Here is a 115,343-nt window from a genome sequence, read left to right on the forward strand (position 1 = left end):
CTTGACTGTTTTTTTAGCTTCTTCATAGGTGATGTCCATCTTGTACTCATCCACAAGTGGAGCGAATAGATCATACATATGCAGTTGATCCACGCCCAGCAGTTTTTTACGGAGATCCATATAACGGTGTAAGAGTGGAAGACTTTCATGAATCGTGTCTACCAGGTTGTTATACACCTCCGTTGGGATGTTGTCACCATACAGGTTCATTTCCATGACTGAAGGATACTTCCGCACGTTGGCATAAAACATATTTTTGGTTACGTTGGCATTCAGCGCTGCGGCAATCGTATTTTTCTGTTTGGCATAGGTTTCATATACTGCTTTGAAAGCACGTTCCCGAACTTCACGGTTAGGATTCTCCAGAAACTGAATGTAGCTACCATGTGTCAGTTCGACTTCTTTTCCGTTCTCATCTTGAATTCGTGGAAACTTAAGATCTGCATTGTTCAGCATGCTAAAGATGGTCTGCGGTGCTTGAGACAGATTGCCGACCTGTGCAAGTAGTGCTTCTTCCGCCTGGCTTAACACGTGGGCCTTTTCCCGTTTCATCTCTTCCAAGGTAAAGGTATATGCGGAGAGCTTCTCATTCTTAATAAGGGCGTCAAGCTCTGAATCCGGCAAAGAAAGAATCTCGGGTGTGAAAAAGGAAAGAGCTTCGCCTACCCGTACTCCGAGTTTCTGGGCTTTTTGGGACAGGCTTTGATATGTAGGATTAGCTGTGTCTTCATCTTGATGCATGCGAGCATATACGAAAAGCCGTTCAAGCTTGAGTCCGATTTCGTCTTCGAATTCGAAGCTGGCTTTAAGCACGTCAGGCTGATTCAATTTACCTTGAAATTCGGAGGCTTTTTTTATCATAGAAGATACTTCTTCATACTCCTGATCCCAAGCCTTCTGATCGGCAAATAAATCTTCCAGTTTCCATGTATGCTCGGCTGGCACCTCGGAACGTTTCAATAATTTACTCATGGGAATCCTCCTTTGATTATGTGCTGAAATTATGGGCATATCCGCCTTCGTCTCCTGTGCTTGTGCAGCAGGAGACGAAGGAATCAGACTAAGAGCCAGAAGAACAGATAACGACTTCTGATATTTCAACGGCTTTCCTCCTTACCATACGAATAACTCAGAAAAATGAATTCCCAATAACTTCGTATAGTATGACCTAGGCACAGCTGAAATATTTGAGCGCCTTAAACTGCGTGTAAACACATTTAGTATAGTGTATCAGGCTCCCATGTTAACGAGGTAATATACGATGAGGAAAAAGGCAAAACAAACGAGTAACGTAGCGATTAGTGCCATTCCTCTTCTTAGACGATCCGGGACGGAATTACGTCCTAGAATCAACGCAAACCCCAGTGCGAAGGCAAGGATAATGAAGATAACAACATTGCCTGAATCAAGCTGCATCGATTAAACTCCCTTGAAGGCAGCCATTAGCGCACGCCATTCCTCTTCGCGATTTTCAAAATCCTCTTTCGGAAAACGACGCTCTGCCCAATGCATTAATGCAGGACGGCTGAGGAACGTGTGGCATTCTTCGCCCCACTCTTCGGATATTTCCCGGAGAACGAGATACTTGCCTTGTACTTCCACAGTCATCATATTCCACTTGTCTGTTTTGTATATTTCGTGTTTTTTTATCATAGGTAGTCTCCAAACTAACGGTTTTGGTAAAATGATACCGTACCCTACGATGCAAAGCAAATTTTTTCATCAATTATGGAAAAGATAAATTGCAAAATGGAAGCCCATACAGTATAATAAGGATATTCGCCATAGATGGCGATATTTTTAGGAGGTTGTTCATTTGAAAGGTACAGTTAAATGGTTTAACGCAGAAAAAGGCTATGGCTTTATTTCAGTTGAAGGCGGCGAGGACGTATTCGTACATTTCTCCGCAATCCAAGGCGACGGCTTTAAAACATTGGAAGAAGGTCAAGCGGTAGAATTCGAAATCACTGATGGAAACCGTGGTCCTCAAGCAGCTAACGTTACTAAATTGTAAGATTTTTCCGTCATTCACGGACTTCTTATAAATGATCGATTATAGCTGAACATCACAAACACAAGCACAGTCCCCATTTGGAGACTGTGCTTTTTTTGGTTTTGCACCGCTCATGTGGAACGATGCGTTGTGGTGCGTAACAATTGAAATCCGAAACCAATCAATGCGGCCAAAGCAAAGCCCATCGCAGTAAGATAGAACGTCTGACGTCCTGTAAGCTCTAATAACAAGCCACCCAAGGTGCCGCTTAATAGTCCGGAAGCGCTAGACCACACAATCGTAAATAAAGCCATGCCCGTTGCTCGAAAATTATCGGGAACGAGTCGGGTGATATAACGAACCGCAGTGACATAAAAAATACCGAAAGTCACGCTGTGCATCGTTTGAATGAGAACAACGGCTGCCGGTGTATGCGAGACAGACATGAGTAGTAAACGAATGGTATACATCAAGGCCGCTAAGGTGAGGAGTGGAAGCTCCTTATATTTGTTTCCGTATTTGCTCAGCAACAAAAATATCGGGATCTCACTTACTGAAGAGATGAGCAAGGACCAGCCGATCAATCCTTCACTTGCACCCAAATCTTTGAGTGTGATCGTCAGAAAGGCTTCGTTCATCCGATGACCCATAGCCAGTAGAAACACACAGCCGAAAAATGCAAGAACATCCCGGCGTTTCAAGATAGCCCACAGCCCGGATAAATCCATTCGGCTACTGTTACCAGCAGGCTGGTCCCGTAATTGGAAGCTGATCAGTAAGGTCACAGCTGCAAGGCTAATGCAGATCCACATCGTCCATTCGGAGCCAAACGAGCCAAGGACATAACCGATGCTAAGGGCAAAAAAAGCATATCCGATGGAGCCGAACACTCGAATGGACGTGAAATTTCGACCATATTTATTCGCCGTTGTAATTGCCATCGTATCCGACAGTGGGTAGACCGGATAATAGAAAAAGTAAAATAGAGTTACAAGGACAAATACTTCGCCAAAGCTTGATGCGTTGGCAAGCAGGATTCCAGTGATCAGCTGGCCGCCGAGCAGTAGGATCATCACTTTCCGTACGGTCTTGTATTTATCACTCGCCATGCTCCAGAACATATTGGAGAATACAGAAATGAGCGGTCCGATGCCATACAGGTAACCAATCTCGGCGGGGCTGAAGCCAAGGTGGCTGAAGTAAAGCTGGAAGTACGATACAACGAGTGCGGTAGAACCAAAGATAGTGAACATCAGAGCCCGGAGCCAGTTCTGATCTGGCCGGGCCGTATGACTTAATTTCATGATGAGAGACTCCATTCTTAATTCTGATTCAGGTTATTCCTTAATTTCAATGCCTACAATAAACCCGATAATTTTGTTCATGGGTATAATAGGGTTTTCCAATGTGGGTTACCCTTTCAGGGATGAAGAGCCGCGAGATGGCGGTATAGACATCGTTGGTTCTTTTTGCGTGCGCCGGATGACCAGCCAGACAATAACAAGCTCTGCAAGCAAACCAAGGGATTGGGCGGCTGCCCCGATCATACCGTTCCAAGCGGGAAAAATGCTTACCAGCACGAGCAGAACAACAATCGTGCAAATCGCATTGGCGCTCTGCGAACGAAACATCGTTTTGGTCTGTCCGCGAAGCAGAATCAAACCATTGCTGAAATCCAAAAAAGGAGAGATCAGCGGAAAGAGCACAAAAGCGCGAAGTGTCCAGAGACTTTGCTCCAGTAGCTGGCCCTGAACGCTCATGATATTTTCGAATACCCATGGCCCCAGAGGGGTATACGCAATGGATACGGTCATCGCGAACGGAATGAAACCTGTAACAAGCGCGAATTTCTTAACGAGTTTGGCATCGATCAGATAGAAGTTGAGCACGATCTGATGAATATAGGTGAAAAAGCTTAACATGAGCTGCATCAGACTGCTCGCTACAGCAAAAGAAGAGATAGCCAGTGCGATTCCCGTTGTTTTACCGAGCACAATGTTAATGACAGGACCGATAAACAGGGCTACAAAACTGGATAATAACAGTGGTTTGTAAAAGCGATACACATCTCCCTTGCTCTCAACAGGATGATCCTCAAGCTTGGCAGGCATTTTTCTCATAATGTTTCTGCCTTCCAAGTAGCTGATCAGAGCTTCAATCATCATTCCCGCAGCAAAGATGATAGCGCCTACACGACCACTGTTAATGGAGTCTGTATAGATGAAGTAGAGGGATAAACCATACATACCTGATAACCTGAATACCATGCCGATCGTGAGCCATTTGGTTCGGTTGTTCGTGATGATAATGCCTTGATAAATATTCCGGATGACAGAAAAAATACTAACGTACATCAGGATCTCGTAAACGTCGATCACTTTGCTCAGCAGATCCGGGCTGACGCCAAATAAATATTTGAACACACCGGTACCAATGGGTGAATACACGATAAGAAATCCGATCAGCAATACGCATGCCAGAAATATTTTGGTCACGAATGTAAGAGCCTGAAAAGAGAGACGGTCACGAACCAGTGCGGAACAGGTTTGGCGCAGCAAAGTGGAGGGACGCTCCGTGAGGGTCAGCAAACTTCCTGCAATGGCATAACTTGCAATAACCGTCTCTGGATGAGCAGAGCGTGCAAGTGTGCTGTTGATGATTACATGAGATATGGTGACTAGAGAGGCGGATATGCCAAGTGGCACAAAAAAAGAAAATAACCGTCTCCACGAAAGTGGTTCATCTGACGACATGTCAACGACTCCTTTGATGGATAGAAATATGCATAGTATATCATAAAGCTTTGGACGGGGATGCGATTTTTTACGCGGTTTATGCGGCAGATCATTTGTACAATTAAGGGGATCATATTATAATAGGAATGGTTAAAATCGCTCTAATACGTATTCAACCAAAGTGGAGGCACATTTATTTTGAGCCAATCAAATCGAAAACGTCATCAGTACCCGCGAGGACCGCTGGCATTGATGAGAGGGGTGTACAAATACACCATTCCGGAAACGCGTAAGGCATTGAATGCATGGCGTGCTCAGGCAGAGATGATTCCCAATGAGGAATTACGTACACAAGCACTTGCCAGTCTAAGGGATAAGCAATTTCACTGTGAAGGTGGAACGGTTTATGCTTTAGCGGATATGTCCAATAGACATATTCTCATTCCGCTAATCGTTTCGTATCAAACCATAAGTGATTATTTGGACAATCTGTGTGACCGCAGCACCTCGATGGACCCCGCTGACTTTCGTTTGCTCCATCAATCTATGCTTGATGCGGTAGATCCCGAGGCAACACCTGTCAATTATTATGCACTCCGTGAGGATCAGGATGACGGTGGGTACCTTCGGAATCTGGTGACGACATGTCAGGAGCTAACTCGTCAGCTTCCGGGATATGCGTCAGCCAAGCCCCAAATACAGGATCTGGCAGGCCTATACACGGACCTGCAGGTATATAAGCACATCAAACCGGAACTGAGAGAAACGGCTTTGCTCGAATGGTGGTCGGAGCATCGCCACCGCACACCTCAGTTTCGCTGGAACGAATTCGCCGCTGCTACGGGCTCTACTCTGGGTGTATTTATGCTGTTTCTCGCTGCAAGTGACGATCAGCTGACCGAAGAGCAGGCGGTTGCGATCCACACGGCCTATTTCCCGCACGTATGTGCTTTACACATCATGCTCGATTATTTGATCGATCAGGATGAGGATCGTGTTGGTGGGGATCTCAACTTCTGCAATTATTATGAGAATGTAGAGATGATGCTGGATCGAATTGCTTTTATTGTGGAGATGGCTCGCAGTGATGTGCAGAAGATTCCGGGAAGTTCCTTTCACCGGATGATTATTGAAGGACTGATAGCCATTTACCTGTCTGATCCCAAAGTCAGCGAACAGCATGAAGTTCGCGTCGTGTCCAAACGCTTGATGAAGAACAGTCCAATTACACGTGTGTTTTTCTTCATTTTCAGTCGGTGGATACGGAAGCATATGTAAGTCAGGTGTATTGTTGCGGAGCCTGAAGTGAAACTAGAGGAGGAAGAAACATCATGACAGCAGTAAAGAAAATCGCAGTGCTAACGAGCGGTGGCGATTCACAGGGGATGAACGCGGCTGTTCGTGCGGTTGTTCGCAGCGGACTATTTCACGGATTGGAAGTGTTCGGTATTCAACGCGGATACCAAGGGCTTTTGAACAATGACATTTTCCCGATGGATCTGCGCAGTGTTGGGGATATTATCCAGCGCGGGGGGACTGTTCTGCAATCTGCACGTTGTAAAGAGTTTTATACCGCTGAAGGCCAGCAAAAAGGAGCAGATATTTTGCGCGCTCGCGGTATTGATGGTCTCATTGTTATTGGCGGAGACGGTTCATATAATGGCGCAAACAAACTGAGCAAGCTTGGCATTAACACGATGGGTTTGCCAGGTACGATTGACAATGATATCTCATTCACCGATTATACAATCGGATTTGATACATCCGTAAGCGTCGTGGTTGATGCGGTAAACAAATTGCGTGACACGATGTCTTCCCATGAACGTTCATCGATCGTTGAGGTTATGGGCCGTCACTGCGGTGATATCGCGCTTCATGCAGGACTTGCTTCAGGAGCGGAGACGATCCTGGTGCCGGAAGTACCTTTTGACATGGACGAAGTAGCGGAGCGTATGAAAGCTAACTTTGCACATGGCAAACGCCACAGTATCATTATCGTAGCTGAAGGCGTAGGTAAGGGAGAAGACGTTGCTAAAGAATTGATGGAACGTTGCCCAACGTATGAGCCGCGTGTTACCGTTCTCGGACACATTCAACGTGGTGGTACGCCAACACCGTTCGACCGTAACCTTGCAAGTCGTCTGGGCGATTTCGCAGTGCGTAGCTTGATTGCAGGCGAAACGGATAAAGGCTGTGGAATCATTAAAGGTGAGCTGGTTCTCACGGATATCGATAAAGTAGTTAATACGAAAAAAGCATTTGATATGGAAACGTATGAGCTTGCACAACGCTTGTCTCAATAAACCCTTTCAAATCCAAAAAAAGAGCACACTCCGTATGATTCGGAGCTGTGCTCTTTTTTGATTGGATTGCTCTCCTTCATCTACGCGGGGAAAACATGTTTGGATAACGCAGTTTGCTTATGCTTGAAGGGAAGCTTGCTTTTGCACCCGGAACAGTCTCCACAACAGCGCTGTGGCTCCCGCTGCGAGCCCGGCAATGAGACCAATCCAATAACCAAATGCGCCAAGTGAAGTATAAGTTGCTGTGAAATAACCAACGGGCAGACCGATAATCCAATAAGCGACAAAGGTAATGATTAATGCAGGATTGACATCTTTGTATCCTCGCAATGCCCCTTGCGTAGGCGTAGCAATGGCGTCGGAAATTTGGAAGAAAATCGCATAGATCAGAAAATGCTGCGTTAGTGTGATTACTTCCTGTTCATTGGAGTAAATTCTCGCAATCGACTCTCCGAACACCAGCAAAATGATCGCTGTAATCAGGGAAAGCCCAATAGCTCCCCCGATTCCGAGCAAACTATACTGTTTGGCGTCTTTAAGCCGGCCTGCACCATTTTCATAACCAACCAGAATGGTGAGTGCCATACAGATGCTCACAGGTAACATATACAGCGTGGAAGCAAAATTCAGTGCTGCCTGATGGGCCGCTATCGTGACCGTATCGAATCGGCTCATCAGCAAGGTGACCGCAGCGAAGATAGACGTTTCAAAAAAGGTTGCAAATCCGATCGGCACACCGATGGTCAGGAGTTCCTTCCATTTGCTGAGAGAGATCCGTGACCATTGACGGAAAATAGAATACTGGGCGAATGGCTCCATACGATGGGCGAAAAACAGGCTGATCAGAAAAATAAGCCAATATGTACATGCTGTGGCTACACCTGCGCCGACGCCACCTAATTGTGGGAAACCCCACCGCCCAAAAATGAGCAGATAGTTCAGTAAAATATTAACGGGTAGCGAGACAAGTGTGATGAGCATGGTAACACGTGTCTGCCCAAGTGCATCCATAAAACTGCGAAGAACCGTATATCCAAACAGAGGCATAATGCCAAAAGCAAGCGCACACAGAAAATAAAACGCTACATTTGCAACATGCGGCTCCAGAGGCATGGCGTTTAAAATGGGACTCAGCAATAAAGCGCCTGCTCCTAGCACAATAAGACCTACAGCAATGCCCAGGTAGAGCGCCTGAATGACGCTGCGTCCGATCTGATTGTGTTGCTTGGAGCCGAGCAGGTGAGAGACAACGGGGGTTATCCCCATTAAAATCCCGCTAAGTCCGGTCTGCACGGGCATCCACAGGCTTGTGCCTATAGCGACTCCTGCCAGATCAGCTGGTGAAAATTTGCCGGACATATTCGTATCGAAGAACGACATGGCCGAAAGCGCAATCTGAGTGGTGAAGATGGGCAAAAATATAATCAGGAACTGTTTGATTTTTTGCGGAAAGCTCGATGTGTTCATATTCACTTAAGGTGCCTCGCGATCTATATCGTTATCATGCTGATGTCATATCAGACAGCTATTAATTCTAGAGGATTTTTACGAATTTGAACAGTGCAACTGGAGAAGGGCATGAAGCAGGAGCATAGTACCTTAACAAATATCTAGGATATTAAAATAAAAAACCTCGCTCCCGCTTTAAACGGGACGAGGCTCGAGATTATGGAGTTCATGACCAAATCTGCGGTCAGATGAGTTCGAACGAATAAAATTCTATAAGTGCAAATAAAGTTATTTGTATTGCACGCCAGGAGTATAGCGATTGGATGCATTCCATAGCAAATATTCATCAACATTCATTTCTTTCATCGCCTTAATCTGATCTTCGACCTGTTTCTTGCCGTATTTGATATAATGTCCGCTACCCAGCCAGCTTGCGGTAAAATCCTGAATCCATGGCCGAATGATCGGTTTGAGTTCTTTAGTAGGTTCCAGCTTCTTATGTGTATCCTTCATAGAACCTTTAATTGTAGTGTAGGGGTCTTTGTCAGGGTCCTTCACACCATACCAGCCGGTAGAATAATGACTTGGATAGACCATAGGCGAGATGACATCCACGTTTTCCGATATTTTCACAAAATCCTGACCAATACCTTCGGCTGCCGGCACAGAGGCTGCATATCCAAAAATATCTACCGAAACTCGGACACCAAGAGGTGCGAGCTCTTTACGTGCGTATTGCACAAATTCGGCGACAACGTCAACGCGTGATTGATCGGTCTGTGTGTACTTCAATGTATCTGCACGTGTTTCAAATCCCTCGGGAAAGCGAACGTAGTCAAACTGAATTTCCTTGAAACCGAGCTTCGCCGCTTCTTTGGCAATTTCAATATTATAATCCCATACCTCTTTGCTGTAAGGATTCACGAAACTGTCCCCTTTACCGTTGGCCCATACTGAGCCGTCCTTATTACGAAAGGATAGTTCGGGGTTCTTTTTTGCTAGAATGGTGTCCTTAAATACTACGACCCGTGCGATAGGATACACCTTGTGTTTCTCTAATCGTTTCATCAAGGCATTGATATCCCGAATAAAAGGTTTTGCTTCGCCCATTTGTTTCACTGCTTTGTCTGTGGATGGATATGTGATATACCCGAGATCATCCTTGATATCAATAACCATAGCATTTAGTTCTGTCTGATCGGTCAGCTCGAGCAGTTGTGCCATTCTTGCGCCACCAGCACTGTACGCTGTGACGTATATGCCTTTAACAACAGGAGCATCGGGTTGCGGATCGACTTTGGCAGGGGGATTGTCAGCATCAACGGCGACTTGTTCTTTTTGTGATTGGATAACGGCCGTGTTAAAACTGTTGCTTAACGAGGCGAACTGACTATTATTGCTATGACTTAGATCCGAAGCTACCGACGTTCCTCCAAAACTCCCCAAGGCCATTGCGAACAAGGCCCATAGTATGTTCATACTTTTCCACTCCCTTTATGTACATTCCATACTTGAATTATACAGCAAAGCCTCCGTGCTTTTAACCATATTAATCCTTTTATGAAACATGTGGGAAAAATGAAAACCGCTCCCTGACTGAGGAATACCTCGTCAAGAAGCGGCGTAAACGATCTGAAAAAAATTATTGAATATACACATCATTCTGATGCTCACAAATACTGTACTGAATGATTTCCATTGCATCTCCCTGTTCCAGGATGCCCAGCCCATCCCGGAGAACAATCAGTGAGTCGAGTTCATTCGGTTTCAAGAAAGGGAGCATTTCAGGGCACCATTTGTTGACAATCTCAAACAGTTTTACCGTTTCCATATCCACAATAATCACCCTTTCCTACTCGAATTCCAAAATGGTAAGTCATTCGGCGCGAATCGGGAAAGCATATGGCTTTGTGAAAAGTAAAGGTCAGAACCTGCTTACAACATATTTAAGAGCGGTGCACCATTATTATACCACAAACTTGCGAATTGTTAACGGGCGGATGTCTAACTGCGGCGGAATGAGCCCATCACGCCTACGGTCTCCACGATGTTAACAAATGCTTTTGGATCGGTTTCTTTGATGATGCGTTTGATCTCAACCAGTTCGTAACGGGTAGTCACAGTCATTAACATATCCTTTTCAATGTCGGTATATGCCCCTTGCGTTTTAATTTTTGTGACGCCACGAGGACGGGTCAGCAGTTTTTTCAGCATCGCTTCGGTTTCATTGGTGATGATGTAAAGCGTAACCTTGACGTGACTGATATGGATGAGATCCAGCACTTTACCTGTAACATAGATCGAAACCATGGAGGCCAGAGCGATGTTCCAGTTATTATTCAGGTAACCCGCGAGCAAAATGATCGCTCCGTTCATACCCGCCATGACAGTGCCGATCGGGAAATCACGATTTCTAGTGAAAATGGAACCGACAATATCCAAGCCTCCAGTAGAGCCACCGACTCTAAAGGAGACACCTGTACCGATTCCAACCAGCACCCCGCCGAAGACACAGCTTAGAAGTGGATCGGTTGCTACAGCAGAAACAGGCAGCAGTCCAATAAACCAGGAAGTGGCTGCTACCGACACAATACTCAATATAATGAAACGTCGTCCAAGAATAAACCAACCTGCAATGAGCAGAGGGATGTTAAGAACAAAATACATTATACTAAGATTCAAATTGGTAAAATAACCTAAAAGCATGGAAATACCGGATACTCCACCGCTCAGAAGCTGATGGGGTACCAAAAACCAGTTAAAGCCGCAAGCAATTGCTGCAGCACCCAAAATGATCACCAAAGAGTGCCAAATTATTTTGGGCAATTTAATCACCTCATTTTTATTTAAAACCAGATTGCTGGTAATCTTGAATAGTTTTATGATATAATGATTTGTGGATATTCTTGAGTAGGAAACTTTTCCCAAATCGAAAGCTAAAATTTGAAATGTTTCAAACACGTGATTGTAGTTTTAGTCTTATGTTGGGGACCCATTCATGGAATTATGTTCGTTCGTGAAAATAATTCGTCCCGTTGGGATACCCTATAAATATTAACGCTACTTAAGAATACAGACAACAAAGTGGATTGTCCACCATGTCCACCATATAAAAGGAGTATGAATAATTTTGACAAATTTAAATTTCTCAGATTTCAATCTTGAACCACTGGTGTTGCAAGCCATCACTGAGCTCGGGTTTGAAGAAGCAACACCGATTCAATCCAAATCAATTCCAATTGCGCTTGAAGGTAGAGATTTGATCGGTCAAGCTCAAACAGGTACGGGTAAAACCGCAGCATTCGGTATCCCGTTGATCAGCAAAATCTCCAAAACGGATGATAAAATCCGCGCCCTCATTATGGCACCTACACGTGAACTTGCGATCCAAGTCGCTGAAGAGATCGAAAAACTTACTCGCTTCAAAGGTCTGCGCTCCCTGCCAATCTACGGCGGACAAGATATCGTACGCCAGATTCGTGCATTGAAAAGAAAACCACAGATTATCATCGGTACACCAGGACGTCTCCTTGACCACATCAACCGCAAAACAATCAAACTTGATGATGTACAAACTGTTGTATTGGACGAAGCAGATGAAATGCTCGACATGGGTTTCATGGAGGATATTCAATCGATCCTGAAACAAGTTCCAGACGACCGTCAAACGATGCTGTTCTCTGCAACAATGCCTCCTAACATTCAAAAATTGGCTCAACAATTCTTGACTAATCCAGAACACGTTTCTGTTATTCCTAAACAAGTCAGCGCTCCGTTGATTGATCAGGCTTATATTGAAGTACCTGAGCGTCAAAAATTCGAAGCTCTTAGCCGTTTGCTGGATATGGAATCCCCAGAATTGGCAATCGTGTTCGGACGTACAAAGCGTCGTGTTGACGAATTGGCTGAAGCTTTGCAAAAGCGTGGATATTCCGCTGATGGTTTGCATGGTGACTTGTCTCAGAACCAACGTGATACGGTAATGCGTAAGTTCCGTGATGGCAGCATCGATGTACTCGTTGCAACAGACGTGGCAGCGCGTGGTCTCGACGTATCTGGCGTAACACACGTTGTGAACTTTGACCTTCCGCAAGATCCGGAAAGTTATGTTCACCGTATTGGCCGTACAGGTCGTGCGGGTAAAGAGGGTGCGGCATGGTCTTTCGTAACTCCGCGTGAGATTGATCACTTGCACTTCATCGAGCGTGTAACACGTCACCGTATTCCGCGTAAACCGTTGCCTACAATGGCAGAAGCGGTTGAAGGAAAACAACGCGTAACGGCTGAACGTCTCCTGGAGATCGTACAATCCGGCGAGTTGAACGAATACAAAGGTATTGCCATTCAAATGCTGGAGCAATATGATTCCGTACAATTGTTGTCCGCAGCTTTGAAACTCCTGACAGGCGACAAAAAAGATGCTCAGGTTGATCTGACTCCTGAAGATCCAATCCGTGCTAAACGTCGTAGACCAGATGTTCGTTCTGGTGGACGCAAGCCATCAGGTTACAGCGGTAACCGTAGCGGTGGCGGTGGTGGTTATAACCGTGATCGCAACAGCAGTGGTGGTGGACGTGGCGGTTACAATCGTGACCGCAACAGCAGTGGTGGAAGCGGAAGCAGAGAAGGCGGCTACAACCGTGATCGCAAACCGCGTCCAAGCAATAATGAAGGACGTCGTCCGGCTAGAGACAACTCTTTCGAATAAGTGTAACATTTAATTAGGATGGGGCAGGAAGCTGCTCCATCCTTTTTACTTTGTAAAAATACATAAACTTTCCATTTATTAGAACGATCAGGCTTGCCTAAAGTGATCTACTTTCGGGAAGTGCTGGCTTTTCCTATATATAATAAGGTATATTAATATTAGAATTCAGGTTAGACGCAAGGTGCGGAGGAGGAGAAATGTTTGGAATTTAAAGGAGCTATGGGCGGGCTTTACCGGCTGACAGAATGGATTACAAGACTGGCCGCAAGCAATCTCTTGTGGGCGATCTGTTCTTCACCGTTCTTGTTTTTCATGATTATGAAGCTGCTCGTCATGCAACAGAATCTCGCGAACGAATCATTACAAATGAACTGGGCTATAGCCATTGTGGCACCGCTTACACTGTTTCCGGCGACCTCAGCTTTGTTCACGGTTGTTCGTAAATGGAATATGGGAGATACGGATGTGCCGATCTTCCGTACATTCTTTACAGGTTACAAGGAAAACTACAAACAAAGTTTAATCGGGGGTATTTTTTACACCCTGCTGTTCGCAATCATGTATCTGGACTATACGGTTTATATGACGCAGTTCCGTAACATGCAGCTGGTTGGCATTATTATGCTTGTGTTGTTGTTATTATTGTTTGTATCCTTGTTTAACTTTTTCTCTATGGTTGTACATTACCATATGTCGATCGGCCTTATTATCAAAAATGCAGTTCTGTTAACGTTGATTCGACCTTTCCGTGTGTTTTCCACATTACTTGGAAGCGGGTTGCTGTTCTATATCGGATTGCGTTATCCGGTGCTGTTTATCTTTTTCATTATGAGCATCGTGGCCTGGTTTGCGTTCTTTAACTTCTATGCAACCTACAACAAAATGCAGGAGCAGATGCAAAAGATCCAATTGCAGAAAGAGGAAGAAGAGGCAGCTGCTTTGGCTGAAAAATCAGGAGAACAGGACGAAGCACAGCGTTCTGAACCTACTGAAAATAAAGAGTTTACACAGCAAAAATAAAACATGTCTGTATGGCATTTACTTTTTACAAAGTTAGGGATATAATAAGTGTACATCCTGCGATGTACGTTTCGGTTATTCGTTGTTTTGAACCAATGATGATGTCTTCGGGAGATTAATACAAAGTGTTGCTGAAAAGCCCTGTCTATACGACATGGGGACTTCAAATGCATTTTTGCAGTCACCCACCTGCCAAGCAGGTTCATAAGACAATGTAGCCGGACGGCATAGGCGGGTTTCTCATCTTACAATGTACAGCACCCTGACTTTTCCTTTTTTATGAGGAAGCCAGGGTGTTTTTATGTTGATTTTTGGTTGGGTATAATGAATGATTTAATTCTGGTTATTGTTGATCCTAGTATTTTTGTTAAATATGATGCTTACCCTTTTGTTACTACTTGAACAATGTTACACTAGAATACATAATGGAACGGTTACACTCAAAGGAGGAAGGGTCTTGACCTTAAAGAGAACGCTCGTCGGTATCATCCGAAGTATGGAGGGGACCAGCGATCGAGCCAAGGATCCCAAATTAAAAACACGCTATTACAATTTATCCAAAGAAAAAGCCTGGGAAGAAGTATCTTCGACACTTAAAAAAATTCCGGGGTATAAAGTACTGCATGAAGTGCATTCTGTAGGCGAGATTATATTGGAAAAACGCACGACGTTTGGGCGTACAATGGATATTACGGTTTCCATTATTTCGGTGAGTCCTGTACGAAGTGCAGTAGATATGTACTCTGCTTCCCGCGGTTCATTGGGGGATCTCGGTTCCAACTATCGTACGATTATGCACTTGTTCTCCGTACTTGATAAAAAGCTCGGCAAGTATAAGGCGAATGAGTGAAATAAATGATGAAATAATAAAAAGCGAGAGAAGGATGACCTTCCTCGCTTTTATTCTGCAATGACGCAATTTGTTTTACAGCAAAGCTTTTACCGCAGCAATGGCTTGCTCGAAGTTAGGGGAGTCTGTCATTTCAGGCAGGTACTCCACATATGTAATTTTGTCTTCGGCATCCAGGACAAAAATGGAGCGCATGTCCAGTTGGAATTCTTTGATCAGAACGCCGTAGTTTTCGCCGAAAGAGCGTGTTTTGTAGTCGGAAAGGGTAACCACGCGGTCAACACCAGCCGCACCGCACCAACGTTCCTGTGCAAATGGAAGGTCTACGCTTACGGTCAGAACAACAACATTCTCACCGAGTTCAGCTGCCTCAACATTGAAGCGGCGAGTCTGAGCATCACATACGCCAGTGTCCAGGGAAGGAACAACGCTGATTAATTTAATCTTGCCTGCGAAGTCTTTCAGAGATGCATCTTCAATCAAGTTTTTGCTCACAGTGAAGTCAGGTGCTTGATCGCCCACTTTCAATTCAGGTCCGATCAATGTGATAGGGTTGCCTTTAAATGTGGCTGCGCCTTTACGTTCTTGTGTCATAAATAATGTTCCTCCTTATAAATTGGTGATCCGTGCCAAAATCCATTATAATCTTTTATGAAAGACGTTGTCCAATCCGGGCATGTATTATTGTGATGGATTCAAGAAATAGGTCTGATTTTAACAGGGTGGAGTGAAAGTGAAAATCTATGATATTTATCCGTTATGAAAATTGGAAAGATTATTTGAAGTTCTTCCCTTTGACGTCGATTCTTTTAATTGCGAATGTTGTTATGTTTATCGTAGTAACGCTTAATGGGGGGGCTAGAAGTGTTCCGACTTTGTTTCATTTTGGAGCATTAATTAATGACGGCGCGTACGTGAACGAGTGGTGGCGTTATGTAACAGCGATGTTCCTTCATGGGGGTTTTGACCATCTGTTGTTCAACAGTTTTGCGCTCATTGTATTTGCTCCTCCTTTAGAGCGATTGCTTGGGTCTGTGAGATATGGCGTATTGTATCTAGCGGGAGGTGTAGTAGGGAACATTCTGGCCATTGCATGGTACAAATCGATTGGTGAGCTTACCATTTTGTTAGGGGCGTCTGGCGCGATCTATGCCGTCTATGGTGCGTTTCTCTACATAGCGCTGTTCCAACGGAACATAATGGATGAGACTTCTCGCAAAACGTTGTATACGTTGTTGCTGTTCGGTATCATTTTTTCCGTTGCGGTTGCAAACGTCAGCTGGATGGCCCATTTAGGTGGTTTGCTCGGTGGATTCTTTATTTATGGTTTGATTATTCGTTTATGGAAACCTCGGATTTTTAGGCAATAGGTAGAATGTTCTCAAGATGTAATGTACGGTGAACGATATAGTAGGGTATAACAGATTGGAGCGATCAGGCAAGTGGAATTAAGACAGTTGCATTATTTTCTGAAAGTTGCTCAAAAGGAACATGTTACACAGGCGGCGGAAGAGTTGCACGTGGCACAGTCTGCGGTCAGCAGACAGATTCATCAGCTTGAAGAAGAGCTTGGTGTAGATCTTTTTATGCAAAAAGGGCGGAATTTGCAGTTGACTGCGGTAGGACAGCTTTTTTGCAAACGGGTTGAAGGTATTTTGAAGGATCTCGACAAAGCTGTAGGTGAAGTGCATGAGTTTCTTGACCCGGAGCACGGGGAGATTCGGATTGGCTTCCCACATAGTCTGGGGATTCATCTTATTCCTTCGGTAGTGGCGGCTTTTCGCCAGAAGTATCCGAATGTGAAATTCAGATTTAAGCAGGGGATGTACCCGACATTGATCCGGGATGTGTTGTCAGCTGAAGTGGACCTTGCTTTCATTTCGCCGTTTCCGGAAAAACATGATCAGGTTGCTGGTGATATTGTACTGACTGAGGAGTTACATGCCATCTTGCCGCCAAATCATCCGCTAGCGGGAGAAGAGACGATTGCGCTGGAGCAGTTGAAGGATGATAAGTTTGTCTTGTTTAGCAAAGGTTACTCCCTGCGGCCAATTGTGTGGCATGCCTGCCTGGAAGCCGGATTTACACCGAAAATTGCCTTTGAAGGCGAGGAGACCGATACGATTCGTGGTTTGGTAGCGGCAGGTATGGGTGTAAGTCTGTTGCCAGAAATGGCTTTATTCCAGACGAATCCCTTGCAGCCTGCGCATGTGGCGATCTCTCAGCCGAAAGTAACCCGAACGATTGGGTTGATTCACCGTGCAGATGATAAGTTGCCACTCGTTGCTCAGTCTTTCCGCTCATTTTTGCTTCATTATTTCGGTTTACAACAAAACAATACCCCATCCGAGTAACGGTGGGGTATTGTTTTTATTTATTTAACTTGTTCATTGGGTATCTGCAACATTTAGTCCCGGCTATTAAAGATTCCGATGTAACGAATCAATTCAAGTAAAGAGATCAATGCAGCGGCAACGTATGTCAAAGCTGCGGCATTCAAGACTTTGGCAACACCTTTTTCTTCTTCGTTACGGATATATCCTTCAGATACCATTATCTCACGTGCTCGATTGCTGGCATTGAATTCGACCGGTAATGTAATCAACTGAAATGCGACAGTAACAGAGAAGAAGATAATGCCGATTCCGACCAGGTTCATCGCGTTAAAGAGGAAGCCTGCAATTAACAGAAATGGTGCGAGCCCAGAGGCAAAGTTCACAATCGGAAAAATCCGGTGACGCAATGCGAGCATAGGATAACTTTCCTTGTGCTGAATGGCATGGCCGACTTCGTGACACGCGACGGATAATGCCGAGATGGACTTTTCGTAGTACACAGGTTCTGACAAACGTACAACCCGATTGATCGGATCGTAGTGGTCGGAGAGTGAGCCGCGAACCGGTTCAATCGGCACATCGTGCAGGCCGTTAGCATCGAGCATATGGCGGGCTGCATCGTAACCGGTCATTCCGTTCTGGTTTGGTACTTCGGACCAACGTCTAAAGGTGCCCTTAACGCGAAATTGCGCCCATAACGAGAGCAAAAAGGCGATGATAATCAATACGAACATACCGTTATTAAAACTCATATCCATTCCTCCGCTTTCATAATAAGCTACATCATGGTGTTTTCAAGCAAGATTTTTAATGCCTCCATTGTACCCGCGCTTTTGGTGAGGAGTCCTGCCATCATCTTGCGTGCTTGTACAGGTTTCATCTCTCCAAGCAATGGTTTGAGTTCATTGACCTCTCGCTCAAGTTGCTGCACATGAAGTTCAAGTGTTGTCAGTTTGCTGGCTACTTGTTCTTCTGTACTGACCAGACGCCACTTTTCAAGAGATTGTTTAATCTCTTCGAGACTATACTTCTCTTGTTTCATCTGTACAATACGTTCAAGTCTGGTTAAGGTTTCATGACTATAAAGACGATAATTTTTTTGGGTGCGTTCTTCGGGAGCGATTAACCCGAGCTTTGTGTAATAGTCAATTGTCCGTTCGCTTACACCAGCCGTTTTGGCGAGTTCGCCAATTCGAAAAAGTTTCATATCCCCAATGATATTCACCTCGCTTGCAAGTTCAAATGTAGGGAAATGTAGTTTCCACAAGCGCTTCAATGTACACGCTCAATTTTTCTTACTAATAAGTATGATACATGATCATGAACCGTACAGTCAAACGTTATGCTTTAGAAGATAGCTTGCTTTATTCCTATATCTATGTACTCAAAGTGTGTGAATATGTACTTAAGTGCAAGAAAAAGACGTAAGACTTTATTCCCATAAAATATTTTCGAAAATGATAAAAATACTCTTGTCAACTTTCCTTACTTCTGCTTATAATGACATTAAGAGTTTCATGATATGTAAAGAAACATAACACAAGAGGGAGTGGGGCAAATGAGAAAGAAATGGTTGGTTTCAATGTTAGCAATGCTTACTTTGCTGGCTTTTCCGGTGAGTGCATTCGCTGCTGCGGAGGGTCCAAGTACTATTGAGCTTCAAAGTGGTTTGAACTCGGCATTTACGTTTCTAGCTGTAGTGCTGGTGTTCTTTATGCAAGGGGGATTTGCACTTCTTGAAGCGGGTTCGACACGAATGAAAAATGCAGGACACATTGCGGGTAAGACGATCCTGACATTAGGGATTTCAGTTATTGCTTTCTGGGGCCTTGGTTTTGGCCTAGGTTTTGGTAACGGTAACGGCTTCTTTGGAACAACCGGTTTCTTCATGAGTGGAGACAACATGGCGGCTTCCTTTGAATCACTCGCTTTCTCCGATGTTCCATTAACAATTAAATTTGTTTTCCACCTTGCATTTGCGGCTGTCTCCCTGGCTATTGCCTGCGGTGGTATGGCAGAACGTGCAAAGATGAGCGTATATATCGTGTTTGGTACACTGTATACCATTATTATGTATCCGGTCGTTGCTCACTGGGTATGGGGCGGTGGCTGGCTCGCAGAGCTGGGTATGCAAGACTTCGCGGGTTCAACAGTAGTTCACTTGACGGGTGCAACAGCCGCGTTGGTAGCTACCATCTTGCTGAAACCTCGTATCGGTAAATATAACAAAGACGGCAAACCTAACATCATTCCTGGTCACAACCAAGTCTATTCCGTACTCGGGGTCATTATCCTCTGGATTGGTTGGTTCGGCTTCAACCCAGGTAGTACGTTGTCTGCAATGGGTGAAGGATTCTTCGGGTATGTGGCACTGACTACAAACGTGGCTGCTGCTGCTGGTGGTGTTGCCGCACTGTTGATCTCCTGGGCAGTTCTCGGAAAATCAGATATCCCTAGTATGTTGAACGGTGTGCTAGCTGCACTCGTAGCCATTACAGGTGCTTGTGCTTTCGTTGAACCTTGGGCGGCTCTGGTTATTGGTGCACTGGCAGGTATCATTACATTCTTCACAGCTCAATATTTCGATCGCAAAGGTATTGATGATCCGATCTACGCGTTCTCTGTACACGGTATCGCTGGTATGTGGGGGGCTATCTCCACAGGTTTGTTCGCAACACCTGAACTTGCTGAGAAAGTAGGCGTAGGTCAAGCGGGTCTGTTCTATGGCGGTGGATTCCACCAGCTGGGTGTTCAATTGTTAGGTCTTGTGGGAGCATTTGCCTTCGTACTTGTCATGTCCTTCATCATTCTTGGCGGTATGAAAGCTGTAATGGGCATCCGTGTTACGGAAGAAGAAGAGACAATGGGACTTGATCTTAGTGAACACGGGACGTATGGATATCCTGAGCAAATGAAACATGCAGAATCCAAATCAGGTGGTACATTCAGCTCCTGAGGTAAATCAAGATTGAAATTGCTTCAAGGAGGCTGGATATGATGGAACCTATCTCAATAACAAACCTTTCCTGGTCCTATAAAGGGATCGATGGTGCATCTTCTGCACATGAACTGCGCCAGGCACGTGTTATTTTGCAGAGAGAACTCCAGAAATCAATGTCCGCTTCCTTGTCGCTGGTCGAATGGTACGAGATGGTAAATGAACTGCATGACCGCATTGCACGGAAAGCAGTAGAGTTATGCATTCAGGGGATGGTAGAGGAGGGCTTCGGCCAGCCTCCCGTCCCCTATGCCTTTATCGTATTTGGAAGCTCCGGCAGGGAAGAAGCGACATTATGGAGTGATCAGGATAATGGCATGATTATCAGCGATGCTCCGCATGCAACAAAAGAAGAGTATTTCAACGAACTGGGAAACCGTATTGCGGATCTATTGGAAGAGCTGGGTTATGCCAAATGTGAGGGCAAGGTGATGTGCTCGGAATCGCTTTGGCGAAAAACACTGGCGGATTGGAAAAAGCAATTGCTCGAATGGAGTTCCGACTTAAATTGGGAGCCGGTGCGTAACCTGATCATCGCTTCCGATATGCGTTTTATTACAGGGGAGGAGAGTCTGGCAGAGGCTTGGCTTACGAGTTTTTATGAACAGTTTCGCCGGGTTCCTGAGCTCTCTGATGCAGTGCTACGTAATACGGTAAAACATAAGGCGACATTAAATATAATGGGGCGTGTTGTTACAGAGCGATTTGGTGAACATGCGGGCGGTTTTGATGTCAAATATGGCGTATATATTCCGCTCGTTAACAGCGCCAGATTTCTGGCTTTGCAGCACGGGATTCAGGAATCATCGACGTTAAAACGTATGGAGAGGCTGAGTTCGCTTGAGGCCATTCCTTTTCAGTTAACGGACACATGCCAGCGTGCATTTACGTCAGCTTTGAAGCTACGTCGAAACACACCGGTTGTTATACGTGAGGATTTGCAACAGAGCAGTGGCTTTTTGGATGAGAAACAGATGAAGCAGAAGCAAACTCATTATGAATTGAGAGAGACACTTGGATTGGTTAAGCGAGTGCATCGTGCATTGCAAAGACAGTTACGTTTTGCAGAAAGGAGACGTCCATGAGAGAGCCGGCAAGGGGCAGTTCGGGGTTTTGGAATTCGCTGCGTCAGGGAGGGGTTCCTTCCGCCATCGCTTCCATTATGGGAGCCCCTACGGCGCAACATATGGCGTTTATCCGTTCCATGATGAGGGAGCAACGTAGACCGGAAGTGTTGCATACCCCTCTGGGTGAACTGGATGCTGTTGTTTTTGATCTGGAAACAACAGGTTTTTCCCCCCAGCATGGAGACGAAATTTTGTCCTTTGGTGCAGTTCGTCTTCGAGGTGGCGTTGTACTAGAAGAGGAACAGTTCTATACGCTGGTTCAGTCGAAAACGGCGGTGCCGAAACATATTACCGAACTCACCGGGATTACGCAACAGATGACAGAGGAGGCGCCTACATTGCTTCAAGGATTGCATGATTTTATGTCCTTTGTGGGTGGGAACGTACTGGTAGCCCATGCGAGTGCGCATGACCGGGCATTCCTCAATGCAGCGTTGTGGCGAACCTCCAAAGTCAGGCTGACCCATCGTTTAATTGATACGATGATGCTTGCCCGCTGGCTTGAACCTTCGAGAACGGGATACGGGCTCGATGAATTGCTTGAATCCAGGGGTATTCCGATCTATGGGCGGCATCATGCGCTTGAGGATGCTAAAATGACGGCGCAGTTGTGGTCGTACTATCTTGAGGATATGCAACGCAAAAATATAGAGACCTTGGGTGATCTTTACACCCAATTAAGTCATGCTTAACGTTAATGGGATTAAGCTGTAAGGGGACAGCGGAAACGAAGCCTCGCTGCTTTGCTGCGCTTCAATCGATATAATCTGATAAGCGTTCAGAAGCATAGGCGATTCGGAGTCTTCTGAAGCTGAAACCGAAAGAACAGGTGAACCAATCAGATATGTGTGTAACATGCCCGCGAAGTTCGGGAGGGCTTGCAGGTCCTCTTGCGAAGGAATGGGCAGTGTACACGGATGGGTATGGAAAATGCCAACGATCGTAACGTCGGAGAAAAAACATTGAATCCATTCCGATTGATCCAGCGAGAAGTGATGCAGCGGGTCAGGCGCTACGTTACGAATGGGCTGAAACCGACTGATTCGTATGCCGCCCGCTGCGGATTCACCCAGCACAACCCCGCAGGCTTCTTGTGGCAGTGAAAGATGCATGTGCCTGGACATTTCTCGTTCCACCGAGCGAGGAAGGGTTAAGGTATTTTGTTGCCCGTGAAGTGCTGCCATTTGTATTCACCCCTCTCTCTTTTGGCTCCTGCTTGATGCAGGAGTCCTTTTTATTTTATTTTGTTCGGTGCGGATTGTAAAATTTTAAGGGAAAAGGGTACAATATGAGAAAGGATTGATGTAATCCCGTTGGATACACATTGAATGAACAAGAGGGTGGCGAGTGATGAAACGTAACCTATACATACTGCTCGGAGCTGTCCTGCTTGTTGGTATAGCTCTGGCTCAAAATACGGATAGTGGTATTGCCGCTGTTTTTAAACAGGAGCAACCCATGCCCACAGAGACGGGGCCGAAGGCGGGGTTACTGGCACCGCCGTTCTCGCTGACTGGACTTGACGGCAAGACGTATAGCGTAGGTGGGGCGAAAGAGAAAGCAACCTTTGTCAGTTTCTGGGCGTCATGGTGTGACCCTTGTAAACAAGAAGCACCTGAACTGAACCATTTGGCCGAAAAGTACCAAGATAAGCTGGATCTTTACGGTGTAAATGTTACTTCATACGATAAATTGAAGGATGCCAAAGCGTTTGTGGACGAGTACAAGTTGACATTCCCGATACCCTTGGACGAAAAAGGAACCGTCTATGCTCAGTATAACGGCGTTGCATTTCCAACGAACGTTCTTATTGACTCCAGAGGAGTAATCCAAGAGATTGTTCTTGGTATTTTGCCGGAAAAAGAATTGGAGAAAAAAATTAAAAAGCTGATTTCAAACTAAAAGAAAAGAATTTTTGCTTATCGTTTTGCATTGAAAAAGCTTCTGTTACCATCCTTAATGGCTGCAGAAGCTTTCTTTATTTTCCGGGAAATAAGAAGCACGATTGTATTTTGGCAGTTCATTGATTTTGACTTCTAGTGATTGATCAGACCTGGCGTTGGAATCGTAAGGGATTCCGGTTCATCCGAAATATTTTCCTGGAGTAGAGCATAACGGAAGCTGTGTACAAGCGCTTCCCAGCTGGCTTCGATGACGTTCTCGGATACACCGACCGTGTTCCATGTGTTCTCGGTATTTTTGGATTCGATCAATACACGAACCTTTGCGGCGGTCGCATCCTTTTCATCCAGTACACGAACTTTGTAGTCCGACAAGTGCATATGAGCAAGAGAAGGGAAGTACTGCACAAGTGCTTTCCGAAGTGCATTATCCAGTGCATTGACCGGGCCGTTTCCTTCTGCTGCGGTATACACGCTTGTTCCGGCAACATTCAGTTTGACAAAAGCTTCGGATACAACGGATTTACCTGCCGTTTTCTCCACAAGCATTTTGAATGATTCAAAGGTGAATAGTTCTTTCATATCTCCGTTCGCTTCACGAATCAACAATTCCAGTGATGCATCAGCGCCTTCGAATTGATAACCTTGATGCTCCAAGTCTTTGATTTTTTCGATGATTTGACGGGAGTTCGGGCTACTTGGATCAAATTCCAGTCCCATTTCCTGTGCTTTGGACACGATGTTGCTCTGTCCAGCCAGTTCGGAGACCAGCACACGTTGCTTGTTGCCGACCAGTTCAGGCACGATATGCTCATAGGTCCGGGAATCCCGCAAGATGGCAGATACATGGATCCCACCTTTATGAGCAAATGCGGCATTACCCACATAAGGTTGGTTGATTGGCATGTTTACATTCGCAATCTCGCTGATATAACGAGCAACATTCGTGAGTTGTTTCATGGAATCCTCAGAGACACATTCATAACCCAGTTTGAGCTGCAAGTTCGGGATAATGGAAGCGAGGTTAGCGTTACCGCAGCGCTCCCCATAACCATTCATCGTGCCTTGAACCTGACGAGCCCCAGCTTGTACAGCGCTGAGCGTGTTTGCAACCGCTAGCTCACAGTCATTATGGGTGTGGATACCAAGATGTGCTTGAGGCAACGTCCGGTGCAGTGTGGATACGATCTCGTGAACTTCGTGCGGCATCGTTCCTCCGTTGGTATCACACATGACGAGCCAGTCCGCCCCGGCTTCGTGGGCTTTGGTCATGACGGCTTGTGCATACTCTGGATTGTGTTTGAAGCCATCAAAGAAATGCTCGGCATCAAAGATCACTTCCATGCCATTTTGTTTCAAATACGCGATGGAATCATAGATCATGGACAGATTTTCTTCAAGCGTTGTCTGCAAGGCGGTATGCACATGGAAGTCCCATGATTTTCCGACCAGCGTTGCGGCCTGTGCCCCGGATTCAATCATACGTTTCAGATTGGCGTCTTCGCTTGCGAGGCTACCTTTGCGGCGAGTGCTTCCAAATGCAACAACTTTGGCGTTTAGCTTCAATTCCTTGACTCTTTTGAAAAACTCAATGTCCTTGGTATTGCTACCGGGAATTCCGCCTTCAATATAGTGAGCACCCAGGTCATCCAGCTTTTTGGCAATTTTAAGTTTGTCATCTGCCGATAAGCTGACACCCTCTCCTTGTGTGCCGTCGCGTAAAGTTGTATCGAAGATGGAAATGGCCTTTGACATGAAGATCCTCCTTTAAGGTAAAGCGCTTTTTTATAAGTTTTGATGGTAGGGTTGAAAGGCAGGTAAGAACGTTAATGGATAAACCCTTCGATGTAGCAACGCTACACTGTGTTAAACTGGTATGATGGATTTGTCCCAAACTCGTGAATTTGTATAATTAATTATTATAGCATCATTATAGCCAAATGCTACATAGAATTCGCAGGTTGACGTAAACAATTGCGATTTTGTTGTGAAAAAGGGTCCGGGATATCAAAAGGCGACCTATGTTATAATTTTAACAACGAAAGGTTGGGAGTGATCGTGACCATACTATGGGAGAATGTAGTTATTACAGTAATACTTCTGATTGTGATTGCTCTGGTTGTGAGAGCCATATTTAAGAACAAAAATAGACCTGGATGAAAATAAAGCGAACTCCCAGCCGGGAGGAGAGAAAGGGTGGGGGGCGTGAAGTCTTCAGACAACAATCCTCCAATGAATGTAAGCGAGTATTATCCAGCGGCTGGCAGAGTGATTCTGCATGTCGATATGAATGCCTTCTATTGCTCCGTACATGAAGCAGAAGAGCCGGAGTTATACAGAGGAAAAGCAACTGCTGTTGCGGGTAGCAGTGAGTTGCGTAAGGGTGTTATTGTCACTTGTTCTTATACAGCCCGAAGTAGAGGGATTTCAACCGGCATGGTTGTGCAACAGGCGATGAAAAAATGTCCTGATCTGATTGTCATTCGACCGGATTTCCACCTGTATCGTCAATACTCCAGGGCGTTTATGCAGATTGCGTATAGTTACACGCCTCTGCTGGAAGCGACCTCAATTGATGAGTGTTATCTGGATATAACGGGTTCCAAACAATTCGGTACACCTATTGAAATCGCTGAACAGATTCAACAGAGAATCAAGGAGGAGCTTGGCCTGCCTTGTTCCATTGGGATTGCGCCGAACAAGCTGCTTGCCAAAATGGCTTCGGATCTGAAAAAACCAAACGGCATATCGATTTTGCGGATGAGAGATGTGCCGCGCATTTTATGGCATAGACCGTGTAACGAGATGTTTGGCATCGGGAAAAAGACGGCCGAGAAACTGAAAAAGCTGGGCATTGATACGATCGGTCAATTGGCTAAATCGGACGAAAAAATGCTGACAGACCTGTTTGGTGTGAATGGTACATGGCTCAAAAATTCGGCTAATGGCATTCATCACTCGCCTGTTGTTGCAGAGCGTGAAGCAAATAAATCGATTGGGCATACAACAACACTGCCAGCCGATGTCTCTGAAATGGCGGATATCCACCGTGTGTTTCTCAACATCAGTGATCAGGTAGCCCGGAGATTACGCAAACACGAAATGCTCAGTCAAGGCATTCAGATTACGATTCGTACCCCTGACATGAAAACGATCACGAGGTCACGCATGATGGATATACCTACAGAGGACGCGGCGGTTATCTATCGTGAGGCCTGTAAGCTTTTTGCAAAACACTGGGGAAATGGAAAACCTGTACGAATGCTTGGCATCACGTTGCAGACCTTGATTCCCAGGGAAGAGTCGGCTGTGCAGATGGATTTGTTTGAATATGAACAAAAGCCGAAAAAGGAAAGTTTAATTCGAATTATGGATCAGCTTCGGGATAAATTCGGTGAAAATGCGGTGGTGACTGCAGGTATGCTCGGGGATGATCCTTCCGTATTGCTTCGTAACCACAAAGTAAGAGGAACGTCTCTGCAAAAAGATAACTTGCAAAGTTTCGACTAAACAGGGATAATATAAAGTTGTGGTTGTTGTAATTTGATTTGTAATTATTCAAACTTTGGTTTAATATGTTTTTAGATAAAAACACGGTTCGTGGTGAATCCTAGGAGGAGAGATTGTACAATGAGTAAATATACTTGGGTTGAAAAAGACACATGTATTGCATGTGGCGCTTGCGGAGCAACAGCTCCGGATATCTATGATTATGATGATGAAGGTTTGGCAGAAGTGATCTTTGATGGCGATGCTAACAAAGGAATCAAGGCCATCCCTGAAGATTTGTTCGATGATATGCAGGATGCATGCGATGGTTGCCCTACAGACTCCATTAAAGTAGCGGACGAGCCTTTTAATAAAGAAGGTTAAGTTTTTTATTTCATGTTCATCAAAGCACATTTTTTGTCGCAGAGACAGAAGGTGTGCTTTTTTTATATGTGCCAAATTCAATTGGTTAGTACCAAGTACTGAAGTCCTATGCATGTTTTGACGCTGGATGCCGATATATAACTCTATATGCTTACGGCGGAATAGTGGAGGATTAGATGCAAAATACGGATCTAAGGTCATATGTCAAGAAACATCCAGATAATAAAATGGCATGGTACTTGTTAGGCAAAGAGTACCTTGGCGAAGGACAGGAAGGAAAGGCCAATTATTGTTTCCAACAAGCTGGCGAAGTGTATGAAGCTTTCGAGCGGAGTAAAGCCCCTGCTGACATATGGATGGACTATCAGGATAAGTTAGTAGAGATGTCTGAGCTCAAGGAGAAAAAGAAACGCAGACGGAAAATGTGGCTGACTCTGTTAATGCTACTACTGTTAGCGGGTTTACCGCCTGCAGATGCCCCTGGTGCCCATAAAGGGGCGACGGATGCCCTGTCTGAAGCATTGGAGTCAGAGGACGATACACCACATGCACAGCCTGCCAAAGAGCAACAAGGAGAGAGTATGACGTCCATAGAGCAGAGCAATGTGTTCACAGCGGCCGGATTTGGCAATGGAAATGATGGAGGGGATACTCTTGCTGCTGCCTGGTCTGGATCAGGTGCCGGAATGAATACGACGGCTGTTCTCGGCATGCAGACATCGGAGAAATGGTCTGTCTGGAAGCGGGATATGCCAGTCAAATACATTATGCAGACCAATGAAAAAGGCAAGCTCACGGCCCAGAGTTATGATGCAGAACAATGTAACTGTGAACCGCCTAAAGTATCCTCTAAGATCAAACGTATGGCCTCCGCGTGGACAGCCAAACAGGAGACAGCCGCGGCGTTGTCAAGTGCAATCCTTTCATACCATAAACAACACAAAGCTTGGCCAAAGAGTGTCACAGCAATGGCCCAGCCGTTTCCTGACAATATTTTGGGAGAAACTTCAGCTGAAATGAGTGAGATGTTTCCGCAGCTGTTGGCCGCTCATCAAGCCAAGGCTCAAGAGGCAAGTTCTAACGGTAATGGGAAACAACAGGCTACCGGGTCATCCAAGAAGACAAAGGCACCGTTTGCTGATACGTTAGGGGGACAGCCTTTTTTTGAAGAGCCGCTTGAGATCGTGATCGACAAGAGTAACCACAGGCTGGCACTCATCAGCGGGGATACGATCATTCGGATGTATGAAGTGGGTCTGGGCGGAGATCGGACGCCTGAGGGCTCGTATGTCATTACGGATAAAGTGGTTAATCCGAATGGCCACTCTAATGGAGAGTTCGGAACTCGAGGCATGCAGCTCTCGAATACGAATTATGCCATCCACGGGACTAATGAGCCTGATAGCATTGGCCTTGATGAGTCCCTTGGATGTGTGAGGATGAGCAAAGCGGATGTGGAGGAGTTGTTCGCTCTTGCTCCGCAAGGAACTCCGGTGCGCATTGGTAAAGATCTGCTCCCAGAGCTAACATCTGTGCCAAAAACCGAACAGCGGTATAAGTACAAACTTGTTCCTCAGCAGAACAATCCAAACAAAACATATCACTGGCTAAATTGACTCTGCAGTTCTCTGATATAATCGTAAAGTTCCCATTGAGCTCAGAGATCACTATATGTAAGTTCGGTTAGTGCATGCTGATTCAACTACATGTTGGCAATAATAAGCAGAGCACCAATGATAACGATCAAACCGCCAACGCTGGCTGCTGTCCATATGATGGCTTTGCGATTGACCTCTTCCTTTTTTTGTTGCAATGCAGGTGGTTTACGTTTCTGAGCCATGGCTTTTTTCCTCCTTCATAGGTATCGAACTGGTCTAGAGTAACCATGCTTTCATTGTAAAGAATTCAGCCCGCTATTTCCAGTGGGTAGGTGGATTTCTTATGCATAGATCATCTGATTTGAAATTTGTTTGTCTATGCGTAAATGACTTTCTTTTTGAGGGAGAAACGGCTAGACTTGTGTGTAGAGTTTTTTTACATATAAGAGACGGGGAGCGGCCATATGGCGTACCGAACCAGAACGGAGTGAGTGATTTGTTGTACAAAAGTCTTGCTAAACCTTTATTATTCAAAATGGACCCTGAACAGGCCCATCATCTGATTATTGGTGGCCTAAGCGGTGTGGGCAGTGTCCGTCCAGTTCCGTCCGGACTACGTGTCATGTACGGTGTGCGTGAGACCCCGGATCTGGCGGTGGACATGTTCGGTTGTCATTTTCCTACACCGGTTGGTCTAGCCGCAGGTCTGGATAAAAACGGACAGGCTGTAACCGGCTTCTCTTCGATTGGGTTCGGATTTATGGAGGTTGGAACGGTGACACCGCTCGCACAGTCTGGCAATGATCAACCCCGTCTATTCCGTTTACCGCCAGATGAAGCGCTGGTGAACCGGATGGGCTTCAACAATCTGGGTGCAGAAGCGATGGCAGGCGAGCTGGCGCGTCTTCAAGAACGTCGTATCCCTGTAGCGGTCAATATTGGAAAAAATAAAGTCACTCCAAATGAGGAAGCTCATCTGGATTATGCGAAATGTATACAGGCGTTATATACTTATGCAGATTTGTTTGTGGTCAATATCAGTTCACCAAATACACCGGATTTGCGTAATCTGCAACATGGGAATGAATTGAAAGAACTGCTGGCTGCAGTAATGGAAGAGATGAACCGCCAACAGGCTAAGGTTGGTGGAGCAGCCAAATCCGTGCTTGTCAAAATAGCGCCCGACGTGAATGAGCAAGAACTCGAATATATGGTTGGTACGATTGCGGCGAGTGGGGTGTCGGGTATCATTGCGACGAATACAACGATTAGTCGTGAAGGTCTCTCGCATCAGCACGCGAAGGAAACGGGCGGGCTCAGTGGAAAGCCGCTACGTGAACGTTCAACAGAAATCATTCGTCAGGTATACAGACAGACTGAAGGCAAGCTTCCCATCATCGGCTCGGGTGGCATTTTCACTAGTGAGGATGCGTATGAGAAAATCAAAGCCGGGGCAAGCCTGGTAGAAATCTATACTGCGTTAATCTATGAAGGACCAGAAGTAAACCGCAGAATCCATGCTGGATTGCGCGAGTTACTGCGTAAGGACGGATATCACCATATTTCAGAGGCGGTTGGTGCAGACCACCGTTAAAGAGCGATATACCCCCAGAACACGAATATTAGAAGCGTGGGAGAGTGTATAATGGATCGGGACTCTTCCCCCCGGCAAACATCATGTATAATGGATAAGAACAGGGGATGCTATAGAGACAGGAGGCTTAACGATGGACGGTAGAGACTGGGGTACATTTTTACTTCCTTATGAACAAGCGGTAGAGGAATTGAAGGTCAAATTCAAAACGATGCGGGCCGAATTGAAGAAACGGGAAGAATATGCCCCGATAGAATTCGTTACGGGCCGTGTCAAAAAAATCTCCAGTATTCTGGAAAAGTCAAGACGTCTGAATGTTGCACTGGATGATGTGGAGACCGGGATAGAGGATATTGCGGGTATTCGGATTATGTGTCAGTTCGTGGATGATATTAGGCGTGTTGCCGAATACATCAGAGCACGGAAGGATTTAACCGTATTGATTGAAAAAGATTATATAACCAACTTCAAAGAAAGCGGTTATCGCAGTTTTCATATGATCATTGAGTATCCTGTACAGACGGCCTTGGGGCAGAAAAAAGTGCTTGCCGAAATTCAGATTCGGACACTTGCCATGAATTTCTGGGCAACGATTGAACATTCCTTGAGCTATAAATACCGGGAAAGCCTGCCGGAAGATATGCGAGCCAGACTTAAGAAAACAGCGGAGGCTGCTTTCGTCCTCGATAATGAGATGTCAGCGATCCGTCTACAGATTCTGGAAGCGCAGAAGGCATTCGAGGATGATTCCAATATTGTGTCAAGAACGCTCAGCATCATTCAACAGCTGTATTTCTATCATCTGGTTCATGAGGCAATTGAAGCACAGAGACGATTTAATGACTGCTGGGAACGGAATGATATGGAGGGGCTCAAAGCGCTGCTGGATGATGTGAAAGAACTTCTGAACAACGCCAGAAAGGGCGAAAATCCAGATGAGCAGTTATGAACCGCTCTACATTGATTATCTGATTTATTTTAATCGGGATCGGGACTATTTCGAGTGTCATGAGGTGCTTGAAGAATTGTGGTTGGAACGAGACCGAGATCCGCTATACAAAGGCCTGTTGCAAATCGCGGTGGGACTATATCATTACAGAAATCGTAATTTTCGCGGCGGACGAATGATGTTGCAAAGTTCTCTGGAACTACTGGAATCGTATCCTGACATTATTCTCGGTATCCGTCTGGGCGAGTTGAAAGCAGACGTTCACAGCATTGTAAACGAGTTACAGGATCATGATCCTGAAAAACTTGAGTATCGTGATCTGTCTATCCTTATTGAGGATAAGGCACTTGTTGAGCATATGCAGAAAAGGTCGCTGGAGCTGAAACCTAATGTTCCGCAGCGGCGAAGTCCAACCCGAGGACGAATTTACGAAGAGAAAATGAAGGCTCTACAGCAGACGGAGTTACAAGAGCACGACGAGAACGCTAATCATCAAGCAAATAATTAGGGTCCTACATCCTATGTTTGTATAACAAGACACCCCGACGATTCCTTTACAGGAATGATCGGGGTGTTTTTGGTTTATTGGATTTGATTTTTACCCAAAGTTCATCGAACTAGCTTTTACTTGGAGTTGCACTGCCTTTATACTTATCGAAAAATTGCTTGTAGTCGTCCAGGGTATAACCGTTGTCGCTTCCGTTCTCTTTCAAACCGCCAACCATACGGTCTTTCTCAACGCCATCTTGGTAATAGACAAGTGTAGGTGTAAATTCAATGTTGTAATCTGTCCAGCCGGATTCGAACTCGCGCAGGTTAAACTGTGGAAGCTTAATTCCTTCACTGTCTACCAGCGGCATTAATTGAGGTGTCGTTGCACGGCAGTGTGAGCAGTCGGAAGCGAAGAAATAAACAAAGAAGCTATCCTTGTTATCAATTCTGGCTTTCAGATCAGCCGGCAGGATGATTTGTTGATAGTTGGGATCAGTGAGCAATTCCCGTGTAGCCGGATTAAGCTTGGAAGCTGCAATGCCATAAGCGTTTTCTACAGTATCCATCTGTTTCTTGGATTGTTGGTTCACGAGAACCAGCGCAGCAATCATGACGACTAGTATGCCGAGGAAGATAAGGATTGTGGCGCTTTTCTTTTTCTTCTTGGAATTCATTGTTCATCCCCCATCATTCATATCGAGATAAAATTGCAACAAAAATATAGGCTGGGATAATATTCATAAACAACCGAATTTTTGCTGATCAAACAATCTATTAGCATTATACTACATTACACGCTGTAGTGGAATACACATGATAGGATAGGCAAGGAAAATCAGGATATGATAACATAGAGCAATATGTCATTTTAACAGGATAGGATGAGTGGAACTATGGCCGTACAGTTGCCCTTGGACTTCGCAGAGCGAATGAAACGTTTGCTTGGCGATGAATTTGAATCTTTTATGAAATCGTATGAACAATCCCCGCATGCCGGTCTCCGCGTAAACACGCTTAAAATATCAATGGAACAATTTAAAGAGATTGCCCCGTTTGACTTAAGACCTGTTCCATGGTGCGAAACGGGTTTTTACGTGCCTCATGGGGTGAAGCCTGGCCTGCATCCTTATTACCACGCGGGTCTCTATTATATTCAGGAACCGAGTGCAATGGCTCCCGTGGAACAATTGAACGTACAGCCTGGAGATCGCGTGCTCGACTTGTGTGCTGCTCCCGGGGGGAAGTCAACCCAGATTGCTGCCAAGTTGCAAGGTAAAGGGGTGCTTGTCACGAATGACATTCATGCAGAGCGAACCAAAGCACTTGCCAAAAACGTGGAGCTGTACGGTGTGAGAAATGCCGTTGTGCTGAATGAGTCACCTGAGCGCATTGCAGATGCATTTCCTCATTATTTTGATAAAGTGTTGATCGATGCACCGTGCTCAGGCGAAGGCATGTTCCGTAAGGATGAAGACATGGTGAAATCATGGGAACATCATTCTGTGGAGAAGTGTGTGTTGATGCAGCGAGATATTCTCGAAATCGCAGCGCGGTTATTGGCTCCAGGAGGCACGATTGTTTATTCCACCTGTACCTTTGCGCCGGAGGAAAACGAAGCGATGATCGCCGAGTTTTTGAACTTGAATCGTGATTTTTCAGTAGTTCATATTGCTGACACCGCGGGATTTGCCCCAGGGCGCCCGGATTGGGTGCGTGAGATGTTGCCGGAGCAGGCAGCGGAGACAGAAGAAGTGCTGGATCAGACGTGTGGCACAGCCCGATTATGGCCTCACTTGTTAGAAGGAGAGGGACATTATGTTGCTGTGATAAAACACTCTGATGAATCTAATCCAGAGTTAGACCAAGAGTTACATGAAAAACAACGTGGTGCTGAACAACGTGTGCCTGATTCCGGATTGTTGCATGAACCGAGTGAGGATCGTTCCTTTTTACGATCGGCTTCGCTTCCTATGACCAAAGCCGATCGTAAAAAGGAACGTTTGTTACGGGTTGAATCCAGAGAAAGCAACGACAAAAGTACACGAGGTGGTAAACACACCGTTAAACCAGGCAAGAAAGGGAAAGAGGCTGGTGGTCGCAAGTCTGAGCGAGGGCAAGGACGAGGTGCGGATTCCAGTTCCGTTGATCCATTAGCGGTCTACGCTCAGTTTGTAAATGAGAATCTGGTTATAACGCTCGAAGGCGAAACGGTATGTTACGGGGATCGTGTCTATCAGTCAGCGGTAGGTGCTGCCCGTCTGGAAGGGTTGAAAGTGATTCGCCCCGGATGGTTTATGGGCACGGTTAAAAACGGGAGATTCGTTCCTTCGCATCCGTTAGCGTGCGCGTTGCGTGCATCCGAGGCACATCGAAGTGTGCATCTGTCTTCTGAAGATGGAGAAGCAGTGAGGTACCTGAAAGGGGAAACGCTGAACGTAGAGCAAGGACGGCTTAACCTTCTGGAAGGAACAGCGCCTAAGGGTTATGTGCTCGTATGCGTGGATGGATATGCGGCCGGTTGGGGCAAATGGCTGGATGGTGTATTGAAAAATGAATATCCTGCAGGATGGAGGTGGACATCGGTATGAGTGGGAAAGGCAAACAAACGCAGCGATTGGATAAAATTTTAAGTCATATGGGTATAGGTACACGCAGTGAGCTTAAAAAAATGGTAAAGCAGGGACGTATTCATGTGGATGGCAAAGCGGTAAAGGACAGCGGCATGCAGGTTGATCCGGCAATAAACATCATTAAAGCGGATGGTGAGCGGATTGTCTACCGTGAAATGATCTATTTGATGCTTCATAAACCGCCGGGTGTCGTATCTGCGACGGAAGATGCTCGGGATAAGACGGTGCTGGATCTGCTACGCAAGGAAGATCGTGTTTTTCAACCATTCCCGGTAGGGAGGCTGGACAAAGATACGGAGGGACTTCTTATTTTAACAAACGATGGCCCTCTTGCCCATGATCTGTTATCCCCTCGAAAACATGTACCCAAAACATACGAAGCACGGGTGCTCGGGAAAGTGGAGGAAGAGGATGTGCAGCGTTTCGCAGCTGGCGTTCAACTCGATGACGGGTATGAGACCATGCCGGCTGAGCTGACTGTGCTCGGATATGAGGAAACAGATGAAGGCATCGTATCGCTTATTTCGCTAATTATCCATGAAGGGAAGTTTCATCAAGTCAAACGCATGTTCCAGGCAGTGGACAAACGTGTCATTTACCTGAAACGTGTAGCCATGGGAGAACTGAAGCTGGCTTCCGATTTGGCGATCGGGAGTTACCGCGAGTTAACCGCAGAAGAGCTGACTTGTTTACGAAACAATAATGCAGCCAACTAAACACAGATGGGATGAAGAGCATATGACTTACAAATTGATTGCACTGGATGTTGACGGAACTTTATTGAATGATGATCATGAATTGACTGAATGGACACAAGAAACGTTGATTCAGGCTTCGCGCCAAGGAGCAGAGATTGTGCTTTGTTCAGGCCGAGGCCCTGCCAACACGATTCCTTTTATGAAACAGATGGGGCTGGATGGTTATGTTATTACGCATAACGGTGCGGTTACTGCGCAAGTGGAGACACGTGAAGTCATTCATCAGTTTGCTTTGGATACCCAGGGGCTGGAGCCTATTATGACATACTGCCGTGAAAATGGTGTACATTTCGATATCAATACCGCCTTTGGGCTATATGTAGATCAACCCGAAGGTTTGGAATTGCAGGTAAGGCAGATGTATTATAATTTCCTGGCTGAGCCGCTTAAGCTTCCTCGGTGGGCGGATATGACTGAACCTCTGGCGAAGTTTACAGCTTTTGGCCCCATCGAGCAGATGGATGCGGTCCAGCGCGAGTGGACGTCTTGGAACTTGCCTTATTACATGACACGCAGCGGCGACTTTTTCATTGATCTGATGCATCCCGAGGCTTCCAAAGGAGCGGCGCTTAAAATGCTGGCTGATTCCAAAGGCATTGCGCCTTCTGAGATCATGGCGATCGGCAACTATTTTAATGATATTACAATGCTGACGTTTGCTGGTAAAGGGATTGCGATGGATAACTCTCCAGAAGAGGTGAAGGCCGCATCCGATGAAGTGACCCTGTCCAACAATGATGAAGGGGTTGCTCACGCGATCCACAAGTATATTTTGTCCGTATAAATCTTCTGTTGCTTGTTTACTTGACCTGCGAAAATGGCCCCAATCGTCGTTCGAAAATGTACAGTGCCTCATAAACTACTGTCTCCAAGGGCATCCTAAGAGAATACGTTAGGAATGAGGAGGACTGTCAATGGTACAGATTGATTTAACGGCGGATCTGCGTACAGCAAATGGTGAAGTGCAGGATATTATGGTAGATGGCAGATATACAGGGTCGCTTTTACTGATCTACAGAGAAGGGGAACGTCTGTCAGGCAGCCTTCAACTGGAACAGGAGTCTATAGAAGAGGCAGTAGAGCAGGTTATTATTGATAAGGTACATGCTTATGTTCGTGCACTTGCAGATGCAGTAGCGGCATCCTACTATGAAGTTTTGGTGAGCTGTGGCACGTTGCATTCCGTCCTGCAACCAGTGGAACGAAGTGAGGAGGCATTTTGGTATTCTCCGGGAACAGCGGTTATGGAAGGCGAACTGTATGATGAAGAGAGCCGTTATGGTGATGATTTGCCTGGCGAGGTGAATATCATTCCCGCATCTCGGGATGATTCGTTTACATATGAAGACGAGGAACACCTGCTGGAAATGGAGATGATCAGTGCCGGTCGTAACTTATCTAGCTATGTATTCAATGATGTTGCAGGAGAAGAGGTAGCCGAGGCTACGCTGAAACAGTATGGTGCCGATGCACAGGGGGAGATTCACTGGTACGAAGAACCTGATGAAACGGTACAGGAAGCTGCGGCAGAATTGCTTGTACGGGAACTGGATGAGGAGATCATTGATACGATTACCATTCGGATATGGCATCAGGGGAACGCGTTGCAGACGCTTGAATGGGTACATCGTGATTTTTCCGAAGAGCTGGAGGAAGATGAAGAGGAAGAGCAGTATAATGCTTTGGATTCAAACAGAGATATGATTGAGCCGGAAGAGGCGGAAGAAGCATGTTATGTGATGCCAAGGAACAGGGACCGGGAGTTCAGAATCTATGACCTTTTCGTCCAGGAACGCGGAGGTCTGCCCGTGGGTACAGCAACCATCGATACGTCGCATTCCGATCTGACAGGTTATATGGATTACGATGTACCAGGCACGAGTGAACAGCGTAAAACGCTGGTAGAAGTGCTAATGAGGGAGCTAAACAAAGAGATCGAATTCGACTCACTACATCTCACGATGCTCTACCGTAATCAGATTATTGATGAAGCCAGAATGGAAGGGTAGGAGGCGAAAGCCTTTTATCCTTTTTTTTTTGAGCATTTTTAATTGATTTTTTGACGAAAAAAAATTTTCTCGGTATATTACGACTAGTTCTTTTAATTAATGTAGTTGCGATAGTATCGAATGGGAGCGACTTTTGGATTTGGACGTAGTCCAAACCAAGGGAAGCGAGCAGTTAATACCGGAGTATATAGGAGGGGTATGATGACACACACATTCACCATTCACAGCCAGTACATTAATGATGGCTTTCAAGCTGTTCAAGCACAGCCGGAGGACACGGAAGAGGTGCTCTCATTGCTTGCAGAGACGGCATCCTGGTTGAAAAGTAAAGGCTCTTCCCAATGGAATGCATTGCTACAAGGGGAGGATTCTCATGATACACCTTCGGCCATTCGCCGAGGGGACGTCTTTGTTTTCAAAAAAGAAGCACAGATCGCTGGAATGGTCATTCTCATGCAGAAGCCAAGTCCATGGGATCTTAAGTTATGGGGAGATCAAGCCCACGTAGAAGATGGGGCAATCTATCTGCATCGGCTCGCCATACGAAGAAAATATGCTCGAACAGGTCTAGGGAAATCGATATTGGAATGGTCAAGTCGTGGCATACAGTTCGAAAACAAGTCTCTCGTACGATTGGATTGCGGGGCTGACAATGTCACGTTAAACACTTTTTATGCAGGAAATGGATTTCGTTATGCAGGTAAGCATGATGGGTTCAGCATTTACGAGAAACCGGTTGAATTTTAGAAGGAATTCGTCACGAATTGTTAAGAGTATCATGAGGAAGAATATGGAAGGCGCTAAGCTTGTTCGGCTAATTTTCTATACTCAGCTTCGTCCTTCGAGGAAGAGATAAATGGAAAACATAAGCTTCTGTATGTGGTGTTGACTGAATATGTTGTATATACGACTTAATAATTAAGTTGTCAAAGCGGTGGATGTTCTTGCTTTTCTATGTCATAATAAATATAAATGGTATGCAACAAAATGCATGAAAATACATTTTCGTGTAAAGAACGGAGTTGGAGGCTCAAGAGCCGCTTTACTGAACATATGTTCTAATATATCATAAATGAATGTGGAAAAAGAGAAATGAAGATGGAAAGGGGGATAATGACGTTGAAATTGCTACAGGCTCTATTCTTTCCTCCGGAGCAGCCCGGAGGTGTATCCTCTATGATTCCTTATTTGCAGGAGAGATTTGCAAGCCCAAGATGGGAGATGGACCTGTTTTCCTTGCCCAAACGTATTCGTAACAAAGGGAGAGAGGAAGTACAGTTTGATACGTTTGACTGGACGATCTATCAGGATAGTCTTGTGGTACAAAAGTATATTCAGACATATCGTGACTATCTATGGTGGACCAGGCTTCGCATCCAGAAGCCTTATGATCTGATTCATGCGCATCATCCTATTGCAGGGCTGGCCATGAAGTCGGTGTTTCCTGAGGTTCCCCTCATTCAAACCGTTCACTCCAGTTATGAGAGAGAGCTTATCCTGAATGGTCGTATAGAGCCTGATGGATTGGAACATCAATTCCTGCAGGCCATCTATGGAGAGCTTGAGTATCGTGCAGAGCGTCTGCTAACGGTATCTGATTCGTTCCGACGATATTTGAGCCCGTATGTAAAACATCCAGACCGCATCGGCATTATTCCGAATGGTTTTGATGAGAAGCGGTTCAAACCGATTCCCCATGATAATGCGGTCCCGCAACTGGTCACGGTCTGCCGGCTTGTTCCCGCCAAAGGGCTAGATATTTTGTTTAAAGCTTGTGCGGAGTTAAAGGACAGGGGACATGATTACGTACTTCATATTATTGGAGATGGACCGATTCGTCCCGATCTGGAAGAGCTCGCACAGCGTCTGGGAATTTATAATGAAACGATTTTTTATGGATATACGCTACACCCTGAAGAGTTTATGCCATTCTTTGATGTGTTTGTACTGCCATCGCGTGCAGAAGCCTTTGGTTCAGTGTTCGCCGAAGCGGCGCTTAGCTGTCTTGCGCTTGTAGGCACCGATGTGGGGGGGATTCCCGAACAGATTGAAGATGGAGTGAACGGACTGCTTGTGCCGCCTGAAGATCCATCTGCGCTGGCTGATGCCTTGGAAAAGGTCATGCTGGACCCGGCATATCGCTATGAACTGGCTCGTTCCGCTTGTGAAAAAGCCAAAACGTTTTACTCGCTGGGAAGATCGGTGAATGATTTGAAAAAAATGTACTTGCAATTTCAGGCGTAAAACTGGGAGAGCAAATATATGAAACAAGCCGCTGTAGTGTGATACAGCGGCTTTTGTGTTGTTAACGGATTTTACAACAGCCAATCCTCTGGATTGCCTGCTAAATCCTGAACAGCATTCATGAACAATCCGGCATGGTAACCATCACAAACCGAGTGATGAACCTGTAGTGATAGTGGCAAAAATATTGAATTTTTTTTATTGATGAATTGTCCTGCAGTAATAATGGGCAGAAGGTAACGACTGTTATTATTAATATTTAAGTTGAATCCAGTAAAAGATGTCCAAGGAATCATCGAAAGAGAAAAAATATTTTCAGGTACAGGTGTCTTGGGAAACAACTTGCCTGAACGTTTATATTTTTCTATATCGGAAATGCAGGCATTTTGGAACGAATTGAAGTCCTTTGTAACACGAGTCCAAATAGCAGAGAAAGATTCAGCTTCATGATCAAAGATGGTGTAAAGTGGCTCCAATGTATCCCAATAACCTAGTTCTCCATCATGATTGTAACCTGTTCTAAAAGCGGGATGTGAATTGATCACACTCGTGATCAAAAAAATAAACGCAGGATAGAATCGATATTCTTTATGTTTGATGAGTTGATACAGAGCAGTTATATCCATTTCTTTGGTCAAGCTGAATGAAGTATTTTGATTCATATAGTGATGAAATATGTCTGTTCTATTCCAAGTATTAAACTCAATTTTGTTAAAATTCATTATTTGAGCCTCCTAAATTATATCTAAAACGAATTTAGGAGGCCAAGTTGTCTGCTTTTTTCATCAGAACCCATCCTTTTTCTATGTTTGCTTTAAATTGTACCATAACTTTATGCATTTAAACGGCTTCAATCTCATATCTACGTCTTCAATTCATATTATTACGACCACGAAATGTACCCCAGCGATCCCTAATGAGCTTCCCCGCCCAAAAGAGTGCCATGCATCCGAAAATGGGATAAAGAACGGATAAAAGGGAGCTGAATCCGAATTGGCTAAACGAGTAACATAACATCATGATGACTAGTGTAATCAACCGGGGATGAACATCGATATGTTGTCTAAGTTGCAAAGTCATGCCGTAGATGTCGGCAACAAACGTTGTAAATATTTCCATGAAAATCAATGAGACATATACAGATTGCACTATCCATCCCAGTTGAAAAGCGATACTTCCCATAGGGATTTCAAACTGTATGATGCCTGGCATCTGGGCCGACATTGCAAAATGGGCTGCCATCAGCATAAAACCTACGCCAATCCCGCCTAGAATTCCGCCCCATTTTAATGTATTGCGATGACGAATCTGATTGCCTACAGGTACAAGTACCGCTTGAGCGAGCGCAAGGTTAAATGCAGTGTAAAGTAATGGGGAAATCCATACCTGAAACGGATTGCTATCTGTTGTCAGTGTGACAAAACGAAAGACACCCGGATGATGTAACGTACTGAAAATCATAAGCAGGGACAGCAGAAGCATCATGGGCACCACAATACTGTTCATTTGCAGAATGGCCTGCATTCCGCGTCCCAGAAGAAGATATGTACCGATCAAAGTGATGATCAAACCAGTTTGGTAGTGCAAACCCAGATGTTCCATAAAAACAGAACCTGCCCCGGCGAGCATGACGCTGTTTACACCGATCAGAACAATAAGAGTAATCCATGTGATCCATTTGCCAGCTTTGTGACCAAACAGATGTTTGTTAAGATCCTCATAGGAACGCGAACGGGTATCATGAGCAATAAGCATCATTTTGGTTCCGAGCCAGACAAAGAGCATGGTGGACAAAGCAATGGTGATTGTGGCCCACTTGCCATATTGGGTAAAAAACTGCAATATTTCCTGTCCTGTGGCAAAGCCGGCCCCGACAACAGTTCCGATGTATGTGAATGCAATCTGTAGCACCCGGAATACCTGTTTCATGTGTTTCCCCTTTCAGGTCCCGGGATTGTTGGACATGCGGGTACCATAGTACAAGTTATGCTTGACCAATGAAAGTCATGACTGCAGGATCGGATAACGGCTCTGAATGTTCAGGTTCTGTGGACTTAGGGTTGATTTCGCTTGAACTTGTAGCCGGATATATGATACTTTATACCTCATAGGATAGGCTTGGGAGGTCAAATCATGGACGTATTAAAACAACGAATTTTACAAGAAGGTGTCGTCATCTCGGATCAGGTATTGAAACTGGATGGTCTTTTGAACCATCAGATTGATCCTGCATTAACGATGGAGATGGGACGGGAGTTTGCTGCTCGTTTTCGCGAGAGTGGAGTTACTCGGGTGATTACGGTGGAATCATCAGGGATTCCGGTTGCTTTTGCCGCAGCACATGAACTGGGTGTACCTTTGGTATTTGCCCGGCGCAAAAAAACGCTTCTGGCCGATCCTGATGCCTACTGCGAACGTGTACCATCCTTTACGAAAGGAATCGTAACGGATATTATGGTATCTCGCGAATACATTCATGAAAATGACCGCATTTTGTTCATTGATGACATTATTGCAAACGGAGACGCAGCCCGCGGCGTAATTAAAATTATTGAGCGTTCCGGCGCAGAGCTTGTGGGATTTGGTGTTGTGGTGGAGAAGAGCTTCCAGGCGGGTGCCCGTACCATCCGTGAGCAAGGGATTCCAGTAGAGGCTCTTGTGCGCATTCGTTCACTAAATAATGGCACCGTGCAATTCGACGATAACGAAATGTGACTTTTTGAAGGAAATTGGGCCTAATTTTTGAAGTATGACTTTGCATGGCCTTAGATTTCCTTTATAATGGGGTTATGTTAGGGAGAGGAGGCAACACCATGGGGAACCAACCGGCAACAGACCAATTTTTTATTGATAAGCTGGCGGAATCGAAAGTTCATTTTGAACGTGCCCTGGATTGTAAACATACGGAATTCGATGACCTTTATCCCTATATGATTGAACATCCTCAATTTTTCTGGTACAAACGCTATGTTGCCTGGTCAGAATTACTGACGATTGTAGGCTTGTGTGAAGAGTTGTCCTTCTCTTGGAAAGAACAATTTACACCGCACCAAGTAGAGTACCTTGAAGAACGTGTGATGTCCGCCAAAGTGCTTGATTTTTGGTTCGAGAAGAACGACAGCAAAGAGCACGCGCAGCGGTAACTCTCAGTCGGGACATTTTTTTCGAATGACATGACAGTCCAATACAGTCACGTGAGACCTAAATGACTTTTCATTTAGGTCTCTTTTTGTAAAGAAATTTGAATATAGGAGTCTAATTATGATCAGTGATACAGAATTGGATGCCCTGCGTTTGTCAGGGGAAAAGGTAAGAGTGGTACGCGATGAGCTTGAGTCTAACGATGTAACGGGCATCGTGGTAGCCTGGGATGATGAGCAAGTACTTATTCGCAGGCAGAATCGCCGTGTCGTGAAGCTGGATCGGTCTTACCGTTATCAGCTGTTCAGTGAGCCTCGTCAAAGTGTTTTAAGTGAATAAATGACATGAGTGCTTAGCTTAACGGATTCATGTTACCGGAAATCTCACTCAAAGAGAAGGTCTGCTACACCAAATGTTTGGAATTACCATCAGGATCAGGCATATTTGCGACGCACGCGAGAGAAGATAGGTACAGTGGAACAATTCGCTGTATTTACAGCCGAAAGGGTGTGTTGCAAGTCATGACATTGATGAATGATAAAGTTCATGCTTATAAGGATCAGATTGGCGCATTAAGCGACGTTCTCCCGGATGTGGTGAAATCATATCATGAGTTTACGGGAGAGTGCTTCCAGCCGGGGGTGCTTGATGCCAAAACCAAGCAGTTAATTGCGCTAGGTATCGGTTTGTTTGCGAATAACGAAGTGTGCACGTTCTATCATGTGGAGGAAGCCCGGTCCAAGGGAGCGACCGATCAGGAGATCATGGAGACGGTAGCTGTCGCTGGTGCAGTGGGCGGCGGACATGCTCTGTCACAGGGAGCCATGCGTGTGCAGAAGGCGCTCCATTAGTGGATGAAGTAAACAAAAAAACAGGGTCATACACCTCTTTAATAGAGGCGTATGGCCCTGTTTTTTTATAGATCATCTTTACATTCTTTACTGTAAGGGGGTAGCCAGGGGCTATTTCCCGTTCTTTATATTCAATTAAAGCTTACCCAACATTTTGTTATACATAAATTGACCTGTTACCCGTCTTGCGGTTACATAACGATCACTGAAATACGGATTGGACAACTTGGTGATGCTGACACCTTTGCTGCTGGAGGCATGTGCGAATTGACCTCCACCGATGTATACTCCTGTATGTGAGATGCCTCTACCTGTTGTGTTGAAGAAGACCAGATCTCCTGTACGAATGCTTGCTTTGGAGACAGGTGTTCCGGCTTTCGCTTGTTGTTGCGACGTGCGAGGGAGCTCAATGCTATATTTGTTGAAAATATATCTCATAAACCCGGAACAATCGAAGCCAGCCATGGTTGTGCCGCCCCATTTGTACGGGATACCTGTCATATTGTTAACCATCGTATTAATTGTGCTTGCCTCTGTGCTTGTTGCCCCGGATGTAAATAGTACAGCAGCCCCAAAAATGGAAATAATCAGTTTTTTCAAAATCAATGTTCTCCCTTCGATGCCTACGGAGTTAGCTAAGGGTTCGGTAGAAGGTTCCCTATATTTCCTATGTATAAGAATAATTCACCCAAAATGGTTCCCCCGTTTTCAATCCTGAAACTCGGCAAATGAATAATTAAGTTTTTGTAACTATTTGAAACTATATTGCATAAATGCGTAATTGTCAAACCTGTTTAAAGGTGTTCATTTAGCCTCAATGTTAGCGGAATTATCGATTTTAGTTATCATTTTGTTGAAATTAGGAAGTTAAAGATTACAAAAAAGTCATTTGTGTTTCATATGAGAGAACTTGGATAATAAACAAGATTGTTATAAGCTAAAAAGGAAACCATTCTGTTCAACAAATTTTTTTGGTTTGTTGCGTATATTGACAAAAATATATTTATTGCATATCATAACCTTATTAAATACATAATTTGTATTTAAATTGTTTTCATTGGAATTTATATGATCGAGTCAATCAAATGAATGGGGAGAGTGTTGTCGAGTGAAAGCAAAAAAATTAGTAACATTTGTACTGGCGTGTTCAATGGTATTCTCCGTAGCGGGAATAGCCGTCCTTCCTGTACCAACCGTATCGGCAGCTGATGCTTCCGGTACAACGGCGAGTATGTCCGATATCTTAAAAAATCAGCGCCCCGATGGAGGCTGGAGAAAAGATTACAATCAGACGTCAGGTGAATGGGCCAAATCAACGATCGATAACAAAGCTACATACTCAGAAATCAGAAGGCTAGCAAGTGAATTCAAAAAAACAAATGATCCGCGATACTCTGCTGCAGCGATTAAAGGCATCAACTTTTTGCTTAATATGCAGTACTCCAATGGCGGTTGGCCTCAAGTCTATCAAAGTTCCGGCTATCATAAACATATTACCTATAATGATGATGCGATGATTAATGTATTGTACATGCTGGATGAAGTCGCAGGACGTAAGGGGGATTTCTCCTTTATCGACAGTTCTCTCGCAAATCGCAGTAAAAATGCGGTTTCCAAAGGAGTCGATGCTATCCTGAATACCCAGGTGGTATCCGGTGGGAAGTTAACGGCATGGGGACAACAGCATGATTCCAGTTCACTCAAACCTGCGGGAGCCAGAATCTACGAAGTGCCTTCATTAACGGCAGGTGAAAGCGTGAATATTGTGAAGTTTCTAAAGACCAGACCGGCTAATTCAAGAATCACTGCATCCATCAAAGGTGCCGAAGCCTGGTTTAATAAAGTGAAAATTACAGGATATCGGTATGAGAGAGCGAACGGGGACAGCCGAATCATTGCAGATTCCAGTGCATCACCGATCTGGGCCCGTTTCTATGAACTCGGTACGGACAAACCGATCTTTGTGGGACGCGATGGCGTTGTGAAATATAAGCTGAGCGATATTGAAAAGGAAAGAAGAGGCGGTTATGCATGGTACGGCAACTGGCCGTCCAAGCTGTAGAAAATTCTTTTATTGACCCTAATCTTCTAATAAGTCCACTGTCGACTCATATATAGGCTTAATCTGAAGCAGAACTAATGGGTGCGAATTGGAGTATATCTGATTCGCACTTATTTGGCGATGAATAGATGTGTTGACATGTTAAACTACGCGTGGTATATTATTTCTTGTCGCCGATAATAATTGGTAAGACACAATATATGCGGTCGTGGCGGAATTGGCAGACGCGCACGGTTCAGGTCCGTGTGGGCTAACCCCCCGTGGAGGTTCGAGTCCTCTCGACCGCATTGGATAAAAAGGCCTCCTCAAGCAATTGCTTGAGGAGGCTTTTTTTATAAAAATAAAGAGAAATCAACAGTCTTTAATTCCAGTACGGATCCTGAAACACGTTGATTGACGAGTTTCAGGTTTGTTGCAATATAGGAGCTTGGCTACTTTTTGCCCTTCATAAATTAAAAAGAATCAATTTATGATGCTGCCGTTACCGTAATATTATCAATGTTTGGTCCCTCTGTGCCTGTTGTTACGATTCGGAGTGTATTCGTACCTGAATTCATAGGCACTTGAATGGTTTTTTCACCCCAAGTTGACCAGCTTCCTGTTTGAGTAAAGGGCTCATTACTGAGTACTTTTGTGCCATTAACATAAATATCTAGAGTCCGCGTACCACTTTCCAAAGCGTAACGAAACTTTACATTTTTGGTGCCTGTGATTGTGTTATTGATATCATTCCATTGAATTGCGGAGCCTGTATAAGCGTTGAAGTTAACATATCCAGAACCGGCAAAGCCCGGATAAAGTGTTTCAATGGTTGCATCCGTAAGTGTTGTTCCTGTTTCGGCCTCATATGTGGTGCCCGTGCCTACATTGCCACCGCCGTTGCCGCCAGTAATATTAGCAACAAATGTGGTTACACTCTGTGCTGGGAGTTGAGCAGTGAATGCGCCATTGGAAACGTTAATTGGTGCAAGACTTGCCAGATTACGACTGCTGTCTGTTACGTATGAAGATACAGTGGATGCATTGCCATTTTGCAACACAAAGCGTTGACTTTTTGCCGAAGTACTGCGGTTAATTGCTACGATAACAACTTTGTTATCCCCTTTGTAAGCAGACACGAAAGTGTTTGTATCCGGGTTTTTGGAAGCATCTACTCTGACATAGCCTGGACGAACAAATTTGGAGAAATGAGCCATGTTGTATCCACGCTTACTGATCGTACCGTCTTCCTTCATTGGTCCATATGATCTGCGGATATACCACCATACATAGGCTTGGAAGTCGCCTTCAACCATTGCATTGTGCATGTGGTAGGAGATGTCGAGCGCTTCCGGCCAGCGGTCAGCGGAATTGTTGTCACTGTTCGGATAATACACTTCAGTCATCCAGAGCTCTTTACCGGCTCCCTTTTGTTTGAAAAGAGGATAGGCAAAATTGCTGAACTGTGTTCCGTACAAATGTGCTCCCAGAATGTCCATGTTAGCAAGGGCTTGCGGATCATTCAGAATGGGGTCAGATATGTTTTTCAGGTATTGGAAGGATTCTGGAGCCATGACTTTGGTGCCTTGAATGCTTCCTGCATTTTCTTTCATAAAACGAAGGATTTCCTGCGGTGTCCACCAGGTCCAGTCATGGGCATAATCCGGTTCATTTTGAACGGATATGGCATACAGATTCACGCCGTTATTTTTCATAAATGTTACAAAGTCATTCAGATGTTGTGCGTAAGCAGCGTATTTGTCATAACGTAACCGCTTAGCATTGGTATCACCGTTTCGATTAAACGTCTCAACCATGCTACTTGGAGGGTTCCAAGGCGAGGCAAAAACGATAGCTCCCTTTTCAATCGCACGTTTGGCTGTAGCAACTTCAAGAGCCCAATTATTGGGGTTTGGGTCTACCCAGATTCGGAGTACAGAGAATCCCAGTTGATTCTGATCATTTCCGAAAGCGGTTTCACGTTGCGCTGCAGTTAAGTCACCAACCCAAACCGGATGGTTGATACCACCAAAGCCACGGATTACTTGTTTTTCCGAGGATAAGTTGATGTTGGCGTCACTTGCTGCAGATACGTTGGTTGGAGTCAACATTAGGGGGAGGGCAGTTAAGCAGGCTAACAAAAGGTTGACTGATTTTTTAAATTTAAACTTCATCTTCAATGTGTTCACTCTCCTCAATATAAGTGACTTGCGAAAGCCTGGACAAGAAAAATAAATCTCTCGGCATAACTTCGAAAAGGGGCACCACATCCTCTCAGAGTAGGTTTTGATAGATATCTTGACGAGAAAAAGTTTTGTTTTGTAAATTCTACTATATTATTCCTGTGAAAAATACCCGATATATTGCAGTTGTTTGTAATTTTTTATATTTTTATGACATCCATGCTATTTTCAAAGGAAACGCCCTTCTTCTGAATTTGTGTCAACCGGTTGACATATTGGATCATCACCGATTATGATAAAGCTGTATTCGGAATGTAAACGCATTCATAACAAACATCAGGGGGGAAGTTAAGAAATGAAAAAGACATGGGTACCGTTTGTTGGCGTATTGATACTGATGTTGGTCATTACTGCCTGTTCGTCGGGTAAAACAACGGATTCTTCAGCAGCGGGTTCTGACAAACAGGCTGGAGAGGCTTCAAAAGAGGTGAAATTGACCTTTTTTAACACCTCCGCAGAAGTTAACGGTGTTTTTGAGAAATTGTTCAAGACGTATCATGAGCTTCATCCTGAGGTAACCATTGAGCTTATTCCTACCCCGATTGGTGGAGCGCAGCTGGAGAAGTTCCAATCCTTGCTTGCTTCAGGCAATCCGGCAACCATTGCCAATCTGGATGCAGGCACAATCTTGCAATATAAAGACAAATTCCTCAATCTGGATTCGGAAAAGTCAACGTATGAAGGGTTAACGAAGCCTGGTGCGGTAGATGGAGCGCTACTGGATGGTCAGTTTTTGGGTATCCCTTGGACAGCGCAAGGGTATGGCCTTTTATACAATAAACGGGTTGTAGAAGAGGCGATGGGTGGCTCTTTTGATCCAAACAGCATTAAAACTCGTGACGATCTGGAAGCGGTTTTCAAAAAAGTAGAGGCGGCTGGCAAAGCACCTGTCATGCTTCATGGTGCAGACTGGTCACTTGGAGCGCATTATCTGGGACTGACCTATTCTCTTCAATCCAAGAACGTGGAAGACAATCGTAAGTTCGTGAAGGACTTGGAAAATGGAACTTCGAAGCTCACGGACAATGCTGCATTTAACGGATTAATTGATAACTTCGATCTGCTGAAAAAATACAACGCACGTAGTAAAGATCCACTTGTGGCAGATTACACCAAGGATAGTACAGATTTCGCCAAAGGAGATGCGGCCTTTTATTTCATGGGTGACTGGACATGGGCTGTTATTGGTAATCTGGAAGGCCGCGACAAAGAGTTTGGCATTATCCCTGTTCCGATTAGCAACAATCCTGAAGATTACGGAAATACTCAAGTGGCTTACAGTGAACCGAAACTACTTGCTATTGATAATTCGGGTTCTACGGAAGCACAACAGGCTGCAGCCAAAGCATTCATTCAGTGGATGGTGACCAGTGATGAGGGACAGGATGCGATTGTAGCGCAAATGGGGCTGGCACTGCCATACAAAGACGTCAAAGTGAAAAGCAGTAACATTTTATCTGAAGCAGTGAGTAGTTACGTAGACCAAGGTAAAGTGTTGAATATCAGTGTGATTAATTATTTACCACAGGATTATTGGGCAAAGACAGGTGCATCTATGCAAAAATATTTGGCAGGTGTAATTGATCGAAAAGGACTGGCAGAGGAAGTGCAAGCTTACTGGGCTAGTCAGGCAGGAAAATAGAATTATTAACGTTCGACAGAGGATGTGCATCCATACAGGGGGCGCATCCTCCATTATTCCAACGTTCATCAAATTGTTCATCAAGCCGTTACCAAGGGACACACAGGAGGTCGACATGGATAGAAAAATACGGATGAGAAACGCGGGAACCTTCTTACTGTTTGGAGCTCCTTCCGTTATCGCTTTTCTCGCAGTGGTTGTGATCCCGTTCATCGTTGGATTGTACCTTACGTTCACCAATTGGGATGTTCGTACGGGGGATAACACATTTATTGGTATATCCAATTATATCGCGGTTTGGCAGGATACCGTGTTCTGGACTCAATTATGGTTTACCCTTAAATATGTATTTTTCACTGTCATTATCGCAAACGCTGCTGCTTTTTTTATTGCTCTGGTGCTGACGGGTGGTGGGAGAGGTGAGCAATGGCTTCGCACTGGTTTTTTTACACCCAATCTGATTGGGGGCATCATTCTGGGGTATCTTTGGCAGACTTTGTTCTCACAAGTGCTTCCTTACTTAGGCCAAAAATATGGCTGGTCCTGGTTTGAAACATCCTGGTTAACCAATACAGACACGGCTTTCTGGGCGCTCGTTATCACAACGTCATGGCAGTTGATTGGTTATCTCATGATCATCTATATTGCAGGCTTTGCCGGGGTTCCGAATGATGTACTCGAGGCTGCCAGCATCGATGGGGCAAGCCGCATGGCAACGATACGCCGGATCATGTTACCGCTCACCATTCCAGCCATTGTGATCTGTGTATTTATTTCGATTTCTCGATCGTTTCTGACCTATGATATCAACCTTGCATTGACCAAAGGGGGGCCGTTTAATTCTACGGAGCTGGCGACCTATCATATCGTGCAAAAGGCATTTTTGTCTAACCAGTACGGGGTTGGTCAAGCGGAGGCTGTGGTGCTCTTCGCCGTAGTCGCCATTATTGCGTTGACGCAATCGTATTTGCTCAAGAGATTGGAGGTCGAGTCCTGATGTCGTTCCGCCAATTCCTTCCTTCGTTGAAGAAAATACTGCTATACGTGTTGCTGTTTCTTTTTCTCACGCCGTTTTTGTTGATTATTATGAACTCATTCAAATCGACCCAGCAGTTCGTGGAAAATCCGTTATCGTTGCCAACGGGAATTCAGCTGGACAACTACGTCAGTGCATTTGACAATATGAATTTTCTGGATGGATTTCTGAACTCGTTGCTGATTACCGTCGGCTCCGTGTTGCTGATTCTTTTTTTCTCATCCATGACGGGGTATCTGTTTGTTCGTTTCAAATGGCGTGTGAATGGCATTCTTTTCTATGCGATGCTGGCTTCACTAGCTCTACCGTTTCAGGTATTAATGATCCCGCTGGTGATGCTGTACGGCAATATGAGTCTGCTCGACTCCAAAATAACCTTGCTGTTTATGTACCTGGGCTTCGGCGTGCCATTTGGCGTATTTACGTTCCATGGATTTATTAAGGGCATCCCTTACGAACTCGAAGAATCTGCTTTTATCGAAGGGAGTTCGCGTATGCGGACGTTCTTTCAGATTGTGCTTCCCCTGTTAAGGCCGGTATTTGTGACATTGATCGTGCTGGATGTGTTATGGATCTGGAATGACTACTTGCTGCCAAGCCTGGTGCTGTTATCGCCGGAGCACAAAACATTACCACTATCTACGTACAATTTCTTCTCGTCCTATTCAGTAGATTATGCGCCGCTCATGGCCGGGTTGATTATGACGATTATTCCGGTGTTGATCATGTATTTGCTTCTGCAAAAACAGATTATCAAGGGGATTACAGAGGGTGCACTGAAATAGCATTGAAGTAGCAACAAGTGAACTGGAGTGAAATGGAAAACGATTAAGCTTATAATGGATTAAAAAGAGCAAGGTGGTTAACGGTTATGCCCAAGATTGATGATGTTGCCAAAAAAGCAGGAGTATCGGTTACAACCGTGTCCCGCGTATTAAATAATAGAGGATACATTAGCGAAGAAACGCGCCAAAAGGTCTATCGGGTAATGAAAGAGCTTGATTATCAACCCAACGAGATGGCGAGAGCTTTGTTTCGTAAAAAATCCAATATGATTGGTCTGATCATTCCAGATGTATCCCACCCATTTTTTAGTGAGATGACTTACCATCTGGAGTATTATGCGGATAAGTCCGGATACAAGCTCTTATTGTGCAACTCCAATCGAGATATCAGTAAAGAAAGCAAATATATTGATATGTTGAAAAAAAACAAGGTGGACGCGATCATTACAGGCAGTTCCGTTCTTGATGTACAGCATTACCTGAATCTGAATCTACCGATTGTTTCATTGGATCGTGAAGTGGCCGACAACATTCCGGTCGTTTCTTCGGATAACGAGATGGGGGGCAGACTTGCTACGCGGCTACTCCTTGATAAAAATTGCAAACAGCCTGCCTTTCTCTATCGAGGCATTGGAGGGCCACATCATGTCGCTTTGCTGGCAAATGGCAGAGCGCAAGGATATGAAGCCGTAATGCAACATGCAGGACTTGAACCGATTCATCTGCAACTGGACGCTTCAGCCGGGGATGAGCAGGAGATTCAAGACGAGATCATAGGCTTTCTGGAGCAACATCCCGCCGTTGATGGCATATTTGCGAGCAGTGATGTCATTGCTGCTGAAGCTATGCAGGCTTCCCGTCAGGTGGGAAAACGTATCCCTGAGGACATGCGAATTATCGGTTACGATGATGTGAAAATTGCTTCTCTGCTGAGTCCAAGACTGAGCAGTGTTCGTCAGCCGGTAGAGGAGATGGCTGAAAGGATCATCAGTCTGGTTGTTAACCAGATTAAGGGAGAAGAAATTCCCGACTCGAACCTATTTCCAGTCCGGCTGGTTGAGCGGGAAACGACATAGAAGAGGTGCTTGGAATAAAGCACACTCCTTCTACAGTTCATATATCAACCCGTTAACATACACAAGTCGATATGATATGAATTCGTTTAGGGAGACAGGGGGAGACAACATGGATTTTATGAATAGAGTCGCACCAGAGCTAAGGGCAGGTTTACTTGGACTTGAGGTTATACAGCTGCCTGAAGATCTGATGAGAGCACGCAAAAATGCAGATCTGAATGCTTCACAAGTTGGTCAGACTTCAAACGCTGTTGAGATCGTGAACGTGTATATTGAAGGACCGGATGAAAACGAGCTGCAGCTTCGCATTTATACACCTGTACATCAGAATACACAAGAGAGGCCGGCACTGCTGTGGATTCATGGAGGAGGAATGATTCTTGGAAGTCCCGAGGGGGATGACCGACTCTGTACGGATTTTGCGATTCGAGCGGATTGCATCGTTGTCTCTCCGAATTATCGATTGGCACCGGAACATCCTTATCCTGCAGGGCTTGAGGACTGTTATAGCACACTTGAATGGATGTCAGAAGAAGCTGAGGCACGAAGGATAGATCTGAAGCGTATCGCCGTTGGGGGAGCCAGTGCAGGAGGCGGGCTGGCAGTAGCACTCACCCTTTTAACAAGAGATCGCAATGGGCCTGAACTGTGCTTTCAGCTACCGCTGTATCCGATGCTGGATCATCGGAATGGCACATCTTCCAGCTATGAGATGACACATCCTTCGATATGGAATCGGGCGCACAATATAGCGGCTTGGAAGATGTATCTCGGACACCAATTCAACATTGAAGTTCCTGCATATGCTTCTCCCAGCCTTGCTACCGATCTTACAGGCCTGCCGCCTGCGTATATTTGCGTAGGTGAGCTGGATCTGTTCCGGGATGAGATCATCGAGTATGTGGCTCGTCTGGCCAGAGCAGGAGTTAAGGTTGAATTCCACCTGTATCCCGGGTGTTATCATGCTTCAGAGCACGTTGCTCCCGAGGCAGAGAGCAGTCAGCTGATTCGAACCGAGTATATTGAGCGTTTAGCTCAGGCGTTAAAACGTGAACCGGAGAGGGAAACCTATGATTTTTGAAAAAAGTGATCGTCTTAATGAAAGTATTAATTGTCTAATCGCTATGAGATGCTACGTAGTCATGTTCTAAAGCTTGCTTTGAAGCAAGCTTTTTTTATGTTCAGATGTTCCTAGAATGAATTGGGAAAGGGAGCTTACATAGAACTGCGGCTGAAATCAAACAATGAGAACACCAAGTTTAGAGGAGGCTGAAGGGTATGATACGTAATCAAGCGAAACAGGACTATTCGGTTAAAATGAGGTTTCGAATGCGGATTTTCCTGTGTCTCATCATAGCTGTTATTGGAGCAGGAGGAACTGGAGTTTCTGCCATGCCAGCCTTGTTAACGGAGCCGGTTTCATCATCATCTCAGTTCAATCGAATGGCCATCATTATCGATGATGTGGGCAACGATATGAAAGGCACAGCAGAAATTCTAGATATGCCTGTGAGGCTGACTGTAGCAGTGATGCCTTTTTTGCCAACAACGAAGAAGGATGCCATTGCTGCACATGAGAAAGGGATGGATGTGATTGTACACATGCCGATGGAACCCAAGAAGGGCAAGCCGGAATGGCTTGGCCCGGGGGCCATTACATCCAATCTAACGGATGAGCAGGTTCGAGAACGGGTTGAAAAGGCCATTGATGATGTGCCCTATGCGATCGGCATGAACAATCACATGGGTTCTAAAATCACTTCGGATAAACGCATTATGTCCATTGTACTGGATGTCTGCTTGGAGCGTGGTCTCTTTTTTGTGGACAGCCGTACGAATTTTCGTTCTGTGGTTGGCGATCTTGCCATAGCTAAAAATATGCCGCCTGTGGGCAATGACATTTTTTTGGATGACCAGAATTCAAAGGCACATATCCGCAAGCAGCTTGATCTGGCTGCTCGGCGTGCGGTTGAGAAGAAAAGCTGCGTTGTCATTGGCCATGTCGGTCATACAGGCATGAATACTTCGGCAGTGATACGGGAGTCGGTCTCCCGCCTGCAGAGTCAAGTTCAATTTGTAGGAATCGGTGATATGGTAAGGGATGTATGGCACTGGCAGGCGGCACCTACACTACCGACAGATAATAAATAATTCCATCCGCAATCGACTGGGCAATTCGCTTTTGTTCTGCGGGGTCACTGATTCTGGCCCGGTCGGCTGCATTGCTTAAAAAACCCGTTTCCACAATGACTGCCGGATGCTTCACATAATTTAGCATGTAAAACGGTTTGCCCCAGACGACTTCACGTTGTGTTCCGCATAAGCTATTCATCGCATCCTGAATCGATTGTGCCAGCAGATAGCTGCGTCCCTCTTTCTGATGAAGCACTACAGGGCCGTGCGTGGCTGACCGTGGGCTCCAGTTCGCATGAATGCTAACGACGATATCGGTGCTTACTTCCTCACTGAGGCTTTTGCGCTGTGCGAGATCCCTGATGTGACGTGAGCGGCTGTTTAACCAACGGTTCTCATCACTTAGTGCGTAATCACCCAGACGGTTAATCATGACGGTGTAACCTTTGCCGCGAAGAAGTAAGTATAACTTTTGACTGATCGCTAAATTGATGTCTTTTTCCAAAACACCGGCTTCCGTTGTTCCTCCGTCGATACCTCCATGTCCAACATCCAGCAGGATAACGGGTGCCGCAAAAGCATGATGGCTTGAGCGATAGGAATCGCCGTCCGTGATGGGCATGATGGACGGCTGATTGGCAGATGGATCAGGGCGAGTCAGTGTAGAAGCGGAGGAGAAACCGGTTAAAGAATAAACACTAATCAGCAGGACTATGGGAGTCGTCAATAGTAGCTTAAACATCGAATTATACACTCCTTCAAAATATAGGTGATGAAGCGAAAAAGGCAGGATGGATACCTTTGGCATTAGACTGTGCATTTTAGGTCATTTCATACGCTATGGCACAAAAAAATGTTTAGTTCAATCACATCTTGCGCACAATAGGGATAACGTTAGATCACGAATGTGCGGAAAAAGAGGAGGCTGCTTTATGGCTAAAAGTGATGAACTGGTTAAATACATTACGCAACGTGTGGTACATTACATCGACACGCCGAAGGATGAGCGAAAGGAACGGAGAGCACAAAGCAGAAGGAAAGAGCCCTGGTCCATGAAATGGTTTGGCATGATTCCATTTGCGGTATCCCTATGGGTAGACAAGAAGAAACGAAGATCAGAGAAGAGTTAAAAGCGATTCATCAAAAAAGACGAACGAAAGTGCCAATCCAAGAAGACGCAATCCTATATTAGGATGCGTCTTTTTATGAATTATTTTGATTGAGCTTTAAGAAAGATGATGAATGCATGTGCTAAGGATTAATCTTGTAGAAATGTCCATCATTCAAGAGCTTATTCAAAGAAATGAAGCGTTGAGTGGAGTTAAGGCCACCAAGACCGACGTAAAGATCAGACATTGAAACTGCAACACTCCATATCTGGTATCCGCTTACTGGCAAAGGACCACCGTAGAACAGATTCCATTCTTCTGCTGAAAAGACAAGGGCTTCTCTATGATTCTGCTGGAGCTGTTGCTTCACTTGGGAGGGTTGCAGAGGTTCAGATGTCAGCCAGGTTAGTTGAGATGAAGGGTCAAAAGCAGGCTGTAGAATAACAGGACTCGTATGAAATCTTGTTGTATCAGGTATGGCTATCTGTTGTTGCAACTCCTTCAAGTCGAAAGATTTCGTTCCAGAGCCAGTCTCTATACGTTCTAACTGATCGACTGGCAACAAATCTCCATTGGATGCATCAATGTACAAAGCGGGATGATTTACACGTTCCACTTTCCAATAAGCCAAAAGAGGAGTAGCATATCGACGTGTAATCTTATCACCAGCAGTTTGTAAAATCTTCATATCCAAGTCCTGTCGTTCTAGAGCCTGTCCTAGCAATTCGTTATTATACAAGGAATGTTCTCCCTGACCATACTCACTGAGAAGAAGCTGACCTTGCGGATTTATGGAAATAATCATGTATCCAACGGACTTGTCCTGAATGCCGGCATGCACAAACCAGCCATGGCTACCCGGTCCTAATGGATAATATTCAAGCTTCGCTGCAAGCCAATCTGGATTGGAGGTACCGAGTGCGTTCACTTGCAGTTGTGCGAATTGCTCTACAGATGCGGGTGCCAGCCTGTCAGTTGGTGCCGCTGCATGAGCCGTCGGCCAGATGGAGAGAAGAGCAAAGCAGATTATCATGCTCAAGAAGACCGATAGGCAATGCCTGATATTTCGTCGTTTTGACCTGAGCCGTTTTTTCATTATAAACACCTTCTTCCTGACTTCATTGTAGAGGAGAGGGGATGCAAAGGGTGCTGCAAACTGTCGGTTCAAAGGTTATGAATAAACACTACTTTTGCCAGCATTTGCAGGAAAAGTAGTGTCTTCGTCTTATCTTAAGTGAAACATGCCGCTACTTATGGCAATGACCTTCACCTTCGGCTCATATTGCCAGATCATCTCGGTTCGCCTGTTTTCATACTGCAGTTTCATCGCTTCACGATCTATAACCGCCTGTTTCGCTTTTTCTTGCTCAGGGTCTACATCATCTTGCATCGGTTGTATGGTAGCTTCGGCGGCCATTTCCACGTCGGCTCGGACCGGTTCTAATATGCCGCGAACTCGATTAATAACAGGACGAACCGTTTCAACTTCAATATCCTCAGTAACCTCAGGCATATCTTCTCGCAGTACGGCTTCATAGTAGGCATCAACCACATCAAGTTCGAGTTGCAGACGTTCTTTTGCTTTTTCCGCCCAACTATAATCCAGACTGCTTAAGTGATTGGTGAGATGTGATTCGAGAGCAGCTCCTGCATCAGCTAGCGAAATTTTCGGTGCTTGGGCATGCATATTTTCAGCCAGTCTTGGGCTGAGATCACGCCGGCTCAGCTTGCTGCCGAACTTTTCGATGATTTCACCCGATCGTAGTGAAATGCCGAGGAAGTGTAATTCCTCCCGTTTCAGGTCACAAGCAAACTCGACTTTAAAACAAACCCCTAACCAAGGTTCATATACGGCCGGGGATGTGGCCCTAATCTGGCGTTTGGCGGCTTGTTCAAACAGGTTTACGAAGGCGCCACCTTCGCGGGCTGCGGCAAAAATTTGCTGTAATCTGCGGCTGCCATACACTACATCTTCTCGCAGAATGCGTCCGGGTCCAAGCTGCGGCATGGAAGGCGTGATGCCAAAATAACGTCCGAGTATCGTTTCTTTCGGAGCATCAGCATTCGCTTCAGGCGAAGTTTGAGCAAGCTGAGACGCTTTGGACTTGGCTTCCGCCGCCTCGGTGATCTGCTGATAAGCTTCCGGGTCAAAAACAAAAGTAAACGACATGGTCTCAGGCTCCACCCCTACACGTTCCACAAATCCCCAGTAATACGGACGGTTCGTTAATGCCTTGTCTGCTTCAGGTGATAATTTAACCGTCACATGAGCAGGTGACCGCTCCATGATCTGACAATCCAGAGCTTCCAGATAGGTCAGGACGTAAGCCTGGATCTCATGAGGTGACATTGTCATGGATCAGTGGCCTCCTTTGTGAAGATCAAGTTTGGTGATTAAAGGCACCTCGTCAGCAACCTCGCGCTGAATTGTGTTCAGCGACTGTCCGAGAGTGTCCATTTTACGGCGAATATCCTCTTCGTTCTGCGACTCCAGCATAATTTTGTAGAGACTTTTTTCGATGGATTCCTTTTTCTCCAGCCGTTCGAGAATGACATCCAATCCACCGATGACCATCTCAAACATATTAATCTTCTCATGCAACAGATTCAGGATATGCTCTTCAATCGTGCCTTTGGTTGAAAGGTTGAAAATGTTAACGTCATTCTGCTGACCGAGCCGATGTACCCGGCCAATCCGCTGTTCTACCCGCATCGGGTTCCACGGTAGATCAAAGTTAATCATATGGTGACAAAATTGCAGGTTGATGCCTTCGCCACCTGCCTCCGTTGCAATCATCGCCTGTACACGGCCGCGGAAGAGGTCCATCATCCAGTCCTTTTTGCCTCGGTTCATCCCGCCCCGATAGGGAACAGCCGTCAGCCCGTTGTTACGAAAATAGTTCAACAGGTATTCCTGCGTCGCCCGATATTCCGTGAAAATAATGACTTTCTCATTCATATCTCGAATCAGTTCCATCGTTTTTTCGGCTTTTGTATTTTCTTTAATCGCCTTGATATGTGCCACCAGTTCCCAGATTTTGTCCCGCAGTGGGGAATCCAACGGCAACTTCTTGGACAGATTCACGAGTGTTACAAACACAGCGTCCCGACTGCTGCAGACTTCCCGTTGCAACGTGACCAGAGAAAGCATGCTGCTAAGGTTGCCTCCTGCTTCCTGGTATTGATCTTTGACAAATGAGGTTACCCCGTCATAGAGCGCTTGCTCTTCGGGTGAAAGTTGCAGATCCACGTTAGAGACGTTGCGTTTGGTGAATTGTACGGGGCCTTCGCCACGCCTGTTACGGATCATGACTTTGGACAGCTCATCTTTGAGCTGCTCCTGATTTTTGGGCACACGTTTATCGACGACAAAGTTGGCAGCAAAATCGCCCTGACGACCAAGCTGACCTGGCTTCAACAGATTAATGAGATTGAAAAGCTCGCTCATGTCGTTCTGAACAGGCGTAGCAGTGAGTAGCAGGCAGTATTTTTTGCGTAATTGCAGCATGAATTGATAATTGGTTGTTTTTTTATTTTTGAGTTTATGTGCTTCATCAATGATGATCATGTCATAGTCCATACTTAGTAACATATCTTTGTGCGGGTCTCTCTTGGCAGTGTCCATAGAAGCAACAACAACGTCATTTTGCCAGGAATAAGCCTTTTTCTGCGCAACTGCCGGGATGCCAAATTTGGAATTGAGTTCACGTACCCATTGCAATACCAGAGAAGCTGGGACAAGAATTAACACTTTCGAAACAAGTCCACGAACCATATATTCTTTCAAAATCAGGCCGGCTTCAATCGTTTTGCCCAGACCTACTTCGTCGGCGAGTATGGCTCGGCCTGACATTTCGAATAATACTTTGCGTGCCGTATCCATCTGGTGAGGAAGTGGGGTCAGATCTTGCAAATGTTTCAGACATTGAATTTCGTCAAAGTTCGGAATGAGATTCGTTTCTTCAGCCTGAATACCGAGTTGAAAGAGTCGGTAATCCCCCCAAGGGCCGCCCTTGTCCAAACGAGATTCAAGCTGTTCCAGCCAGCTTCGATCAAACTCAAGAGGAACAGGTAAGTCAGCTACAGGTTGATTCATATGATGCGGATGTTTCCGGTTCATGATGCTTCCTCTCCGTTCTTGTGTTATTCGTAGGTAATAGTATGGACGAAGGAAGGCAAGTTCATAACCCGTTTCAGAGGATCTATGAATTAAATGACATGGAAAATCAATATATAGTGTAATATAATGGTTGTGAATCACTATATGTGGTATATAGGCGTAAATTATTCTCAGAGACAGCATTGAATTTAAAATGAACGGTTTATTCGGGGAGGTTGATTGCAGAGATGGCATCCAACAATACAGGAACGAACCAACAAGTGAAGCATCATGAGAACAAACGCAAGCTGGAAGGGCTCAGCGAGAAAATATTTCTGGATCGGTACGCATGGAAGGACGCCGATTCAAATCATGCGAAAGTCGGAGATGTTGTACTTGTATTAACGAAAGATGATCCCAAGTTTCCGGTGAAGGAAGTCGGTGAGATTGTTGAACGGCAGGCACAACAGGTTAAAGTGCGGACACGTAGCGATAGCATCATAGAGACCGATGTGGAGAGGCTGACACTTACGATTGAGAAAACACCGGAGGAGATGTGGGATCGTCTTGCCCGAGCGATGGCTTCTGTTGAATCGACAGCTGAACAACAGGCGGTTTGGGAGAAGAAGTTTCGCTCGGTGCTGGATGACTGGAAACTGGTTCCTGGTGGACGTATTGCTGCTGGCGCAGGGGCCAGTGAGGAGTTGACGCTGTTTAACTGTTATGTCATTCCTTCTCCGCAAGACAGCCGGGGCGGCATCATGAAGACGTTGACCGAGATGACCGAAATTATGGCTCGCGGCGGTGGCGTGGGCATCAATCTGTCTTCCCTTCGTCCTCGGCGGGCTGTGGTGAAAGGTGTGAACGGCTCGTCCAGCGGATCGGTGTCCTGGGGCGGGTTGTTCAGTTATACGACGGGGCTTATCGAACAGGGCGGTAGCCGCCGGGGTGCGCTGATGCTGATGATGAACGATTGGCACCCGGACGTGCTAGATTTTATTACGGTTAAGCAAACGATGGGACAAGTGACCAATGCCAATCTGTCCGTTTGCGTAAGCAATGCGTTCATGGAGGCTGTGAAGCAGGACGGTGATTGGGAGCTTGTTTTTCCCGATACGAGTGACCCGGACTATGATTCGGAGTGGGATGGGGATTTGAGCAAATGGAAAGAGGCAGGCCATAACGTTATTCCATACCGGACAGTGAAGGCACGTGAAATATGGCATACGATTATTGAATCCGCTTGGAAATCAGCCGAACCCGGTGTTGTATTTATGGAGTATTACAATCAGATGTCGAACAGCTGGTATTTTAATCCGATCATCTGTACTAATCCTTGCGGGGAACAGGGCCTTCCAGGCTGGGGCGTATGTAACTTGTCAGCAATCAATTTGTCCAAATTCTATGATGAAACAAACCACGATGTGGCATGGGAAGAGCTGGCGGAAACGACGCGCATTTCGGCAAGATTTCTGGACAATGTGATTGACGCGACGCCGTATCATTTTGAAGAAAATCGATTAAATCAGCAGCGTGAACGCCGGGTGGGGCTAGGAACCATGGGACTTGCGGAGCTGATGATCAAACTGCGTATCCGTTATGGCAGTCTTGAATCGCTAGATTTTCTCAATAAACTGTATGGATTTATGGCAAAGGAAGCCTATCTCGCTTCAGCGGAGATTGCCGCGGAGAAAGGTGCGTTCCCGGCGTTTGAGGCAGAACCTTACTTACAGAGTGGATTTATGAGACAGATGACGGAGGCGTACCCAGAGGTTGGAGAAGCGATCCGTGAAAAGGGAATTCGTAACGTGACGCTGATTACTCAGGCGCCTACGGGAAGTACCGGAACGATGGTGGGCACATCGACTGGCATTGAGCCGTATTTTGCTTTTAAGTATTTTCGCCAGAGCCGTCTTGGGTACGATGAACAGTTTGTGCCGATTGCCGAGGAGTGGCTGGAGCAGCATCCCGGTGAATCCTTACCGGATTATTATGTGACGGCGATGGATCTTTCGGCCGAAAATCATATTCGCGTGCAAGCCGCCATTCAGAAGTGGGTGGATAGTTCAATCTCGAAAACGGCAAATTGTCCTTCTGATTTTACGGTGCAGGATACGGCGGAGCTGTATGAGCTAGCTTTTGATCTGGGTTGTAAGGGAGTAACGATTTATCGGGACGGCAGTAGAGATGTTCAGGTACTTTCTACTTCGAAGAAAGAAGACACCTCGGTTAATGAAGGGCAGAATGCGGATAAAGAGGAATTCAACAGCCCGGTAGCTGAGTCCGTTTCGGTAGCAAATCCGGTGTATGCAGAGCGAGAGTCCAGCTTGCCAGACTTGGGAGAACAGACTACGGGTGTGGTGGATAAACAATATAAACGCCGTCCACAAGTATTGCGCGGAGCAACGTATAAGATGCATACGCCGTTCGGCATGGCCTATATTACGATTAATGATCTGGACGGAACACCGGGTGAGATTTTCCTCAACGTAGGCAAGGCAGGCTCAGACGTGTTTGCAATGGCGGAGGCACTGGGCCGGGTATGCTCTCTATTCCTGCGATATGGCGATCATGGTCATAAGGTGGAGTTGCTTATCAAACATCTGAAAGGCATCGGAGGTTCAGGGGCTATTGGATTTGGAGCTAACCGTGTGGAATCCATTGCCGATGCCGTCGCGAAAGCGCTGGAAAGCCATGTTCAGATGAATGAGGATATTGGAGTGAAGAATCCGAACAGTGCTAACCGTGTGAACAGCAGCAACAATACAAAGGGAGTTCTGCTGAACACGCAGACACCGACCTCACAACTGGACGATGCGGGAGGCGATGGGCAAAAGGCTTTTATCCAATCTATCGACTTATGTCCTTCATGCGGCTCGGCATCCTTGATCAATGTAGAAGGGTGTAAAACATGCAGTAACTGCGGATACAGCAAGTGTAATTAAGCTATTTCAGAACAATTCCGGAACCAATTATTGCTCTAATGAGCCTGAACAGCGATGTTCAACCTAAAGAGTGTACAGACGAAGTGCGGACTTACCAGCTGTTATCCTTCAAAAGGTTTGAAAAATGAAAATAAATTTTGGGAAATTAGCCTTAGTTAAAACCGCGATATAAATGATTTTTCTTAATTCTATTACTGGAAATATTTTAAAACTAGTGGAGATTTAATTAATTCGAGCAAAGCTTGTGTTAATAAAGTTTGAAAAAGAATACTGACTAATTTCAGCTCATCAAAAATTGATGTAACTCATTATCGTAGGAACATTGGTATATTCTTTAGTCAATGAAATTAATTATTTTTGTGTACTCAAAATAAAAGCTAAGTCTCACATTGTAAGTGTACTTAGCTTATGAACATATATAAGTGTAGTTATATTCGATTCCCGAAATATAATTATTATAAAAAGTAATATCCATTCTTTAAATTTTGATATAAACAATTGTATTTGAGAACTTTGTAAATATGCTACATATTTATTATTAATAACTTATACAGGCAGTCTCCTTATCAATTCTTAAAAAAAACAAGAACTGTTAGAAAGACCTAAGTTCTTGTTCAATGTGTGGGTTATTTAACTTTTAACTTTCGGGTCTAATGATATTTCATTTCTCTTTTTTTAACTCCGTGATTCTCTTCTCCAAAGATTCCGTCATGGATGCTTCCAATAAATCATCCCATTTTTGAAACTTACTAATTTTTTGTGAGAGCAGATTTCGCTCATCATATTTCATACTCATTATATCGTCATACGTTCTAAATTGATTCTCTTTTAATAACTCATCAAAACTACTGTAAGATGTATGTCTGTTGATAAAATCATCATTTAAGAATTTTAAAGGTTCAAGTCCAACTGTTCTTCGAAGAGTCTGCACAGGAGTCTCTTTCTGAATTTTTGAAATTTTAGTATCTTGGGGTAGTTCAGTTTGACCGTTCATATTAGGAACTTTTGTTGATTGGATATTTTGGAGAAAATTATCAACGAATTTAGACAAATTGCTAGCAGGAGTTCTACTGCTGGATGGTGTTGAGTTCCTGTTCTTCACATCATTTGAATCTTTGTTACTGTTTCTTTTTGGTGGCGTTGAAATTTCGTTCGTAACTTGTGTTTCTTCCAATGGTTTTGACCAAATCATTTTCCACTCAAAACCAACTGAATCTTTGATAAAAGATAATATATTTTTGGACGCTTTTAATTTCTCATCTGAAAGACCGCTCCTAAACATGTCACGAAATGCATTGTCAGAAAAGTCTTTTCCTTTTAATCCTTGTTCAAACAACAAAAAGTCTAACAATTGAGGCATGTCTACATACCATTGTGGATTATGCAAAGCCCTCTCAATAATACCGATTAGACTGTATGAATAGTCGGGTGGAGGGAACTCGCCAAATTCAATTAGTTTTGATTTTGGTAAGTATGAGGGTGCTATATTTGCACGTACTATTTCATTAGCTAAATCACTTGCAGAGCTTAATAATTTATGAACCTGTGCAGCCTCTAGTTCTCCATAAGTTAATTTGCTTAATATACGCTCTTCTCTTGCTTTTTCTGGTAAGGAATAGGTATCTGAGCATATCCAAAGAATTTGTAAACCAATCAATACGACAAGTTCACAACAAAGGTATTTCCAGAATGTATTATCGTCAGAATCACTTTTTGATATAGATAACTGTTTGGTAGATATATTTAAAAAATCAAATGCTATATTAATAGAAGTATAAGGGTCATCTTTTAGATACAGTTTTCTAACTGTCAGCCACATTTTCTCTGCCTTTTTATCTGTCTTCAACACTTTATCTATTGAAGAAAAGAAGCCCTTATAAAACTTTTCATCAGCAATGCCGTAAGAACCAGATGGTATGTTGGAAAACTGGCTAACTTTATCATTTGTCAATACTCTCACACCACCAGTTAGTGCGAAATTAATAATTTCAGCAGATGTTTTGGGTAATGCAACATAAACATCAGATGCACTAGTGAATTCACCAAGTCCTTTTGCCCAAAAAATACGTTCATATGGTCTTGATTTCTGCTTGTTTTTACAGTCACAGATAATTCGATGCCCTTTAAATGGCAAGGTAAACTGAATACCAAGTACATCTACATCAGTAGCATCTTGGTTGACGGGTCCATATTGTAAAGGTATTGACCTTCTAGCTAAATAGCCCTGACTTTGAAATAATCCAGTTACCATGTATTCTAAAGAAAATCCTTTGTCACCATTGTTTTTTGAAGTGCTTCTATCATTATAATTAGCCATATTCAATTCATCCCCGTTCTGAGGGAATTTAGCAATCTTGCTCTAGCATCAGCTACTGGAGCAGTATCACTTGCCTCAATCATTTTGCGTCTCGACTCAGGTATTAGATAACCTGTTGGTTGAGTTTTTAGAAAATCTTCTTCATTTACTTCGTTCTCAGGAAGCAGTTTTTTGTATGATAACAATTGCTGAACCATTTTACCAACCTCGGTTTGACGAAGTTTCATGTAGAACTGACCTCCACCAGCAGGTTGAGTCTGAATTACACCATCCATTTCAAGAAGTTGATAATCTTGTCCAATTGCTGTACATTTTCCAACCCATTCACCACGAACAAGTTTATTGATAATATTAACCATTTTATCCTGAGTTGAAATTTTACCTCTACCATATATAGATTTTGTTTGACCAAAGCGAAGGCAACTTAAGAGAATTTTAGCCTTATGAAAGACATCTTCAGCCATAGCAAAAGTACCAACACCTTGTCCTTTTAATTGTGGTGTTGTGTAATAGACCCCTGCGCCAAAAGATGATTGGACAGTGATACCATCCAGAAGACCAACACCTTCCATCAGATTTACAATGTGAGGTGAGATATGTTGGGGCAAAGATTCAGCAAAAAAACCTGGTGATTGCATTACCAGACTTTGTACTTCATTTACCATATCCTTTTCATCAGTATCCAAGCTTTTTAGTGCCTTTGCGACTTTAGAGGGGTCACCACTAAAAGCATATTCGTTATACAAAATTTTTTCACTGGGGTCACCACTTGATTTGACGAGACCTAATACTTGTTGAAGTTGAATTGTGGTAAGCGCTGCGCTTTCGCTAATCCCATTATTTGTAAGAATGGAAGTCATCTCATCTTGATAACGTGGTAATTCATATGTAGTTTGAAGTCCAACGAGGCTTGCTTTTTCAAACTCGCTAGGTTCAAATTTTTCATACATTGTTGCTACGGTTTGTAAGGCATCAACAGTTGAAAAGCAATAGATTTCAATTTCTTTAATATTGTTGCTTGAATCAATATTGTAATCAATTTTTTCTTCAGCTCTCAAAAAATCCAAATATACTTTTGTTTCAGCAGGTGTAATACCTGATTGACGTGCAAATACTTTTGCCTTTTTATAAGAAACTATTTCATCTTTATCAGCAATCAGACGTCCAAGTAAAGTTCCAGCTTTTCCAGACTGTTCAGTTGCTTCATAATAACTTAATTCTGGTGTGTTAGATTTTATTTGCATCAGATGTTTATTGGAATTCACAACCCAAGTACCTTTTGTTAATTGGTCCATTTCAAGTCATCTCTTTCTATTATGGTTTAGTTTCTACGCCTACGTCATGCTTCTACAAGATTTTATAAAAGTTTGACTGTCATAACGGCACTAGTACTGTCATCTGATATAAACATAATATTCCCCTTTTTAACAGTAACTCCTATATTCCTATTATATCCAAAAGCAATGATTCAACAAGATTAAATTATATAGTTCCAATATCTTAATAGAGTAGGTGAAGAATTTAACTTTTATATTATCAAAACTTGAAAAATGGAGTCGGAAATTAAAAATGTTCTCCTAGAATAAAAACAATCCGAGTGTCAGAAAAGTTTTTTCCCTGCTGGTTGTAAGAGTGTACAGTATCTTACGTCCCTATTTATGGGATGTTGCTGAATGGTGCTAGTATGTTAAGCAAGAGACATCGCAGATCCGAAGCACCGTATATACAGGATAACCTCACTCAATCCAAACTATCGCTGTTTGTAGTCGGGGAATTTTTCTAACGAAACCCTTGAGAATCTTGTTCTCAGATGCTTTCGTAATATTACTTCTGAAATCCTTGATAGTTGGCTATGACTTAATTAATTTGTTCCTTTTCTTTTTGTTTTTTAGCCACTAGTTCCCCCACCTCATCTTCAAATTGACGAACCAAGTCGTCAGCTTTTTAGGAGACATTCCGTACTTTCATGAACAACCTCTATTGGAGAATAGAAAGCACAACTATAACGTACCACTTTTCAAACCAACCGGTCATCTAAATCGTTTTTCATGAATACTCTCCTCATTCCATTTGGTGTAACTGAGTGGCTTCAAGTATCCAGTTGGATTAGGGGGCTTTAAAGCCAGAAAGACGTTATTTAGACTAATTTGTTTTCGCTGGACTTCTAACGGTCCTTAGGAAGCGCTATTTCACCAAAAAGGTGATCTTTTTGCCGATTTGATTTATTTTTAGCAAAATAACGTTCCTCAGAATCGTTTGAGTTGGAAATGGGTGATTTACACAAAATTAGGTTACTGGGGATCGTTAGAAATAGCTAGACTTCAATTGAACTGTCACGGTGTACATCGAATCTAGTTTCACCTGAATTATTTGATCATTAGACATCCCTTTAATCTTAAATATGTTAAAATAAGGACGTTGTTCTTACAAATCCAGTTAAAAGAGGCACATATTCGTTCAAATTAATGTTCATGACAGGTTCTGGACGAAGGAAGGAGGTAGCATCTATCATGAATAATCATTGGAAAAAGTCCTTGTTTTTGTTTGCTCTGATCGTGCCGGTCTCGGTAGGTACCATTTTTACGCTCCCATATCATCATCGGTATATTGCAGTAGCTATATTTCCACCGCTATTCTGGGTGCTCTATTATTCATGGATCGCTTTAGAAAGAAAAATGGATCGTTAGTGAGGGGGAAAGGTGACAATGAGGGCGCTATTAACATTAAAAGAAGCTTCTAAAAAATATGGCGATCGAAAAATTTTAATAGATGTGTCACTTGCGATTAGTCGAGGGGATTGCATTATTATAAGAGGAAGCAATGGTTCCGGGAAAAGTACGATGCTGCGCATGGTGTGTGGATTAATTCCATTAACGTCGGGTCAAAGGTTATTGGAGCATACGAATCTGGTGATTGGATATACCCCTGATCGATTATCTAAACTACGGATGACTTCGACGGAGTATTTGACACACATGGGCAGAATATCAGGTATGACTAAGAAAGAATTGAAAGAACGTATCAAGGAGTTGCATGATTTGTTTTGTCTTGAACAAAGTAATCAGTTGAAGATGAGTCATTTCTCAAAAGGAATGTTGCAAAAAACAAATGTAATGCAAGCTATGATTAAGCCGCCAGACCTTCTGGTATTGGATGAGCCTTTCTCAGGATTGGATGAAGAATCAACGAGGCATTTGCTTCATTCTCTGAAGAAGATTAAGGAAGAAGGTACATCGATTTTGGCAGCCGTGCACGATCCATTATTAGCAAGTCAATTGGAAAGCAACACATATTGGATTCATCAAGGAAGACTAAGCAAGGAGAGTATAAACACGTCTTCCGAACAGAAGGTTGTATATTTTGAACTGGAAGGCAGCATAGATTTAAGCGTTGTTGATCATCTTCTTGAATCTTTCCCCGATATTACATATAAAAGAAACCAAAGTGGTTATACGCTCATCACTTTTATGTACAAAGACTATAGTAGCTTTTTAACCGAATTTATAAATAAAGGCGGAGAGATTGTTAGCTTAACCAGAAAGGAGCTAAGCTCGTGATCTCATTACTGTCATATTTACATACTTGTTTCATGCGTTCTTATCGTTATGGTCCAGCTACCTTTGTATTTTTTATGGGGATCATTTTCGTATATAGTGTCGTTCCAAATCCAGTAATGGCTAGTTATGCATTTTCAACAACATTTATTTTTATTATTTCTGCTGTCATTTGTTATACGTTGATTGATATGGAAACGACAAATCAGGAAGCGGTGACGGTATTGCATAGTGGCAGTTTAGTAAAACTTTATGTTGCAAAATTGTTGTATTGCTGGCTTTTTACCATTCCACTAGCTCTGTATGCCGTTTCTTTCCCAGCCATTTTTCAAAAGTTTGATCGAAATCCGAGTGTTGAAGAGCTAGGCATGGCCCTGACTTATCATTTGGTTTCATCTTGGCTGGGAGTCGCTTTAGCCTGCTGGTTTAGTTCTAAGTTTATTCGTTCCCGCGTCATGTCTTTTTTAATGTTGAGTGTGCTCATTGTTATTACACTTTCAATACAAGGTATAGAGAATATGTTGCCAAACGGATTTAAAGCCATGATTTTTTTGTTGCCTCCTCTAAGTAGTACTATAGATGTGTTAATTAATTACGATGCACAAAGTTTATTTAAGAAGCTACTGGTAACAATTATACCGCTCGTATATGGTGCAATTACAGCAGGTTTATTTGTTTTAATGATTCACAGACGCAAGCTGGATGCAATGCATTGATTCTCCCGTTCCACCTCTAGAGTCCTAGGAAGGAAGAAGCAATTATAAGCAAAACTTTCAATCCGCTCTGAGTTAGGTTTATAATGGATAGTGGCTGCTGAGCAAGTCGGCGGCCTTTTTCTATTGAACAAGCTCAGGTAATTATGTCCAGTCCATGAAAAGCACTATATTAAACATTAAATATAGAGTATGATTTTACAGCTGATTATGCTGGCAGAAAAGGTTACATCGGTTAAACGGGTTTGTAACTATTCTTGTCAATTATGAAGTTGTTTTCAGGCGTATAATGCTAAACGTAATCGTGAACGCACGAGAAAATATAAGTTAAATAGACAATCGATACAACTAAATCTATAGGCAATTCGTCTTCTTTATGTTGTAAATGAAAGATGGAAGGTGCAATACGTATGTTAATAACAACCAGAATGAGCCAGTGTAAGAGGATGCCCCGATCTCGATGGATGTGGACTCGCAGTAACAAGGAGGGGCGCGCATGTCACAATCAGTGAAAAAAAAGAGGCATATGAACGGACTGGATGGCTTACGAGCCATCGCGGTACTTGGCGTAATTGCTTATCATTTAAATTTGGATTTCATTCCGGGCGGGTTGCTCGGTGTAGGTATATTTTTTGTTCTGTCAGGCTATCTGATTACCGATATTTTGTTATCCCAGTGGCGGGAACATGGGCGCATTGCGCTTGGAGATTTCTGGTTAAGGCGGTTTAGGCGCTTGTTGCCTGGCATGCTGACCATGACAGCGGTTGTGATGCTCTGGCTGTTATGTACAGACTCGTCCCGGCTTGCTTCACTCAAAGGGGATATCTTATCCGGTGTTACGTACATAAGTAATTGGTGGTATATCTTTCACCATGTTTCGTATTTTGAAAGTTTCGGTCCGCCATCACCTTTTGGACATTTCTGGTCACTGGCTGTTGAGGAGCAGTTTTATCTGCTTTGGCCCCTTCTGTTAATTGCAGGGATCGTGTTGTTCAAAAGAAAGGGATGGCTGGTCGTCTCCATTGTCGTTGCAGCTGAACTTTCAGCTGGCGCCATGGCCATCATGTATAACCCGGATTTGGACCCGAGCCGTGTATATTATGGAACAGATACCCGTGCATTTGCCCTGCTTGCCGGGGCCGCGTTAGCTGTAGTCTGGCCGAGCCGCAAGCTGTCCGGCACATTGCCTGCGATGAATCGACTTGCATTGGATGCATCGGGAGTTGCTGCCTTAGCGGTGCTCATCTATATGATGCTGAATACGAGCGAATACGACTCGTTCCTCTATCAGGGGGGCATGGTGATACAAACGATTGCCGCAACCCTGCTGGTGGCAGTACTTGCCCATCCTTCGTCTTTGCTGGCACGGATTATTGGGGCAAAACCATTGCGCTGGATTGGTGAACGTTCGTATGGAATATATCTGTGGCATTATCCGATTATTGTTCTGACCAGTCCTGTTGTAGATACAGGCGGTGCACATCCTGTACGTATGTTGCTACAAGTCGTTGCAACGGTTGTACTTGCATCGATGTCGTTAAAATATATTGAAAACCCGATTCGTTATAACGGATTTCGGGATTCCTTGTCAAAACTGTGGGGAAGAGGACGCACCTCTTTCGTTCCCCGTCAGGTATGGTGGAAACGAACAGGCCTGCTGATGACGTTCCTGTTATTATGTTATGCCATATCACAGACGGTACTGCCCGTAGCAGCCAATTCAGATTCGCATTCGGTGTCCCTGTCTACGGTGTTCAATGGCGAAAAGTCTGCTGAAGAAAAGGGCCAGGACGTTGTACCCGTTACAACAAAACCTTCGGATTCCGGGCAAAAGAATCCATCTGTTCAGTCAGGTACGGAGTCGACGTCAGACGGGAAAACGGATGGGAGCCACAAGCCTGGAACTGCATCTGCAGATGGGTCCAAATCGGCCAAGCCGGACGATTCATCCAGCGATAGCCGGGATCAGGGCAACTCGCCCTCTAATCCTGACAATAATCCTGCTTCCAATTCATCGGATTCAGGCAACAAAGAAACCGCCCCATCGGGTTCGAAACCAGATGAAGGCACAACTGATGCAACGGATTCAGGGGCAACGGATAAACCTGCGACACCTGTCACGAAGAATGGAAAAGTCCAATATACAATTATCGGAGATTCCGTTATTCTGGACGCCAAGCCTTATCTGGAGCAGAGCATATCCGGTGTGTACGTAGATGGCCATGTCGGCCGTCAGATGTGGCAGGCCGGGGATGTGCTGAGGGATCTGAAGCGTAACAAGCAAATGGGCAGTGAGGTTGTGCTGGAGCTTGGAACAAACGGTTCATTTAATTCCAAAAATTTAAAAACTGTACTTGACGGCTTAAAGGATAAAACCCGGGTATACCTCGTTACGGTACGTGTGCCGCGTCCTTGGGAGCGAACGGTGAACAAGGCTCTGACGGATGCAGCCTCCAGTTACAGCAATGTTTCTCTTATTGACTGGAATCAGGCAAGCGAAGGACATGACGAATATTTTGAAAAAGACGGGGTGCATCTGACCGTCGAAGGTTCGGAAGCTTTTGCAGCGCTGGTAAAAAGCAGTCTTCAATAACAGAGGATTAACTTATAGACCTTTATATTATATATACTATAGAACTTATTGAATTATTGTATCTTATAACCACGCGTTAAAAGTATATCAAAATGAGTGTACACTGATTTTCAAAGTCTCTCCCTGAGAGTGATGTAATTGGAGTTATTTTTGACTTCATGACATTGTCTTGGGGAGGGCTTTTTTGGTATGTACACAGGGAACCGATATTATTCACCCCTGCATCCGTGAATCGTCACCTTACAATATGATAGCGTTACCATTTACAATACAAATATTAAATGCTCAAGGGGGAGTATAACGATGTGGAAAAAGTGGTTTTCAGGCATGCTCGCACTAACCTTGTTTGCCGTTATCCTGGCAGGGTGCACAAGCGGGGATTCTTCCGAAGCTGGCAGCGGCAGTGACAAAGTCTCGGTGACTATCTGGCATAACTGGACTGGACAGGATGCCAAAGCGGTGGCGATGCGGAAAATAATCGAAGATTTCCGTACAGCACATCCAGACATCGAAGTGGTGGATGAAGGCTTGCCAACGGACGGACTTAAGACAAGACTGCGCACAGTTGCGGCAGCCAACGAGATGCCGGATCTGTTCGTGATGTGGCCGGATGCAATGACGAAGGAGTTCGTAAAAGGAGATCTGTTGCAGCCGATCAACGCAGAACTGGATGCGAAGCCGGAATGGAAAGACAATTTTATTCCAAATGCACTGGATGGATATACGGTGGACGGCAATATTTATTCCGTTCCGATGAATCTGGCGCCCAGCTCGTTTATTTATTACAATGAGGCACTCTTCAAAGAGAATAACGTAAAGGTTCCTGAAACGTGGGCTGAATTGGAACAGGCGGTTGCTTCGTTTAACGAAAAAGGAATCATTCCGATGGCTCTCGGTAACAAAACGAACTGGGTTGCCCAGTCTACCATTTTCAGTACGCTGGCTGATCGGGTGACGGGTACAGACTGGTTTTTGAAAGCCGTAGCTCAGGATGGTGCAAGTTTCACTGATCCGCAATTTGTTGAAGCGCTGAAGAAAATGCAGGAGCTTGGGAACATGAAGGCTTTCCAGGACGGATTCAACAGTATTGATGAAACTCAGATGATGCAGCTATATTTTCAAGGGAAAACTGCGATGGTCATGAACGGCGGGTGGGCGCTCGCCAACCTCGTTAACAATGCACCGGAAGACGTGTTAAAAAATACACATATTACGATTCTGCCTCCTGTGGAGGGCGGCAAGGGTGAACCAAGAACAACATCAGGAGTCGTTGGAACGGGTCTTGGTGTCAGCAAAAAGCTGAGTGGTGCTCAAAAAGACGCAGCGATGGAGCTGTTCTATGCACTGGCTGGTCCGGACGGTCAAAAAGCGACGCTGGATAGCAGTACACTGGTCAGCTACAACATTGATCTGGATAAGTCCAAAGCTCATCCATTGTTTGTGGAGTTGTACGATCTGATGCAGGAAGTGAAGATTACGCCGGTATACGATTCCAAGCTGGGATCGGCTACGGTTGAGGTGATTAATAATGGGTTACAGGAGCTGCTGATGGGCGGCAAAGCGGAAGATATTGCGGGCCGAATTCAGGCAGCTCAAGCGAATGCGATGAAACAATAGGTTGTTCCCTGCTTCTGGAGGCTGACTAACCTAAGGATAATTCATTCCCCTTCCCGGCAGGGGAGGGGTTTTTAGATCAGAAGTGTTCGATACCGGACAGATTAGAAAGGCAATACGAGGGGAAGTGAAGCCATTGAACGCATTACAAAATCGGCGTTTTATTATGCTGGGGCTTGCTCCGGCAGTCATTATCTATGCATTGTTTGTGTTTGTGCCTGTTGTATGGTCTGCATATTACGGTTTTTTTAACTGGTCTGGCATTGGGGCATCGACGTACATTGGCCTGAGCAACTATGTGGAAATCTGGAATGACGCGATCTTTTGGCGGGGTTTGAAAAATAATGTCATTTTTGTGCTGGCTTCGGTGTTTGGTCAGATTCCATTAGCACTCATTTTGGCAGTGATGTTACACAAAAGCAACCCGCTCCAGCGCTTTCTGCGCTCGGCTGTATTTCTGCCTATGGTATTGTCAACGGTTGTGATCGGCATGATCTGGCAGTATATCTATCATCCACAGATCGGTATCTTGAATTTCCTGCTGGATGCGCTAGGGCTTGAAAGCTGGAAGCTGCAATGGCTGTCCGATGCGAAGATCGCGATATTTTCTCTAGTGCCGCCCTTGCTCTGGAGTTTTGTTGGACTGTATCTGATTATTTTCATCTCCGCTTTGCAGAACATTCCAGGTGAAATCCATGACGCAGCCAAAATAGATGGCGCATCCGGAATACGCAAACTGGTTTCCATTTCTCTGCCGATGATATGGGGCACGGTACAAGTTGCGATTATCTTATGTATTTCAGGCAGTCTGAAATCGTTCGATCTGGTCTATATCATGACAAAAGGTGGGCCGGCTCACGCAACGGAGTTGCTCGCTACGTATATGTATAACTCTACGTTTACAACGTACCGATATGGTTTCGGTAGTGCGATCTCCACAACGATTGTTCTGATTTCCTTGCTGCTCATCGGAACAAGCCAGTGGGTGACCAGTCGGAAGCGTAACGAAAACCGATAGAGAGGAGGCAGATTTATGCGTACAACACCTGTGACTATTCCAACACCGCAAGGCCATGCAGGGCATTCCATTCGGCAGATTCGCAAAGGAATCCTTTGGACGCTGCTGACGGTCTATGGTATTTTAACATTGTATCCGTTTTATTGGCTTGTGATTAGTGCGTTCAAAGCGAATGAGGATTTCTACAGCAGACCTTTTGGTCTACCGGCACACTGGAATGTGGCCAATTTTACAAATGCCTGGGAAAGTTCAAAGCTCGGAACGGCTTTTGGCAATTCACTAACCGTATCGATTGGCTCGCTGATTCTGACGCTGTTTATCGCGGCACTGGCTTCATTCATTCTGGCGCGATTCCAGTTTCGCTGGAAAGGGCTGATTATGACGTTTTTCGTTGTAGGCATGCTCATCCCGATTCATAGCACACTCGTTCCGTTGTTTATTTTGATGAAACAGATGTCCTTGCTCAATACGTATTGGGCTTTGATCCTGCCGTATACTGCGTTTGCCTTGCCAACAGCAATCTTTGTGTTGACAGCTTATCTGGTCAGCATTCCGCGCGATATTGAAGAGGCAGCTTTTATGGATGGAACCGGACTTTGGGGACTTTTTACCCGGATCATGCTTCCCATGTCGCTTCCTGCACTGTCTACGGTGACCATTTTGAGTTTTTTACATGCGTGGAACGACTTTTCCTTTGCCCTTGTATTCATTAATAAAACGGGATTGAAAACGTTACCGCTTGCCATTGCAAACTTTGCAGACGGATATCAGACCGATTATGGTCTAACGCTTGCTGCCATGACCCTGTCCGTTATTCCTACCATCATTGTCTATTTAATCTTTCAGGAACAGGTGATGAAGGGCATGACAGCAGGTGCAGTCAAAGGGTAAGCGAGGGGCGCATCCAAAGGAGGAACAGAGTTGGTTCGCTGGCTTACATCTTCACTGCAACGGAAGCTGTCCGTCGTTGTCACAGCTTCGATGATTGTGCCACTTGTAGCGCTTGGACTATTTGCTTTCCTGTTTGCCTCACGCATCACGGAGGAAAAAACGAAGCTATCGGGGATGGATACGCTCAAGCAAGTGGAAGCGAATCTTCGTTATATGCTCCAGGATGCGGAGAATTTATCAATTTTCCTCATTGGAGAACGGGATATTCAGCAATATCTAAGCCGCGATGAGGATCATGAAGCCGATCGCTTGGATATAGTGGGCCGAATGACCAATCTGGCCGCATCCAAAAAGTACATTGCGAACATTGCCATTTATCCCGGGCGCTTTGATGCTGCGTTGTCCACGGCCACTTGGTATGAACCGGACGGAGGTAGCCTGTTTTCCCCTTCTCTCCCTAGTGGAAACGCGGATAAAAGGTGGACGGGTGTATATCCCGTTCGCAATTATGCCGGAATTCAAAATGTCATTACGTTGATCAGGCCAATTCGCAGCATCCACAATTATCGTCCCATCGGCTGGCTTAGCATCAGTTTAAATGAAAATGCGATCTCTAAAGGGTGGCCGGCGTTTGGACTGGGTAGAGGGGAAGGTAGCCTTGAACTGATTGGCAACACAGGAGAGGTTCTGTCCTCCATGGATAAATCCAGGCTTGGGCTACATGTATCTGATCTCGAACCGGGACTGATTACGCGCATTCAGAAGGGGCATAGTGGGACGACTACGTATGGTGAGGAAGAAAGAAAACGTACGGTACTTTATTACCCTGAGGAACTGACGGGGTGGACGCTGGTTGGTATGGTTCCTTATGAGCAATACCGTTCAGAGAATAGTTACATTATCATTTTGACAGCAATTGCGGTTGCCTTGTCAGCGTTAATCAGCGGTGGTTTGGTCTGGTTCACGGTTCGCAGGGTTACGAGGCCGCTGCTTGTGTTAACCAGACATTTGTCTCGAATTGATCCGAAGCGTCCCTTGCCGTTATTCCGAGCAGAAAGCGATGACGAGATTGGCAAGCTTGGGGAAAGTTACAATCTGCTTGGTGCACATATTGAATGGCTTAAGGAAGAGATCATTCGTGGGGAAGCTCGCAAAAAAGAAGCAGATCTGCGCGTGCTCCAGGCACAGATTAATCCTCATTTTCTGTATAACACGCTCTCCTCCATTCATTGGATCGCGCTGATGTCCAAAGAAAACCGGATCGCGGATATGGTAGAGGGACTAAGTGATTTTCTACGAATCAGTTTGAATAAGGGACAGGATTACTGCCCGGTTGCCCAGGAGATTGCGCATATCCGTCATTATGTACGGGTACAGTCGATTCGTTTTCCGGATCAATTCGTGCTGCATTATATTGTTGATCCTGCATTGGAGCAACGAATGATGTTAAAGCTTCTGCTACAGCCACTGGTGGAGAATGCGATGATTCACGGGATTCAACAGGCAGGAAACCAAGGCACGATAACGATTATGATTCAGAAGGATTCCGCGGTTGAGCGCATGAACATTTTGGTACTGGACGACGGTGCGGGCATGGAACTGGAGCAATTGGAGCAATTGCGGGCCAGTATTATCCCCGCGGATGAGAGTAACATGTTGCCGCAGGGCAGTCATTCCCAAGGGAAGCAACTGGGGCAGTCGTTGTCCGATGGAGGGTATGGTCTCCGTAATGTAAACGAAAGACTGTTTCTTCACTATGGGACGGATGCGTTACTTGAAATACACAGCAAAAAGGGTGGGGGCACCCGAATTTCGTTCTCCATTCCAATTCTGGAGGAATCGCCATGAGATTATTGATTGTGGACGACGAAGTCATCATTCGCACAGGGCTCGCGAGTGTGATCGCCTGGCATGAACTTGGCATTGAGATTCTTCCGCCAGCTGCTTCTGCCGAGGAGGCTTTAACTCGACTAGCGGAGGAATACCCGCATATTTTGATGACCGATATTCGAATGAACGGCAAGTCGGGGCTGGAGCTAGCGGAAGAAGCACAGCATCTGCTTCCGGAGCTGGAGGTCATTATTTTATCGGGTTACGATGATTTCTCTTACGCCCAGCAAGCGATCCGTAATGGAGTCACAGACTATCTCTTGAAAACGAGCAAACCGGAAGAGATCATCAAAACGGTGCTGCAGGCCAAAGGAAGAATTACAGAACGATGGGCAGAGAAGTCCCGTGAGGGACAATTGTTACGTGAGAACCGGGAGAGGAAGTTTGCCAGATGGGTGATCGAAGGTCAAACGAATTCGGGGAGTTGCCCATCCTTTCTCGCATTTGATGAGGAACATGCGCTCCCCGTTCAATCCATAGAGCAAGTTAGTGGCAACAAACGGCCTGTGAGCAGGCAAGTTGTTGTGATTGAGGCAGAGGGGTGGGGCCGCTCTTCCGATGCGCTGCTCCGGTTTGCAGTGCAGAATATGATTGAAGAAGTGCTCCCGGGAACGATTGCTCAGGTTGACAAACAATATATTGTCTGTGTTCTGCCTGTGGCTTCCGAAAATGAAGTAAGCGTATACAGGATCAAGGAAGGCATAGATCGTATGGAGGCATGGTTGAAATGTTCACTTCGCGCTGTGCTTGGTGAACCTGTTAACCACTCTTCTGAATTGCACCGTAGTTATCAAACGGCGTTGTTAGCTTTACAGTACCGTGGACTGCTGGATACCAAAGTGTGGCGATATCAAGAGGTTAACGGCAAGCGAGGTGGCAAAACGGTGTTGACACATGAGGAGGAGACCACCCTCGGTACGTTGCTCATGGACAATGATCCAGTCACGCTTACAACATGGATACGTGAACTGATTACGAGGTTGATTGCAGAACCTGATGTCACACCGGGATCATATGGAGCTTGTCTACATTCGGTGATCATTGCAGGACACCGCTGGCTGGCGCGAACACTTCAAGCGATTGGAAGGGAACAACCCTCCAGGCTTGAGCCTTGGACCCCTGAAACCGACAAGAAACCGGCAGAGATCGGGGATGAATTGTTCCACCATTTATATGATGTGATGCAGGCATATCACAGTCGTATGGGACTAGGGCAGGCCGCACATGTGCAGAAAGCGATAGGTTATATTGAGAATGCACTGGCACAGGATATTAGCTTGCAGCAGGTGGCCGGACAAGTTCATTTGCATCCAGGACATCTTAGTGAATTGTTTAAAAAAGAAATGGGTGTAACCTTTGGTGACTTTGTTACAGATATGAGGATCAGGCGGGCAATGGATATGCTCGTTGTGTCTCCGGCAAAGGTCAGTGAAATCGCAACAATTAGCGGTTATGAGGATGTGAAGTATTTCAGCAGACTGTTCAAAAAGCATACAGGCAAAACACCGAGTGAATACCGGGAGCAGGCACTTGCATTTAAATCTTCAGGCAGCTAGACGGGAGGAGCAGGAGTACAATGGTCAACGTGTGTCGTACAAGTCAGGATTTATCAGGACAGTGGAAGATACAACATTACGAGGTTGGAGAAAAGCGAGCAATGGATGTTGCCGCTGCAACGCTGGATGACCGATTCTGGATCGGGGCAACCGTGCCTGGTGATGTTCATGGGGCACTTGCAGAGCGAGGCATTATAGATCCGATTTATTTTGGACATAACGATGTCAAGAGTCGCTGGATCGAGCAGAAGGAGTGGTGGTATCGCACCACCTTTAATTTGGACGCGGGTGCATCTTCCGAGGAACGTATTGAACTTGTGTTTGAAGGCTTGGACACGTTTGCAACGGTATACGTCAATGGACATGAGGTTGGACAAACCGCTAATATGCTGATGTCTCATACATTTGATGTGACAGGTCTAGTGCGAAGCGGCTGGAATGCGATTGCGGTACGCTTTGACCCGCTTCATCTTCATCATCGTGACAAGGAGACGTTTGATTGGTCTTCGTATACGAAAGAACGCCCGTGGCTGCGTAAAGCGGCTATGAATTTTGGCTGGGACTGGGGGCCGCGCATCGTTACCGTAGGGATCTGGGGAGCGGTTCGTCTGGAGCGCAGCACGATTGTCAAACTGCAACATGTGTATGCCCGAACCAACGCTGTAAGCAAGGAACAGGCTCAAGTACAAGTCACTGCTGAGGTACAATCTGTTTTATCTTTGCGTAGCAAGCAAAAACGGACACAACCAGTTGTGACCACTTGTGATATCCGTCTTCTGGATCAGCACGGAGAGGTAGTAGCCAGCGATATTTCTTTGCCTGTAAAACAGGGGAAGGCAGAGGTAACGTTAGATGTGGCTCATCCCTGCTTATGGTGGACTCATGATCTGGGGGAACCCTATCTGTACACACTTGAAGTTACGCTGTATGCTGATGATGTAGCAGTGGATCGGTACTGTCAGCCGTATGGCATACGGACGATTGAGCTAGCTCTGCATAATGAGCAGGGAGAGAGCCGGTTTGCTTTTATTCTGAACGGGGTCAAAATCTACGCCAAGGGAGCAAACTGGATACCTGCCGATCAGCTGATTGGAACGATTCCGAATTCACGTTACCGCGAGCTTGTGGAACTGTCTGTAGAAGCACATATGAACATGCTGCGTGTATGGGCAGGTGGCATTTATGAGAAAGAAGTCTTTTACGACGAATGTGATCGGCAAGGAGTGCTCGTCTGGCAGGATTTTGCTTTTGCCAACGCGTTATTTCCGGATTTCAATCGTGACTTCATGCAAAACGTGCAGCAAGAGGTCGAGAATAACGTACTTCGTCTACGTAACCGGGCTTCGCTGGCGATCTGGTGTGGCAACAATGAAATCGACTGGCTGTATGACATGAAAACAGCTAGCGGTGATATCACAAGTCCGTTCTACGGCGAACAGATTTACCATGAACTGATTCCTGAGGCATTGGAGCGGCTTGATCCATCCAGGCCGTACTGGCCTTCTTCACCTTATGGCGCAGATCATGGACAGGATGCGAATGACCCGGATACCGGAGATCGGCACAACTGGCAAGTGTGGCACGGTTCTGTATACCCGAGGAAACAGGGAGAAGTACCTGTGCTGGACTATAGCATTGAAGGAGTCACGTTCAAAAATTATAAAAAGGATCAAGCACTGTTCAGCAGTGAATTTGGCATGCATGCTTCAGCTAATCGGTATACGCTGGAGAAAAATATACCTGCCGGCCAGTTTTACTGGGGGAGTCCCGAAATGGCCAATCGTAATAAGGATACGAATCATCAGAAAGGTATTTTGCTGATGGAAGGGTACACGGGCATTCCACAAAATATAGAGGATTACATGAACTTCTCCATGTTGACCCAGGCAGAGGGGCTACGCTATGGGATAGAACATTTCAGACGAATCAATGACCGTAACAGCGGTGCGCTGGTATGGCAGCTGAATGATAGCTGGCCAGGAACAAGCTGGTCGATGATCGATTATGAGCTGCTGCCGAAGGCTTCCTTTTACTATGCCAGAACGTTCTTTCATCCTGTATTATTGTCGCTTGAGCATGAACCAGGGCATTCGCTTAACTTATGGGTGATTAACGATACACAAAATGAAATCGGAGGACAACTTCGACTGATTGTTTATGACCTGCATGGAGAGCGGCTGTATAACTCTACATATGAAGTGAAGGTGCCTGCTCAGTCATCATTGCAGATTGTTGCAGTGGAGGAAGCCGAAGTGCTTGGGACAAAACCGGCGGAAGAAGTGATGGTAGAATTGCAAGCCGAGGGGTTTGTTGTACCCATGAATCGTTACTTTTTGCGTGATCCCAAAGATGTCGTTTTACCGCAGTCTCAGCTCAGCGTTCATGTAAACGAGGAAGAACAATCCGTAACCGTTCATGCGAGTGGTGCCATTGCACGTATGGTGAAGCTGGAGTTGCCGGTTGGCCGGGTGCGTTTCAGTGATAACTATTTTGATCTATTGCCAGGAGAGAGCCGCACGGTAACGATACGGCATCCAGAGATGCAAGCTTTGCCATTCACAGAACTGCGAGTAAGTGCAATGAATGCAAGTGAAGCTTGATTTAACCCCAAAAACCTCCATTGGCGTGGAGGTTTTTGAATTGGTCCGAAAAATTAAGACGAAAAAAGAAATCCGCTGATGCTGTGTATTCGTGGATTCGCAATTAGCGAAAGGATTCATACCGCTGCTGAAAAGAAGACTCCATCTCCACTTGGCGTGCCAATTGTTGCTGTACTTTGGAGCCACGAATGGCCTGCAGTTGCTGTAGCACATCGGAAGAACTGAAATCATGATCTGCCATCTGTATGAGCAGTTCGGCAAGAACGTCGGCATCCTCAAGCGCAGCATTCAAGCCGAATGCTCCTGTGGGTGTCATCGTATGAGCAGCATCACCAATTAGAGCGACATTGTCATCCGCCCACCTGGAGCTATAACTGCTCTCTACAGAGAGCAGCACAAAATCACTCCAGTTTTTGATATGCGCAGCGACAGAATCCGTAAGACAAGGGAAGGCGGCTACCAGCTTGCCTACAAAAGGAGCAAAGGGCTGTTCACGCAGCTTGGCAAAGCCTCCTTCGGGAATGTTCCACCCAATCTGTACATAACCGCCGTATTGTGAAAATAATGCGAGCTGCTGACCGTCCATACTTGCCATGCGGACGGCAGGTTCCCATCCTGGAGGTGCAGGGATGCGTGCCCATAACAGATCGTAGCCGTGTTTGCGAATCTCGGGAACAAGGCCGGCATGTTTGCGTACTGCCGAATATCTGCCGTCTGCGCCAATAACGACCGAAGCTCTAATGGAGGCAGGAACACCGTTTTGACGCACGTTAATGCCAGCAACCCGTCCGTTTTTGTCTCGAAGCAACCCGGTCATAACGGTGTTGAAGCGAACCTGATGCATCGGGTTTAACGCTTCGATCTGGGTTGTGATCGCTTCAAGAAGGTGATCTTGTGGTACATGCACGCCAACATGGTGCTCCCCTTTGATTGGATCAGGATTAATCGTGTGCAGGATGTTGCCTTCTTCCCAATATTGAATCTGTTCCAGTGGTAATACCCCGTGCTCTTGAATGTGTGAATATAACCCATGCTTGTTCAAAATGGCTTCGCCATCTGCATTCAGCAGTTCTCCGCGGAACGACTTATGGAGATGTGGCTGTCGCTCAATAAGTAATGTAGAGATGCCTTTCTGGTTCAGCAGGTACGAAAGCAAGGCGCCTCCAGGTCCTGCCCCGACGATACAGACATCTGTATCCCTGATATCGCTTGTTTGAATATTCATTGATTTCATGTACATTATTCCCTTGCTATATGATGGTAAAAATCTAGTGTTGGTAACTGTTTACTTTATGAAAACAAATTTATTTAAATTATTAAGTAACTAAAAGTAACCTATTGGATATACGTTATTATAATCAAAGTATTCCTGATATACAATAGGCCAAATTCAAATTTTTTATCACATAAAGGGATGCGCCCATTTTGCTCGCTAGGTAGCCTTATTTTTTCACAACCAAATGTGTGTAAATATGTTACAATATAAGGCAGGTTACAATGAAAGGCAGGAGGAACGGATATGAGCCCGAATACGGAGCGAAACTCGCAATTGGCAAACGTTGATCAATTGTTGGAGGCCTTCTTCAGATATAAAAATAAAGTATTGGATCAACAGCAAAAGTCAGAAACAAACTGCAGGCTGAATCCAACAAAAAGCCATATATTGGGCATGATTTTACGTGAAAAGCGCTGTATGGCTGTTGATGTTGCGCGTCAACTTAGTCTGTCCTCTGGAGCTACGACGATTGTGCTTAATCAACTTGAAAGTGAAAACTTGATTCAACGGGAACGCAGCGAGGAAGATCGAAGAATCGTTTGGTTGTCCTTAACGGAAGAGGGCGAACAGTTAGCCAGAACGTTGAATGTTAATCGTGGCCGTATGACATGGGAGCTGTTACAAGCGCTTACGGAGGAGGAACAGCAGTTAATGCTGGGCATGCTCAAAAAAATAGAAATGAAGCTGCTGGAAGACATGAAATCTTTTGAGCAGACTTATCGTTAATGCATATGACACCTGAAGACGTCAGTCCTCATGCATTCGTGCCCGGCAACGGGTATGAATATGTGAAGACTGGCGTTTTGTGCATTATAACAGAGCTACAGATGAAAGCGAGATACATGATCGTTCAAGCCTTCCTGTATAAGGATATCTTTCTGCCGGCTGCCCATTAAGTCAAAATGAGGGAAGGGCTGTCTCCGATGAATATAACGCGGGTCTAACCCGTGTTCACGACACCATTGTTCCAGGCGATGAAGGTCTGCACAGCCCACTTTGGTGACACTGGTTATGCCGGGGAATCTGGAATCGATCCAGAAATGAGTGAGATAAGCGATCTCACCGCGTGTGACTTGTTCTTTCCATGCTGCAAGTTCTTTCCGTTTAATCCCAAAAGCCATAGTTGAACGTTCCTTTCCGACAGAGTATGTCCTTAACATATTGTACATCTTATATATGAACTCAATCAAAATGTTTCAGCACGATGCGTATCAGCTACAAAGAAATGGGTAAATGAATATGAAAACTTTGTTATAAACGTCTATGCTTTTGTTAAAATAAAGGCATCACAAACGATTCATGACTTATGTAGCGGAAAGGGATGTCATCATGGAACTATTCATTGCGGTACTTGCATTGCTTGGACTGATCGGTTTATCTAACGTGTTGAACCGGTTCGTGCCTTTTATTCCCGTTCCGCTTATTCAGATTGCTCTGGGGGTAGCTGTAGCCCTGTTGCCAGCAGGTGTACATCTACCATTGAATCCGGAATTGTTTTTTGTGCTTTTTATTGCGCCCTTATTGTATAACGATGGAAAAAGAACGCCAAGGAACGAACTTTGGAACCTGCGTGCACCGATTCTTTTGCTTGCACTAGGACTGGTGTTCGTTACGGTTGCTGTTGCCGGATATGCCATACACTGGCTGATTCCGACCATTCCACTTCCTGCCGCATTTGCGCTTGCGGCCATTCTTTCCCCGACAGATGCAGTGGCTGTAGGTGCCATGGCCGGACGTGTACATCTGCCCAAAAGCATACATAGACTTCTTGAAGGAGAAGCATTAATGAATGACGCTTCGGGCCTGGTGGCGTTTAAATTTGCCATCGCAGCGACGGTTACGGGTGTCTTTTCACTCGCTCAAGCCACATTCAGTTTCATTATCATTGCCGCAGGAGGCCTGCTCGCTGGCGCGCTCATGTCTTTTTTGTTTATTCGTCTCGGGGTATGGATTCGCAGACTGGGCATGGAGGATGTAACCATTCATATGTTGCTTCAGATTCTGACTCCATTTGTCATCTATTTGGTGAGTGAAGAGATCGGAGTTTCAGGTATTCTGGCTGTGGTTGCAGGCGGGATTATTCATGCGATTGAGCGTGACAGGGCGGAATCGGTTCAGATTAAGATGCAAGTGGTGTCTGCGAGCACATGGTCTGTTATTTTATTTATTTTGAATGGTCTGGTGTTTGTCATTCTCGGCGTGCAGGTTCCCGATGTGCTTAGTAAGATCTTTGTTAACGTCTCATTCAATAACTTCGAGGTGCTGGGTTATGTACTGATCATTTCCGTACTACTTGTGTTGTTACGTTTCATGTGGATATATTTGTTCTGGCAAGTCAATGAATGGCTACGTGCGAAGTCCGCTAGTGGCAAACCGCGTTTTAAGGAGATTACTATTCTCTCTCTATCCGGAGTAAGAGGTGCAGTGACGCTGGCTGGAGCATTTTCGATTCCGTTTGTGCTTCAGGACGGGTCACCTTTTCCCGAGCGTGATTTAATAATTTTTCTGGCGGCTGGTGTTATTTTGTTCTCTCTGATTGCGGCGAGCGCGTTGTTACCTGTGTTAGCCAAAGAAGAGGGGAAATCCTCCGATGAAAATACACCACAGAAATCTGAACGCAGAGCACAGGACATTATGCTGAATGCCGCTATTCGAGCAGTCAAGTCTGAAATGAACGATGAAAATAAAGCTGCCGCACTGGCCGTTGTGTCTGACTTGTCCAAATATATTAAACAGGCGACAGGGCAGTTTACAGCAGATAATCGTAAAGCATTGCAGAAGCAGGAAACAGCGATCAATCTGATTGCTACCCGGGCGGAGCGTAAAGAGATTGAAGTGATGATGGATGAAAATGCCCTTGGGCCAGAAGCGGCTTTCAAATGTGATAACTGGCTGGATCGTAAGGAGATGATGCTTTCAAACCGGACGAACACTCAACTGCTGTCGTCGCTCAATGAGATTGGACGAATGCTGGGTCAACTGTTCACAAACCGTTCCGGCAAACCAGATCAGCCCTTTATGCTTGAAAATGCCGATCTGTTCCGCAAGGTGAAGCTGCGCACCTCTCAGGCAGCAATCAAAGCCATCCGGGCACATATGAATGACTCCAATCGTGTGGCGGCTCTCGCGGTTATTTCCAAATATGAACGGGTGATCGCAAAGTTACGTGCGTGGAATCAGGATAAGACGACTGAAGATCCCTTCAATCAGGATAAACTGGAACTTCAGATGGTCGCCATTCAGGAGCAACGCAATACAATACAACAGCTGTATGAGAACGGAGAGATTACACGCGATGTTGCAGCCAGATTACGTCGTTATATCAATGATGTAGAGGCAACAGCTCTGAAAAACGATTAACCATGATTAATCGATCATTCATGAGTTCGCATGAATCGGGCAATGCTAACGGAGAGTTTGACGTATGAAATTCAAAGTGAGGATACGACATGAACCTGAAAGCTACCCGATTCATCGCATTGTTCATGCTAACTGGAGTGATCCTTGGCAGTTCGACAAGCTCGGCGTATGCCAAGCCAGTGCAGAAGAATCGTCAGTATTATGAAGAACGGGGAGAGATCGTATGGGAAGTCCCCACGCAGGACAAACTGATCGCTCTGACTTTTGATGATGGGCCAGACCCTGTTCAGACACCACAGATTTTAGCTTTGCTCAAACAGTATCATGCGAAGGGTACTTTTTTTGTACTCGGCAAATGGGCAGAGAAATTTCCTGATATCGTCAGGCAGGAGCAGTTAGAAGGACACGAGATTGCTAATCATACGTTTGCACACACGTATGCCGTTCGCTCAACAACAGCGGACAAATACTTGAAAGACATGCAAGCGGCAGAAGCTTCGATTGTAAATGCAGGTGCGGAGCGTCCACTGTTGTTCAGACCTCCTGGGGGGTATTACAACGATATGGTGATTCAGACGGCGAAGCAGAAGGGCTACACGATCGTATTATGGTCTTGGCATCAGGATACTCGAGACTGGGCTCTACCTGGTGTATCCGCGATTACAAACAAAGTTTTAAATAATGCTCGTAATGGGGACATCGTTTTGTTTCATGACAAAGTGGAAAGCAAATCCCATACGATTGATGCCCTGCGAACGATTTTGCCCAAACTGCAGGAACAGGGCTATCAATTTGTTACCGTATCTGAACTTCTTGCCGTGAAAGCTCGTGAAGCTGCCAAGGGTGGGGTGTCGTCCTCATTACCACGAAAGCAGCCCTAGTGCAGGCGATTGAAAGATTCATCTGCAAAACCAGCTGGACCTAGGATTGTGTTGGAAGCAAGATTTTATTAGTAAGTCTAAACTAATCACAGCCGCAATCAAGCTGAACCAATGATGCTTTGCGGCTGTTTGTCGTGAAGTTATTCATTGAACCTCGGTTTGGCGGGTATGCCGCAAATTGTTCGGAAATAAGTCCTAGGCTTTTGTTTTACAATCGAAACGTCTACAATAGATAAAGTCTTTATATCAGACCCTATTATGTTAATAGAGAAGGTGAACAAGTTGAATGGACAAAAGAGAGCTGACATCAGACCTGGTTTAGAGGTGGATATCGTACTGAAACAGGATCAATCCAGTGGTAAACTGACGAGGGGCATCGTCAAGGATCTGTTAACCAAGTCTCCTTCACATCCTCATGGGATCAAGGTGAGATTGACAAACGGTCAAGTGGGGCGAGTGAAACAAGTAATTTCTGCAGGTAATCATCCGCAATGAGTGTGAACGGGAGGCTGGAAACGACCGAAAAAGTAATGACGCACCTGTCAGTCGGTAACCAACGGCAGCAAGATGCTTACCGTGTTTTGCACGAGAGCGGACTACTTCTCATGCTTTCTGCCCACGCTGCATACCCTGCGGGGACGGTACCGATTGACGTGTATCTTCCTGATAGTGATCTGGACATCCTGTGTTATTCAGAAGATCTGAACGCTTTCCAAGTTGAGACTTCTAGTCAACTAGAGCGCATTGCAGTGAACGGAAGTACAGAGTGGACGTTCGGAGATCATGCCTTAGGTCAGAACGCATACGTTACATGTAAACTGAGATTGGGATTATGGCCTGTTGAAATATTTGCCCAAGCAACTCCTGTCGATCAACAGAATGCCTACTTACATATGCAGGTCGAATGGAGTTTGTTGCAGTTATGGGGAGAGGCAGGGCAACGCGAGATTCGCAGACTTAAGCAAGCAGGGTGGAAAACAGAGCCTGCCTTCGCCCGTGTACTAGGGTTAGAGGGTGATCCTTACATAGTGATGCGAGAACTAGCCAGCCTGCAGGAGCCGGAGCTATGGGATTTTGCCAGATCACGCGTCACATTTAAATGAGAAAGATCGCTACAACTGTAGTTACTGTTAATCCGATGATAACCGGTTTCAGATTACGCCTCGCAAGTTCAAACGGGCTGACCCCGCAAATGGCGGCAGCCGGAATTAAAGCCCACGGAATTAACGTTCCGCCGCCAACCCAGATTGCGGCTACTTGGCCCAGTGCGGTAAGTACCGGAGCCGAGCTAGTCGTACCTGCAAACATGGCAGCAATCGAACCTACGAGGGAAATTCCCGAAAAGCCAGAGCCATCCAGACCGGTTACAGCTCCAGTGACGGTCATCGTAATCGCCCCGACGGTTCCATTCATAGGCACAATCCCCGCAAGTGCAACGCCAAGATCATTGACGATCCCGTGTGACCCTGCAGGAAGTGGATTCATAAATAACTCCGTTATCGCAGCGTCACCGAGATAACAGAATGCGGCAATCGGAATGACTGGACCAAATACTTTGAAGCCGAACTGGAATCCTTCAATTAAATAACCGGTCGTCTCTTCTGAGCCGCTGTGACGGTGTGTTGCAAGGGAAACGGCTATCAGAATAACGATTGCGGTTCCGCCAATCAGCGCTGTTGCATCTCCGCCCTGCAGATTTAGGACAAACATTAGCACAACGTCAAGTGCGAATAACAACGGAATAAAAAGGGCGAATGTTTTTCTCAGACGAAGAGGCAATGTGGGAACCGGTGCAGACTCATTCGGTTCTGACTGTGGCTCAGGCGCTGACTGCTGCCGTGGAGAAAACTCCTGTTCCTTCCGTTTGGTGGTGTTCATTTCTTTGCGAAGCATCCAGAAGGCGGTAAGCGTAGATACCATGCCCATGACTACGACGAGAGGAACACTGGCAACCATCACTGACGTAACAGGAAGACCTGCTGCGTCTGCAGTAAGTTTGGGAGCACCTTGAATAATGTAATCCCCTGACAAGGCAATGCCGTGCCCAAACAAGTTCATTGCAATGGCGGCTCCAATCGGAGGTAAACCTACGCGGGCTGCTACCGGCAAAAGTACTGCTCCAATCAAGGCTACTGCAGGAGATGGCCAAAAAAATAAAGATACGACCATCATAATAAGTCCAATGCCCCAGTATGCGGCATGAGGCGTGCGAATAAATCGGGTGAGCGGTGTGACCATGATTTCATTAATACCTGTTCGGATCAGAACACGGCTCATCGCCACGATTATTGAGATGATAAAGATTGTACTTAACAATTCCTTCGTTGCGTAGATAAAACTGTTAAAAACCCCGGTGACGGAGCCACTTAATGTTTCAGTTGCCAGCAGTCCAATGGTCATAATGCCTGCGACACAGATCATGGTTGCAGCCTCCTGCATCCCTGGTCATCGATCCTGGGAGTGCTATATCCTATGCATGTCAAGCCTAGGTGTTCGTGGAGGTGGCAGCAGGATTTTTTTTACATCCAGAGAATTATATGAGTGAAGCGAGCAAACAAACGACAGGGACTATGACTATACCAAGTCACGATAACACACATCTGCGGGTCACCGAACCTGATAGACAACGTCAAACCGAGGTGATTACAATATACATGCCATCTTCAGGTAGAAATTAGAAAAGATTCAGCGAGCCTGAATCAAAAGGACGTTAATGTATGAACTTGATCCGTTCATTACGCTTTAAATTTATTGTGGGACTTACGTTAATCATGTTGCCGCTGTTTATGCTGTTGTACTATAACAATGTGTATGCCATGAAGGTCGTACGTGATAAGGTATCCCTCACCAATATGAATCATTTGGCCAAAAACGTGGAACAAAATGAGCGTGTATTACAGGAAACCAATCGATATTTATACAGTTTGGGCGAACGTGACCCTGATATTATCTCGCTGTTTTTTCTGGAATACGGAAGTGGAGATTACATCATTGCCAAGCAGCGAATCATGAACAAGTTTATGACCGATATCGGTTTCTATAATCTTATCGATTCTTTTTATTTGTATGATGCGGTGAATGATGACCTGTTGCTGGCAACCGCGGGCAATTATGATATTAAAAAATCGGTGGTACAACGTAATATGCCTGCACAGTTGCGTCAGCTCGAAGGGGATATCCAAAGGCCGGAATGGAGCATCGTGCGCGGAGGATCATTTAATGCTCTTGTGAAAACGGTACGTATTAATCAGCAGTTCTATGCTGGCGCACTGGTCGATATGAATGCGCTGAATGACACACAACAGTTTACTGAATCAGGTGACAGAGGTGGAGCGGTGATCGTTACACCTGATGGCAGAGCATTATCTGATTCTACGTTAAATAAGGGGCAGATCAAGCTGGTCGCTGATCATTTGACCGATTTGGAAAGCCCGTATCAGGTCATCTCGGAGCCGGGTAGCGCTGCTCGTCAGTATCTAATGGTGGGCATTCCCTCAGCCATGTCGGATATGAATTATATCGTCTTGTTGCCAGAGGAAGATATGATGCGTAATTTGCCGTTTTTCCAACAGATCATCAGGCTACTTCCGATCGGGGCGGCCGTTATTTTGATCACAGCACTTTTCTTCCTAAGACAGCTTCTGTTCCGTCCAATGAATGCGCTTATTCGGGGAATGAGAAGGGTTAGCCGAGGGGAACTCGATGTAACGCTGGAGGCACCGTCTTCGTCTGAACTGGAGTTTGTGACACGTAGTTTCAATCAGATGATACAGGAAATTCAACATTTGAAGATTGATGTGTATGAGGAGCAGCTACGTACGCGAGAGGCAGAATTCAAGCAATTGCAGATGCAGATTAATCCTCACTTTTATCTGAACTCCTTGAATATTATTCATAGCCTGGCTTCCTTGCAAAAACATGAACTGGTGCAACAGATGGCTGGTCATCTGGCTGATTATTTCAGATCCAGCTTAAGGGCTGGCAAACGAGTGATCACGCTAAACGAAGAGATGGAGCACATTCGGCATTATCTTGAAATTCAGAAGTTAAGGTTCCCGAGCAAGCTGGATTTCGAACTTGATATTGATCCAGAGGTGGGACATGTTGTGCTTCCGCCGCTGACGATTCAGCCTTTTGTCGAAAATGCAATTATCCATGGTTTTCAACGAAGAATGCAGTCGTTCGTGATTCGGATTACTGCACGCCTGACCGAAGCATCCGGTATTCAGCCCGGAGGAGAGGGGATGCTCCAGCTTCAGATTATGGATAACGGGGTCGGATTCGAACCCGTTTTGTTAGAGCAACTGAAAAGGGGAGAATATGCCAAAGATCCTGGAGGGCAACACATCGGGATATGGAATGTTGCACATCGGCTGCTGGTGAAGTATGGCCCTGAGGCCGGGTTAACGTTTGAAAATAGGATAGACGGAGGCGCTGCAGTAAGCATTTATTTGCCTGCTCAGACCGAGGAGCAAGAAGGAGGAACTCATGCGGAACCTGTTGATCGTGGATGATGAAGTGTATGCCCTGCAAGCGATGCTGGAGGGGGTGGACTGGAATGCAGCCGGAATTGACCAGGTATTCGGCGCTTGTGATGTGGAGGAAGCAAGGCAGGTCATTCGAGCCCATGCTATCGACATTCTGATTTGCGACATCGAGATGCCTGGGGAAACCGGGCTTGACCTGCAGAGCTGGGTATTGAAGCATGACCCTGGCATCCTGACGATTTTTCTGACAGGTCATGCGTTGTTCGATTATGCACAGACGGCTATCAAACTGAACAGCTTTGATTATTTGTTAAAACCTGCTCCTGCAGACCAGCTGCTTAAAGTCGTTACACGGGCATTGGAGAAGATCAGGGACGGAGAGCAGCGCACCCGAACGAATGAAGTTTACGAGACCGTATACAAACGGTGGAAAACCCATAAACCACTCCTGACAGAACGTTTCTGGAAGGATGCTGTGTCTCAGCGAAGTACACTTACGCCACAACGGTTGCAGCAGCTTGCTGAGCTATATGGTGCAGAGATTGATCCCGCAGTGCGTGTTCTTCCTATTGTGATCTCCGTTGAAGAGTGGGTACGTGAATTTAACCTGCGCGATGAAGAGGTACTGGAATACGCTCTGCGTAACGCAGCCAGAGAAATATTGCTTGGAGACAAACCGGGTGAAGTGTTCCAGGATCATAGTGGCTTAAATATTGTGCTTGCCTACGAACAAGATGGAGTTATCCTTGCAACCGATGAAGCAGAGCAGCGATGTCAGCGCTACATTCAAGAGTGCGGCACATACTTCTACTGCCGGTTATCCTGTTATGTTGGCACACCGGTAGCTGTAACCGAATTGCAAGGCATGTTGAATGAACTTATGGACATGGAGCGCCGCAACATTAAAGAGCTGGAAGAGGTTTTTGTGTATGATGAGCGGGATCGGGATCAGGAGGATCGGTTTTTGCCTATCCCATGGTTCCCGGAGCTATCCATCCTTTTCGAAACCGGCAAGGTAGAAGATTTGCGTGAACGTGTGGATGAAATCTTCGATTTGCTTGCTGCTCAGGAAGGGTTGTCACCAGAGATGTTACGGCTTTATTATCATGCGATGTTGCACGTTGTCTATCCGCTTCTGCATCAGAATAATGTGTCCATTCGCAGCCTGTATCCCGGAGAACGGGAGCCGGAAGAAACGGTAGTCACGAGGTCATTGCCGCAGTTGAAACAGTGGACACTTGATCTCATAGATCGAGTCATTCCCGTGCTGTACCCGGACGATCAGAACCCGATGTCCATTGTGGATCAGTTATGTATCTACATTGAAAACCACATTGGAGAAGAATTGATGCGGGAAGAGCTTGCTGCTTTTGCAGGATTTAACCCGGCATATCTGTCCCGTTTGTTCCGTAAAGAAAAGGGCATGTCTCTGTCCGAGTTTATTCTTCAGCGCAGAGTGGCCATGGCGAAAACGTTGTTATCCCAATCCACCGTCAAGGTAACGGATATTGCAGGTAAGGTCGGATACTATAACTACTCCCATTTTACGAAAATGTTCAAAAAATGCACCGGCATCACGCCGCAGGAGTTTCGCAAACAATCCAGAACCGTGTAATCAGGCGCAGCATGCTGCGCCTTTTGTTTGTTTTTTATGGGATTAAAGTCATAATTTGATAACTGAACAGGTCACCACAGCAGATAGAGGAGTTGATCGCCCCGCCGTATACTTGAACCACAGGAGGCGCACGGAGCTTCATCCTGAGGAAGAATTCAAGAGGAGTGAGGGAGAACACGTTATGAAGACACAACCCCAAGCGGGTAAGGGCGTACGGATATCGGAGATACCGGAAGGCACGGCTCGAAAGCGCAAGTCCGTGTTGTACAATCTTGGCAAGTACAAGGTGCTTTACCTGATGTTTTTGCCAGGCATTCTGTTTCTGCTGGTAAACAATTATATGCCGATGTTCGGCGTTCTGATCGCATTCAAAAATGTAAACTACGCGGATGGAATCTGGGGAAGCCCGTGGAGCGGGTGGGACAATTTCAAATATCTGTTCTCAACCAGCGATGCATGGGAGATTACGCGAAACACCCTTGCATACAACACCGTGTTTATTGCACTTAATCTGATAGTCGGTGTAGGTCTCGCCATTTTACTCAACGAAGTCAAAAACAAAGCGATGTCCAAACTGTATCAATCTTTGATGTTGTTGCCTTATTTTCTATCGATGATCGTGGTCAGTTATCTCGTTTTGGCATTCCTCGGCAAGGACTCGGGATTTATGAACTCAACCATATTGCAAATGTTCGGAGGACAGCCGATTGACTGGTACTCGGAACCGAAGTATTGGCCGTATATCCTGCCGCTCGTGAATACGTGGAAAAATATAGGTTATTATGCCGTCATTTATCTCGCCGCTGTTGTGGGTATTGACGAAGAATATTATGAAGCGGCTGTGCTGGATGGTGCATCGAAGTGGCATCAGATTCGTTTTATCACCATTCCGTTTTTGATCCCGCTGATTGTCATTATGACCTTGCTTCAGATTGGCCGGATCTTTTATGCAGACTTCAGCTTGTTCTATCAGGTTCCGCTGGAATCGGGCGCGCTGTTCCCTGTAACCAACGTTCTTGATACGTACGTATATCGGACATTCCTCATTGGTGGAGACATCGGGATGTCATCTGCGGCAGGTTTATATCAAGCGATTGTCGGATTTGTACTGGTGCTGGTGTCCAACACCATCGTCAGACGGATCGACAAAGATAATGCACTATTTTGAGAGGAGGCAAGTCAGTTGTGAAAACACGTGATCCATTAGCTGTATCGAAGCGTTCTGCTGCTGTCATTCATTTCATGTTTTTATTCTATGCCATTGCCTGTATCGTGCCGATCATACTGGTCTTCGCCATCTCTTTCTCGGACGAGACAACCGTTATTGCGAATGGCTACAAGCTTATACCGGAGCAATTCAGCCTTACGGCCTATGAATTCCTCTTTAAAGATATGGATCAGATCATCCACTCGTACGGAATTTCTATCATTGTAACGGTCGTTGGTACGATTACGAGCGTTGCGCTGACCGCATTATATGCCTATCCGCTCTCACGAAGAGATTTGCCATACCGAGGCTGGTTCGCCTTTTTCATCTTCTTTACGATGTTGTTTAACGGTGGACTTGTTCCTTGGTATCTGGTTTACGTCAACGTGCTGGATTTGAAAAACTCGATTTTTGCCTTGATCTTGCCGTTGCTCTTATCACCGTTCTTTGTACTGGTTATGCGTACGTTCTTCGCGAACTCCATTCCCGTTTCTATTCTGGAATCGGCACGCATCGATGGAGCAGGTGAATTGAAAACGTTTTTGCGAATCGTACTGCCGCTTTCATTGCCCGTTATGGCAACCGTCGCGCTGTTTAGTACGCTGAACTACTGGAATGACTGGTATCTTAGTATGATTTTTATTTCGGATAACCGGACGATCAGCCTTCAGTACCTTATGTACCGGACGCTGCTCGATATTCAATATTTAACAACCAACTCCAACGTTTCTTCACAGATTTCGTCACAGGGAGGGCTTCTCAATCTGCCCAACAAAACGCTGCAAATGGCGATGGCTGTCGTCGGTATCGGTCCAATCGTACTGGCGTATCCATTCTTCCAGCGTTACTTCATCAAAGGTCTGACGGTAGGTGCTGTGAAAGGATAACTCCGGCCGGTTAGGGAGTGAGTAGGGTCTAAGGGAGATAGACGAAAGGGCATATACAGAAAGCTTGCCGTTTATTTGGAATTGGGGAAGAACGGTAAGGGTGTGAAGACAGGGTCCATTATATGAACAGGAGGGGTTCAATTGGTTCAATCGTTAAAAGTCTGGTCACGTATGACGGCAGCGGCCATGGCGCTGGCACTGGTGCTCGCGGGCTGTTCGTCAGACAAGGGAAACTCTGCAACACCGGGTGCTGAGGGCAGTACGCCGAACACAAGCAACGAAAAGCCTTATGAGGTATCGTTGTTCTATCCGGGCACACCTCAGAAAGATGTCGCTCTCGTGGAAGCGGAAATTAACAAAAAGATGGAGCCCAAGATTGGAGCAACGATCAAGATTAATGCTGTGGACTGGGGACAGTGGGATAACAAGCTGAATCTGATGATCTCCTCCGGGGAAAAGGCAGATATCATCTTTACCGCTGCTTGGCAGAACTACACGGTAAACGTAGCAAAGGGTGCCTTCTTGCCTCTGAATGATTTGTTAGATAAATATGGTCAGGATATCAAGAAAAATCTGGACCCTGCCTTCCTGGAAGGCTCCCAGGTGGATGGTGTAAATTACGGTGTACCTACCAACAAGGAGCTTGCAGCCACTCGCGGTGTGTTGGTACGCAAGGATTTGGCTGATAAATACAAAATGGACCTGACAGCCGTTAAAACATGGGCTGATCTGGAACCACTGCTTAAAACCATTAAGGAGAATGAACCGTCCGTTACTCCGTTTTATATGTCCAATACAAATGGTAACGGATTGCTCGAAAATCTCGACTGGGATTACCTCGGGGATGCGTCTGTACCTGGCGTAATCTCCAAAACAGCAGGTGAGACTACTGTGTTGAACGAAGTGGAAACACCGGAATTCAAAGAAGCAGCGGAACTTGCACGTAAATGGTACCAAGCGGGCTACATCAACAGTGACGCTGCTACGTCCAACGTATTCCCGAAAGATCAGGCGAAAGCCGGCAAAGCTTTTATGTGGACGGATGGCATGAAGCCGGGTAAAGACAAGGAAGAGGAAGGCTATGTAGGACATCCGCTTACGCAAATTGAGATGACGAGTCCAACGATTACAACCGGTGATGCCTCTGGTGCGATGCTTGCCATCTCCCGTTCTTCCGAACAGCCGGAGAAAGCAATGCAAGTCATTAACTTGCTGCACTCCGACAAAGAAATTAACAATTTGCTCAACTTCGGTATCGAAGGCAAACACTATGTAAAAGTAGAAGGTCAAGAGAACATCATCAAGTTGCCTGACGGTGTAGATGCGAACAGTCGTACCTACAATCCAGGTGCACAATGGCAACTGGGTAACCAGTTCCTGAACTATCTGTGGGATAACGAAGATCCGCAGAAATGGGAGAAGTTCAAGGAGTTTAATGCGAAAGGCGTAAAATCTCCTGCCCTTGGTTTCACATTTAACAGCCAGTCGGTTAAAAATGAAATTGCAGCTGTAAATAACGTCAACAAACAGTTTAAGCCAGGCATGACCTCGGGTGCAGTTGATCCGAATGAAATGATTCCAAAGTATTTGGAAAAATTGAAAGCAGCAGGTATCGATAAAATTATCGCGGCCAAACAAGAGCAACTGGATGCATTTTTGGCTCAAAAATAATACAGCGCTATCCTGAGAGAGTACATGTTTCCATCATCGAATACATCTCATCAGCAGGGCTCCCAAAAAGGAGTTATCGGTTTTTACCGATAACTCCTTTTTTTATGTATGGATCGTTAATCAAAAATAGGAAAAATATGATATAATATGGTGGATGATTAGGAGGTGTTTGCGTGTCGAGAACCAGGCTTGTGTTCTCAGGGGGGTTATTACTGTTTGCCATCATTTTTACCTTTAAACATCATCTCGGTTTCTCCGTAGGAGATTCGTTGTTATTATCCATTGGTATTTCTCCTTATACCACATCCTACTTAAGTGGTGTTCACATCACGATGTACTTTGGACTTGGCATGCTTGCCTGTGGATATTATCTTACACGGAAAGAGATCATGTACGAGTTTCCACTTGTGGCAAGAACGTTATGGATTGCTGTTTTGACCATCATATTCTGTTACTCATTTATGACAGACAAGTTGATGTATGTGGTGAAATGGGGAGCGACAGGCATGAATAGCATATCTTACCTACAGAATGACAGCTCATGTACCTATGATGTGTCATCCAATGGATATGCCTTGGCAACCTGTGAATTGACGCTGAAAAATTACAGTAACTCTGCGGTTGCTGTAATGGTTAAACCTGATTTGTATGGAAGTTATTCCAATCAGGATGATCCGCTGTCCGAATCTTTACACTCGGTTCAGTTAGAGGCGAAGCCGATCCAGATTGAACCGAGGAAGACATTCACGGGTACACTTGAATTTTCAGGTGTGGCGGAAAGCCCGCTCGAAGTAAGGGGCAGATTGAAGGATATTGTATTAGATGTGGCAGTCGATGGGAGAAATACGGTTTTTGATTATGACATTCCTTAGTTCGTGATAAACAGACTCTAGTTTCAAGTACATAACATATATAATGAATCACTTGCAGAAGGAAAACATAAAAGCAAGTCTTTGCTTATACGGACGGAACCGGCATATCTGCCGGTTTTTTTCATGTACAGAAGTTGAATTTAGTGCTGATACATTGGTTTTATCTCCTTTTTCATAGGGACTCTAACGCTTAAAATAGATAGTGGGTTACTCTATTGATTGGGTTTACCCACGTTCAAGAAATAGTTTGTATTTACAACCAATTTGACTACAATTAATGTCACGATATAAGTTAACTCTTTTTTACACGTTAACGGAGAGGACAGAAAAAAACTGGAGAGCGAAGCGGTCGCCTTTATCACCGGATTTCCCCTTTTATAAAAGGAATCAAAAAATCTGGGGATAACAGCGAATGGAAGGTTATTCTGTCATCGGAGTGGATTGTGTAAAATCGTTAGTTCCACTTCTATAGTAAAAGTAGAAAAACAAAAAAAGCGAGATGAAACTTCCATGTCATACCGGACAAATCTGTTTTCCAAGATGGTCATTTTAATTCTGATCATGCTTATTCCCGTTGTGCTCCTGTACTGGTATTCCAATCATAAAACAACAGCAGTACTAAGGGCTGAGCTTAATCGTTCGAACAGCAATCAGCTTGAATTTTTCCAAAATCAGGTCAACACCCATATTGAGTTGTTATCGTCTTGGCCGAACCTGCTGATTCATGATCCTGATATTGCGAGCTTTCGGCGCATATTTGCGGAGAGCCGTTATTTTGACCTGGATGCTATTAATCTCGTCAAGCGAATCCAGAACAAACTGAGTATTCAGGAAAGCTCTTCTAATTGGGAGACCAAATTATATCTGTACTCCCCATCCCTTGGCAGGGTGATCTCGGAACGGGATGCCCGTACTTATGACAAGCAGGCTTTAAAAGAAAGCCTCATCTCTGGCTGGGATGTGCACAAAATCGAGGATGGGCAGAATGATCGGTTTAAATTCAGCTGGATTACGGTGTCACCTTATGGCATCGAGAATCCCGCGGAGAATGCAGAAACGATTATCAAGCTGGAGTTCGATAGCGATAATATCCGTGACATGCTCGATAAATTCAAAGGCGACGGCAGGCATGACCCGTTCTATTTTCGCGAAGGGACAGGGGTGATCTATAACCGGACATCAGATCGTACGTTAACGAATCAATTAATCCGAGAATTATCTAGCCATACATTGCAAGACGTAGAAAATCGCACGATCGTCATTGGAAATGAGCCTTACATGGTCAATTCTGTGAAATCGAGTACGACCGGCTGGTATTTGGTCGATTACATGCCGCTTTCAGATATTTTGAAACCGATTCACCAGTCGAATCTGCTGTTTTATTCTGCAATGATCTGCCTGTTACTGATGAGTTGTATCGCGGCTTACTTGTTATATGTGCAAGTTCAAGTACCAGTAAAGCAACTGATTCGCGGTTTCCAGCGATTGAAGCAAGAAGATTATTCGGTTCGTATCGAGCCCAAAGGCCGTAATGAGTTCAGTTTTTTGTCTGAACGTTTTAATTCCATGGTGGAAAAGATTCAGCAATTGTTTGAGCACGTATATCTCGAGCAAATCCATGTTCGGGAAGCACGTTTAAAGCAATTGCAGTCACAGATTAACCCGCATTTCTTCTATAATTGCTTTTCGTTCATTACGAGTATGGCGAAGCTGAAGCGAGTCGATGCCGTTGTGGCTATGTCGCACAATCTGTCGAGGTATTACAGGTACACCACAAGACAGGAGCGGGATGTTGTTCCGTTATCTGAAGAGATTGAATTTGTGACCAACTATCTTGAAATTCAACGTATGCGTATGGAACGTATCCACTACACGCTGGATCTGCCAGAAGATATGCTACGGATTGAAGTGCCGCCGTTAATCGTACAACCTCTGGTTGAAAATGCGGTCATCCATGGTATTGAAGCGGATGCAGAAGCCGGTGAGATCCGGGTATCCGGTGAGCAACGAGATGGTACATTGTTTTTGATTGTCGAAGATGATGGTCAAGGGATGACGCAAGAAGAGCGAGAAGCAATGCTGATCAAACTTGCAGGTACGATGGATCAGGAGATGGGCTGCGGATTGTGGAACGTGAATCAAAGGTTACAACTCAGGTATGGAGGGAAGGGCGGCATTGAACTGGCGGAATCTGAGCTCGGGGGAGTTCGTGTGACCTTGTCATGGCCAATGGAACAACAACCTCTGCTGAAAGACAAAGCGTGAATATAAGGGACTAGGGAGTGACCGCATTGATTGATATATTGCTTGTGGATGATGAAACGTATGTAACAGAAAGTTTGGAGTTAACGATTCCTTGGGGGGAACTTGGAGTCACAACGGTGTTGCGTGCAGCATCGGGCAAAGAAGCGCTGGAGATTATGGAAGAAAATGCAGTAGACATCATCGTTACAGATATTCGAATGCCAGGTATGACAGGCCTTGATCTGATTTCGGAAGTAAACCGGCGCTGGCCTCATGTGCGCTGTATTCTGCTGACAGGTCACAGTGATTTTGATTATGCCAAAAAGGCAATTCAATTACAGGCGGCTGACTATATTTTAAAACCTGTTAATGATGATGAGTTTATGAATTCGGTATCAGCGGCGATTACCTCGCTGCGGGATGAGTGGGATGAGTTCGACAAATATCATCGTTTGCTGTACAGTCGTAAATCCGATTACAAGATTCTAAGAGAGAATCTTATGCATGATTTGCTACTTGGTCGAGAGATTTCGTCTAAAGCGCTGCGTGAGCAATTAGAGCAATATGAGCTTTATATAGAGCCGGAACAGCCTGCTGCGATGATGCTGATTCGTCTTGCAGGACGATTTGCATCCATGGATCAGCAGTCCATTGATTTGATGGATTTTGCTGTTGGAAATATCGCCGAGGAAGTGCTCGGGGAGACCTATCATGTCTGGTTCAGCCGTGGGCCACATGATTGTTTGGTGATGTTCCTGCAGAACCGGGAACAGGCGGAAGAGTCCCTGCTGGTCAACAGTCCATTACGTAATGTTGCCGAGACCTTCCGGGAGCATGTGGTGCGTTACCTTCAAGGGGATTTGTCCATCGTTGTGACCCCGCCGTTTCCTTTTAAAGAACTCACCAACGTGTATCGAAAAAGCTTGGGTTCTCTTGTTCTTACTGGACCGGAAGAACACAAGATCATCTATATGGATATGGAAAATACCCTAAACAAGCGCCCCGAAAATGATGCGGCTCAGGCTCTTGAAGAGTTATACAAGCCACCGCTACTGCCTCAGCTATTGGAGACGAAACAATGGGAGACGGCAGCCGCAAAGTTGAATGCCGTTTTTGATGCGGCTGAGCAGGTTTGCTTGTCCAGAGAGTATGTGTATGAGATGTACTTGTCGGTTACCAATGCTTTTATGTACATCGCCCACAAGCAGGGTCACTTGGTACACGAGATCGACCATGCGGGGTTTGATTTGTTGCTGGCTCATCAGTTGATCCAATCTCCAGAGAAGCTAAGGCGCTGGGCTATGGATATGCTGGCGAAGCTGCAGGAGGAATTGTCCGATCAGGAGGGAGCACAAAGCCGCAGACACGTCATTAAACAGGTACAGGAGCTGGTGACCAGAGACACCGGACAAGACCTCTCTGTGAAGATGATAGCGGATAAAGTCTATCTACATCCGGTATACCTATCGAAAATATATAAAGCAGAGACAGGCGAGGGTCTGGGAGATTATATGATTCGTATGCGTATGGAACGGGCGCTGTATCTGCTTAAAAATACGAATAAAAAAATATATGAGATAACGAGCGAACTCGGATATCAGAATCCGCAATATTTCAGCAAAATGTTCAAAAAACATTATGGGTTGACACCGAATGAATTCCGGGATCAGACATAAATACAACATCATTCGAGCATATAGGTTGGCAAAGGTGCAGAAATCTTGATTTCGTATCATAGGCTGATGTACCTGACCCGTCTTATAATGAAAGGGTAACCAAAACGATTTAAGGGGGAACAACATGAGAGCGCAATCAACGAAAAAGAGATTCTTGTCGCTTCTCGCTACAACGCTGTGTCTGACCGTCGTGCTTGCAGGATGTTCAGGTGGCAATGAAAGCAAAGAGAGTGCAACACCAAGCTCCACAGGAGCTCAAAATGAATACAAGGAAAAGTATGATCCGGCAGTAACGATCACGACGGCATGGGGGATTGACCCGGAACTGAAATTTAAAAACGGTGAATCCATGGAAAATAACGTAGCTACCAAATGGGCGAAGGACAAATTTGGTATTGATATCAAATCTCTTTGGTCTGTGACGGATACGAACAGTGCATTCGCAACAAAATTGCGTTTGGCAATGTCTTCCGGTCAGGAAATGCCTGATATCGTTACGGTTGGACAACCGGACAATCTGGTGGCTCAAGATTTGATTGACTCGGGTATGTATCAGGAAGTTGGCCCGTTCTTCGATAAATATGCTTCAGACACATGGAAAAAAGCAATGGAGCAAGATCCAAATGTATGGAATCAATACAGCCGTGACGGTAAAAGAATGGGTATTCCCGTACTGGATTATGCGTACAACAACGATTACCTGCTCTGGATTCGTCAAGACTGGCTGGACAAGCTGAATTTGAAAGCACCTACGACCATTGACGAGCTTGAAGTGGTTATGGATGCATTCAAAAACAAAAATCCGGATGGTCTTGCGCCAGATAAAGTAACCCCACTGAGCATTGGTTTCAAGAAATCCATGAATACATGGATGGGTGATCCATCTTGGATCTTCGGCGCTTATGGTACACTACCTTCCCAATGGAATGTAGGTGCAGATGGCAAGCTGGAGTATGGTTCGATTAACTCAGGCATGAAACAAGGGTTGACAAAACTGAATGAATGGCTGACTAAAGGATACATTCCTCAGGAAGCAGCGCTGTGGGATGAGAACAAAACGGCTGAGCCGGCAGTGGCAGGTACAGCAGGAATTATCCCTGGCCCTTACTGGATGAGTGGGTGGCCATTGATCGATACAGTGAAGAACGTACCAAGTGCTGTATGGAAGCCCATTGCTATCCCGGCTGGACCAGACGGTAAAGCGATGCGTCACGGAACACAGTTTGTTAACGGTGTGACATTGATCAAAAAAGATATGGCACATCCAGAAGCATTCTTTACGTATCAAAACTACCTGTTTGATAATTATGCAGATCCGAAGCCAGGAAGTGAATATGATAACGGTTTGTTCGATGGATACGACTATCAATTGGATGCGAGCGGCAAACAGAAAAAACCGGATGAAATCGATGGTGGATATGTCAACGTCGTACGTTACCTGCTTGTTCGTGACGGCGCGCGTATTCCAGATGCTCAGATGAAAGCATTGATGAATCTGGCAGACGGTAAAGAGCCGCAAACGAAGCTGGAAAAAGACGTAGCAGTGAACTACGGACCTGAAACGCCTGCAGCAGCGAAAGTGTTGCTGGAACAGAAAGATATTTCTTTCAAAGACATGTTCACAGGGCCTACAACGAAAACGATGAAGTCCAAATTGGATTACCTCAACAAAATCGAGAACCAGACCTTTAATGAGATCATCTATGGCAAGAGTCCGGTCGATTCGTTTGATACCTTTGTTCAAACATGGAAATCCGGTGGCGGCGATCAGATCACTCAAGAAGTGAACGAGTGGTATGACGGTGTGAAAAAATAAGTTTTATTCAGTTGTTTACTAGTAAATAAGTATTTTAAAAAGTCATCCTTGATAAACAGGCTGTGTAATGCGGTCTGTTCGAGGATGACTTTTTTAAATTTTGTTGTCGTTAACCACCTTGTACTGGATTTTGAAAATGAAGATTGTTTCCCTTATTAGTTTAATTATGATAAAATGCGAATATTATAAAGGGAAGATAGGAGAAGTTATGTCAAGAGTAATAGATATTTTTACTGAAAATAATGATTATCAAAGATTCGAAGTCCTGAAACGTAATCGAAACAAACGACATAAATATAATGAGTTTTTTGTTGAAGGAGTTCGTAATATAAATGAATTGATGAAAAGCGACTGGAAGATTAAAAATCTTCTGTATTCAAAGCATAAGCCGCTCTCAAACTGGGCAAAAGATATTCTTAGTCACTCAAGAGCGACGTATCACTATGAATTACATGGAGATTTAATGGAAAAGTTGAGTGATAAAGAAGAAACCTCTGAAATTATAGCTATCGTTGAAATACCCGAAGATAATGTTTCAAGACTGCCAATTACTAACGAAATGCTCGTTGTGGTTTTTGATAGACCTTCTAATAGAGGGAATCTTGGAACCATTATTCGCACTTGTGATGCATTAGGCGCACAAGGATTAATAATTACGGGTCATGCCGTTGATCCATATGATTCAGAGACCATACGTGCTACAACAGGTTCTTTTTTTAATGTTCCCATTATCCGAATGTCTTCTCCAAATCAAGTACAGAACTGGATTGATGGGTTAAACGGAACATTTCCTGAACTTCAAATAGTGGGTACAAGTGCCATTGGTAGTAAGGAAATCTACTATAATGATTTTTCCAAGCCAACAGTACTACTTATTGGTAACGAAACCGAAGGATTGTCACAGAAGTATAAAGAAATGAGTACTTCTATGATCAAGATTCCTATGGGGGGATCCGCTTCTTCCTTAAACGTAGCCTGTGCGACGTCAATCATTCTTTATGAAATTAGCAGGCAGAGAAATCTCGGCTACTAATTTATTGAATTAAATTACAATTAAGAAATAGTTCATAATCCCCTGATTTCCCTCTGTTTAAACTTTTCCAATGTAATAGGTAAATAATAAAATATACGGCTTGAAAAAGATGATCACTGGATTTTACATGGATCATCTTTTTTTTTTTTTGAATAGGTTGCTTTTGTGCCATTTATATTGCTTTTATGCGCTGTTTGGGGGTGCTGGAAGGTTGATATAATTTGCCTATAGAGCCACTCAGGAGTACTTGAGTAGGAAGAATTACAGGGGGAGCAATCATGAGAACTTTAAAACGAACTTGGCCATTCCACGTAATGCTGCTGCCAGCCATTATCTTTCTGATCATTTTCAGTTATGTGCCTATGGGCGGAATTGTTATGGCATTCCAGGACTACAAACCATGGATGGGCATCAGCGGCTCGGATTGGGTCGGGCTTGATAACTTTAGATATTTATTTGAACGTGATGATAGTTTGCAGGTTATCTGGAACACGCTGATCATCGCGGTACTCAAGCTGATTTTTAACCTGTTTGTCCCGTTTGTGTTCGCCATTCTGCTGAATGAGGTTCGCAAGATGGCCATTCAGCGCACGATCCAGACGTTGGTATATCTGCCTCACTTCTTGTCCTGGGTTATCCTGGGCGGGATTCTGCTTGATCTGTTGTCAACGGGAGGACTTGTGAACCGGGTGCTCGGCACATTTGGCCTTGGACCATACTTCTTCCTTGGAGATAACAGCTTGTTCCGACCAACGATCATTGTGACGGATGTGTGGAAGGAATTCGGGTATAACATGATTGTTTTCCTGGCTGCCCTAGCTGGCATTAACCCGGCGCTGTATGAAGCGGCAGAGATTGACGGAGCAAACCGCTGGAAGCAAACACTTCACATTACGATTCCGTCGCTTGTACCGATGTTGATGGTCGTTGGAACGTTGGCTTTGGGTAACGTACTCAATGCTGGATTCGATCAGATTTTCAACTTGTACAATCCGCTTGTATATCAATCAGGAGACATCATCGATACATTCGTATATCGCTCGGCGCTGGAAAATGGAGAGATGGGCTTTGCAACCGCGATCGGATTGTTCAAATCCGTGATCAGTATGGTTCTGATCCTCGTATCCTACAGCCTGGCCAAGAAATACGCCGGATACCGCATATTCTAATCGAATGAACAGAGAAGGAAGGGACTACGATGTATCATAAATCACCATCATCTCGCATTTTCAATGTCATCAATATCAGTTTTCTAATTCTGATTGCTATCATGTGTATTGTACCAATGATTCACGTGCTGGCTGTATCGTTCAGTAACAAGGCTGCGGCAGATGCAAATCTGGTCAGTCTCTGGCCGGTAGGGTTTTCCCTCGAAGCCTATAAAAAAACAATGAATAATCCGATCTTCCTGAACTCGCTCTGGATTTCACTACTCCGTACCGTCATTGGTACAGGGATCACACTCCTGATTACTTTCCTGGCAGCATATCCGCTGTCCAAGGAAAATAGTGAGTTCAAAGGCAGAACGGTATACTCCTGGATTTTCGTCTTCAGCATGATTTTCAACGGCGGTTTGGTACCGTTCTACATGGTTATTCAAAAGATTGGTCTGATGGATTCCTTCTGGGTGCTGGTACTTCCGGGTGCAGTCAATACGTTCCTGGTCATCCTGATGCTTAATTTCTTCCGCGGCATTCCGAAAGAGCTGGAAGAGGCGGCACTGATCGACGGAGCGAATCATTTCAGAACTTTGTTCAGCATCTTCCTGCCGATCTCCATGCCTTCCATCGCAACGATTGCACTGTTCAGCATGGTGTTTCACTGGAATTCCTGGTTTGACGGTCTCTTGTACATGAACAATGCGAAAGATTATCCCTTGGCAACCTTCATGCAGACGGTCATTATCAAACGTGATATGAGCACGATGGCGATGAATCCGCAGGAAATGGCAACGATCTCGCAAACGACGGTGCGTGCAGCCCAAATCTTTATCGGAAGTGCGCCGATCCTCATTGTGTATCCATTCCTGCAACGTTTCTTTGTAAAAGGTATGACACTGGGCTCAGTAAAAGGCTGAGCCTCAATCCCTAATCACTGGAGGCTGATATTTTGAATTCATCAACCAATCAACCGTTCGTTCTCGGCATGGATGTGTCATTTATGGACGAGATCGAACAGCATGGGGGAACATATCGTGATGTGGATGGCAAAGAGGAAGATTTGCTGACCATTCTCAAAATGAATGATGCGAATGCGATCCGGCTCCGCATCTGGAATGATCCTGCCGGCGGATACTGTAATTTGGAGCGCACGGTAGAAGTAGCCAAACGAATCAAGGCACAGGGATTACAGTTTCTGCTTGATTTCCATTACTCTGATCGCTGGGCTGATCCCGCGAATCAGTGGAAACCGAAAGCATGGGAGAACTTGTCCTATGAACAGCTTAAACTGGCTGTATGCACATATACGGCGGATGTGCTCCGCACATTGAAAGAACACGACGCCTTGCCGGATATGGTTCAGGTTGGTAATGAAATTACGCCAGGCATGTTATGGGATGATGGACGTGTCGGTGGTGAAGAACATGATACAGACGAACAGTGGCAACGTTTTGCAGGGCTTGTGAAGTATGGTATTGCAGCGGTTAAATCCGTTGACCCTTCCATTCAAATCATGATTCATATCGACCGCGGCGGCGATAATGCCGAAAGCCGTAAGTTCTATGATCGTTTTGAAGCGTTAGGTGTAGAGTTCGATGTCATCGGTCTGTCTTATTATCCTTGGTGGCATGGAACGTTGGACGCCTTGCGTGACAATTTGAATGATCTTGCCAAACGCTACGGCAAACCAATCAACGTGGTTGAAACGGCATACCCGTGGACGTTGGAACAGCCCGAAGGCATCGAATGGATCATGAATCAGGAAGACATGCTACTGCCAGGTTATCCTGCAACGGTTGAAGGGCAAACCCGATATCTGAAGGATATGTTACAGATTATTCGTGATGTTCCCGGCGGTCTGGGCCATGGATTTTATTATTGGGAGCCTGCATGGATTCCGAGTAAAGAAGAATGGTCTGTGGGGCACCCGAACAACTGGGGCAATCTGACGATGTTTGATTTTAAAGGGCGCAAGCTTGAATCATTTAAGGCCTTAACTGCGGTTCAAGAACTGAATGTTACAACTTTTGTTTAAAAGATATGCATAGGTAAATAATCGTAATTCAACAGCAAGGGAGTTTTCATAAATGACGTACAAATTTCCACCCGTAAGTTCCAAAGCTCCGCACATGCTTCATGGTGCTGACTATAACCCGGAGCAGTGGCTTCGTTATCCAGAGGTGCTGGAAGAGGACATTCGTTTGATGAAACTGGCGAAGTGTAATGTGATGTCCATCGGTATTTTCTCATGGGTATCCCTAGAGCCGGAAGAAGGCGTCTATACGTTTGAATGGCTGGATCAGGTGCTGGACCGTTTTGCAGCGAACGGTATTTATGCGTTCCTTGCAACACCAAGCGGTGCTAGACCTGCATGGATGTCGGCAAAATATCCTGAAGTGTTGCGTGTCTCGGAAAATCGGGTTCGTAATCTGCATGGGTTCCGTCATAACCACTGTTATACCTCTCCGGTGTACCGGGAAAAAGTAACGGCGATGAACAGTAAGCTGGCGGAACGCTACTCGGATCACCCGGCTGTTATCGGCTGGCATATTTCGAATGAGTTTGGTGGAGATTGTCACTGTGACTACTGTCAGGAAGCCTTCCGCGCCTGGGTTCAAAACAAGTACAAGACATTGGATGAGTTAAATCACTCTTGGTGGACAACGTTTTGGAGTCACACGGTGACGGATTGGAGTCAAGTCGAATCTCCGGCACCACACGGCGAAACTCAGGTTCATGCGATGAATCTGGACTGGCGCCGTTTCGTGACGGATCAGACAGCGGATTTCATCGTTCATGAAACGAAGCCACTCAAGGCGAAAAATCCAAATCTGCCGGTAACGACGAATCTGATGGAGTTTTACGGCGGATTGAACTATTGGAAGTTCGCGGATATTCTTGATTTTCTCTCGTGGGACAGTTATCCAACATGGCATGATGCAGAGGACGATGCGAAACAGGCGTCCCGGATTGCGATGATGCATGATATTGTACGTTCCATTAAAGGTGGCCAGCCTTTCCTGCTCATGGAGAGCACACCTAGTTCCACGAACTGGCAGGATGTAAGCAAGTTGAAACGTCCAGGCATGCATCTGTTGTCCTCCTTGCAGGCGGTAGCTCATGGATCAGATAGTGTTCAGTACTTCCAGTGGAGAAAAAGCCGTGGATCAAGCGAGAAGTTACACGGTGCGGTAGTAGACCATGTAGGTACAGAGCACACCCGTGTATTTCGGGATGTGACCGACGTAGGTACAGCGCTGCAAAGTATGGAGAATATTGTAGGAACCACGGTTCCTGCTGAAGTGGCGATTATCTTTGATTGGGAGAACCGCTGGGCTGTGAACGACTCCCAAGGTCCACGTAACATCGGCGTGAAATATGAGCAGACAGTAGAAGCTCACTACGAAGCGTTCTGGAAAAAGGGTGTAGCGGTTGATGTCATTGATATGGAAGCTGATCTATCCAAGTACAAAGTGCTCGTGGCGCCGATGCTTTACCTCGTTCGTGAAGGAGTAGGCGAACGGATCGAGAAGTTTGTAGAACAGGGCGGTACATTTGTGGCAACCTACTGGTCTGGCATTGTGAACGAGAATGATCTATGTTTCCTGGGTGGATTCCCTGGTCCGCTTCGTAAAACGCTTGGCATCTGGTCAGAAGAGATCGACGGATTGCATGATCGTGAACTCAATGGAATTATTCCAGCGCAGGGTAATGAATTGGGACTCACTTCGGAGTATGATGCAATTGAGCTGTGCGACCTGATTCATCTGGAGAGTGCAAAGTCACTTGCCGTGTATCGATCGGATTTCTATGCAGGACGTCCGGCTTTGACCGTGAACGAGCTGGGTCAAGGTAAAGCTTATTACATGGCTGCACGGATGAAAGCGCCGTTCTATGATGACTTTTACGGCAAGTTGATCGCAGATCTGGATCTGGAGCGTGGACTGAAATCGGACTTGGCTGCAGGGACTACTGCACATGTACGTACCGATGGGGATTCCGATTATGTATTCGTTCAGAACTACACCGAGCACGTGAAACAGGTTCAGTTGGACAGTCTGCCTTATACCGATGTACTTAGTGGAGAAACGGTTGAAGCAAGTCTGGACTTACAGCCTTACGACATTCGTGTATTGCGCAGAGCAGCGAGTCGCAAGTAAGAGTAACGAGAGATATGAATAGGGGAATGGAGTTCATCGGAAACATGAGCCTTAGGTATGCATTCCGATAAACGAACGAATGTTACACACAGAGAGACATTAACTGGATTGTCTTGGACCTTTAACAGGTACCAGGGCAATCCATTTTATTTTGTCATTTGTGGGACTTGAGGGCTTTTTTTGGACAAGATAAAGGATAATCGTGTCCACGTAGCGAAGACAAACACGTAACTTGTCAACTTAAGACTTTCATTGTCTGGGAGGAATTGAAATGAATCAGAGAAATCTGGACGGCAACAGCATTATTATACGGCTGGAAATGACAACGAAAGATATCAAGTTTGGCGAAGTGGCCTCGGCCATCTCGGAAGCTGGGGGAGACATCATTGCCATTGACGTCATTTCGACCAATCAGGATGTCAGTGTGCGCGACTTGACTGTTGCGGTCACCGATTCACAGGATAACAGCAAAATTATAGAAGCGGTGCGCCAGCTGCAAGGCGTGTCCATCGTTAACGTATCGGATCGTACATTCCTGTTGCATCTAGGCGGAAAAATTGAAGTTACACCAAAGACACCGATTCACAACAGGGAAGATCTATCCCGTGTGTACACACCGGATGTGGCTCGGGTATGTTCGGCTATATCAGAGGAGCCGGGCAAAGCTTTTTCCTTAACGATTAAACGGAATACTGTAGCGGTAGTCTCCGATGGTAGTGCAGTACTTGGACTCGGTAATATTGGTCCGCGTGCAGCAATGCCTGTAATGGAAGGTAAGGCGATGTTGTTCAAACAATTTGCAGGCGTGGATGCGTTCCCGATCTGTCTGGATACACAAGATACCGAAGAGATCATTCGCACCGTGAAAGCGATATCACCTGCGTTTGGCGGCATTAATCTGGAGGATATTTCTTCTCCGCGCTGTTTTGAGATCGAACGCCGGTTAAATGAAGAGCTCGATATTCCGGTATTTCATGATGATCAGCACGGTACAGCGGTTGTATTATACGCAGGTCTGATCAATGCGCTTAAACTGGTTGGCAAGTCTATTGAAGATGTGAAAATTGTCGTGTGCGGCATTGGAGCAGCGGGTGTAGCTTGTAGCAATATTTTGTTGTCTGCAGGTGCGAAGCGACTGATCGGTGTGGATCGCGACGGGGCCATCGTGCGCACGAATACGTATGAGAATGAGGTATGGACCGAATATGCGGCACGTACTAATCCTGATCTGGAGACAGGTTCCCTGCGTGAAGTTATTCGAGATGCTGATGTATTCATTGGTTTATCGCGCGGCAATCTGTTGACGCGTGAGGACGTACAGACGATGGCAGACAATCCCATTGTATTTGCGATGGCTAACCCTGTACCCGAGATCATGCCTGCTTTAGTGGAAGATATTGTTGCAGTCATGGCGACAGGACGTTCGGATTATCCGAACCAGATCAATAACGTGCTTTGTTTCCCAGGTATGTTCAGAGCTGTTCTCGATTGCCGGGCAACGGAAATTAACGAAGAGATGAAGCTGGCTGCTGCCCAGGCGATTGCCTCTTCCATCTCGGATGAAGAGCGTACACGTTATTACATTATTCCGAGTGTATTTAATGATAAAGTCGTCAAATCCATGCGTAGTCGTGTTATCGAGGCGGCAATTCGGACAGGTGTGGCTAGACGTGTACCGCGTGAGCAGGCGCGTGAAGGTGGAGAATCCTGATGACTTCCGAATCAACCAATAAAGAAGCCGTGCTACGTGCGGCTCGTGCCTTTGTGCAAGAAGAGGTTTCCAAGCATTCCGATGGACATGACTGGTCACATATTGAGCGTGTGACTAAGCTAGCTACTAGGCTAGCTCGACACACGGGTGCAGATCCATTTGTATGTGAGCTGGCTGCACTATTACATGATGTACCCGACGAGAAGCTCAACGACAGCTTGGAAGCCGGTATGGCAAAGCTACACACGTGGCTGGATAACCAGCCACTGGAGTCTTCCACACGCGAATTGGTAGTGAGCATTATCAGTACGATATCCTATGCGGGTGGTCAAGGTGCTTCAGTCAGTTCGCTGGAAGCACAAGTGGTGCAGGACGCAGATCGGCTCGATGCGCTGGGGGCGATCGGCATTGCCCGTACGTTTGCCTTTTCTGGAGCCCGTGGGCGTGAAATGTATGATCCAGCCTTACCGCCGCGGGAACAGATGACCCGTGAGGAATATCGCAATGGGCGCAGCACAACGATCAATCATTTTTATGAAAAGTTATTCAAGCTTAAAGATCTGATGAATACGTCCTACGGCAAGGAACTTGCGCAGCAACGTCATGAGTACATGGTGCAGTTTGTGGAGCGGTTCAGGCAGGAATGGGAAGGCGCGGACGCATAAACGTATAGAAGGTCACCATAAGTCTTTAAAGGCTATGTGGTGACTTTCTTTCTTAGATTAATCCCTTACATAACTGAGGTTTAAGACAACAGCAACGGGAAGAATGGTTCTTCTGTCTTCGTAGTGGCGGTATAAATATTTTACTTATTTAAAAATATGTCTAAGACTTCGGAGGATGAAGATGCAAAGGCATAACCTCTCATGGTACAATAAATCGTTCTCCTGAACTCATTCGGGCAAAAAAACAAATATGGGGTAATAATGAACATGATCATCATCAAACGTAAACAAACAGGTCGGGGAAAGGGAGGGAGATGCCATGTCATTTGGAGCACGAGTACTTAAGACAGGTATAGCGGTCACGCTGGCTTTATATCTGAGCAGTTTGTTCCTGAATCCGCAATCTCCCGTGCCTGCCGCGATCGCAGCGATATTTGCCATGCAGCCTTCCATCTATCGTTCGTGGAAGTATTTTCTGGATCAGTTGCAGACGACCACGCTGGGTGCAATTGTCGCCTTGTTGGGTGGTATGGTGCTGTCCAACGAGCCTATTGCCGTAGGATTAATTATTGTGCTGGTTATTATGATCTGTCTTAAATTAAATATGGGTGAAACGGTTGGGCTGACACTGGTCACGGTAGTATCCATTATGGAAGCCTCAGGAGATTGGCACTTTGCGCTGAATCGCTTCTTGCTAACGCTTGTGGGCATTATATCCGCCTTTCTGATTAATATCTCGGTGTTTCCTCCTAAACCGAAGGTGCAGTTTGTGAAGCAGATACAGAGTGTGTTTAACGGCATGTCACTGCTGCTTCGTACATCGATTTCCGATGAGATTAAAGAGGTTGTTTTCCGGGAAGAGAAAAGCAATCTGGGCGGATCGATCAAGTCTTTATCTGACAAGTATCATCTGTTCGAAGAAGAGCAGAAGAAGATGAAACGTGCCAAATTCAGCGAGACCCGCCAGATGGTTGTATATAAACAAATGCTGTTAAGTTTGCAAAAAGGATACGATGTACTGGATTCGGTAGAACGTCACTACTTTCAGGCACAGCGAACACCGGAAATGGATCTGTTTTTTGATACCCATCTCGAACGGGTGATTAAATTCCATGAGCATGCCTTGCTCAAATTCGAAGACAAACTCAAACCAAATGGTGAAGAGGCCGCACAATTTGTAACCGAGAATGATCATTTTATGGAACAGGCCATTACGCAGTTTGATGTCGATAAGGAAGGCATGTTAAGGTTATCCATCGTGGCCGCGGCTATATACGATTACGGATATCAGCTCGAACGGTTAAACCGGCTGGCAGATCATGTGCACACTTCAAACGAAGACAAAGAATCACCTGACCACATGTTAAACTGGCTGAAATGGCCTTAGATGCCAAAATAAGATACAATATAGGCAATATAAAGCCCGGACAGAAGCGTCCGGGTTGTTTGGTCTATCGGTGAATGTTAGTGACGTGAATCAAAGAGAATCGATAGGAATTAATGGCAACAGAGGATAACCATTATGAATGAACTGAGGGATAGAAATGGAGATCAAGCAGTTAGATGCAGAGCTCTTGGAATGGTTGGGCGGAAGCGATCTGGAAAGCAAACAACATGAAGCGATGCAGTTACTAACCGTAACTGGCGGACAGTGGCCGCATCTGGCGATGATCAGCATGGGAGAAGTTATCGCTGTAAGTCCCGGTTGCCTTCGCTTGGCGCTCTGGCAAGGGACACAAACGAGTATGAACATGATGGAAACGGGTAAGGCTACGTTAATTGCAGTGCATGGACAGCGTATATTGCATGTTCGCCTTGAAGTCCGTTTACTTCCCGAACTCGTGGACACGACTCACCCGCGAGATCGGTATGAGTGTAACATTGTTCATATACGGATCGATCAGGCACCCTATGCAGAAATCACGTCAGGGATTACGTTTCAACTAAAAGATCAGACGGGTGCATTGGCACGCTGGACTTCAACTATCGATGACTTGAGAATTTAGAGGGAAATGCGCATGTGAGTAATACTATATGTGGGTAATACTGTGTGACGAGGTAAAACTCCCGGATTAAATCACATAACGCAAGGAAGACACAAGCGAAAATAACAAAAAACGTCTCCGCTTGCATCGGGACGTTGTCACTGGTACAATATAAAATGGTTTTCAGAAAATTAGAATTAATTAACATAAAATTAAAATGTTTACTTTCTAATAATTATACCATTGCCTTTTCGGGCTTGTCAAATGGATATTCGAAGACACAATCCGGGGAAAGAGAGGCGCATAACATATGAGTAATGAGCAACAGTGGAGCCAGGAACAGGAGCGGGTGAATACCGTAACTGATCAGATTGAGCGCAAAATCGTTACATTGGAAGAAGAGGTCGGGTCCTTCCGTGACGAAGTAGTCGGGATGCGTAAGGACTTCTGGGATGAAGTGACGATGAACTTTAGTGAAGCCGACGATGTCGGGGAGACGTCGACGAGTATGCGGCAACAATCGCAGGTTTTGTCCGATCGTGAACGAAGTCATCTGAATACAGCTGCGGCTTTGGATAAAATGAAACGACTGCATCATTCGCCTTATTTCGGACGGATTGATTTCAAGGAGGATGGATACCCGGACTCGGAACGTATCTATCTGGGCATTGCATCCCTGCTGGATGAGAAGGAGGAGTCCTTCCTGATCTATGACTGGCGTGCACCGATCTCCAACCTGTATTACGATGGTGCACCTGGACCGATCTCTTACCGTACCCCAAGCGGCGAGATTAGTGGAGAAATTGAAATGAAACGTCAATTTGTTATTCGGGATGGGCGTATTCGTTTCATGTTTGATACAGGGGTAACGATCGGAGATCAATTGCTTCAGGCTGTGCTCAGCCGAACGTCTGATGCACAGATGAAGAGCATTGTGGCAACGATCCAGAAAGAACAGAACCGGATCATTCGTAATGACCGGACACGTATGCTGATTGTTCAGGGCGCAGCAGGAAGCGGGAAAACCTCTGCCGCTCTCCAAAGAGTCGCTTATCTTCTCTATAAATACCGCGAGCATTTGCAAGCGGATCAGATGGTTCTTTTTTCACCAAATCCGATGTTTAACAGTTATGTATCTACGGTACTTCCAGAGCTCGGGGAAGAGAATATGTTGCAGACGACGTTTCAGGAGTATCTGGAGCGCCGTTTGGGACGGGAATATC

General features: G+C 45.3%; 100 protein-coding genes, 1 tRNA gene, 1 other RNA gene and 1 riboswitch (2 of these 103 cut by a window edge). Of the genes, 73 read left to right on the top strand and 29 right to left on the bottom strand.

The genetic code is table 11. The features are described 5' to 3' along the window. The 3 genes from pepF to FS818_RS02700 form a co-directional block, all read right to left on the bottom strand. Positions 1–972 carry the 5' portion of an oligoendopeptidase F gene (gene pepF, locus FS818_RS02690; RefSeq protein ID WP_145329371.1) on the bottom strand. It extends 819 nt beyond the left edge of the window, so the window shows 972 of its 1,791 coding nt (coding positions 1–972); it begins with the start codon at positions 970–972; its stop codon lies beyond the left edge, outside the window. Between the two features lie 258 nt (positions 973–1,230). Further along, positions 1,231–1,416, bottom strand: coding sequence for a hypothetical protein (locus FS818_RS02695; RefSeq protein ID WP_090924720.1), 186 nt, complete (start codon positions 1,414–1,416; stop codon positions 1,231–1,233). A gap of 3 nt (positions 1,417–1,419) precedes the next feature. Beyond that, on the bottom strand, positions 1,420–1,653 hold the full coding sequence (locus FS818_RS02700; protein WP_090924721.1) for a hypothetical protein: 234 nt from the start codon (positions 1,651–1,653) through the stop codon (positions 1,420–1,422). Between the two features lie 163 nt (positions 1,654–1,816). On the opposite strand from FS818_RS02700, the gene FS818_RS02705 reads away from it, so the two are divergent. Continuing rightward, positions 1,817–2,014 (top strand): cold shock domain-containing protein, encoded by a 198-nt coding sequence (locus tag FS818_RS02705; protein WP_056700251.1) that lies wholly within the window; start codon positions 1,817–1,819, stop codon positions 2,012–2,014. Positions 2,015–2,124: 110 nt separating this feature from the next. Here the strand turns inward: FS818_RS02705 and FS818_RS02710 are convergent, their stop codons facing one another. Both FS818_RS02710 and FS818_RS02715 read right to left on the bottom strand, forming a co-directional pair. Further along, complete coding sequence (locus FS818_RS02710) at positions 2,125–3,297, bottom strand: MFS transporter (RefSeq protein WP_145329374.1); 1,173 nt, start codon at positions 3,295–3,297, stop codon at positions 2,125–2,127. Positions 3,298–3,405: 108 nt separating this feature from the next. Next, complete coding sequence (locus FS818_RS02715) at positions 3,406–4,746, bottom strand: polysaccharide biosynthesis protein (protein WP_145329377.1); 1,341 nt, start codon at positions 4,744–4,746, stop codon at positions 3,406–3,408. Positions 4,747–4,926: 180 nt separating this feature from the next. Between FS818_RS02715 and FS818_RS02720 the strand changes: the two genes are divergently transcribed. Together FS818_RS02720 and pfkA are read left to right on the top strand one after the other, a co-directional pair. Then, the gene (locus tag FS818_RS02720) at positions 4,927–6,006 is read left to right on the top strand and encodes a tetraprenyl-beta-curcumene synthase family protein (protein ID WP_186375396.1); all 1,080 of its coding nucleotides are present in this window, start codon (positions 4,927–4,929) and stop codon (positions 6,004–6,006) included. Between the two features lie 53 nt (positions 6,007–6,059). Further along, positions 6,060–7,031, top strand: a complete 972-nt coding sequence (gene pfkA / locus FS818_RS02725; protein ID WP_090924724.1) for a 6-phosphofructokinase — start codon at positions 6,060–6,062, stop codon at positions 7,029–7,031. Positions 7,032–7,148: 117 nt separating this feature from the next. Here pfkA and FS818_RS02730 read toward each other — a convergent pair whose 3' ends face one another. The 4 genes from FS818_RS02730 to FS818_RS02745 all read right to left on the bottom strand — a co-directional run bounded on the left by FS818_RS02730 (position 7,149) and on the right by FS818_RS02745 (position 11,306). Next, a complete protein-coding gene (locus tag FS818_RS02730) occupies positions 7,149–8,498 on the bottom strand; it encodes an MATE family efflux transporter (RefSeq protein ID WP_145329380.1) in 1,350 nt (449 codons plus the stop codon). Positions 8,499–8,768: 270 nt separating this feature from the next. Further along, entirely contained in the window at positions 8,769–9,959 is a 1,191-nt protein-coding gene (locus FS818_RS02735) for a putative glycoside hydrolase (RefSeq protein ID WP_145329383.1), read from the bottom strand. A gap of 163 nt (positions 9,960–10,122) precedes the next feature. After that, entirely contained in the window at positions 10,123–10,311 is a 189-nt protein-coding gene (locus FS818_RS02740; RefSeq protein WP_174812284.1) for a hypothetical protein, read from the bottom strand. Positions 10,312–10,484: 173 nt separating this feature from the next. Continuing rightward, the gene (locus FS818_RS02745) at positions 10,485–11,306 is read right to left on the bottom strand and encodes a YitT family protein (protein WP_145329385.1); all 822 of its coding nucleotides are present in this window, start codon (positions 11,304–11,306) and stop codon (positions 10,485–10,487) included. A 304-nt stretch (positions 11,307–11,610) separates the two neighbouring features. On the opposite strand from FS818_RS02745, the gene cshA reads away from it, so the two are divergent. The 4 genes from cshA (at position 11,611) to FS818_RS02765 (ending at position 15,058) form a co-directional block, all read left to right on the top strand. Next, a complete protein-coding gene (gene cshA, locus FS818_RS02750) occupies positions 11,611–13,188 on the top strand; it encodes a degradosome RNA helicase CshA (RefSeq protein ID WP_145329388.1) in 1,578 nt (525 codons plus the stop codon). A 201-nt stretch (positions 13,189–13,389) separates the two neighbouring features. After that, a complete protein-coding gene (locus FS818_RS02755; RefSeq protein WP_145329391.1) occupies positions 13,390–14,208 on the top strand; it encodes a YesL family protein in 819 nt (272 codons plus the stop codon). A gap of 51 nt (positions 14,209–14,259) precedes the next feature. After that, a non-coding RNA gene (gene ssrS, locus FS818_RS02760) (6S RNA) lies at positions 14,260–14,450 on the top strand. A gap of 215 nt (positions 14,451–14,665) precedes the next feature. After that, the gene (locus FS818_RS02765; protein ID WP_145329394.1) at positions 14,666–15,058 is read left to right on the top strand and encodes a DUF1499 domain-containing protein; all 393 of its coding nucleotides are present in this window, start codon (positions 14,666–14,668) and stop codon (positions 15,056–15,058) included. Between the two features lie 75 nt (positions 15,059–15,133). Here the strand turns inward: FS818_RS02765 and tpx are convergent, their stop codons facing one another. Beyond that, the gene (tpx, locus tag FS818_RS02770) at positions 15,134–15,652 is read right to left on the bottom strand and encodes a thiol peroxidase (RefSeq protein WP_090924731.1); all 519 of its coding nucleotides are present in this window, start codon (positions 15,650–15,652) and stop codon (positions 15,134–15,136) included. Between the two features lie 149 nt (positions 15,653–15,801). Between tpx and FS818_RS02775 the strand changes: the two genes are divergently transcribed. Next, positions 15,802–16,428: a rhomboid family intramembrane serine protease gene (locus FS818_RS02775; RefSeq protein ID WP_145329397.1), complete on the top strand. Its 627-nt coding sequence runs from the start codon at positions 15,802–15,804 to the stop codon at positions 16,426–16,428. A gap of 72 nt (positions 16,429–16,500) precedes the next feature. Continuing rightward, entirely contained in the window at positions 16,501–17,412 is a 912-nt protein-coding gene (locus tag FS818_RS02780; protein ID WP_145329400.1) for a glutamate biosynthesis transcriptional regulator GltC, read from the top strand. Between the two features lie 53 nt (positions 17,413–17,465). On the opposite strand, the gene FS818_RS02785 is transcribed toward FS818_RS02780, so the two are convergent. Then, positions 17,466–18,146, bottom strand: a complete 681-nt coding sequence (locus FS818_RS02785) for a zinc metallopeptidase (RefSeq protein ID WP_090924734.1) — start codon at positions 18,144–18,146, stop codon at positions 17,466–17,468. 26 nt (positions 18,147–18,172) lie between these two features. Continuing rightward, the gene (locus FS818_RS02790; RefSeq protein ID WP_090924759.1) at positions 18,173–18,601 is read right to left on the bottom strand and encodes a MerR family transcriptional regulator; all 429 of its coding nucleotides are present in this window, start codon (positions 18,599–18,601) and stop codon (positions 18,173–18,175) included. 351 nt (positions 18,602–18,952) lie between these two features. On the opposite strand from FS818_RS02790, the gene FS818_RS02795 reads away from it, so the two are divergent. Genes FS818_RS02795 through FS818_RS02805 form a run of 3 tightly spaced genes read left to right on the top strand, consistent with a single transcriptional unit; the run spans position 18,953 to position 22,211 of the window. Then, positions 18,953–20,350 (top strand): ammonium transporter, encoded by a 1,398-nt coding sequence (locus tag FS818_RS02795; protein WP_145329402.1) that lies wholly within the window; start codon positions 18,953–18,955, stop codon positions 20,348–20,350. Positions 20,351–20,388: 38 nt separating this feature from the next. Then, positions 20,389–21,477: a DUF294 nucleotidyltransferase-like domain-containing protein gene (locus FS818_RS02800; RefSeq protein WP_260989771.1), complete on the top strand. Its 1,089-nt coding sequence runs from the start codon at positions 20,389–20,391 to the stop codon at positions 21,475–21,477. Beyond that, on the top strand, positions 21,474–22,211 hold the full coding sequence (locus tag FS818_RS02805) for an exonuclease domain-containing protein (RefSeq protein WP_145329405.1): 738 nt from the start codon (positions 21,474–21,476) through the stop codon (positions 22,209–22,211). The genes FS818_RS02800 and FS818_RS02805 overlap by 4 nt, the downstream gene beginning before the upstream one ends. Here FS818_RS02805 and FS818_RS02810 read toward each other — a convergent pair. Continuing rightward, complete coding sequence (locus tag FS818_RS02810; RefSeq protein ID WP_145329408.1) at positions 22,197–22,703, bottom strand: M67 family metallopeptidase; 507 nt, start codon at positions 22,701–22,703, stop codon at positions 22,197–22,199. The two genes, FS818_RS02805 and FS818_RS02810, sit on opposite strands and share 15 nt — an antisense overlap. 166 nt (positions 22,704–22,869) lie before the next feature. On the opposite strand from FS818_RS02810, the gene FS818_RS02815 reads away from it, so the two are divergent. Then, positions 22,870–23,421, top strand: coding sequence for a TlpA disulfide reductase family protein (locus FS818_RS02815; RefSeq protein ID WP_145329411.1), 552 nt, complete (start codon positions 22,870–22,872; stop codon positions 23,419–23,421). Positions 23,422–23,555: 134 nt separating this feature from the next. Here the strand turns inward: FS818_RS02815 and cimA are convergent, their stop codons facing one another. Beyond that, positions 23,556–25,175 carry a citramalate synthase gene (gene cimA, locus FS818_RS02820; RefSeq protein ID WP_145329414.1) on the bottom strand — a complete coding sequence of 540 codons (1,620 nt, stop codon included), beginning with the start codon at positions 25,173–25,175 and terminating at the stop codon, positions 23,556–23,558. 477 nt (positions 25,176–25,652) lie between these two features. Between cimA and FS818_RS02825 the strand changes: the two genes are divergently transcribed. From FS818_RS02825 to FS818_RS02835, 3 genes are all read left to right on the top strand, one after another. Then, the gene (locus FS818_RS02825; protein WP_145332726.1) at positions 25,653–26,930 is read left to right on the top strand and encodes a DNA polymerase IV; all 1,278 of its coding nucleotides are present in this window, start codon (positions 25,653–25,655) and stop codon (positions 26,928–26,930) included. Between the two features lie 120 nt (positions 26,931–27,050). Beyond that, the gene (locus tag FS818_RS02830; protein WP_110893432.1) at positions 27,051–27,293 is read left to right on the top strand and encodes a ferredoxin; all 243 of its coding nucleotides are present in this window, start codon (positions 27,051–27,053) and stop codon (positions 27,291–27,293) included. A 176-nt stretch (positions 27,294–27,469) separates the two neighbouring features. Beyond that, on the top strand, positions 27,470–28,909 hold the full coding sequence (locus FS818_RS02835) for a L,D-transpeptidase (RefSeq protein ID WP_145329417.1): 1,440 nt from the start codon (positions 27,470–27,472) through the stop codon (positions 28,907–28,909). Between the two features lie 86 nt (positions 28,910–28,995). On the opposite strand, the gene FS818_RS28670 is transcribed toward FS818_RS02835, so the two are convergent. Continuing rightward, a complete protein-coding gene (locus tag FS818_RS28670; RefSeq protein WP_167375854.1) occupies positions 28,996–29,133 on the bottom strand; it encodes a hypothetical protein in 138 nt (45 codons plus the stop codon). A 254-nt stretch (positions 29,134–29,387) separates the two neighbouring features. On the opposite strand from FS818_RS28670, the gene FS818_RS02840 reads away from it, so the two are divergent. From FS818_RS02840 to FS818_RS02850, 3 genes are all read left to right on the top strand, one after another. After that, positions 29,388–30,485: a quinone-dependent dihydroorotate dehydrogenase gene (locus tag FS818_RS02840; RefSeq protein WP_145329420.1), complete on the top strand. Its 1,098-nt coding sequence runs from the start codon at positions 29,388–29,390 to the stop codon at positions 30,483–30,485. A 133-nt stretch (positions 30,486–30,618) separates the two neighbouring features. Beyond that, entirely contained in the window at positions 30,619–31,434 is an 816-nt protein-coding gene (yjbM, locus tag FS818_RS02845; RefSeq protein ID WP_145329422.1) for a GTP diphosphokinase, read from the top strand. After that, entirely contained in the window at positions 31,421–31,942 is a 522-nt protein-coding gene (locus FS818_RS02850) for a DUF309 domain-containing protein (RefSeq protein WP_145329425.1), read from the top strand. The genes yjbM and FS818_RS02850 overlap by 14 nt, the downstream gene beginning before the upstream one ends. Positions 31,943–32,051: 109 nt before the next feature. Here FS818_RS02850 and FS818_RS02855 read toward each other — a convergent pair whose 3' ends face one another. Then, on the bottom strand, positions 32,052–32,600 hold the full coding sequence (locus FS818_RS02855) for a thioredoxin family protein (RefSeq protein WP_145329428.1): 549 nt from the start codon (positions 32,598–32,600) through the stop codon (positions 32,052–32,054). 219 nt (positions 32,601–32,819) lie between these two features. On the opposite strand from FS818_RS02855, the gene FS818_RS02860 reads away from it, so the two are divergent. The 6 genes from FS818_RS02860 to FS818_RS02885 all read left to right on the top strand — a co-directional run bounded on the left by FS818_RS02860 (position 32,820) and on the right by FS818_RS02885 (position 39,567). Next, entirely contained in the window at positions 32,820–34,514 is a 1,695-nt protein-coding gene (locus tag FS818_RS02860) for an RsmB/NOP family class I SAM-dependent RNA methyltransferase (protein WP_145329431.1), read from the top strand. Then, a complete protein-coding gene (locus FS818_RS02865) occupies positions 34,511–35,272 on the top strand; it encodes a pseudouridine synthase (protein ID WP_145329434.1) in 762 nt (253 codons plus the stop codon). The genes FS818_RS02860 and FS818_RS02865 overlap by 4 nt, the downstream gene beginning before the upstream one ends. Before the next feature lie 22 nt (positions 35,273–35,294). Continuing rightward, the gene (locus FS818_RS02870; RefSeq protein ID WP_145329438.1) at positions 35,295–36,098 is read left to right on the top strand and encodes a Cof-type HAD-IIB family hydrolase; all 804 of its coding nucleotides are present in this window, start codon (positions 35,295–35,297) and stop codon (positions 36,096–36,098) included. A 130-nt stretch (positions 36,099–36,228) separates the two neighbouring features. Continuing rightward, positions 36,229–37,323, top strand: coding sequence for a hypothetical protein (locus tag FS818_RS02875; protein ID WP_145329441.1), 1,095 nt, complete (start codon positions 36,229–36,231; stop codon positions 37,321–37,323). 201 nt (positions 37,324–37,524) lie between these two features. Further along, complete coding sequence (locus FS818_RS02880; RefSeq protein ID WP_145329444.1) at positions 37,525–38,070, top strand: GNAT family N-acetyltransferase; 546 nt, start codon at positions 37,525–37,527, stop codon at positions 38,068–38,070. Positions 38,071–38,442: 372 nt separating this feature from the next. After that, on the top strand, positions 38,443–39,567 hold the full coding sequence (locus FS818_RS02885) for a glycosyltransferase family 4 protein (protein WP_145329447.1): 1,125 nt from the start codon (positions 38,443–38,445) through the stop codon (positions 39,565–39,567). Between the two features lie 71 nt (positions 39,568–39,638). On the opposite strand, the gene catA is transcribed toward FS818_RS02885, so the two are convergent. Beyond that, positions 39,639–40,289 (bottom strand): type A chloramphenicol O-acetyltransferase, encoded by a 651-nt coding sequence (catA, locus tag FS818_RS02890; RefSeq protein WP_145329450.1) that lies wholly within the window; start codon positions 40,287–40,289, stop codon positions 39,639–39,641. 148 nt (positions 40,290–40,437) lie between these two features. Further along, complete coding sequence (locus tag FS818_RS02895; protein ID WP_145329453.1) at positions 40,438–41,496, bottom strand: YkvI family membrane protein; 1,059 nt, start codon at positions 41,494–41,496, stop codon at positions 40,438–40,440. 204 nt (positions 41,497–41,700) lie between these two features. On the opposite strand from FS818_RS02895, the gene FS818_RS02900 reads away from it, so the two are divergent. The 4 genes from FS818_RS02900 to FS818_RS02915 all read left to right on the top strand — a co-directional run bounded on the left by FS818_RS02900 (position 41,701) and on the right by FS818_RS02915 (position 43,559). Next, entirely contained in the window at positions 41,701–42,282 is a 582-nt protein-coding gene (locus FS818_RS02900) for a xanthine phosphoribosyltransferase (protein ID WP_090924753.1), read from the top strand. Positions 42,283–42,380: 98 nt separating this feature from the next. Continuing rightward, entirely contained in the window at positions 42,381–42,710 is a 330-nt protein-coding gene (locus tag FS818_RS02905; RefSeq protein WP_110893402.1) for a hypothetical protein, read from the top strand. Positions 42,711–42,828: 118 nt separating this feature from the next. Further along, positions 42,829–43,047 carry a hypothetical protein gene (locus FS818_RS02910; protein ID WP_090924754.1) on the top strand — a complete coding sequence of 73 codons (219 nt, stop codon included), beginning with the start codon at positions 42,829–42,831 and terminating at the stop codon, positions 43,045–43,047. Positions 43,048–43,229: 182 nt separating this feature from the next. After that, on the top strand, positions 43,230–43,559 hold the full coding sequence (locus FS818_RS02915; RefSeq protein WP_090924755.1) for a carboxymuconolactone decarboxylase family protein: 330 nt from the start codon (positions 43,230–43,232) through the stop codon (positions 43,557–43,559). A gap of 135 nt (positions 43,560–43,694) precedes the next feature. Here the strand turns inward: FS818_RS02915 and FS818_RS02920 are convergent, their stop codons facing one another. Further along, positions 43,695–44,159: a C40 family peptidase gene (locus FS818_RS02920; protein WP_145329456.1), complete on the bottom strand. Its 465-nt coding sequence runs from the start codon at positions 44,157–44,159 to the stop codon at positions 43,695–43,697. A gap of 5 nt (positions 44,160–44,164) precedes the next feature. Then, positions 44,165–44,296, bottom strand: a riboswitch (cyclic di-AMP (ydaO/yuaA leader). A gap of 371 nt (positions 44,297–44,667) precedes the next feature. Here FS818_RS02920 and pelA point away from each other — a divergent pair. Then, positions 44,668–45,621, top strand: coding sequence for a pectate lyase (gene pelA / locus FS818_RS02925; RefSeq protein ID WP_260984498.1), 954 nt, complete (start codon positions 44,668–44,670; stop codon positions 45,619–45,621). 202 nt (positions 45,622–45,823) lie between these two features. After that, positions 45,824–45,908 (top strand) — tRNA-Leu (locus FS818_RS02930). Between the two features lie 180 nt (positions 45,909–46,088). On the opposite strand, the gene xynC is transcribed toward FS818_RS02930, so the two are convergent. Further along, the gene (gene xynC, locus FS818_RS02935) at positions 46,089–47,774 is read right to left on the bottom strand and encodes a glucuronoarabinoxylan endo-1,4-beta-xylanase XynC (RefSeq protein ID WP_145332728.1); all 1,686 of its coding nucleotides are present in this window, start codon (positions 47,772–47,774) and stop codon (positions 46,089–46,091) included. A gap of 364 nt (positions 47,775–48,138) precedes the next feature. Here xynC and FS818_RS02940 point away from each other — a divergent pair, with 364 nt between their 5' ends. From FS818_RS02940 to FS818_RS02965, 6 genes are all read left to right on the top strand, one after another. Then, positions 48,139–49,485 carry an ABC transporter substrate-binding protein gene (locus FS818_RS02940; protein ID WP_145329459.1) on the top strand — a complete coding sequence of 449 codons (1,347 nt, stop codon included), beginning with the start codon at positions 48,139–48,141 and terminating at the stop codon, positions 49,483–49,485. Positions 49,486–49,600: 115 nt separating this feature from the next. Beyond that, complete coding sequence (locus tag FS818_RS02945; protein ID WP_145329462.1) at positions 49,601–50,482, top strand: carbohydrate ABC transporter permease; 882 nt, start codon at positions 49,601–49,603, stop codon at positions 50,480–50,482. Continuing rightward, on the top strand, positions 50,482–51,306 hold the full coding sequence (locus tag FS818_RS02950) for a carbohydrate ABC transporter permease (protein ID WP_145329465.1): 825 nt from the start codon (positions 50,482–50,484) through the stop codon (positions 51,304–51,306). Before FS818_RS02945 ends, FS818_RS02950 begins: the two co-directional genes overlap by 1 nt. An 86-nt stretch (positions 51,307–51,392) precedes the next feature. Next, positions 51,393–52,382 (top strand): LacI family DNA-binding transcriptional regulator, encoded by a 990-nt coding sequence (locus FS818_RS02955; protein ID WP_145329468.1) that lies wholly within the window; start codon positions 51,393–51,395, stop codon positions 52,380–52,382. A gap of 109 nt (positions 52,383–52,491) precedes the next feature. Beyond that, entirely contained in the window at positions 52,492–53,463 is a 972-nt protein-coding gene (locus FS818_RS02960) for an alpha/beta hydrolase (protein ID WP_145329471.1), read from the top strand. Between the two features lie 197 nt (positions 53,464–53,660). Next, complete coding sequence (locus FS818_RS02965; protein WP_145329473.1) at positions 53,661–54,533, top strand: divergent polysaccharide deacetylase family protein; 873 nt, start codon at positions 53,661–53,663, stop codon at positions 54,531–54,533. Here the strand turns inward: FS818_RS02965 and FS818_RS02970 are convergent. Further along, positions 54,508–55,257, bottom strand: a complete 750-nt coding sequence (locus tag FS818_RS02970; RefSeq protein WP_145329476.1) for an N-acetylmuramoyl-L-alanine amidase family protein — start codon at positions 55,255–55,257, stop codon at positions 54,508–54,510. The two genes, FS818_RS02965 and FS818_RS02970, sit on opposite strands and share 26 nt — an antisense overlap. Positions 55,258–55,447: 190 nt before the next feature. Here FS818_RS02970 and FS818_RS02975 point away from each other — a divergent pair, with 190 nt between their 5' ends. Continuing rightward, a complete protein-coding gene (locus tag FS818_RS02975) occupies positions 55,448–55,645 on the top strand; it encodes a YqzE family protein (protein WP_090924381.1) in 198 nt (65 codons plus the stop codon). 121 nt (positions 55,646–55,766) lie between these two features. On the opposite strand, the gene FS818_RS02980 is transcribed toward FS818_RS02975, so the two are convergent. From FS818_RS02980 to FS818_RS02990, 3 genes are all read right to left on the bottom strand, one after another. Next, positions 55,767–56,657: a hypothetical protein gene (locus FS818_RS02980; RefSeq protein WP_186375397.1), complete on the bottom strand. Its 891-nt coding sequence runs from the start codon at positions 56,655–56,657 to the stop codon at positions 55,767–55,769. Between the two features lie 192 nt (positions 56,658–56,849). Beyond that, positions 56,850–57,980 (bottom strand): YqhG family protein, encoded by a 1,131-nt coding sequence (locus FS818_RS02985; RefSeq protein WP_145329481.1) that lies wholly within the window; start codon positions 57,978–57,980, stop codon positions 56,850–56,852. Between the two features lie 3 nt (positions 57,981–57,983). After that, on the bottom strand, positions 57,984–59,744 hold the full coding sequence (locus FS818_RS02990; RefSeq protein WP_145329484.1) for a DEAD/DEAH box helicase: 1,761 nt from the start codon (positions 59,742–59,744) through the stop codon (positions 57,984–57,986). A 227-nt stretch (positions 59,745–59,971) separates the two neighbouring features. Between FS818_RS02990 and FS818_RS02995 the strand changes: the two genes are divergently transcribed. Beyond that, positions 59,972–62,668 (top strand): adenosylcobalamin-dependent ribonucleoside-diphosphate reductase, encoded by a 2,697-nt coding sequence (locus tag FS818_RS02995; RefSeq protein ID WP_145329487.1) that lies wholly within the window; start codon positions 59,972–59,974, stop codon positions 62,666–62,668. Between the two features lie 661 nt (positions 62,669–63,329). On the opposite strand, the gene FS818_RS03000 is transcribed toward FS818_RS02995, so the two are convergent. Both FS818_RS03000 and FS818_RS03005 read right to left on the bottom strand, forming a co-directional pair. Next, positions 63,330–64,985 carry a hypothetical protein gene (locus FS818_RS03000; protein WP_145329490.1) on the bottom strand — a complete coding sequence of 552 codons (1,656 nt, stop codon included), beginning with the start codon at positions 64,983–64,985 and terminating at the stop codon, positions 63,330–63,332. Between the two features lie 2 nt (positions 64,986–64,987). After that, positions 64,988–66,280 (bottom strand): hypothetical protein, encoded by a 1,293-nt coding sequence (locus tag FS818_RS03005; RefSeq protein WP_145329493.1) that lies wholly within the window; start codon positions 66,278–66,280, stop codon positions 64,988–64,990. A gap of 1,215 nt (positions 66,281–67,495) precedes the next feature. Here FS818_RS03005 and FS818_RS28675 point away from each other — a divergent pair. From FS818_RS28675 to FS818_RS03050, 10 genes are all read left to right on the top strand, one after another. Continuing rightward, the gene (locus FS818_RS28675; protein ID WP_186331560.1) at positions 67,496–67,672 is read left to right on the top strand and encodes a hypothetical protein; all 177 of its coding nucleotides are present in this window, start codon (positions 67,496–67,498) and stop codon (positions 67,670–67,672) included. 18 nt (positions 67,673–67,690) lie between these two features. Beyond that, on the top strand, positions 67,691–68,542 hold the full coding sequence (locus tag FS818_RS03010; protein ID WP_260984500.1) for an ATP-binding cassette domain-containing protein: 852 nt from the start codon (positions 67,691–67,693) through the stop codon (positions 68,540–68,542). A gap of 116 nt (positions 68,543–68,658) precedes the next feature. Next, positions 68,659–69,255 carry a hypothetical protein gene (locus FS818_RS03015; RefSeq protein ID WP_260989772.1) on the top strand — a complete coding sequence of 199 codons (597 nt, stop codon included), beginning with the start codon at positions 68,659–68,661 and terminating at the stop codon, positions 69,253–69,255. A gap of 493 nt (positions 69,256–69,748) precedes the next feature. Continuing rightward, positions 69,749–71,845 carry an acyltransferase family protein gene (locus FS818_RS03020; RefSeq protein ID WP_145329502.1) on the top strand — a complete coding sequence of 699 codons (2,097 nt, stop codon included), beginning with the start codon at positions 69,749–69,751 and terminating at the stop codon, positions 71,843–71,845. Between the two features lie 303 nt (positions 71,846–72,148). Continuing rightward, positions 72,149–73,462, top strand: a complete 1,314-nt coding sequence (locus FS818_RS03025; protein WP_145329505.1) for an extracellular solute-binding protein — start codon at positions 72,149–72,151, stop codon at positions 73,460–73,462. Positions 73,463–73,595: 133 nt separating this feature from the next. Further along, positions 73,596–74,477 carry a carbohydrate ABC transporter permease gene (locus FS818_RS03030; RefSeq protein ID WP_145329507.1) on the top strand — a complete coding sequence of 294 codons (882 nt, stop codon included), beginning with the start codon at positions 73,596–73,598 and terminating at the stop codon, positions 74,475–74,477. 15 nt (positions 74,478–74,492) lie between these two features. Continuing rightward, positions 74,493–75,368 carry a carbohydrate ABC transporter permease gene (locus FS818_RS03035; RefSeq protein ID WP_145329510.1) on the top strand — a complete coding sequence of 292 codons (876 nt, stop codon included), beginning with the start codon at positions 74,493–74,495 and terminating at the stop codon, positions 75,366–75,368. A gap of 30 nt (positions 75,369–75,398) precedes the next feature. Further along, positions 75,399–77,216 carry a sensor histidine kinase gene (locus FS818_RS03040; RefSeq protein ID WP_145329513.1) on the top strand — a complete coding sequence of 606 codons (1,818 nt, stop codon included), beginning with the start codon at positions 75,399–75,401 and terminating at the stop codon, positions 77,214–77,216. Next, entirely contained in the window at positions 77,213–78,814 is a 1,602-nt protein-coding gene (locus tag FS818_RS03045; protein ID WP_145329516.1) for a helix-turn-helix domain-containing protein, read from the top strand. The genes FS818_RS03040 and FS818_RS03045 overlap by 4 nt, the downstream gene beginning before the upstream one ends. 20 nt (positions 78,815–78,834) lie before the next feature. After that, entirely contained in the window at positions 78,835–81,414 is a 2,580-nt protein-coding gene (locus FS818_RS03050; protein ID WP_145329519.1) for a beta-mannosidase, read from the top strand. A 103-nt stretch (positions 81,415–81,517) separates the two neighbouring features. Here the strand turns inward: FS818_RS03050 and FS818_RS03055 are convergent, their stop codons facing one another. Next, positions 81,518–82,648, bottom strand: a complete 1,131-nt coding sequence (locus tag FS818_RS03055) for an FAD-dependent monooxygenase (RefSeq protein WP_260984501.1) — start codon at positions 82,646–82,648, stop codon at positions 81,518–81,520. Positions 82,649–82,933: 285 nt separating this feature from the next. Between FS818_RS03055 and FS818_RS03060 the strand changes: the two genes are divergently transcribed. Beyond that, entirely contained in the window at positions 82,934–83,416 is a 483-nt protein-coding gene (locus FS818_RS03060) for a MarR family winged helix-turn-helix transcriptional regulator (RefSeq protein WP_145329522.1), read from the top strand. Between the two features lie 95 nt (positions 83,417–83,511). Here FS818_RS03060 and FS818_RS03065 read toward each other — a convergent pair whose 3' ends face one another. Next, positions 83,512–83,811, bottom strand: coding sequence for a hypothetical protein (locus FS818_RS03065; protein WP_145329524.1), 300 nt, complete (start codon positions 83,809–83,811; stop codon positions 83,512–83,514). Positions 83,812–84,019: 208 nt separating this feature from the next. Here FS818_RS03065 and FS818_RS03070 point away from each other — a divergent pair, with 208 nt between their 5' ends. From FS818_RS03070 to FS818_RS03085, 4 genes are all read left to right on the top strand, one after another. Next, positions 84,020–86,050: a Na+/H+ antiporter gene (locus tag FS818_RS03070; protein WP_145329527.1), complete on the top strand. Its 2,031-nt coding sequence runs from the start codon at positions 84,020–84,022 to the stop codon at positions 86,048–86,050. 89 nt (positions 86,051–86,139) lie between these two features. Beyond that, the gene (locus tag FS818_RS03075) at positions 86,140–86,931 is read left to right on the top strand and encodes a polysaccharide deacetylase family protein (protein WP_145329530.1); all 792 of its coding nucleotides are present in this window, start codon (positions 86,140–86,142) and stop codon (positions 86,929–86,931) included. Between the two features lie 282 nt (positions 86,932–87,213). Beyond that, positions 87,214–87,426 (top strand): YwbE family protein, encoded by a 213-nt coding sequence (locus FS818_RS03080; RefSeq protein ID WP_090924399.1) that lies wholly within the window; start codon positions 87,214–87,216, stop codon positions 87,424–87,426. After that, positions 87,423–88,034: a DUF4269 domain-containing protein gene (locus tag FS818_RS03085; protein ID WP_145329534.1), complete on the top strand. Its 612-nt coding sequence runs from the start codon at positions 87,423–87,425 to the stop codon at positions 88,032–88,034. Before FS818_RS03080 ends, FS818_RS03085 begins: the two co-directional genes overlap by 4 nt. Here the strand turns inward: FS818_RS03085 and FS818_RS03090 are convergent. Beyond that, a complete protein-coding gene (locus FS818_RS03090; protein WP_397351707.1) occupies positions 88,027–89,352 on the bottom strand; it encodes a hypothetical protein in 1,326 nt (441 codons plus the stop codon). The two genes, FS818_RS03085 and FS818_RS03090, sit on opposite strands and share 8 nt — an antisense overlap. A 296-nt stretch (positions 89,353–89,648) precedes the next feature. On the opposite strand from FS818_RS03090, the gene FS818_RS03095 reads away from it, so the two are divergent. From FS818_RS03095 to helD, 19 genes are all read left to right on the top strand, one after another. Then, positions 89,649–91,445, top strand: a complete 1,797-nt coding sequence (locus FS818_RS03095) for a sensor histidine kinase (protein WP_145329537.1) — start codon at positions 89,649–89,651, stop codon at positions 91,443–91,445. After that, on the top strand, positions 91,420–93,033 hold the full coding sequence (locus FS818_RS03100) for a response regulator transcription factor (protein ID WP_145329540.1): 1,614 nt from the start codon (positions 91,420–91,422) through the stop codon (positions 93,031–93,033). The genes FS818_RS03095 and FS818_RS03100 overlap by 26 nt, the downstream gene beginning before the upstream one ends. A gap of 181 nt (positions 93,034–93,214) precedes the next feature. Further along, positions 93,215–94,201, top strand: a complete 987-nt coding sequence (locus tag FS818_RS03105; protein WP_186331562.1) for an ABC transporter permease — start codon at positions 93,215–93,217, stop codon at positions 94,199–94,201. A gap of 17 nt (positions 94,202–94,218) precedes the next feature. Beyond that, positions 94,219–95,127: a carbohydrate ABC transporter permease gene (locus tag FS818_RS03110; protein ID WP_145329543.1), complete on the top strand. Its 909-nt coding sequence runs from the start codon at positions 94,219–94,221 to the stop codon at positions 95,125–95,127. 141 nt (positions 95,128–95,268) lie between these two features. Continuing rightward, complete coding sequence (locus tag FS818_RS03115; protein WP_145329546.1) at positions 95,269–96,798, top strand: ABC transporter substrate-binding protein; 1,530 nt, start codon at positions 95,269–95,271, stop codon at positions 96,796–96,798. A gap of 173 nt (positions 96,799–96,971) precedes the next feature. Continuing rightward, a complete protein-coding gene (locus FS818_RS03120) occupies positions 96,972–97,670 on the top strand; it encodes a hypothetical protein (protein WP_145329549.1) in 699 nt (232 codons plus the stop codon). A 510-nt stretch (positions 97,671–98,180) separates the two neighbouring features. Beyond that, positions 98,181–99,935 carry a sensor histidine kinase gene (locus FS818_RS03125; protein WP_145329551.1) on the top strand — a complete coding sequence of 585 codons (1,755 nt, stop codon included), beginning with the start codon at positions 98,181–98,183 and terminating at the stop codon, positions 99,933–99,935. A gap of 26 nt (positions 99,936–99,961) precedes the next feature. Continuing rightward, positions 99,962–101,590 carry a response regulator gene (locus tag FS818_RS03130; RefSeq protein ID WP_145329554.1) on the top strand — a complete coding sequence of 543 codons (1,629 nt, stop codon included), beginning with the start codon at positions 99,962–99,964 and terminating at the stop codon, positions 101,588–101,590. Positions 101,591–101,714: 124 nt separating this feature from the next. Beyond that, entirely contained in the window at positions 101,715–103,406 is a 1,692-nt protein-coding gene (locus FS818_RS03135; protein WP_145329557.1) for a type 2 periplasmic-binding domain-containing protein, read from the top strand. A gap of 208 nt (positions 103,407–103,614) precedes the next feature. Beyond that, positions 103,615–104,439 (top strand): TrmH family RNA methyltransferase, encoded by an 825-nt coding sequence (locus FS818_RS03140; protein WP_186331564.1) that lies wholly within the window; start codon positions 103,615–103,617, stop codon positions 104,437–104,439. Positions 104,440–104,717: 278 nt separating this feature from the next. Next, a complete protein-coding gene (locus tag FS818_RS03145) occupies positions 104,718–105,608 on the top strand; it encodes an ABC transporter permease (protein WP_123064365.1) in 891 nt (296 codons plus the stop codon). Between the two features lie 29 nt (positions 105,609–105,637). Next, the gene (locus FS818_RS03150) at positions 105,638–106,516 is read left to right on the top strand and encodes a carbohydrate ABC transporter permease (RefSeq protein WP_145329563.1); all 879 of its coding nucleotides are present in this window, start codon (positions 105,638–105,640) and stop codon (positions 106,514–106,516) included. A 32-nt stretch (positions 106,517–106,548) separates the two neighbouring features. Beyond that, positions 106,549–107,634 carry a glycoside hydrolase family 53 protein gene (locus FS818_RS03155; RefSeq protein ID WP_145329566.1) on the top strand — a complete coding sequence of 362 codons (1,086 nt, stop codon included), beginning with the start codon at positions 106,549–106,551 and terminating at the stop codon, positions 107,632–107,634. Positions 107,635–107,686: 52 nt separating this feature from the next. Beyond that, positions 107,687–109,759: a beta-galactosidase gene (locus FS818_RS03160; RefSeq protein WP_145329568.1), complete on the top strand. Its 2,073-nt coding sequence runs from the start codon at positions 107,687–107,689 to the stop codon at positions 109,757–109,759. A gap of 271 nt (positions 109,760–110,030) precedes the next feature. Continuing rightward, positions 110,031–111,470, top strand: a complete 1,440-nt coding sequence (locus FS818_RS03165) for an NAD-dependent malic enzyme (protein ID WP_145329571.1) — start codon at positions 110,031–110,033, stop codon at positions 111,468–111,470. Further along, entirely contained in the window at positions 111,470–112,135 is a 666-nt protein-coding gene (locus FS818_RS03170; RefSeq protein WP_145329572.1) for an HD domain-containing protein, read from the top strand. Before FS818_RS03165 ends, FS818_RS03170 begins: the two co-directional genes overlap by 1 nt. A gap of 319 nt (positions 112,136–112,454) precedes the next feature. Further along, positions 112,455–113,522 carry an FUSC family protein gene (locus FS818_RS03175; protein ID WP_145329575.1) on the top strand — a complete coding sequence of 356 codons (1,068 nt, stop codon included), beginning with the start codon at positions 112,455–112,457 and terminating at the stop codon, positions 113,520–113,522. A 157-nt stretch (positions 113,523–113,679) separates the two neighbouring features. After that, entirely contained in the window at positions 113,680–114,141 is a 462-nt protein-coding gene (locus FS818_RS03180) for a pyridoxamine 5'-phosphate oxidase family protein (protein WP_145329578.1), read from the top strand. A 289-nt stretch (positions 114,142–114,430) separates the two neighbouring features. Then, positions 114,431–115,343: the 5' end (the start) of an RNA polymerase recycling motor HelD gene (helD, locus tag FS818_RS03185; protein WP_145329581.1), read on the top strand. It continues 1,463 nt past the right edge of the window; 913 of the gene's 2,376 nt are visible here — the first part of the coding sequence; its start codon is at positions 114,431–114,433; the stop codon falls past the right edge of the window.

This window comes from Paenibacillus xylanexedens (assembly GCF_007680605.1).
GTDB classification, from domain to species: Bacteria; Bacillota; Bacilli; order Paenibacillales; family Paenibacillaceae; genus Paenibacillus; species Paenibacillus xylanexedens_B.

What these genes read in the sequence shown, in the direction of transcription:
- FS818_RS02825 (WP_145332726.1), top strand. Translation starts at nt 25,653, where the DNA reads ATGAATGTAAGCGAGTATTATCCAGCGGCTGGCAGAGTGATTCTGCAT.
- FS818_RS02800 (WP_260989771.1), top strand. Translation starts at nt 20,389, where the DNA reads ATGATGGAACCTATCTCAATAACAAACCTTTCCTGGTCCTATAAAGGG.
- FS818_RS03060 (WP_145329522.1), top strand. Translation starts at nt 82,934, where the DNA reads ATGAGCCCGAATACGGAGCGAAACTCGCAATTGGCAAACGTTGATCAA.
- FS818_RS02775 (WP_145329397.1), top strand. Translation starts at nt 15,802, where the DNA reads ATGATATTTATCCGTTATGAAAATTGGAAAGATTATTTGAAGTTCTTC.
- FS818_RS03000 (WP_145329490.1), bottom strand. Translation starts at nt 64,985, where the DNA reads ATGGCTAATTATAATGATAGAAGCACTTCAAAAAACAATGGTGACAAA.
- FS818_RS02990 (WP_145329484.1), bottom strand. Translation starts at nt 59,744, where the DNA reads ATGAACCGGAAACATCCGCATCATATGAATCAACCTGTAGCTGACTTA.
- FS818_RS02855 (WP_145329428.1), bottom strand. Translation starts at nt 32,600, where the DNA reads ATGAATTCCAAGAAGAAAAAGAAAAGCGCCACAATCCTTATCTTCCTC.
- FS818_RS02715 (WP_145329377.1), bottom strand. Translation starts at nt 4,746, where the DNA reads ATGTCGTCAGATGAACCACTTTCGTGGAGACGGTTATTTTCTTTTTTT.
- xynC (WP_145332728.1), bottom strand. Translation starts at nt 47,774, where the DNA reads ATGAAGTTTAAATTTAAAAAATCAGTCAACCTTTTGTTAGCCTGCTTA.
- yjbM (WP_145329422.1), top strand. Translation starts at nt 30,619, where the DNA reads ATGGACGGTAGAGACTGGGGTACATTTTTACTTCCTTATGAACAAGCG.
- FS818_RS03085 (WP_145329534.1), top strand. Translation starts at nt 87,423, where the DNA reads ATGAGTGTGAACGGGAGGCTGGAAACGACCGAAAAAGTAATGACGCAC.
- FS818_RS02865 (WP_145329434.1), top strand. Translation starts at nt 34,511, where the DNA reads ATGAGTGGGAAAGGCAAACAAACGCAGCGATTGGATAAAATTTTAAGT.
- FS818_RS03165 (WP_145329571.1), top strand. Translation starts at nt 110,031, where the DNA reads ATGAATCAGAGAAATCTGGACGGCAACAGCATTATTATACGGCTGGAA.
- FS818_RS03070 (WP_145329527.1), top strand. Translation starts at nt 84,020, where the DNA reads ATGGAACTATTCATTGCGGTACTTGCATTGCTTGGACTGATCGGTTTA.
- FS818_RS02795 (WP_145329402.1), top strand. Translation starts at nt 18,953, where the DNA reads ATGAGAAAGAAATGGTTGGTTTCAATGTTAGCAATGCTTACTTTGCTG.
- FS818_RS02805 (WP_145329405.1), top strand. Translation starts at nt 21,474, where the DNA reads ATGAGAGAGCCGGCAAGGGGCAGTTCGGGGTTTTGGAATTCGCTGCGT.
- FS818_RS03050 (WP_145329519.1), top strand. Translation starts at nt 78,835, where the DNA reads ATGGTCAACGTGTGTCGTACAAGTCAGGATTTATCAGGACAGTGGAAG.
- FS818_RS02815 (WP_145329411.1), top strand. Translation starts at nt 22,870, where the DNA reads ATGAAACGTAACCTATACATACTGCTCGGAGCTGTCCTGCTTGTTGGT.
- tpx (WP_090924731.1), bottom strand. Translation starts at nt 15,652, where the DNA reads ATGACACAAGAACGTAAAGGCGCAGCCACATTTAAAGGCAACCCTATC.
- FS818_RS02830 (WP_110893432.1), top strand. Translation starts at nt 27,051, where the DNA reads ATGAGTAAATATACTTGGGTTGAAAAAGACACATGTATTGCATGTGGC.
- FS818_RS02880 (WP_145329444.1), top strand. Translation starts at nt 37,525, where the DNA reads ATGACACACACATTCACCATTCACAGCCAGTACATTAATGATGGCTTT.
- FS818_RS02850 (WP_145329425.1), top strand. Translation starts at nt 31,421, where the DNA reads ATGAGCAGTTATGAACCGCTCTACATTGATTATCTGATTTATTTTAAT.
- FS818_RS02965 (WP_145329473.1), top strand. Translation starts at nt 53,661, where the DNA reads ATGATACGTAATCAAGCGAAACAGGACTATTCGGTTAAAATGAGGTTT.
- FS818_RS02905 (WP_110893402.1), top strand. Translation starts at nt 42,381, where the DNA reads ATGGGGAACCAACCGGCAACAGACCAATTTTTTATTGATAAGCTGGCG.
- FS818_RS02995 (WP_145329487.1), top strand. Translation starts at nt 59,972, where the DNA reads ATGGCATCCAACAATACAGGAACGAACCAACAAGTGAAGCATCATGAG.
- FS818_RS02730 (WP_145329380.1), bottom strand. Translation starts at nt 8,498, where the DNA reads ATGAACACATCGAGCTTTCCGCAAAAAATCAAACAGTTCCTGATTATA.
- FS818_RS02980 (WP_186375397.1), bottom strand. Translation starts at nt 56,657, where the DNA reads ATGATAATCTGCTTTGCTCTTCTCTCCATCTGGCCGACGGCTCATGCA.
- FS818_RS02940 (WP_145329459.1), top strand. Translation starts at nt 48,139, where the DNA reads ATGAAAAAGACATGGGTACCGTTTGTTGGCGTATTGATACTGATGTTG.
- FS818_RS02955 (WP_145329468.1), top strand. Translation starts at nt 51,393, where the DNA reads ATGCCCAAGATTGATGATGTTGCCAAAAAAGCAGGAGTATCGGTTACA.
- cimA (WP_145329414.1), bottom strand. Translation starts at nt 25,175, where the DNA reads ATGTCAAAGGCCATTTCCATCTTCGATACAACTTTACGCGACGGCACA.
- FS818_RS03055 (WP_260984501.1), bottom strand. Translation starts at nt 82,648, where the DNA reads ATGAAATCAATGAATATTCAAACAAGCGATATCAGGGATACAGATGTC.
- FS818_RS03125 (WP_145329551.1), top strand. Translation starts at nt 98,181, where the DNA reads ATGTCATACCGGACAAATCTGTTTTCCAAGATGGTCATTTTAATTCTG.
- FS818_RS02945 (WP_145329462.1), top strand. Translation starts at nt 49,601, where the DNA reads ATGGATAGAAAAATACGGATGAGAAACGCGGGAACCTTCTTACTGTTT.
- FS818_RS02960 (WP_145329471.1), top strand. Translation starts at nt 52,492, where the DNA reads ATGGATTTTATGAATAGAGTCGCACCAGAGCTAAGGGCAGGTTTACTT.
- FS818_RS02870 (WP_145329438.1), top strand. Translation starts at nt 35,295, where the DNA reads ATGACTTACAAATTGATTGCACTGGATGTTGACGGAACTTTATTGAAT.
- FS818_RS02970 (WP_145329476.1), bottom strand. Translation starts at nt 55,257, where the DNA reads ATGTTTAAGCTACTATTGACGACTCCCATAGTCCTGCTGATTAGTGTT.
- FS818_RS03100 (WP_145329540.1), top strand. Translation starts at nt 91,420, where the DNA reads ATGCGGAACCTGTTGATCGTGGATGATGAAGTGTATGCCCTGCAAGCG.
- FS818_RS03170 (WP_145329572.1), top strand. Translation starts at nt 111,470, where the DNA reads ATGACTTCCGAATCAACCAATAAAGAAGCCGTGCTACGTGCGGCTCGT.
- FS818_RS03035 (WP_145329510.1), top strand. Translation starts at nt 74,493, where the DNA reads ATGCGTACAACACCTGTGACTATTCCAACACCGCAAGGCCATGCAGGG.
- FS818_RS02790 (WP_090924759.1), bottom strand. Translation starts at nt 18,601, where the DNA reads ATGAAACTTTTTCGAATTGGCGAACTCGCCAAAACGGCTGGTGTAAGC.
- FS818_RS03105 (WP_186331562.1), top strand. Translation starts at nt 93,215, where the DNA reads ATGAAGACACAACCCCAAGCGGGTAAGGGCGTACGGATATCGGAGATA.
- FS818_RS02695 (WP_090924720.1), bottom strand. Translation starts at nt 1,416, where the DNA reads ATGCAGCTTGATTCAGGCAATGTTGTTATCTTCATTATCCTTGCCTTC.
- FS818_RS02985 (WP_145329481.1), bottom strand. Translation starts at nt 57,980, where the DNA reads ATGACAATGTCACCTCATGAGATCCAGGCTTACGTCCTGACCTATCTG.
- FS818_RS03095 (WP_145329537.1), top strand. Translation starts at nt 89,649, where the DNA reads ATGAACTTGATCCGTTCATTACGCTTTAAATTTATTGTGGGACTTACG.
- FS818_RS03065 (WP_145329524.1), bottom strand. Translation starts at nt 83,811, where the DNA reads ATGGCTTTTGGGATTAAACGGAAAGAACTTGCAGCATGGAAAGAACAA.
- FS818_RS03135 (WP_145329557.1), top strand. Translation starts at nt 101,715, where the DNA reads ATGAGAGCGCAATCAACGAAAAAGAGATTCTTGTCGCTTCTCGCTACA.
- FS818_RS03005 (WP_145329493.1), bottom strand. Translation starts at nt 66,280, where the DNA reads ATGGACCAATTAACAAAAGGTACTTGGGTTGTGAATTCCAATAAACAT.
- FS818_RS03160 (WP_145329568.1), top strand. Translation starts at nt 107,687, where the DNA reads ATGACGTACAAATTTCCACCCGTAAGTTCCAAAGCTCCGCACATGCTT.
- FS818_RS02950 (WP_145329465.1), top strand. Translation starts at nt 50,482, where the DNA reads ATGTCGTTCCGCCAATTCCTTCCTTCGTTGAAGAAAATACTGCTATAC.
- catA (WP_145329450.1), bottom strand. Translation starts at nt 40,289, where the DNA reads ATGAATTTTAACAAAATTGAGTTTAATACTTGGAATAGAACAGACATA.
- FS818_RS02875 (WP_145329441.1), top strand. Translation starts at nt 36,229, where the DNA reads ATGGTACAGATTGATTTAACGGCGGATCTGCGTACAGCAAATGGTGAA.
- FS818_RS03090 (WP_397351707.1), bottom strand. Translation starts at nt 89,352, where the DNA reads ATGATCTGTGTCGCAGGCATTATGACCATTGGACTGCTGGCAACTGAA.
- FS818_RS03145 (WP_123064365.1), top strand. Translation starts at nt 104,718, where the DNA reads ATGAGAACTTTAAAACGAACTTGGCCATTCCACGTAATGCTGCTGCCA.
- FS818_RS28675 (WP_186331560.1), top strand. Translation starts at nt 67,496, where the DNA reads ATGAATAATCATTGGAAAAAGTCCTTGTTTTTGTTTGCTCTGATCGTG.
- FS818_RS03180 (WP_145329578.1), top strand. Translation starts at nt 113,680, where the DNA reads ATGGAGATCAAGCAGTTAGATGCAGAGCTCTTGGAATGGTTGGGCGGA.
- FS818_RS02700 (WP_090924721.1), bottom strand. Translation starts at nt 1,653, where the DNA reads ATGATAAAAAAACACGAAATATACAAAACAGACAAGTGGAATATGATG.
- FS818_RS03020 (WP_145329502.1), top strand. Translation starts at nt 69,749, where the DNA reads ATGTCACAATCAGTGAAAAAAAAGAGGCATATGAACGGACTGGATGGC.
- FS818_RS03045 (WP_145329516.1), top strand. Translation starts at nt 77,213, where the DNA reads ATGAGATTATTGATTGTGGACGACGAAGTCATCATTCGCACAGGGCTC.
- FS818_RS03075 (WP_145329530.1), top strand. Translation starts at nt 86,140, where the DNA reads ATGAACCTGAAAGCTACCCGATTCATCGCATTGTTCATGCTAACTGGA.
- FS818_RS02810 (WP_145329408.1), bottom strand. Translation starts at nt 22,703, where the DNA reads ATGGCAGCACTTCACGGGCAACAAAATACCTTAACCCTTCCTCGCTCG.
- FS818_RS03175 (WP_145329575.1), top strand. Translation starts at nt 112,455, where the DNA reads ATGTCATTTGGAGCACGAGTACTTAAGACAGGTATAGCGGTCACGCTG.
- FS818_RS02860 (WP_145329431.1), top strand. Translation starts at nt 32,820, where the DNA reads ATGGCCGTACAGTTGCCCTTGGACTTCGCAGAGCGAATGAAACGTTTG.
- FS818_RS02900 (WP_090924753.1), top strand. Translation starts at nt 41,701, where the DNA reads ATGGACGTATTAAAACAACGAATTTTACAAGAAGGTGTCGTCATCTCG.
- FS818_RS03010 (WP_260984500.1), top strand. Translation starts at nt 67,691, where the DNA reads ATGAGGGCGCTATTAACATTAAAAGAAGCTTCTAAAAAATATGGCGAT.
- pfkA (WP_090924724.1), top strand. Translation starts at nt 6,060, where the DNA reads ATGACAGCAGTAAAGAAAATCGCAGTGCTAACGAGCGGTGGCGATTCA.
- FS818_RS03150 (WP_145329563.1), top strand. Translation starts at nt 105,638, where the DNA reads ATGTATCATAAATCACCATCATCTCGCATTTTCAATGTCATCAATATC.
- FS818_RS28670 (WP_167375854.1), bottom strand. Translation starts at nt 29,133, where the DNA reads ATGGCTCAGAAACGTAAACCACCTGCATTGCAACAAAAAAAGGAAGAG.
- FS818_RS03140 (WP_186331564.1), top strand. Translation starts at nt 103,615, where the DNA reads ATGTCAAGAGTAATAGATATTTTTACTGAAAATAATGATTATCAAAGA.
- FS818_RS02975 (WP_090924381.1), top strand. Translation starts at nt 55,448, where the DNA reads ATGGCTAAAAGTGATGAACTGGTTAAATACATTACGCAACGTGTGGTA.
- FS818_RS02735 (WP_145329383.1), bottom strand. Translation starts at nt 9,959, where the DNA reads ATGAACATACTATGGGCCTTGTTCGCAATGGCCTTGGGGAGTTTTGGA.
- FS818_RS03015 (WP_260989772.1), top strand. Translation starts at nt 68,659, where the DNA reads ATGGCTAGTTATGCATTTTCAACAACATTTATTTTTATTATTTCTGCT.
- FS818_RS02915 (WP_090924755.1), top strand. Translation starts at nt 43,230, where the DNA reads ATGACATTGATGAATGATAAAGTTCATGCTTATAAGGATCAGATTGGC.
- FS818_RS02835 (WP_145329417.1), top strand. Translation starts at nt 27,470, where the DNA reads ATGCAAAATACGGATCTAAGGTCATATGTCAAGAAACATCCAGATAAT.
- FS818_RS03025 (WP_145329505.1), top strand. Translation starts at nt 72,149, where the DNA reads ATGTGGAAAAAGTGGTTTTCAGGCATGCTCGCACTAACCTTGTTTGCC.
- FS818_RS02785 (WP_090924734.1), bottom strand. Translation starts at nt 18,146, where the DNA reads ATGAGTTTTAATAACGGTATGTTCGTATTGATTATCATCGCCTTTTTG.
- FS818_RS02895 (WP_145329453.1), bottom strand. Translation starts at nt 41,496, where the DNA reads ATGAAACAGGTATTCCGGGTGCTACAGATTGCATTCACATACATCGGA.
- FS818_RS02710 (WP_145329374.1), bottom strand. Translation starts at nt 3,297, where the DNA reads ATGAAATTAAGTCATACGGCCCGGCCAGATCAGAACTGGCTCCGGGCT.
- FS818_RS02740 (WP_174812284.1), bottom strand. Translation starts at nt 10,311, where the DNA reads ATGGAAACGGTAAAACTGTTTGAGATTGTCAACAAATGGTGCCCTGAA.
- FS818_RS02910 (WP_090924754.1), top strand. Translation starts at nt 42,829, where the DNA reads ATGATCAGTGATACAGAATTGGATGCCCTGCGTTTGTCAGGGGAAAAG.